Origin of the sequence: Paenibacillus flagellatus, from assembly GCF_003217775.1 — a bacterium.
GTDB lineage: Bacteria > Bacillota > Bacilli > Paenibacillales > NBRC-103111 > Paenibacillus_AB > Paenibacillus_AB flagellatus.
In genome coordinates, this window is sequence record NZ_QJVJ01000013.1 from 1 (window position 1) to 115,343 (window position 115,343).

A 115,343-nucleotide genomic window follows, 5' to 3' on the forward strand; every position below is an offset into this window, starting at 1 on the left:
GAAGCCCCCCTCAAGATGAGATTTCCCAATTCGTAAGACCCCTGGTAGACGACCAGGTTGATAGGTTCGGGGTGGAAGCGCCGTAAGGCGTGCAGCTGACGAATACTAATCGGTCGAGGGCTTATCCAATACACTCGATCCAGCTTCAAACTCGATTCTTTCGCATCCGGTTTTCAGGGAATAATTATGGAGAGGTACCCAAGAGGCCGAAGGGGGCGCTTTGCTAAAGCGTTAGGGTGTAACAGCCGCGAGGGTTCGAATCCCTCTCTCTCCGTTTCTCAACCCTGCGGGGTGGGAAGGCCATACCCTGAATATATGGCGGTGTAGCTCAGCTGGCTAGAGCGTACGGTTCATACCCGTGAGGTCGTGGGTTCGACTCCCTCCGCCGCTACCAACTTTATAAGGACGCTTAGCTCAGCTGGGAGAGCATCTGCCTTACAAGCAGAGGGTCGGCGGTTCGATCCCGTCAGCGTCCACCATTCCTTTCCTTGAGTGACGAAGGAAAAACAGGGGAAGCTTTTAGTAACAAGTTATGGAGCTGTGGTGTAGAGGCCTAACATGCCTGCCTGTCACGCAGGAGACCGCGGGTTCGAATCCCGTCAGCTCCGCCATTTATTTTCATTGAACGAAAGCTTCAATTACAACTACATATGGCTCGGTAGCTCAGTTGGTAGAGCAGAGGACTGAAAATCCTCGTGTCGGCGGTTCGATTCCGTCCCGAGCCACCATGTCTGTCCGGCAGTAACCGGCATATCATGGAGGCTTAGCGAAGTGGCCAAACGCAGCAGACTGTAAATCTGTTCTCTGACGAGTTCGGTGGTTCGAATCCATCAGCCTCCACCATACCTCCTTTGCAACCGCATCAGACGGTGGCTACGCGAGCCATTAGCTCAGTTGGTAGAGCACCTGACTTTTAATCAGGGTGTCGTAGGTTCGAGTCCTACATGGCTCATCATGAAATCCCTCCGGATATGGAGGGTTTTATAATTTTTGTACCACGGAAAACCTCTGCATCGTCGAAGGACGCGTGCAGAGGTTTTTTGGCTTACTCGGATTTTCCGCCGAGACGTTCGGCTACGGAACGCATTTTTTGTTCCATCGACGAAGGTCGGTCGCGCCGGTCGTCGATTTTGATCGTCGTGCACACGCGCCCGGCGCCGGCGGAGAAAGGGGATTCGTGCAGCCGTCGAACGACAGCCAGCAGGTCGGACAGCTCGCCCTCGATCAGCGTGCTCATGGGTGTAAGTTGATACCGAATCGAACCGCCCTCCCGCTCGAGAATGCGCTGCATGTCGGCGACGTATCCGCTTAAACCGGTGTCGTCCGTCCCGACCGGAATGACGGTAATTTCCACTATGGCCATTAGGCAAGCACCCTTTCGCGCTCTAAAGTTATATCGATCGATCCTCCTCTATTGTAAACGCATCGACCGAACATTGCCAAATGCGACCTAGTGCCAATGTTTCAGAGCTCCATCCGCTTCGCGCGATCGATAATGTACTCCGCCGTCCGGCTGGCCAGCGCCATCACCGTATTCGTCGGGTTGCCGCCGCCAGAGGTGACGAAAAGGCTTGCGTCGCACACGAACAAGTTCGGGACGTCGTGCGTCTGGCCGTACGAATTGGCGACCGACGTTTCCGGGTCGTTCCCCATGCGGCAGCCGCCCATCAGGTGAGCCGTGTCCGGGACGACGAATTCGATCGTCCCTCCCGCTGCGCGCAGGATCGAGCTCATCGTGCCGACGGCGTGCTCGATCAGCTTCCGGTCGTTATCCCCCAGACTGAACGTCACTTTGGCGCGCGGCATGCCGTTGGCATCCTTTTCGTCCGACAACGTGACGCGATTCCGTTCCGACGGCAGCACCTCGCCGACCATCGTAACGCGTCCGTACAAGTTGTAGTCGAGCACGATATCCCGAAGCCGTTGACCCCAAATCGGGCCTTGCTCGGAATGGGCGATGCCGCTCGCAAATTCGACGGGGCGCGTCCCGTGAGCATGAAGCGTATACCCGCGGGCAAAGCCGCGAGCCGGGTCCGTTTCGTAAAAATCTTGCGTCGTCGCGAGAACGGGCGTTCCTTTGTACAGCCGAATTTCTTGATCGAATTTGGCGTATACGTCATGGCTGCTGTGCGTCATGATCGCCTTGCCGACCCAGCCGCTGCTATTGGCCAGTCCGTCCGGAAACCGGGAGTCGGCTGAATGAAGCAGCAGCCGGGGCGTTTCGACGGCATAAGCGGAGACGATGACGATGCGCGCGTTTTGCACGTACGTTTGTCCATTATGCACGAACTCGACGCCGGTCGCCTTGCCCGAGGCGTCGGTCCGGATCCGCGTCACCATGCAATCCGCCAATACTTCCGCTCCGGCCCGAATCGCCTTCGGGATATGAACGATGAGCGTGCTGAATTTGGCGTTCGGCATGCACCCTTGGTTGCAGAAGCCGCGGTTGATGCACGGAGGCCGGCCGTCGAACGGGGCGGAAAGAATCGCGAGCGGCGGTACCGAATAGCGGTAACCGAGCTTCTCGCAGCCGTTCATGAACATATACGCGTTCGGACTGAGCGGTTCCCGTTCCGGATACGGATAAGGGCCGTGGTAGCTGCCCCAAGGAAAATGCTTCGGACCCGAGACGGCGATTTCTTTTTCGACCTTCGTGTAAAAGCGCTCGAGGTCGGCATACCCGATCGGCCAATCCTCGCCGACGCCGTCAACCGTTCGCGTCCGGAAGTCCGATTCGTGAAAACGCAAAAATACGCCGGTAAAATGGGCCGTTCCCCCTCCGACGCCTCGACCCGAGTTGTTATGTCCCATTTGAAGCGGATCGGCTCCGTCGACGATACGCGTATCTTCCCAGCCGAGCGACTTCATCGACAGCTCGTCGCTGGCGAAGTCGTGCTGGGGGTCGCGAAACGGCCCGGCTTCCAGGACGACGACGCGCATGCCCGCTTCGCTCAGCTCCTTGGCCAATACGCCGCCGGCCGCTCCGGCGCCGATGATGACCGCGTCCACGACGTCTCTGCCATATTTCCGTTGAAGCGTCATGTGTCCGTTCTCGCCTCCCAAGGATCCAATTGGCCGATGTTGGCGCGAACGTAGCCGCGCGGATAAGCCGGGCCGCCGTAGCCGATTTCCGACCATACCGTAGGATGCGAATAGTACGATTCGACCGTCCAGCTCAGCAGCTTGTTGAACAACGCCTTTTGCGGAAAGGCGTAATCGGGCGGAAGAGCCAGCTTTTCTTCGCCCATCTCCAGTACGATCGAATGCTGGTCCGTCGCGGTCAAATCGATGAAAGGCCGTTTGTGACGGGATACGCACCAATGGTCCAATCGCTTTAAGCCTAGATGCACGAGCTCCGCGGCTTCCGGCTCGGAAGCTTTGCGTTCGCTTTCCGCGGACGGGGAGCTTAGCGTACGATCGATATGGACGAGGACGAATTGGATGATGTTCGCCCGATCGTCTCCCGCCAATACGGCGCAAATGGCGCGCAGCATCTCCGCTTCGACAAGCGACAGCGAACGGTACGAATGGACGCCCTCCGTACGGGAGAGGACGATGGCGCGAGTATGGTCGTCCCATTCTTTCTGTTCGGTAAGGACGTCATAATTCGGGTATCGGGTTTTCTTCATGGGACGGTCACCTCCAATACAGCGCGATGATCCCGAGACCGCTGATCGCCGTAAACAAAAACGGCAGTACGACCGGCGGCCCGATCAAAAAGTTGCGAATCGCCCAGCCGCCTACGCGAACGCGAACGCCTCTGGCATGCAAATAGACGCCGATTAAGCCGTTGACGACGCCGACGACCATGAAAATCCCGAATAGCCCCCTGAGCCAGCCGGCGTTGTACGCCGACAGGACAAGCGCGGAGGCGGCAAAGACGGGAGCTGAAACGACCGGCGTCCACATCGATTTGTGATGGAAATTTTGCCGGTAATGAAACATCGTCACTTGGATGCCGATCAGAATAAAGGCGGCTCCGACGAACAAAATCAACAGGCGGTCGAGCGGCCAAGCGTTCCAGTACAAGCGACATTCCTCCTTAAGCATGACATCGCCGACCCGAGAGAACGGGCCGGATTCGGTTAATGGTTATCCCGGTTCGGGAAACGTTAAAGCGCCATGAGGCAAAACCGCGACCCGGCAGCAATCTTCCCGGAGCAGCGACCGGATCGTGCCGTTCAAATCGGGGGCGGGCCGGAAGCCGAGCAGCTCCGCCAGCGGATCGGGCATATCGGAGTGCAGGTAAACGGTATGCTTCGTCAACACCTCGTCGAGATGGGCAAGCTTGTGGGCTCCCAGAACAAAACGGTTCTTTAATTCCTGTAGGGCGCTTCGGCGATTATACACTTCCGCCCAATATTGAAAAATGCCGTTGCCGTACAGCTCCTCGCATCGGGCGACCAAGACGATCGCGCCCCCCGGCTTGACGAATGCCGACGCGTTTTGCAGCGTTTTGATCGCTTGGTACAGCTGCATATCTTTCGGGAACCCGCCGGTCGACGCGATCACGATATCGTGGTCCCGGCTAGCCGGCAGCAGGAAGCGTCGGCGCGCCGCCTGCAGGCCGAGCCGATGCGCGGCTGTCAGTTCTCCTGCGTACGCTTCGAGCAGCTCCCGCCGATGACTCGCGATCACATTGAACAGGAAATGGATCGGTACGTGCTGCAGCGCCTCTTCCATATCCCGGTGGATCGGGTTGTCCGGATCGCCCAGCTTCGCCTTGTAAGACCGGGACAGCGAATGGTTCGCTTCGATGCACCGCTGCGAGGCCGTGCCCGGCACGAGTGCCTTGACGCCGCCCGAGACGCCGACAAGCCGATGAGGCTCGATATTGCCGGTCGCGATCCGCAAGTCAGCCTCGACGACGATCCGGTTGATTTCGATCGGCGTTCCGAGACTCGTCGTGCCCAGGTGAACGCAGTCCTCGGAAGCCGCGGAATGATTGATGACGGTAACGCGGCGGTACACGCCCTCCCCCGTCAATTCGACGAGCTCCGCGTCCGTTTGCTTGCGGTGCATGCCGAGCGCGACCACGATGCGAATCCGGTCGTCGGGGATGCCGCCGGCGTTCAGCTCCTCGAGGAGAGCCGGCAGGAACAGATGGCTCGGGCACAGCCGGCTCCGATCGCTGATCAGGATGACGGCGCGGCTTTTCCCCGCGGCCAGCTGCCGAAGCGTCGGTCCCGATACCGGATGCCGGAGCGCTTCCGCGATAACGGTATCGGCGGGCGCTTCGGGCTCCGACCGATAATCCAGGACGACCGGTTCGGACGGAAAGCGGACGGTCAGCTCGATGTTATGTTTGCCGTATGGAAGTAAAATCGGATCGGCCCCCCTCATCGAAATCGCAAAAAGTCCGAATGGAAAAATTATGTCCATTCGGCTTCTTTTATAAACCGAATGAATGGCGCTTCGGGAGGGCACGATACCGGAAGTGTGCGGCGAAGCGGAAGCGGCTTTGCGCAGCGGGGGCGGCGGGGTACATAGACAAATCGGCGGTTCGTCCGGCCGATTGTTTTGTTGCGGATTTCGGAGGGCGTCCGGCGGCTTCCACATTTTGATACTGCAATAAAACGGGTTTCCATCCGGTTAGCACCGGTGACAACATTTTTGCCGGAGAGCCAACATTTGAGGAATGAAAGTGTTTCATTTCCCATGGTAATCTAATGCTGAAACAACCGATACCTGGTTGGAATGAACGATTTTGGAGGGACGATACTTGATGTGGAAAAAACGACAATCCGTTGCCGTCACCGCGGCGCTGGCGATCGGACTCACCGGCCTGTTCGCAAACGACGCCTATGCGGCTTACGACGACATGGATGCCGTTTCGTTGGCGCAATCGATGGTAGGCAAAGACTACAAGGCGGGCGCGCAGTCGCCTTCGGAAGGATTCGACTACGCGGGGCTCGTCTACTTCGTCTTCCAGCAGCTGGGCTATGAAATTCCCCGCGACCTGAAAGATCAATATGCGGTCAAAAAGCCGCTTTTGACGAAAGTGTCCGACCTGCTCCCGGGAGACGTGCTGTTCTTCGGGGAAAACGACAAAGTGGCGTTTACGGGCATCTATGTCGGGGATAACAAATTCGTTATGGCGAACCGCGGCCGGGACGAAGTCGTGACGCTGTCGATCGCCGATTCGTACTACAAAAACCGGTTCGAAGGCGCCCGCCGCATTTTGAGCGAGCCGGACCAAATGCGGGTGCAGCTGATTTTGACCGCGCGCAAATATTTGGGAACGCCGTACGTCTTCGGCGCCGACTTCGGGCAGACGAAAACGTTCGACTGCTCCTCCTTCGCCAAGACGGTATTCGCCGAAAACGACATGTACTTGCCGCGCGTTTCCCGCGACCAGGCGACGAAGGGCGTCCTCGTCAAGCGGAGCGACCTGAAGGTCGGCGATCTCGTCTTTTTCACTACGTCGGATTCGAAAGGCAAGATCGGCCACGTCGGCATCTACGTCGGCAACGGCCGGATGATCCACACGTACGGAGAAGGCGGAGTGAAGTACAGCCGCATGGACACCGGCTATTGGGACAAGCATTACGTTACCGCGAGACGGGTGCTGAAGGACGGCTAATGTTTTCATCCCCCTCCAAAACGTGTATCATGATGATATAGGTTTGGAGGGGTTTTCTACATGGTCCAGTGGGAGCGGATAACGCAACAACTCGAACATATATTGGGCGCCGAATTCCGGATCGGACGAATGACGCTTGCCGAGTGGAACCGGCTTGCCGACGAGAGGACGGGCCTTACGGCCAACAGCCGCATCGCCGACCATCGGCTCCACTTCGCCTTGGCGAAGGAAGGCGGCCATATGGTGACCGCGTCCGTGGACGAGCCTCTGTTGACGGCGTCGGAGGCGAGGCTGGTCGACCTGACGCTGGACGCGTACCGGTCCCAAGACAAGCGAGGGGGCTCGCACGCGCATTCGGAGGACGAACGCAAGTCGCACCTGATCCGTACTTGGATCGGCCAGCAGCTCGAGCAGGGGGTGACGGACGCGGAGCTTCCCGAACCGCTCGCTTCCAATTTCGCCCTGTATGCGCCGAAAATTCCGCTGCTCGTCTACGGCGATTATTCCGATCAGCGCAAAGCGTCGTACCAGGATTTGAAAAAGCTGCTCGAATCGTTTTTCGACGGGGAAATCGCGCTCGTCCCGCTGCTCGACAAGGAGTGGCTCGTGCTCGGCCCGGAATCGCTGCTTCAGGAGGCCGGCGAAGGAGACGAGGAGACCGTCGAGGACATGCTCGCCTCGATCGGCCACGCGCTTCACGAGATGCTCGCCACCGAATGGGTCGGCGAATGCCATATCGCCGTCGATTACCCGCTGCTGCCGTCGAAAGCGCTTCTCGCATCGGTCGTCCGGCTGCGGGAGACGATGACGCTCGGGCGCACCTACCATATGTCCGACAACATTCACATGACGTGGAAGCTGCAGCTGGAGAAGCTGCTTCACGGTCTCGGCGAGGAGCAGCGGCAGCTGTTTCTCGAGCGGGTGCTGAAGCGGGTCGATCTGCTCAAGGACAGCGAAACGCTGATGACGCTCGAGCAGTTCATCGCGCTCGACTGCAGCGTCAGCGAGACGGCGAAGAAGCTGTTCATCCACCGCAACACGCTGCTGTACCGGCTCGACAAGTTCAAGCAGGAAACCGGTCTCGACGTCCGGACGTTCCATCATGCGCTTCTTGTACACGTGGCATTGCTATTGTACAAAGTAACGAAAAGAACGTGATTTTTTTGTAAGCAATGTGCATAGTCACGAAATCGGGCGTAGGTTATGATATAGCTGTGGAAAATGAACTATAGGAGGAATGATCCATGGCAGGCGTACGTTTGAATCATATCGTAAAAAAATATCCCGGTGCCACCGAAGCGACCGTTAAAGACTTCAACCTGGAAATCAAAGACAAAGAGTTCCTCGTGCTTGTAGGCGCTTCCGGCTGCGGGAAATCGACGACGCTCCGGATGATCGCGGGTCTCGAAGAAATTACGTCCGGCGAGCTGTACATCGGCGACCGCCTCGTGAACGACGTAGCTCCGAAAGATCGCGACATCGCGATGGTATTCCAATCCTATGCCTTGTATCCGCACATGAACGTCTATCAGAACATGGCGTTCGGTCTGAAACTGCGTAAATTCAAAAAAGCCGAAATCGACGCACGCGTGCGCGAAGCGGCCAAAATTCTCGATATCGAAATGCTGCTCGACCGGAAGCCGAAAGCGTTGTCCGGCGGTCAGCGCCAGCGTGTCGCCCTGGGCCGCGCGATCGTCCGCGATCCGCAAGTGTTCCTGATGGACGAACCGCTTTCCAACTTGGACGCCAAGCTGCGCGTACAGATGCGCGCCGAGATCAGCAAGCTGGCGAAGCGTCTCGAGACGACCGTCGTCTACGTTACCCACGACCAGACGGAAGCGATGACGATGGGCGACCGTATCGTCGTCATGCACCAAGGGATCATCCAGCAAGCGGCTACGCCGGAAGAAATCTACAACCATCCGCTGAACATGTACGTAGCCGGCTTTATCGGATCGCCTTCGATGAACTTCATCCACGGCTCGCTCTCCGAGACCGGCGGCAAAGTGCACTTCAAGTCGCAAGGCGTCGACGTCGTCATGCCGGAAGGCAAGGCGCAAATTCTTCGCGACAAAGGGTACATCAATAAAGAAGTCGTGTTCGGCATTCGTCCGGAAGACCTGCACGACGAGCCGATCTTCTTGGAAGGCTCCCCGGAAAGCCATGTGAACGCGACGATCGAAGTGTCCGAGAACCTCGGTCACGAAGTTCAGCTTCACTTGAGCGGCCTCGGTACGCAGACGGTCGTCGCCCGCGTGGACGGACGTACCGGCTTCAAGGACGGCATGACGATCAAGCTTGCGCTCGATATGAACAAAGTTCACATCTTCGATAAAGAAACCGAAGTTAACGTATTGCTGTAATCGGATATCCGAACAGCGAAAGGCCGGCTGATGAAGCCGGCCTTTTTGCGTCCGCGCATGGCAGCGCGTCCAATCGTCAGCAAACGTTCATTCCTCTCGGGCCCCGGGTCCCGATTAGGCCCCGCAAACTCCGGAAAGATCGGTCCCCAGCAAATGATGGGCAATATCGGCAATTTGATCCCTTGTCCCGACAAAATAGTACAGCTGCGACGTATCGGATTGTACGGTGGCGTCGCGGCCGTCGATGGACGGAGCGTGATATTCCAGCTCCCCATACCCGCCCATCTTTCCTCCGTCGTAAAAGAACTGCATGCACGATCCGGTATAATCCGGACGATCTTCCGGGTGATCGGGGTAGAGGGCCGAGGGATGGACTCGAAACTGTCGCACGATCAAGCTGAAAGCATCCGGGCCCAATCTGCGGAAATAACCGAATCGGCCCGTGCTTTGCAGGGAATGAAACGAAAGCTTGAAGCCGTCGTCTCCCCGAAACGGAAAGCTTGTAACGGCGGGTTGGCTTTCGATCACCGGCAATCGTCGCTCCCGATGCATGACAAGCGGCTCGGCGTTCCCGTGGACCGGTACCAAAACCGTCCCCCCGGGGTGCACTTGCAGGATCGACCACAGGTTGATGGCGGGCAACGGCCTGTCCGACATCTGCTCCGGATCGTACAGAAGCTGCAAGCGCGTTTCGATTTGACAACCGATGAAAGGCAGCTGTGCAAGCTTTCGGTACTCGTCCGAACGGACCCTATCGAAAGGATTGGCGATCAGACGGTATTCCTTCGTCAGGCGAATCGGAATCGAGCGGCGGTCGGGCCAATGGGTCAGCTCGCACATTTGCTCGGTACGGACGACCTCCGCCGTTTCCGCAGGAAGGAAGCGGTAGGAGCCGGGATCGAGCTGCGCGGGGATATCGTAGCGCCCGGACGCATCGGCGAACAAAGCGAACTCGGGACTGATCCAGGTACGATCCCCCCCGACATTCCACGTCCCTTCCTCCAAGGCCCGAAAATCGACCCAAACCGCGGATTCCGCGCCTTTCCCGGGAACGAGTCCGATCAGCCGGGATCCCCTCTCCCAGATGACGGCATATCCGCCGTTCGCATTGCGCAATAAGCGAAAGCTCCGATGCGAGGCCGGGAATCGTTGGAGCCAGGAATCGATCATTCGCATAGACCCACCCCTTTTATTTGTTGACAAAATTGTTGACAAAAACATTATACAAGAACGATACGGGTTTTGAAAGGGGTTTTAATAATAACGAGGCCCCGGGATCGATGAGATTCATCTTGCAACAATATTGTTAACAAAATTGTTGACAACAACAAATATGCCCCTTTATACTGATTCTCAAGCGGGCTTTCCGGTAGTCGAACCTAAGCCGAAGCGGGGCTATGCCCGCTACGATCGTTCGCGGAGCGGCTTGAAAGCGATGCCAAGAAACAAGAAAGGAAGTGATCGAATTCGATTATGGCCAAGGCGGACGGTGACGGTACGACGGATGTGGCCGTGTTTGCGTCATGGGGTTGTGATAAACGGGGGAGGTTGAAGTCGATGAGGATGCGTTCGAAAAAGCTGGCGGTAGTGGCCGGTTTGATTGCCGCTTCGCTGCTGGCGGCTTGTTCCAACAGCGGGAAGGCGGATCGCACCGGCGAAGGGAACGGCGCGAAAACGTTGAGATTTATGGTGACCTCGGAAAATTATAGCGGCAGACTGAAAGATTTTATCGCGAATTATGAAACCCGCAGCGGCAACCGGGTCGACGTACAGATGCTGCCGGCAACGGAATTCGAGAATATGTTGAAGATCAAGATGATGTCCGGCGAAGGACCCGACTTGTTCGTAACCGACGATATCGCCATGTCCCAATTCCAGCTTCCGAAGGATTGGTTCGAAGATCTGAGCGGGGAGCCGTGGGCGAATCGGCTGTCGGAGAGCGGAAAAGCGATCATTCGGTGGAACGACGGCCGGATTACCGGGTTGCCCGTTACGAACCCGGGAGGAATGGGGATGGTGTATAACAAAGCCATCTTCCAGAAGCTCGGGCTCGACATTCCGAAAACTTGGGACGAATTTTTGAAAGTCTGCGAGCGGATCAAGCAGGCGGGTATCGTTCCGGTCAACATTCAGCTTGCCAACGGAAGCGAGTTCGGTACGACGCACATGATGCATCAATTGTTTGCGAACGCCGAGATCAATAGGGGGAATGACGCCGACCGTTTCTGGCAGGACATGAACGCGCACAAGATCAAAATAACGGAAGTCGAAGAATACGAGCGGGCGCTGAATCAAATGGTGGAGTTGAAAGAAAAAGGGTACATCAACGATGACTTTATTTCCACGACGTTCGAGATGTCGCAGGAGAATCTGGGCTCCGGCAAGGTGGCCATGCATCCGGCCGGCGATTTCATCCTCGAGCCGCTGCTGGCCAAATATCCGAATGTGGAGTTAGGGTTTTTCTCTATGCCATTCGGCGACACCCCCGGAGCCATTGCGCTTTATGCGGGAGTAGGGATCTCGGTCAACTCGAAAGCCGCCAACAAGGCGGAAGCGCTGGAGCTGATGCGGTTGTTCGCCTCCAAGGAGCAGCAGGAGCTGTACTTGCAGAAATCGCCGGGGATATCCGTCTTCGCCGATGTGGAAGCGAAGCGGAATATGATCAGCGGAGATCTGCAGCGGTATATGGACGGCGGAAAAGCGCGGATGGGCATGTTCGGCCGGTACGAAGCCTGGAACGACATGGATGCCCGCAAGATGATGCAGGAAATGATGCTGGGCAAGCCGCCGAAGCAAGTACTGAAGGAACTGAACGCCAAGATGGAAATCGTGGCCAAGGGGAAAAAGCTGCCGGGGTGGAATCCGTGAACATGTTGCGCGTGATTGGAGGGAGGCTGGCATGTCCGGTTTAGTTGAAGCGGGTACGGGACGTCTGCCGCGAAGGCAAAGGCATAGACCTCCCCTATATTACCCCATTCTGTTCGCCGTTCCGGCTTTGATCGTGTATCTCGTATTTTTCTTTTACCCGACCGTCCTGGGCTTCTACTATTCCTTCACCGACTGGAACGCGACCGGCGCGGAAGTCCGTTTCGTTGGAGTGGCCCAGTTCGCGGAAGTCGTTCGAAATCCGGATTTTGCCAACGCGTTGAAAAATACGTTTCTCTACGCCGCGATCACGACGATCGGCAAGAACGTCATCCCGCTTGGATTGGCCGTGCTGCTGACCATGGGGATGAGATCGCGCAACGCACTACGGGCCGTTTACTTTTCGCCGGCCATTCTGAATATCGTGGCCGTCGGACTCATCTTCCAGGGGCTGTTGAATCCGCACACCGGATTCGTCAACAATGTGCTGCGCTCCTTGAATCTCGACTTTCTGGCGCTCGGCTGGATCGGGGATCCGTCCTTGTCGATCTATTCCGCATGCCTGATGGAGATATGGCGCGCGTCCGGGATTACGATGGCCATCTATATCGCCGGGATCCAGAATATCCCCTCCGATTATTATGAAGCGGCGGCCATAGACGGCGCATCCGCGTGGTCGAAATTCATTCATGTGACGCTGCCGCTCTTGATGCCCGCCGTGACGATCAACGTGCTGTTGTCGGTCATCTACGGCGCGCGCATGTTCGAAGGCATCTACTTCCTGACCCAAGGCGGCCCCGGCAACTCGTCCGAGGTGCTGATGACGCTTGTCTACAAATATATGGGGCAGGGGCTATACGGGTACAGCACCGCCTTGAACCTGATTTTGGTGCTTCTTATTGTCGCGATCTCGATGCCGCTGCTTTCCTATATGCAGAAAAGGGAGGCGGAACGATGACGGAACGCCGGCGGCGACGAAGGACCGGACTGGCGGAGCTGGGGTTGTGGGCGCTGAGCGCCTTCATCCTCGTTCCTTATTTGATGGTTGTGCTCACTTCGCTCAAAAGCAGCAAGGAGGCGGGGCTGTTCCGGCTGGAGCTGCCGTCGGAAATTCACCTTTGGGACAACTACCGGGTCGTATTCGAGCGGGGGCTTGTGCTGCAGGGCTTTACGAACAGCATGCTCGTCACGGCGGGGTCGGTCGTGACGGTGCTCCTCTGCTCCGCGCTGCTCAGCTTTTATATCGCCCGGATGCGGGGCCGGATATCCGAAGCGCTTTACCGCTTCTTCCTGCTCGGGATGGTGGCGCCGATCAGCCTTGTCACGACGTTCGACGTCCTGAAAACGTTCAAACTGCTGAACACGCGGACAGGGATTGTAATGATCTTCGCGGGCATTCTCATTCCGTTCGCGACGTTTATTTACGTCGGCTTCGTCCGGACGATTCCGCGAGAGCTGGACGAGGCGGCGACGATCGACGGGTGCGGACCGTACCGGCTGTTTGCCGTCATCATCTTCCCGCTGATGAAGCCGATCACGTTTACGGCGGGAATCCTGGTATTTATGAACGTTTGGAACGATTCGCAAATTCCCCTCTTCTTTTTGAACGACAACCGATATTGGACGATGCCGCTGAACATCTATCGCTTTTACGGTTATTTCAGCAAGGACTGGAACTATATTTTCGGAAACATCCTTTTGACCACTCTGCCGGTGCTTCTCCTTTATTTGTTGGGACAGCGCTTCATGATCGAAGGCATGACAAGCGGAGCGGTCAAAGGATAACCGGGCTATGCCAAGGAGGAATGATGTATGCGTGTGCTCGCGATCGGCGCCCATCCCGACGATGTGGAGATTTTATGCGGAGGAACGCTTGCCAAATATGCGGCGAGAGGGGACCAGGTGACCATCATGATCGCCACGAACGGCAATGTCGGCTCGCCGGTATTGACCAAGGAACAGATCGCCGACGTGCGCCGGAAGGAAGCGGAGGCTTCGGCGGCCTGCATCGGAGCGGATCTGATCTGGATGGGATACGACGATGAATTTCTGTTCCACGACCGTCAAACCCGCATGGCGTTTATCAATGCGATTCGCAAAGCGTCGCCCGATGTCATGTTCGTGCACGGGAGCAACGACTATCATCCCGACCACCGAATATGCGGCGAGATTGCCATCGACTGCCGGATTCCGGTTACCGTACCGCTGATCGAGACGGAATATCCGGCGATGGCCCGCATCCCGCACGTGTTTGTGATGGACAATTTGGGCGGAGTCGGGTTCGAACCGGAGCATTATGTGGATATAACGGACGTGTACGAAACGAAATGCCGGATGATCCGCTCGCATGCGAGTCAGGATGAATGGCTGAACGTTCAATACGGTATGGATTATATCGAATTCGTGACCAAGATGAGCTCGGTCAGGGGGATGGTCATCGGCGCCCGGCATGCCGAAGCGTTCCGGAGCCTGCCTGCGTACCCGGTCATGGGAGATGCGTCCTTGCTGCCTTGATGCCGAGCCGGGATGAAACGGAAAGCGCCCTCTGCGTGTCAGGGGCGCTTTCGTTCAGTAGATATGCTTTTTCAAGACGGGCTCGATCATCGTCCAATCCTTGGTCTTGATGGCGTCGAGCAGCTCGCGGTGCTCCTGAATCAGTTGGGAGAAGTCGTTCAACTGATGCATGTGGGAGTTGTTCATGAAATGGAAGACGATTCGGGAGGAAACGCCCGACCACAGCGAGATCAAATACGGCTCTTCGGTCAAGGAAACCAAATATTCGTGGAATTGCAGGTCTTTTCGGACGATTGCGGCCAAGTCCGACTTCTGGCAAGCTTCGATCAGCTCGTTCAGGATGTTCTCCAAATATTCGAAATGACCGGCGACGAGACGAGGCAATATGGTCTGGATGCAATAAGATTCCAGCAAGACGCGCAGCGGGTTGAGCAAACGCTCGACCTCGTCTTTTTCGACGTTCGCGACGGTCGTTTCGCGGTGGGTTTGAGTAACCAGCAGCCCTTCGCGCTCGAGCAGCAAGATCGCTTCGCGGATCGGACCGCGGCTTACGCCCATATCCTTGGACAAGTCCTGCTCGCGCAATCGCTGCCCCGGCTTCAGCATGCCGCCGATCACGGCATCCTTGATATCCTGATAAATTTGGTTGCGCAGCGTGTCCGTCTTTTTTATCGAAAACCGAAATTCGGAACTCATTAATGATCCTCCGCTCTTAAAGTAGCATTCATTCCAACTATACCTTACAATAGCCGACAACACAACGATAGTCAACAATCAACAAAAAAATGATGAAGTAAATGTTATTGTTGACAATGACAAATGTATCGTCTACTCTAAAGGGGAGACATTCCTGCAGTTCACGATCTCAAAAGGAGCGCGATTATGAAAATTATCGATGTGTTGACAACTCCCGTATTGATTCCTTTCAAGAAACCCGCGAAATGGTCGGGCGGCACGCGGAGAAATGCGCCTGCCCTGATCATTCGGCTGCTGACGGACGAAGGCCTGATCGGCTTGGGCGAATGCGTCGGTCCGACGATTCCGACGATTCAAGCGATCGTCGAGAAAGAATTCAAACCGTTTCTGATCGGGAAGGACCCGATGCAAACCGAGCTGATCCTGCATCAGCTGGAAGAGTACGTGCTGAACTGGTCCCAAATCGGGTATTATGCCATGGCGGGAATCGATATCGCGCTGCTTGATCTTAAAGCCAAAGCGTTGAATACGCCGCTGTATAATCTGCTTGGCGGACTGTACCGGAAGGATGTCCGGTTTTCGGGGTATTTGTTCATCGACGATCCGCTTGTCAATGCGAAGGAAGCGGAGGAGCTGGTGGCGAAAGGATACGACGAGATCAAGATCAAGGTCGGCCGGGAAATCGATTATGATACGCAGCGGATCAAGGAAATTCGCCGGGCGGTCGGTCCGGACGTGAAGCTGAGAATCGATGCGAATCAAATATGGAGCGTCCCTACGGCCATTCGAGCCATCAACAAGATGGCGGAATACGATCTGCAGCTGGTCGAGCAGCCGGTGCCCTATTACGACATCGACGGTTTGGCCGCGGTCAGCCGGTCGGTGCCGGTTCCCATTACGGCCGACGAATCGTGCACGACCTTCGATTCGGCGGTCAAGCTGATCGAGAAAGGAGCCGTATCCGCCTTCACCGTGTATCCGTCGGAAGCGGGCGGGCTTCTCAAGGCGAAGCAGATCGTCGAGCTGGCCAACAGCTACGGAATCTGGTGCGTCACGGGATCGTGGGCGGAAACGGGAATCGCGACAGTGGCGAACGCGCACTTGATCGCTTCGTCCCGCAACTTCGTCTTTGCGAGCGATACGCACTATGAATGGTATGCCTCGGACGTTCTTCGGGATCCGCTCGTATTCGCCAACGGGAAATTGGCGATGACCGACAAGCCGGGTCTGGGCGTCGAGCTTGCCCCGGACTTCAACGGATTGGCCAAGGAAGAAATCCGGGAGATGGTGTTTTACGATGACGAGGCGGCCGTGCAATACCAGCCGCGCATCGGCATGATCCTTTGACGGCGGGCGTGCTGCGGGCTGCGAAGGAGGATCGGCTTCAACGATAGGAGGCGGCAATATGGCACAAACGATGCAAGCGCTCGTCTGGCACGGAACCGGGGATTTGCGAATCGAGGAAGTCCCGGTCCCCCGCATCGGAGCGAAGGACGTATTGGTGAAAGTGCGGTACGCGGGCATCTGCGCGACGGACCAGGAAATTTTCAACGGGCATTATCCGTATCCCGCCCCGTACATTCCGGGTCATGAAATAACGGGAACGATCGAGGAGATCGGGGAAGACGTCGAATCGCTGCGGGTCGGGGACCGGGTCGTCATCGATCCGGCCATCCCTTGCGAAACTTGCGGATTTTGCCGGAGCGGCCGTTCGGAATTTTGCCTGCACTATCGCGAGCTCGGGATCAACGCAAACGGGGGATGGGCGCAGTACGTCCAAGCGCCCGCCCGCTGCGTTTACCCCATCCCCGATTCGGTCGGGGACAAGGCGGCGGCGGTGATCGAACCCCTCGTCTGCCCGTTGGGCGCGGTTCATGCGGCAGGCGTCGAGGCGGGGGACCACGTGCTTGTGCTCGGCGACGGTCCGGCGGCGATGTACTTCGTGCAAATCGCCCGGATGATGGGGGCGGCTTCCGTGTCGGTTTCCTACAAGCTGGACTCCCGCACGGACAAACTGCGGACATACGGCGCAACCCGATTGGTCGAAAGCAAGCGCATTCACGAGCTGACCGATACGAAGACGTATCGGGCTCACGGGGGCTTCGATCTCGTCATAGACGCGGTAGGGTATTCGGAAACGGTAAAGCAAGCCGTCGAGCTGGTGCGCGTCGGCGGAAGGATCGTTCTGTACGGGCTGAAGGAAGCCGAAACGAAATCGTTTCCCCACAAGGAAATCGTCTTGAAAAATTTGACGCTGTACGGCAGAACCAACGCCCCGACGCTTTGGGGAAAAGCGATCGAAAGTATTGAAAACGGTTTTTTGCAAATCGATTCCATTCCCGACCTGGTGGTCGGCCCGCACGAAGTGGCGGACATTCTGGCCAAGCCGCATTGGCCGTGGGTAAAATGCATAGTCAAGTGGAGCGAGTAGGGGGGGATACGAATGAAAGGCAGAGTGCCGCTGGTGCGAGCGCTTGCATCGTTGTGGATGGTGATCGTTCTCGCCGCATGCGGGAGCGGGCCGACCTCCGGAACGACGGACAAACCGTTTGCCGGCAAAACCATCAACGTGCTGTCCTGGGAAGGATACCAGGAGCCCGATTGGGTGGATGCGTTCGAGAAGGAGCATGGCGTAAAAGTCCAGGTGACGTATGCGGGAAGCGTCGACGAAATGTTTTCGAAAGCGGCTTCCGGCTCGTTGAACTACGATTTGATCTTTATGGACGGAGGCTCCGTTACCCGCTACAACAAGCTGAAGCTGATTCGGCCCATCGACGTCGGCAAGCTGAAGCATTACGGGGAGCTGATCCCGAACCTGAAGAGCATCAACGACAAGCATGTCGTGTCGGACGGACAAACGTACGCGATCCCGTTCGCCTGGGGCTCGCTTCCGCTGGCCGTCAACAAGGATAAAGTGAAAGAGCCGGTCACCTCTTGGTCCGCCCTGTGGGACCCCAAGTATAAAGGCAAAATCGCGACGATCGACGACGCGAACAATCAGGTGGCGACGACCGCGCTGCTGCTCGGCTATCCCGATCCCTACAACCTGACGGACGAACAGCTGGCCGGGGTGAAGAAGAAGCTGATCGAGCAGAAGCCGTTCATCCGTTCCTACTACTCCGGGTTCGAGGACGGGAAAAACTTGATGGCCAGCGGAGAGGCCTGGATTTTGTTTACGCAAGGGCCGACGATGATTACCGACCTGGCCGAGCAAGGCATGAACGTGGAGGAAGTCATTCCGAAGGAAGGGGCGCTCGTCTGGATCGACAATGCCACCATCGGGGCAAAGACGGAAAACCCGGACCTCGTTCACCTGTATATCGACTACCTGATTTCTTCCGAAGTCCAGGCCCGGTTGATCCTGAAAACCGGCTACGGCGGAATCAACGGCCAGTCCGTCTCCCAATTGACGCAAGAGGAGGCGAAGAAAGCGCATATGGACGACCCGTCCTATTTCGACCGATTGGTGTACGTTGCGTATCCCGAGAGCTTCGAAAAGCGCGTCAAGCTGTGGAACGAAGTCAGGGCGCAATAACATCGCTAGGCAACAGGCGACGAACAGATTCTTGCAAGGGAAGGTTGGGTCATATGGACAGCTCCAATCCCGTCGTACTCGAGATGGAAAGCGTAACCAAAAAGTACGGCGCTTATACCGCCATCCGAAGTTTGGACTTGTCGATCCGAAGGGGCGAATTTTTCTCCATCGTCGGACCGAGCGGCTGCGGGAAAACGACCATCCTCAAAATGATCGCGGGCTTCGAATATCCGACAACCGGGTCCATCCGAATTGCGGGTAAGCCTTCGGACAGGCTGCCTCCGCACAAGCGAAGCGTCAATACCGTCTTTCAAAACTACGCCTTGTTTCCTCATATGAATATTTTCGATAATGTGGCCTACCCGCTTCGAATCCGGAAGGCGGACAAGGCGACCGTCCACCGCTCCGTTACGGAGCACTTGGAGATGGTCGGGATGACCCAGCACGCCTCCAAGTCGCCCCAGCAGCTGAGCGGAGGACAGAAGCAGCGGATCGCGCTGGCCCGCGCCATGATCGCGAGACCCGACATTCTGCTTCTGGACGAGCCGTTGTCGGCTCTCGATTTCCATCTCCGCCAGGAGATGCAGCGGGTGCTGAAGCAGCTCCAGCGCGACAGCGGCATTACGTTCGTTTATATTACCCACGACCAGGGCGAAGCGCTCAGCCTGTCGGACCGCATTGCCGTCATGAATCACGGCGTCCTGCAGCAGGTCGACACCCCGTCCGTCATCTATCGAAAGCCCGCGACGAAGTTCGTTGCCGGCTTTGTCGGGAAGTCCAACATTTGGAGGGGGGCGTTCGATGCGCGGCGGATGTTCGTCCCGTCCTCCGGAGGGGCGGGCTTGCGCATCAGGGACGAAGGAGAATTCCCGGCGGGCAGCGAATTTTATATTTCGCTGCGCCCCGACAAAATCCGGTTCGACCCCAAGGACGAGAGCTACGACAATTGCATCCGGGGAGCGGCCGTCGTCGATCTGGCGTATTACGGCTCGGAAAGGGAAGTTGCGCTGAGTGCGGAGGGATACGGCACGATGCTCGTCAAGCTTCACGAGCACGAATCGGCACACTTGAGACTCGGGGAGACCCGGGACGTCTACTTCCGTTCCGACGACGTCATCTCGATCCCGATAAGCGGAGACGCCTATGAGTAACAAAAATCTTATCGCGGGGCTGACCCTTCTCTGGGTAGCGGTGTTCATTCTCGTTCCGATCGGCATCATGATCGCTTACAGCTTCTGGCATGTGCAAGATTTCAAGGTCGTCAAGGAATTGACGCTTCGCAACTATACGGAGGTTTTGACGAACGGCACTTATTTGTCCATCCTGTGGAAAACGGTCCGGTTGGCCGCACTCGTCGGACTGTTGGCCGTTCTGATCAGCTACCCGTTGGCTCTGTTCGTTCATATCCACGGCGGGAAGCATAAGGAGTTTTTGTATCTGGCGGTGCTTGCGCCGCTCTTGGTCGGCTATTTGATCCGGGTTTACGCGTGGAGATCGATCTTGGGGGAAAAAGGGGTCATCAATTCCGTTCTGACGATGACGGGGATCTTGTCCGAGCCTACCGGCAAGCTGCTGTTCAACCCGGCTTCGGTCGTCTTGACGATGCTGTGCATGACCATCCCGTTCACGTTCATCCCCATCTACAATTCGCTGGAGAAAATTCCGGCGTTTCTGCTCAACGCGGCGGCCGATCTGGGCGCCAACGCGCGCCAAACGTTCGCCACCGTGCTGCTTCCGCTCAGTCTGCCCGGAATTGTAACCGGTTTTATGTTCGCCTTCGTCTCGGCTTTGGGCGATTACATGACCCCGTCGCTCGTCGGCGGCACTTCCGGCATCCTGATCGGGAACCTGATTCAATCTCAATTCGGCAACAGCTTCAACTGGCCGCTCGGCTCCGCTCTTGCCGTCGTAATACTGGCGATCGCCCTTACGGTCATCGTCGCCGCTCAAAAGCTGGGCGACGTGAAGGGCGTCCTCGAGGAAGGGTAGGGAGACGTGTGAACATCGGGAAGTTCTTGCTTGTCGCGTTGGCGGGTGCCGTCTTTTTCTTTATGTATTTCCCCATAGCGGTAATCGTCCTGTTTTCGTTCAGCTCGGGCAAAATACCCGCCTTTCCGATCGACGGGTTTACTTTGCACTGGTATGAGGAGCTTTTCCGGGAGCCGAAGCTGTGGGTTGCCGCCAGGAACAGCCTGCTCGTCAGTGTTCCGTCGGTCCTCGTCAGTACCGTATTCGGCACGATGGCGGCCTTTTTGTTCCAGCGTCATGCCTTTCCCGGACGGGGCCTTCTGCAGATGGCGATTCTTATGCCTTACGTGCTGCCCGGCATCTTGACCGGCATTTCCTTGACGCTGCTGTTCAAACTGCTGAACGTGTCCGCGTCGCTGCTGACGGTGATCGTCGGCCATGTCGTTCTGATTACGCCGCTCGTCATGGTCATGACGATCAACCGGCTGAAGCGGTTGGACCGGTCCATCGAGCTGGCGTCGATGGATCTGGGGGCAAGCCCCGCGGCCACCTTCTTTAGAGTCACGCTGCCGAACATCAAGGGAGCGATCATCGGCGGCATGCTGCTCGGCTTGACCGTCTCGTTCGACGAGGTGATCGTGACGTTCTTTTTGATCGGGACCGACAACACGCTGCCGATGCAGATTTGGTCCATGATCCGTTACGGGTTCTCGCCGCAGATTAACGCCATGTATTCCATGATCATCGTCGTCACGCTGTTCGTCGTGTTCATGATGAACCGGAGCAGCCCGGAGAATAAGGGAGGGAATCGAAAATGACGGGGAAGACCGTATATTTCGGAGAGAGGGCGGCCGCGGTCAAGTGTGTGGCTTTCGATAAAGACGGGACGCTGTTCGGGGCGTCCGGATTTTGGCGCCATATCGATCATTTGCGGAAGGAAGAGTTCGTCGCCCGCGTCGGACGCGAGCATCAAGCGTCATGGAGCCGGCTGATGGGTCTCGGGGAAGAGACGATCGACCATCAGGGCGTGCTGGCGGTCGCGTCCACCCAGGAGGAAATTACGCTTGTCGCCGGTCTGATTTACCAGCTGAAGGGCTGGCCCTGGGTCCAATGCAAACAGTTATCGGCGGATATATTTCGGCAAGCCGACGCGAAGCTGCAGATCGATCAGGCGTTCCGCCCGGTGGACGGAGCGGCGGACGTGTTCCGCACTTTGACGGAAGCGGGCCTCGTTACGGGTATCCTGACTTCCGACGCTTCGGCTCGCACGGAAGCTTGCATGCGACATCTGGGCGTCTCCGACTTGCTGCAGTTCGTCATAACCCCCGAGAAGGTCCGAAACGGGAAGCCTGCCCCCGATATGGTTCACAAGGCGTGCGAGCAGCTCGGCATCGAGCCGTCCGAGATGGCGGTCGTCGGCGATTCGCTGGTCGACCTGTCCATGGCCAAAGCGGCGGGCAGCCTGGCCGTCGGCATCGTCACCTATGAAGGGTCCGCCGAGGAGCTGGCTCCCGAAGCGGACGTGCTCATCCGCTCGCTCCGGGATATCCGGGTCGGCTGAGCCGGAAAGGAGATTATCGATATGAGCTTGATGCGCAACGTATACCGAGAAGGCGAATCGCTCGCCCGGCAAATCGAATCCACCCGCGTCCCCGACGGGATGCTGGCCGTCTGGCACCTGGGACAGGAATCGGTTGCCGTCAAAGGGGGCGGCGTGATCGGCTATTTCGATCCGTACTTGACGGACAGCGTCGCCGAAGCCGATCCGGACGGCCCTTGGAAGCGCGCGTTCCCGTCTCCCTTGCCTCCCGAAAGGATCACGCATGCGGATTACGTATGGATCAGCCACAACCACGGCGATCATCTCGACCCGGCGACGCTTGCCGGCATATATCGGGCGTCCCCTCGCGTCGTGTTCGTCTGCCCGGCTCCGCTTGCGGGCATCCTGAAGGAGATCGGCATCCCGGAAGACCGCATCGTCACGGTCAAAGGGGGGGAGACGATCCGGCTCGGCGAGCTGTCGGTGGACGTCATCCCTTGCAAGCACGAGGAGTTCGACCGGGATGCGGACGGGAACTATCCGTATGTGGGGTACGTCGTGCGGTGGAACGGCGTCGTTTTCTATCACGCGGGCGACACGATCCTCTATCCCGGGCTCGCGGAGACGCTGCGGACGCACCGGATCGATATCGCCTGCCTGCCGATCAACGGGGCAGACCTCAAGCGCCGCGAGGCGGGCATCGTCGGCAACATGGGCTTCCGCGAGGCGGCCGATCTGGCCGCGGCGATCGAGGCGGATCTGGCGATCCCGTTCCACTACGATCTGTTTCCGTTCAACGCCGACAATCCGTCCTACTTTGTCGATTATGTGGTGCGCGAGTATCCGTACCAGAAATTCAAACTGATGCGGGTCGGCGAACGCCTGCTCTATGCGAGCGAGAAGGCGTAAACGACCCGGACTCCGTTCCTCCTTAAGGGGGAGCGGCTTTTTTTTGTGGGATGCGGGACATGCCCGTTGTCGATGCGGGGCCGGCCGGCAAGATCCGTCCAGGGCGCATATGTGTTGCTTTCGCCACGCAATTCCATTACGATGGAAACAACGGATTACACAAAGGAGCGTCTAGCATGGGGAAAAAGACGAAAGTATCCGACCTCGTCCGCCAGTTCAAGCTGGAGGTCGTGGCCGGAGAAGAAGGGCTCGGGCGGCTCATCAAGGTGGCGGACATCTACCGGCCCGGCTTGGAGATGGCGGGATATTTCGCCTATCATCCCCGCGAGCGGGTACAAATATTGGGCAGGACGGAGCTGACGTTCTTCGAAACGCTGTCGGCGGAGGAGCGGCTGGACCGGATGGCGAAGCTGTGCAACGAGGAGACGCCCTGCATTATCGTGACGCGCGGCCTGACCGTGCCCGAGGAGCTGATTCGGGTCGCTCACGAGGAGAAGCTCCCGGTTTTGCGCAGCACGTTGGCGACGACGACGCTCGTCAGCCGGATTACCGGCTACCTGGAAGACAAGCTGGCGCCTACGACGACGATTCACGGCGTGCTCGTCGAGGTGTACGGAATCGGCCTGCTCATCACCGGCAGCAGCGGCATCGGCAAGAGCGAGACGGCGCTCGAGCTCGTCAAGCGCGGGCACCGGCTCATCGCCGACGACGCGGTTGAAATTCGCCAGACGCCGGACAACGTCCTGAGCGGCAACGCCCCCGAATTGATCAAGCATCTGCTCGAAATTCGCGGGGTCGGCATCATTAACGTGATGACGCTGTTCGGAGCGGGAGCGATTCGCAACAACAAGAAGATTTCGCTCGTCATCCGGCTGGAGACGTGGCAGCAGGACAAGGAGTACGACCGGCTCGGGCTCGACGAGGAGCTGACCCGCATTTTGGAGACGGACCTGCCGCTCGTCACGATCCCGGTTCGCCCCGGGCGCAACTTGGCCGTCATCATCGAGGTGGCCGCGATGAACTATCGACTGAAGCGGATGGGCTACAACGCCGCCCTGCAGTTTACGAACAAGCTGACCGAGTCGATATCGGGCGATCTGGACGATTCGGAATAACGATAGAAGGCAAGCAAAGGAGCTGGACTATGGCTTATTTGGTTAATCCGGTCGCATTCTCGCTCGGACCGATCGATGTGCATTGGTACGGCATCATTCTCGGCACGGCGGCCCTCGTGGGGCTGTGGCTTGCGGTCATGGAAGGCAAGCGGTTCGGCATATCGCCGGACTTTTTCATGGACCTGCTCCTGATCGGCGTGCCGTCGGCCATAATCGGGGCGCGCATCTATTACGTCGCGTTCAAATGGGATGCGTACAAAAACGACTTGCTTGAAATTTTTCAAATCTGGCACGGCGGCATCGCCATATACGGCGCCCTGATCGGCGCGATCATAGCCGGCTATATTTATACGAAGCGCAAGGGGTACGGCTTCTGGCGCATCGTCGACGTATGCGCGCCTTCGCTCATCGCCGGCCAGATGATCGGCCGCTGGGGCAACTTCGTCAATCAGGAAGCGCACGGAGGTCCGGTATCCGAATCGTTCCTGCGGAATACGCTGCATCTGCCGAGCTGGATTACGGATCAGATGTACATCGAAGGGCAGTTTTACCATCCGACGTTCCTGTACGAGTCGCTGTGGAACCTGCTCGGGCTGCTCCTGCTGTTCTGGCTCCGCCGTCGTCCGTTTCTGCGCGCGGGCGAGCTGTTCTTCTCCTACTTCATCTGGTATTCGATCGGCCGTTTCTTCATTGAAGGGCTGCGTACGGACAGCCTCGCCTTCACGGCGCCTTCCGGCCTCGCCGCCTTCATCGACGCGCTCTGGTCCCCGATGCGAATCGTGTTCGAGCCCGGCATGATGGACTACGGCAACGTGCGCATCTCGCAGCTGCTCGCGCTTCTCATCATCGTCGCCGCGATCGTCCTGATCGTCGTTCGGCGGAAGAAGGGCTGGGCGTCGGAGCGGTACGCCGACCCGATCGTGTCGACGAAGTCTCCGGCAGCGGCCGGAGCGGACGCGGGCGAAGGCATTTGACACCGACACCACATCCGGGAGGACGCAGGCCGATGGCTATCGCCGCCATGTTGTTCGATCTCGACGGGACGATCGTCGATACGAACGAGCTGATCATTCAATCGTTTCTGCATACGCTGGAGGGCGAAACCGAGGAGCCGTTCACCCGGGAGCGGATCGTCCCGCATATGGGATTCCCGCTCTTGGAGCAGCTCCGGTTTTTTACCGGCAAGGAAGACGTGGACGAGCTGGTCGTGAAATACCGCCAATTCAATTTATCCCGGCACGACGAGCTCGTCACCGAATTTCCGCACGTTCGCGAGGTGCTGGCCGAGCTGCGCGGCCGGGGCGTGAAGCTCGGCGTCGTGACCAATAAAATGCGTCAAACGACGCTTATGGGACTGAAGCTGTGCGGCTTGGAGCCGTATATGGAAGCGATCGTTACGGTGGACGACGTGACGCGGGGCAAGCCCGATCCCGAGCCGGTGACGAAAGGGCTCGAGCGGCTGGGCGTCTCCGCCGGCGAGACGCTGATGATTGGGGACAGCCAATACGACATCGTCGCCGGGCGCGAGGCCGGTACGAGAACGGCCGGCGTATCGTGGTCGCTCAAGGGCGAGACCTACCTGCGCTCGTTCAAGCCGGACTACATCATACGGGACATGCGGGAACTGCTCGATATTGTCGGATAAAGAGGGAGACCGGAAGTGAGACGAACGGAACGGTACCCGGTCGACGGACCGAACGCCCTATGGCAAATTTACAAGACGGTCAGCAAATGGAAGGCGGTTCGCAATTTCGTCTTCATCCAGCTTGCCCGGTACTGCCCGTCGCTGCCGGTCAAAAATTGGATCTACCGGCGCGTGCTCGGCATGGAGGTCGGGGAGAACGCCGCATTCGCGCTGATGGTGATGGTGGACGTCTTTTTCCCCGAAAAAATCCATGTCGGCCGCAACACGATCATCGGATACAACACGACGATATTGGCCCACGAATATTTGATCAAGGAATACCGTCTCGGCGACGTCCGCATCGGATCGGACGTCATGATCGGCGCGAATACGACCATTCTCCCCGGCGTCACGATCGGCGACGGGGCGGTCGTGGGGGCGGGCTCGGTCGTCCACCGCGACGTCGAGCCGGGAAGCTTCGTAGCCGGCAATCCGCTGCAAGTTATCCGGCGCCCGGGGGAATGACGCTCCCCGGGTTTTTCCTTTTTTCCCCGAACCGACGAAACCCGATTGACGACGCGGATCGCCCGTGGTAAACTTACAGCTATATTCTTTAATTTGGTAGTATGGTAGCATGGTATCGCTTTAAAGTGATGAAGTGATTAGGCCATGAATGCCGTACGGAATCGATGTCAAGAACGGGGTGCCTCATGTCGAAACCGAAAGTGTTTGAGAAGCCGACCGGCGTCAAAGATTATTTGCCGGATACGGTCGCCAAGCTGCGGCGCATCGAGACGAACGTACTGGAATGCATGCGCAAGTGGGGGTACCGGCAAATCATTACGCCCACGCTCGAATATTACGATACGGTCGGAATGGCCAGCTCGACGTCCGACCGGAAGCTGTTCAAGCTGCTGGACAAGAAAGGGACGACCGTCGTGCTCCGTTCGGACATGACGGCGCCGATCGCCCGCGTCGTGGCTTCGCTCCTGAAGGAGCAGCCGTTCCCGCTGCGGCTTTCGTACCATTCGAACGTCTTTCGCGCGTTCGAGGACGAAGCGGGCCGGGAGGCGGAATTTTTCCAAACCGGCGTGGAGCTGGTCGGCGATCCGACGGCCGATGCCGATGCGGAGGTGGTGGCGCTCGCGATCGCCTGCCTGAAGGCGGCGGGCATCGGCCAGTTCAAAATCGCGCTCGGCCACGTCGGCTTCCTGAACGGCCTGTTCCAGGAGGCGCTGCCGGACCGGCCGGACGCGCAGAGCGCGCTGAAAGACCGTCTGCTCCAGCGCGACCACGTCGGATACCGCGAGCTGCTGCGCCGGACGGAGCTGGACGCTACGGTCCGCGCCGAGCTCGAGGGGATTTTGCGGCTGCGCGGCGGCCAGGAAATATGCGAGCAAGCCCGGGCGCTGTCGAACGACCGGATGGCGCAGGAGGCGATCCGCCATCTGTGCGAAGTGTGGGACGTTTTGCAGGCGTACGGCGTCAGCGAGCACGTGCTGATCGATTTGACGATGATCGGCGACTTCACCTATTATACGGGAATGACGTTCGAAGGGTACGCCGCCGACCTCGGCTTCCCGGTATGCAACGGCGGCCGCTACGACAATTTGCTTCAACAATTCGACCGCCCGGCGGCCGCTACCGGCTTCGCGCTCAAGACGAACCGGATCATGGAAGTGACGGCCCAGGAAGAAGCCGACCGTCGCCCGTACCGGGTGCTTGTCCTGTACGCGCCGGTGAAGGTCAAGGAAGCGCTCGACTGCGCGCGGGAGCTGCGCCTGCGCGACGATGCGATGGTGGAGACGGCGCGGCTTGCCGGGCAGCGCGAGGCGGGGCTGGCCGCCGGCTACGACGAGGTTATCGAGTTCGTCTGATGGATCAGGAAAGGGTGGTCGCGATGGGAGACCTGTTGAAAGTGGCGATTCCGAAAGGACGGATCGTCAAACATATACACCGGTTGTTTCAGGAAGCGGGTCTGCCTCTCCCGGAAGAGCTGGACGACTCGCGGAAGTTCATTATTCCCGCTCACGAGATGGGAATGGAGTTTATCGTCGCGAAGCCGGCGGACGTGCCGACGTACGTCGAATACGGGGTGGCCGATATCGGCATCGCCGGCAAGGACGTGCTGCTCGAGGAAAACCGGAACGTCTACGAGCTGCTCGATCTCGGCATCGCCCGCTGCCGCTTCTCGGTCATCGGCTTGCCGGACTGGAAGCCGGTGCTCAATCCGCGGGTGGCGAGCAAGTTTCCGAACGTGGCGTCGCAATATTTCCGCGAGAAGGGGCAGCAGGTCGAAGTGATCAAGCTGAACGGCAACGTCGAGCTGGCTCCCTTGATCGGCTTGGCCGACCGGATCGTCGATCTGGTCGAGACGGGCAATACGATTCGCGAGAACGGGCTCGTCGAGCTGGAGAAAATAACGGACATCACGAGCCGTCTGATCGCGAACCGGGTCAGCTACCGGATGAAAAACGACGCGGTGCAGCGGCTGTGCGACCGGCTGCAGTCGGCCGTAACGGCCGCCGCCGCGCGATGAACGGAAGGCAGGCGAATACGATGCGGATCATGAAAGCGGGCGAATTCAAGCTGGAGCGGGAAGTCGAATACGGCACGCCCGAGCAGAACCGGACCGTTCAGGACATTCTCGAGCGCGTTCGGACGGAGGGCGACGCGGCGGTGCTCGAGCTGACCGAGCGGTTCGACAAGGTGAAGCTGCAAGCGAGCGAGCTGCGCGTCACCGATGAGGAAATACAAGCGGCTTACGGCCGGGTGGAGCCGGCGTTCGTCGAGGCGCTGCGCCGGGCGTCGGCGAATATTCGCGCGTTCCACGAGAAGCAGAAGCGGTCGTCGTGGATGGACGTCCAGCCGGACGGCACGATACTCGGGCAAGTGCTCCGGCCGCTTCGGCGGGTCGGGCTGTATGTGCCGGGCGGCAAGGCGGCGTACCCGTCGTCCGTGCTCATGAACGCGATCCCGGCCCAAGTGGCGGGCGTGCCGGAAATCGTCATGGTGACGCCGGCGTCCACTGGCGGCCAAGCGGGAATCGACCCGTACATCCTCGTGGCGGCGGCCGAAGCCGGCATCCGCGAGATGTACCGGGTCGGAGGAGCGCAGGCCGTCGGCGCGCTCGCTTACGGCACGGCGACGATTCCGCCGGTCGACAAGATCGTCGGCCCCGGCAACATCTACGTCGCGCTGGCGAAGCGGTACGTGTACGGCGTCGTCGACATCGACAGCATCGCGGGGCCGAGCGAAATTCTCGTCATCGCCGACGACAGCGCGGACCCGGGCTACATCGCGGCCGACCTGCTGTCGCAGGCGGAGCACGACGAGATGGCGTCGGCCATCCTCGTCACGACGTCGACGGCGCTCGCCGAGGCGGTGCGGGCCGAGGTGGCCCGGCAGCTGGAGCCGCTGCCGCGCAAGGCGATCGCCGAGCAGTCGATCCGCGAGCGCGGGGCGATTCTGATCGCGGCGAGCGACGACGAGGCGGTCGCGACGTCGAACCGGCTCGCGCCGGAGCATCTCGAGCTGCTCGTGCGGGAGCCGTTCGGCTGGCTCGGCCGGATCGAGAACGCCGGCGCCATCTTCCTCGGGCCGTACAGCACGGAGCCGGTGGGCGACTATTATGCCGGCCCGAACCATATTTTGCCGACGAACGGCACGGCGAGGTTCTCGTCCCCGCTGAACGTCGACGACTTCGTCAAGAAATCGAGCGTCATCCATTACAGCAAGGAAGCGCTGCTGCGGGGCGGCGAGGACATTATGACGCTGGCCAAGCACGAAGGACTGGAAGCCCATGCGAGGGCGGTCCAAATCCGACTGGAAAAGGAAGGGAAGCGCACATGAGCGAAACGGCGAATCGCCCGGCCCGTACGGCCGGAATCGAACGGAAGACGAACGAGACGAACATCAAGCTGTCGTTCAACGTGGACGGCAGCGGCGTATCGGAAATCGAGACGGACGTCCATTTTCTGAACCATATGCTCGACCTGTTCACGAAGCACGGACAGTTCGACCTGCGCGTCGAAGCGGACGGCGACGTCGAAATCGACGACCACCATACGACCGAGGATATCGGCATCTGCCTCGGCCAGGCGCTCCGCGAAGCGCTCGGCGACAAGCGCGGCATCAAGCGGTACGCGAACGTGTTCGTGCCGATGGACGAGGCGCTCGCGCAGGTTGCGATCGACATCAGCAACCGGCCGCATCTCGAATACCGCGCGGAATTCCCGTCGGCGCAGGTCGGCAGCTTCACGACGGAGCTCGTCCACGAGTTTCTGTGGAAGTTCGCGCTGGAGGCGCGCATTACGCTGCACGTCATCGTCCATTACGGACGGAACACGCACCATATGGTGGAGGCGGTATTCAAGGCGCTCGGCCGCGCGCTCGACGAAGCGACGTCGATCGATCCTCGCGTGCAGGGCGTTCCTTCGACGAAAGGAGTGCTCTGACGCGTGATCGCCATCATCGATTACGGCATGGGGAATTTGCACAGCGTGAGCAAAGCCGTCGAACGGCTCGGCTACGAGGCGGTCGTGACGTCCGACCCGGAGACGATCCTGGCGGCGGACGGCGCCATCCTGCCGGGCGTCGGCGCGTTCGGCGACGCGATGGCCGAGCTTACGGCAACCGGGCTGCGCGATACGGTCGTCCGCTACGCGGAGAGCGGCAAGCCGCTGCTCGGCATTTGCCTCGGCATGCAGCTGCTGTTCACGGAGAGCGAGGAGCACGGCCGCCACGAAGGGCTGAACCTGCTGCCGGGCAAGGTGATCCGCTTCCGCGGTCCCTATAAGGTGCCGCATATGGGGTGGAACCGGCTCGCGTTCCGGCAGGCATCGCCGCTGTTCGAGGGGCTGGAGGAGGGACACGTCTATTTCGTCCACTCGTTCCATGCCATACCGGAGGTGACGACGGATCTGCTCGCGACGACCGATTACTTTCAGGCGGTGACGGCGGTAGTCGGGCGCGGCAGCGTGTACGGCATGCAGTTTCACCCGGAGAAAAGCGGCGAGCTCGGCATGCGGCTGCTCGGCCGTTTCTTAAGCCTTTGCGGGACGGCGGAGCAGCCTTCCGTGGAAGCGGGGAACGCGCCATGAAGTTCCGGCCGTGCATCGATATCCACCAAGGCAAGGTGAAGCAGATCGTCGGCGAATCGCTGCAGCCGGACGCGAGCCGCGTCGTCGAAAACTTCGTATCCGTCCACACGCCCGGCTATTACGCGGCGATGTACCGCGAGGACGGCTTGACCGGCGGCCACGTCATCATGCTGGGGGCGGGCAACGAAGAGGCGGCGGAGGAAGCGCTGCGCGCCTACCCGGGCGGCCTGCAGATCGGCGGCGGCATAACGGCGGACAACGCGGAACGGTACCTTTCGCTCGGCGCGTCGCACGTCATCGTCACCTCGTATATTTTTCAGGACGGCAAGCTGAACATGGACCGGCTGGACGCGATCGTCGAGAAGGTCGGCAAGGAGCGGCTCGTCATCGATCTGAGCTGCAAGGAGAAGGACGGCAAGTATTACGTCGTGACGAACCAATGGCGGACGTTCAGCGATTTCGAAGTGAACGGCGCGGGGATCGCGCGGCTGGAGGCGTACTGCGACGAGCTGCTCATCCATGCCGTGGACGTCGAGGGGAAGCGCGAAGGGGTGCAGGAGAAGCTAGCGGCCGGACTGGCGGAATGGACGACGATTCCGACGACGTACGCCGGAGGCGCCCGCTCGCTCGACGACCTCGAACGGTTCCGCGATATCACGGGCGGCAAGCTCGACATCACGATCGGCAGCGCGCTCGACATCTTCGGCGGACAGCTGCCGTATCGCGATGTCGTCGAGTTTTGCCGCTCCTGACGGGGCGGATACGTTCCGATTTTGTAGGCAGAGAGGGGGAAGGGCCCAATGCTGGCGAAACGAATTATCCCGTGCTTGGACGTGAAGGACGGACGCGTCGTGAAGGGCGTCAATTTCGTCAATTTGCGCGACGCCGGCGATCCGGTGGAGCTGGCGGCCGCTTACGACCGGGAAGGCGCGGACGAGCTCGTCTTCCTCGACATTTCCGCTTCGTTCGAGGGACGGGCGACGATGGTCGAGGTCGTGAAGAAGACGGCCGGCGAAATTACGATTCCGTTCACGGTCGGCGGCGGCATCGCGAGCGTGGACGACATGAAGCGGCTGCTCCGGGCCGGAGCGGACAAGATCGGCATCAACACCGCGGCGGTCAAAAACCCGCGCCTCGTCGCGGACGGAGCGGCCAAGTTCGGCTCGCAATGCATCGTCGTGGCGATCGACGCGAAGTTCAACGCCGACTGGGACGAATGGGAAGTGTACACGCACGGCGGGCGCAACGCGACCGGCATGAAGGCGCTCGAATGGGCGCAGCACGTCGAGGAGCTTGGCGCGGGCGAAATTTTGCTCACGAGCATGGACGCCGACGGCACGAAGGACGGCTTCGACCTGAAGCTGACGCGGGCGGTGTCGGAGCGGCTCGGCATCCCGGTCATCGCTTCGGGCGGCGCGGGGCGCAAGGAGCATTTTTACGACGTGTTCACGCAAGGGAAGGCCGACGCGGGACTCGCGGCGACCGTGTTTCATTACAAAGAAATGACGATCCAGGACGTCAAGGACGATCTGGCGGGCAAAGGAGTGGAAATCCGGTGAGCGGACAACAATTCGAACAACTGGCGGGCGTTGTCAAGTGGGACGCCCAAGGGCTCGTGCCGGCGATCGTGCAGGATGCGGCCAGCAAGGAAGTGCTCATGCTCGCATACATGAACCGGGAATCGCTCAAGCTGACGCTCGAGTCGGGAGAGACGTGGTTTTGGAGCCGCTCCCGCTCGGAGCTGTGGCACAAGGGCGCGACGTCCGGCCATACCCAGAAGGTGCGGTCGCTCCGTTACGACTGCGACGGCGATACGCTGCTCGTGACGGTGGATCAGACGGGGCCGGCCTGCCATACGGGCAAGTACAGCTGCTTTTACAACGAGGCTGCGGCGACCGGAGACAGCTCCTCCGCTGAAGCGGGCTCGGCCGGCGAAGGCCGGTTCGGCATTCTCGCCAAGCTGGAGGCGACGATCGCGCAGCGCGACGCGGAGCGTCCGGAAGGGGCGTACACGACGTATTTGTTCGAGAAAGGCGTCGACAAAATTTTGAAGAAAGTCGGCGAGGAAGCGGCCGAAGTGATCATCGCCGCCAAAAACCGCAGCCGCGACGAGCTGCGCTACGAGGCGAGCGACCTGATCTTCCACCTGATGGTGCTGCTGCGCGAGCAGCGGCTGCCGCTCGACGACGTGCTCGCCGAGCTCGGCCGCCGTCATGCGGCGAAACCGACGCCCGAGTAACGTTTCCATTCGGCATCATGTCCCGGCAACCGCGGCATGATGTCGTTTTTTGTGACAAAATGATGAATTGCGCCACTTAATCCTTTTGAAAAAACGAATCGGCAAGGTATAATAAACGATGGACTCATACGAGCCCTGTCGAGTCAAGTTAAAATTTGTTGAAGCCAGCGATTACCCGCTGCCGAACCGAACAGGCTGAGACGCTTTCACCATTTTTAGGAGGTAACCATGTACAAGGACCAATGTAAAATCTTTTCCGGATCGTCCAATCCGAAGCTGGCGGAAGCCATCTGCGCCGAACTCGGCATTCCGCTCGGCCAAATCAAGCTGTCCCGTTTCAAAAGCGGCGAAGTGTACTGCTTGTACGAAGAGTCGATCCGCAATTGCGACGTTTTCCTGGTGCAGACGTTCTCAGCCCCGATCAACGATCATTTCGTCGAGCTTCTCGTCATGATCGACGCGGCCAAGCGGGCGTCCGCGAGAACGATCAACTTGGTCATCCCGTACTATGGTTATTCCCGTCAAGAGCGCAAAGCCGCTCCGCGCGAGCCGATCTCCGCGAAGCTCGTCGCCGACGTGCTGACGACCGCGGGCGCGCACAGCATCCTGACGGTCGACCTGCATGCGCCGGCCATCCAAGGCTTCTTCAATATACCGGTCAACCATATGACGTCGCTCGACCTGATCAGCGACTACATCCGCAGCAAAAACATCAAAAACCCGGTCGTCGTCTCCCCGGATGCGGGACGAGCCACGACGGCGGAAAACTTGGCGAACATCCTGAACGCGCCGTTCGCGATCATGATCAAGAAGCGCCACGCCCACAACGAGGCGACGATTACGCACGTCATCGGCGACGTCGAAGGCCGGACGCCGATCATTATCGAGGATATGATCGATACGGGCAACACGATCGTCAAGGTCGTCGAAGGACTGAAGGAGCGCGGAGCGGAGGACAGCTTCGTCTGCGCCACCCATCCGGTCTTCTCCGGACCGGCGCTGCAGCGCCTCGACCATCCGAACATCCAGGAGGTCGTCATTACCGACTCGATCGCGCTTCCCGACGACCGGCCGACGCGCTTCAAGGTGCTGTCGCTCGCCCATCTGTTCTCGGACGCCATCCGCATCATCCGCGAGGGCGGTTCGATCAGCACGCTGTTCAAGTACGGCGGCGTTTGACCCCAAGCGCCGATTCAGGCCGGCCTCCGGCGCTCGCACTTGCTGCGGCGGCGCCGCAAACCAGTAGGTAATCTCGAAGATGTGTGGTATACTTTGAGGAAAGTCCAGTTGCCGGAGGTGCCTGAAGCATGGCAAAGAAAAAGCATGTGGCTACAACCAAAAAGCGCAATGTCATCAATGTCCAAATGGATGCCACGTTCTTTTTCGAGAGAGCCGTCCATTCGTTGGACCGACACCGCTACGATCGGGCGCTGAAATATTTCCGCCGGGCCGTCGAGTTCGAGCCGGAAAATCCGGTCAACCATTGCAATTTGGCCGGCGTGTTGTCCGAAACGGGCGAATACGAAGAATCCAACCGCATCCTGCAGCATATCGTCGAGCAGATCGATCCGTCGATGACCGAGTGTTACTTCTATATGGCTAACAATTACGCCAATATGGAAAACTACGAAGCGGCGGAAGAAGCGCTCGTTTATTATTTGGAGCACGATTCGAACGGTCATTTCCTCGAGGAGTCCGAGGAGATGATGGAATTGCTCGGCTACGAGCTGGAACGTCCGACGAAGCTGACGTCGATCAAGAGCCGGGAAGGGATGTTCGAGCACGACAAGGCGAGAACGCTGCTCGAGGAGGGCAAGTTTTCCGAGGCGGTGCGCATTCTCGAGAAGCTCGTGAAGAAGACGCCCGATTTCATGGCGGCGCGCAACAATTTGGCGCTGGCCTACTATTATATGGGTTTGTTCGACAAGGCGATGTCGACGATCCGGCAAGTGCTGGAGCTGGAGCCGGGCAATTTGCACGCGCTGTGCAACTTGGCGATTTTCCATCAGCACAACGGGGAACGGGAGCCGCTCGACGAGCTGCTCGTCTGTTTGCGCAAGACGTATCCGATGCACTACGATCATGTGTTCAAGCTGGCGACGACGATGGGCATCTTGTCCGAGCACGAGACGGCGTACCGGCTGTTTCGGCGTTTGCTCAAGACGGGGGAGTCCGGTCTCGATCCGTGTCTTTATCACTACACCGCGGTGGCGGCATACAATATCGGCAAGTACGCCGAGGCCGAGAAGCTATGGCGCACCGTCGAGAAGCTCGATCCCGGCACCGACGTGCCCCGCTATTACATGGAGCAGCTGAAGGAAGCGGTCAACGGCAACAAGAAGCAGGTCGGCTACCATTACCATCTTCCGTTCGAGGAGCAGTTCCGCGCGATGGAAATATCGGCGGACGGCATTCCCGATCAGCTGAAGCGGGACCCGCTCGTGCGCTCGTCGTTTTTTTGGGCGCTGCGCCACGGCGACGTCGAGACGAAGCTGCAAGTGATCCAGGCGTTCGGCATGATCGCCGACAGCGAGGTCGAGGACGCGCTGCGCGAATTTCTGCTCGACCCGGCGGAGGACGAATATTTGAAGAAGGTGGCCATCTTCGTGCTGCGGAGCATGCGCGCGAAGGAGCCGATCTTCGTCAATTTGGACGGACGGGAGACGCCGCTGCAGTCGTCGCCGTGGTCTCCGAATTTGCCGGTTTGGAAAGACAAGTGGCAGTCCGTCATGGAGACGGCGCTTCGCAAAATGGATAAGCGGTACGACATGATCCAGCAGCACGATTTGGAGACGCTGTGGGTCGAATTTTTGACCCGCGTCTATCCGAACGCACCGAAAATCGGCAAAGTGGAAGGGTGGGCCGCCGCCCTCGAATATTTGACCGCGAAGATGCACCGCCGCGCCATTTCGTACCACGAAGTCGCGGTCCGGTACGGCATTTCCGTCGCCACCGTCAGCAAAAACGTGAAGGTGATCGACGTCGCGTGCGGATTGAAGGAGAAGATGGACGCGATATTCCCGAAGCTGTCCCATTCGGAGCCGTTTTAATCCGCATCGACCTTACGTTACCGAAGGAGGAATGAGACATGTATAAAACGATCGTAGTCGGCACCGGTCCCGCGGGACTGACCGCCGCCATCTATTTGGCCCGCGCCAACCTGAATCCGCTCGTCATCGAAGGTCCGGAGCCGGGCGGGCAGCTCACCACGACGACGGAAGTCGAGAACTTCCCGGGCTTCCCGGAAGGCATCATGGGCCCCGAGCTGATGGATAACATGCGCAAGCAGGCCGAGAAATTCGGCGCGCAATTCCGTACCGGCTGGGTGAACGAGGTCGACCTGTCGAAGCGTCCGTTCACGCTGAAGATCGAAGGCGGCGAGGAGCTCGTGACCGAGACGCTGATCATCTCGACCGGCGCCTCCGCCAAGCTGCTCGGCATCGAGAACGAGCGCGACAACATCGGCCGCGGCGTGAGCACGTGCGCGACCTGCGACGGCTTCTTCTTCCGCAACAAAAAGATCGTCGTCGTCGGCGGCGGGGATTCGGCCATGGAGGAAGCGAACTTCCTGACCCGCTTCGCCACCGAGGTGCGCATCGTCCATCGGCGCAGCGAGCTGCGCGCCTCCAAGATCATGCAGGACCGCGCGCGCGAGAACGCGAAAATTACGTGGAGCCTGAACAAAACGCCGGTTGCGGTCGTAGCCGGGGAGAAGGGCGTCACGGCGCTGAAGGTGAAGGACAGCGAGACGGGGGCGGAAGAGCTGATCGAAACCGACGGCATTTTCGTCGCGATCGGCCATACGCCGAACACCGGCTTCCTGAAAGGACAGCTGGAAACCGACGAGCTCGGGTATTTGAAGGTCAAGCCGGGCACCTCCGAGACGAACGTTCCGGGCGTGTTCGCCTGCGGCGACGTGCAGGACCACAAGTACCGCCAAGCGATTACCGCGGCGGGAAGCGGCTGTATGGCGGCGCTCGATTGCGAGAAGTTTTTGGAGGGCAACGCGGTTCACGATTGGAGCAAGACGCTGTAACCGATCAAGTGACGGGGGAACGGAAGTTCCCTCTTTTCTTTTGGCGAAAGGTGCCGAAAAAGCGCGCCGCCGCGCGGTTTGGAAAAGCCCGGCATCACTTGACCAGACCGGTGGGTTGGCTTATAGTGGGTACAGTAGAATACAATTTCGGTCGAGGTGACATTGGGAATGTCGGAGAAGATTTATGTCGGCGTGGACTTGGGCGGCACCAATATCAAAGTGGGCATTTGCGACGAGCAAGGGAACCTGCTGCATACGTATGAGGGGCCGACCGGCGTCGAGAACGGGCCGGAGGCGGTGTTGGACCGCATCGTTCAATACGTGAAGCAAATCGTGTCCGATTCGACTTACCAGTGGGAGCAAGTGGCCGGTGTCGGAGCCGGCATCGCCGGATTTATCGACTTGGCGACGGGGACCGTGCTGTGGGCCCCGAATTTGAAATGGAAAGACATTGCGGTGAAGCAGGAGCTCGAATCGCGCCTCGGACTTCCGGTCGCACTCGACAACGACGCTAACGTGGCCGCGCTCGGCGAAGCATGGAGCGGTGCCGGGGCCGGTCTCAACCATATCGTAGCTTTCACGCTCGGGACGGGCGTGGGTGGCGGCATTATTATTAACGGCAAAATTTACCAAGGGTTCCGCGGCATGGCAGGCGAGCTCGGCCATATCAAGGTCGTGCCGGATCTGGAAGCGATTCAGTGCGGCTGCGGACAGCTCGGCTGCGTGGAGACCGTATCGTCGGCGACCGGCATTATCCGTTCGGCGAAGGATGCGGTGGAGCGCGGCGAGACGACGACGCTTTCGCTGAACGAAACGATTACGGCGAAAGACGTGTTCGACGCCGCGAAGGACGGAGACGAAGTGGCGATCCGCATCGTCAAGCGGGCCGCTTATTATTTGGGCAAGGCGATGGCCGCCGTCGCGGTCGTGCTCAACCCGCAGCGGTTCGTCATCGGCGGCGGCGTCTCGCGCGCCGGCGACATTCTGTTCGACGAAATCCGCAAAGTCTACGCGCAGAACGTGCCTGAAGTGTTCACGCAGGGCGTCGACATCGTGCCGGCGAAGCTCGGCAACGATGCGGGCGTCGTAGGGGCGGCCGGATTAAATTTGAGGTAGCGCTCATAGGTTAGTTGTATAGAGGGCACGAAAGTGCCGACGACCATGTCCGGCCGCGACAGTCTCTTGAAACGTGGGGAGGGGATACGCATGGAGGACATCGCGAACGGCGCGAAGCTCGTCATCATTACGGGGATGTCGGGAGCGGGGAAGACGATCGCGGTTCAAAGCCTGGAGGACCTCGGGTTTTTCTGCGTCGATAATTTGCCGCCCGTGCTGATCCCGAAGTTTGCGGAGCTGATCGACCAATCGAAGGGCCGGATCGGGAAGGTGGCGCTCGTCATCGATTTGCGGGGGCGGGAGTTTTTCACCGCTTTGTCCGAATCGCTGCGCACGATCCAAGACAACTATACGATTACGTACGAAATCTTGTTCCTCGACGCGACCGATTCGACGCTCGTGCAGCGGTACAAGGAAAGCCGCCGCCGCCATCCGCTGGCGCCCGACGGCCTTCCGCTCGACGGCATTCATCTGGAGCGGAAGCTGCTGGAAGAGCTGAAGGGGATGGCGACGCAGGTGATCGATACGAGCAGCCTGAAGCCGGCGGAGCTGAAGGAGCGGATCATTTCCCGGTTTACGAGCATGGGCAAAGGAAGCATTTCCGTCAACGTCATCTCGTTCGGGTTCAAATACGGCATTCCGATCGACGCCGACTTGATCTTCGACGTCCGCTTCCTGCCGAATCCGCATTATGTGGAGCACCTGCGGCCGAATACGGGGCTCGATCCGGACGTGTACGAGTACGTCATGAAGTGGACCGAGACGCAGGAGTTTTTGACGAAGCTGATCGACATGCTCCAGTTTCTCATTCCGCAGTACGCCAAGGAAGGCAAGAGCCAGGTCGTCGTCGGCATCGGCTGCACGGGGGGCAAGCACCGTTCGGTATCGATCGCCGAATATTTGGGCAAAATGCTCGGCAACAGCGAAACCGAAATCGTCCGCGTCAGCCATCGCGACGCCGATCGGGACCGACGTCCCGAGGTGAATCGATGAGCGCGATCAAGCGGGAAGCGGGCCGTCCCCGCATCGTCGTCATCGGCGGCGGTACGGGTCTGTCCGTCATGCTGCGCGGGCTGAAGGAGAAGCCGCTCGACATTACCGCCATCGTGACCGTGGCCGACGACGGAGGCAGCTCCGGCGTGCTTCGTTCCGAGCTGCAAATTCCGCCTCCCGGCGATATTCGCAACGTGCTGACGGCACTCGCGGACGTGGAGCCGCTGCTGTCGCAAATGCTGCAGCACCGGTTTTCGAGCGGCGCCGGCCTGGCGGGACACAGTCTCGGCAACCTGATGCTCGCGGCGATGAAGGATATTACCGGAGACTTCGTAACCGGCGTCAGGGAGCTGAGCCGGGTACTGGCCGTCCGGGGGCGGGTGCTGCCCGCGAGCGCCCACCAGATCGTCCTGAAGGCGGAGATGACCGACGGGACGATTATAGTGGGCGAGTCGAATATTCCGCTTGCCGGAGGAAAAATTAAACGGGTGTTCATCGAGCCCGCCAACGTCGCGCCGCTGGACGAAGCGGTCGAAGCGATCCGCGAGGCGGACGCCATATTGGTCGGGCCGGGCAGCTTGTACACGAGCATCCTGCCGAACCTGCTCGTGCCGAAGCTGGCGGAAGCGATCGTGGGCTCGAATGCGATCAAGATGTTCATCTGCAACGTCATGACGCAGCCCGGCGAAACGGACGATTTCTCGGTCGGCGACCATTTGCAAGCGGTCTACGACCATGTCGGACACCAGCTGTTCGATTACGTCATCGTCAACAACGGGGAAATTCCGCCGCAGGTGCAAAGCAAATATGCGGAGCAGGGGGCGAAAGCGGTTCACCTCGACTTGGACGAGGTGGAAAAGCGGGGGTACAAGGTGATCGCCGACCGGCTCGTCTTGTTCCGGACGTATTTGCGGCATGACGCGGAGAAGCTGAGCCATCATATTTTTCAATTGGTGGAAAGCTGGATGGTACGAAAGAGGTGACGGGAGATGTCCTTTGCGGCGCAAACCAAAAAAGAGCTCACCATGGTCGAAGGCGAGGAGTGCTGCGAGAAAGCGGAGTTGGCGGCGCTCATCCGAATGAACGGGACGGTGCAGCTGACGAACCAGCGCATCGTGCTCGACATTTCCACCGAGAACGCCGCGATCGCCCGTCGCATTTACATGCTGATCAAGAAAAACTTCAATCTGCATACGGAGCTGCTCGTCCGCAAAAAGATGCGGTTGAAGAAAAACAACGTCTACATCGTCCGCGTGCCGAATCAAGTGCAGGAGGTGCTCGGCAGCCTTCATATCGTATCCGAAGGGTTCCAGTTCACCCCCGGCATCGACAAGCGGATCGTGCGCGGCAACTGCTGCAAGCGGGCTTATCTGCGGGGAGCGTTCATGGCCGGCGGCTCGGTCAATAATCCCGAAGGCTCGTCCTATCATTTGGAGATCGCCTCCATGTACGAGGAGCACTGCCACGCCTTGTGCCAGCTGGCCAACAAGTTTCAGCTGAACGCGCGGTGCATCGAGCGCAAGAAGGGGTACGTCTTCTACATGAAGGAAGGCGAGAAGATCATCCAGTTCCTCAACTTGATCGGCGCCCACCAAGCGCTGCTCCGGTTCGAGGACGTCCGGATCATGAAGGACATGCGCAACTCGGTCAACCGGATCGTCAACTGCGAGACGGCGAACTTGAACAAGACGATCGGCGCGGCCGTTCGGCAGATCGAGAATATCCGCTTCCTGCAAAAGGAGCTCGGGCTGGACAATTTGCCGGAGAAGCTGCGGGAAGTGGCGGAAATCCGGCTGCTCCATCCGGACATGAATTTGAAGGAAGTCGGCGAGCTGCTCAAGGGCAACGTCAGCAAGTCCGGCGTCAATCACCGTCTTCGGAAGCTCGACGAGCTGGCCGAAAAAATGAGGAATTCCTGAATGTTCGGAATTCGCCGGATCGTCTTCTTTAACTGTCGGGTAAAAAATGATATAATATGTAAATAAATCGATTTGAATGAACGTTGACCATAAGGTGTAGGGGGTATCGGTTAGATGACCAGACGTCCAGCAGTCGTAAGACTGAGAACGGGATTGCACGCAAGACCGGCCGCATTGTTCGTGCAGGAAGCGAACAAGTTTTCGTCCGAAATTTTCGTGGAAAAAGACGATAAAAAGGTGAATGCGAAGAGCATTATGGGCATTATGAGCCTTGCCATCAGCTCGGGCACGGAAGTACACATTAGCGCGGAAGGTTCGGACGCCGAGCAGGCTGTAACCGCTTTAGTCGCCTTGGTCGGCAAAGAGGAGCTCGAGAACCAGTAACATCGTCGCCAAGCTTGACGCATAGCCGTTTTTCGGCATCCCGAAAAGAAAGCTTCCTTCGCGCAAGGAGGCTTTTTTGCGTTGTCCGAAGACGGGAATTCGGGTGCAACCTTTTGGGTTAAGGTGCGTCTAATCTAACGACCATCAATATCCAACTATCTATAGAGAAAGAGTGGAGAGAGAAGCGTGAAACGACAAGCATTGCGGAAGTGGGCCTGGGCGGCGATCATCGTCGCGCTCATGGCGGCTGCGGTCGTCCCGGCGTCGGGCGCCGCCGTCTCGACGACGACGATGAGCATTTGGCTGTATACGGACGAGCCCGTCGCGTACGTGGACAGCGAGAAGGTCGATCTGGACACCCCCGGGGCGCTGAAGGACGGCGATACCCGGTTCGTGCCGCTGAAATTTCTCGGCGACCGGATGGGGTTCGAGGTCAAGTGGAACGACAAGACGAACCGGGTGGAGGTCAAGACGTCTAAGGCCGTTCTTGAGCTCGATTCGGCGAACAAGGCGGCTTACATAAACGGCGCTTACGTGCCGTTCGACTCCGTCGCTCGGCTGTTCAACGAGCGGATGATGGTCAAGGAAAGCTGGCTGGGCGATTTTATGGGAGCGAAATATACGTTTAACGCCGAGCAGAAGCGGCTCGAAATTACGTACGTGAAGCGTCCTCCGTCGCGTGTCGACGAGAAGGGCAATTCCCGACCGGTCGCTCGCTTTACGTTCGGCAAGCCGGTGTACAAGATGGGCGAGCCGGTGCAATATATCGACTTGAGCTACGACCCGGACGCGGAAGGGCTCGTCTACGAATGGACCGGCAAGGAGGAAGTGTTCTTCTCGCCGGGCAAGCATCTCGTCACCTTGAAGGTGAAGGACGGCCAAGGGCTCGTCAGCGATACGTATTCGCGGTACGTCGAGATCGGCAACGATATGATGTACAAATCGGTGATGGACTACAAAATTCACGAATACCCGCTCCAGTCGCTGATCAAGACGAGCTGGACGGACGTGTACGCGTACTTCAACGATTTGCCGACGTTCGAGAAGAAAGTGTCCGAAGACCGTTACCGCAAGCTGCTCGTCAGCGACAGCCCGGAGACGTTCGAGGAGAAGGGCATTCTGTACGCCGATCAGGTGAACGGCAAAGCGCGGCTGTATGCGGATCATTTGAACGGCACGAAGGAAACGGTGCAGTTCGTCATTATGGCGACCAATCCGGGGACGAAGCCGGTGAAGATCAAGACGACGAACAAGGGCGAAGTATTTCCGAGCATCTATGCGAATTTGATCGGACATGAGGCGTCCGTCGAGTTTTTGCTGAACGACCCGCAGTACAAAGAGCTCGTCGTGCCTCCGGGCGAGTCCCGCGTCTACGTACAGATGCCCGACTTCTTGCCGGGGCAGGGCGTAAACGTCATTTACGACGTGGAGACGGACGGATTGGTGGAGTTCGCCTTCATGGCGATGGACGCCAGCATCGAGACGCCGACGTCGACGTACCCGCTGCTGTACAAGCAGCTTCCGTTCATGGGCCATATCCGGGGAACGTTCCCGGTGACGGAGAAGCGCTGGGATATCGACGCCAGCTCGTTCACGAGGACGACCAGGCTGATCTTCGGCGACAACGAGTACGACAAGTGGCAGGAAGGGTACGACCATACCCGGAAGATGACGGTCAATGACGACGGCAACTACGGCGTGTTGTACCGGATTTATTCCGAGAAGCCGCGCAAGATGGCCATCCTGCTTCAAGCTCGCGGAGGTCCGTTCAAGGGGCCGTTCAAGATCAACGGCGAGATGGTGCTGGCTCCGCCTTCGGGCGTCATCACGGCCTTCGAAAGCGTGCAGCTGTTGGCGCGGACGACCGGCAACGAGCCGTCGCTCGAAATCGAATTCACGCCGCCGGCCGGCTCGGCGTTCCCGATGAACTTGATTTTTTATCCGCTGGATTGAGGAAAAAGAACGGATGCCGGCAATAAAGCCAAAGCAAAAAAACGACCAAGGGCGAGCCTCGGTCGGTTTTTTCTTATTCAAATCTTCGCGACGACTTTGTCGATGATGCCGTAAGCGGCCGCTTCGTCGGCGCTCATGAAGTAGTCGCGGTCGGTGTCCTTGTCGATGCGCTCAAGCGGCTGCCCCGTCCGTTCGGCGAGGATGCCGTTCAGCTTCTCGCGCAGCTTGATGATCCGCTTCGCGCGAATTTCGATGTCGCTGGCTTGGCCTTCGGCACCGCCGAGCGGCTGGTGGATCATCACTTCGCTGTTCGGCAGCGCGTAGCGCTTGCCCTTCGCGCCCGCCGCCAGCAGGAACGCGCCCATCGAGGCGGCCATGCCCACGCAGATGGTGGAGACGTCGGGTTTGATGAACTGCATCGTATCGAAAATCGCCATGCCGGCCGTAATCGAGCCGCCGGGGCTGTTGATGTACAAGCTGATGTCCTTGTCCGGGTCCTGCGCCGCCAGGAACAGCATTTGCGCGATGATCGCGTTCGCGATCGCGTCGTTCACGGGCGTGCCGAGGAAGATGATCCGATCCTTGAGCAAACGGGAATAAATATCGTACCCGCGTTCGCCGCGCGCATCCTGTTCGACTACCATTGGGATGAAACTCATGGGCTTAAGCCTCCTTTGGGTTGAAGCATCTATAGTCCACGCTTGGTGGAAACTACATCTATCATAGCGGAATTCGTTACAAAGGTCAAGAAAGGTCAAATCAACGGCAAATAAAAAACGCCCGTTCGGACGTTGTCGTGTGTGTAGTAATGGCGCGCTCGCAAGGAATCGAACCTTGATCTCAGGCTCCGGAGGCCTACGTCATATCCATTGGACCACGAGCGCATATGGGTGTGCGTCTAAGCTGTTTTTTCGGACGCAAAGGTTATTATAGGTCATCGCCGCTAAAAAAGCAAGTGTTTTGCCGCACCTAATTTTTTCAAAAAGTTTGTCGACGGGAACAGACTGTCGCCTTGCATTTTCAGAAAAAGATGCATATAATAAAGGGGAAACGCGGGACCGAAAATGCATATGCGGGACATTTTGAGTCCCGGTGATAAGCGAGCATTCGGCTTGGCAATCCCGCGCACATATCGACAAGCGCAAGATCGGGAGCGTGTCCGCAATCCATGAGGCGAATTTTGGACATTCAAAAGCGTCTGTTGCCGGATTTGACGGACGTCTTAAAGAAACGATACACCATTCTTCATCATATCGCCGCCACGGGCGTCGTCGGCCGGCGCGCGCTCGCCACTCATCTGGAGCTGACGGAGCGGGTGCTGCGGGCCGAGGTCGATTTTCTGAAGGAGCAGGGCTTGCTCGAGACGGAGTCGTCCGGCATGAAGCTGAGCGAAGCCGGCCGCAAGCTGCTTGAGGATATCGAGCCGATCGTCAAGGAGCTGCTCGGGCTGACCGATCTCGAAGAGACGCTGCGCGCGCGGTTCTCGCTTCGCCAAGTCGTCATCGTGCCGGGCGATTGCGACCAGTCCGAGCTGACGAAGAAGGAGCTCGGGCGCGCCGGTGCGGCCGCTCTCCGCAAGTACGCGTCCAAGGGTGACGTCGTCGCCGTGGCCGGAGGGTCGACGCTGGCCGAGGTCGCCCATCATCTGACGCCGTCCGCGCAGATGAAGGGCAGCCTGTTCGTGCCCGCGCGCGGCGGGTTGGGCGAGAGCGTCGAGCTGCAGGCCAATTCGATCGCCTCGACGATGGCGAAGAAGACCGGCGGCGAATACCGGCTGCTCCACGTGCCCGATCATCTGGGCGAGGAAGCGTACGTATCGCTCATGCAGGATCCGAACATACTGGAAATCGTCGAAGTGATCCGCAGCGCCCGCATCGTCGTTCACGGCATCGGGGACGCTATGGTGATGGCCAGACGGCGGAAGGTGGATCAGCGGACGATCGCCGAATTGACGGCGGAAGGGGCGCTGGCCGAGGCGTTCGGCTATTACTTCGACCGGAGCGGCAAAGTCGTGCACAAGATGCCGACCGTCGGCCTGCGTCTCGAGGATATCCAAGCGACGGAGACGGTCATTGCCGTAGCGGGGGGCAAGAGCAAGGGCGAAGCGATCGCGGCCGTCATGAAGTTCGGCCACGAGGACGTGCTCGTCATCGACGAGGCGGCGGCCGTCGAGCTGCTGCACCATTTGTAACGAAGACGTTATCATGACGAGCCTCGTGCTCGTCTTGACATAAAAAAGATTCCATATCCCCGAGGAGGTTTTTTTCAATGGTAAAAGTGGGTATTAACGGATTTGGACGGATCGGACGGAACGTATTCCGCGCCGCACTCAACAACAGCAACGTCGAAATCGTCGCCATCAACGACCTGACCGACGTCAGCACGCTGGCGCACCTGCTCAAGTACGACACGACGCACGGCCGTCTGAACGCAACCGTCGAAGCGGGCGAAGGCGCGCTGTTCGTCAACGGCAAAGAAATCAAAGTATTCGCCGAGCGCGATCCGGGCAACCTGCCTTGGGCTTCCGTAGGCGTCGAAATCGTCGTTGAATCGACGGGTATTTTCACGGCGAAAGAAAAAGCCGAAGCTCACCTGAAAGGCGGCGCGAAGAAAGTCATCATCTCCGCACCGGCTACGAACGAAGACATCACGATCGTAATGGGCGTCAACGAAGACCAATACGACCCGGCGAAGCATACGATCATCTCCAACGCTTCGTGTACGACGAACTGCTTGGCTCCTTTCGCGAAAGTATTGAACGACAAGTTCGGCATCGTCAAAGGCATGATGACGACCGTTCACTCGTATACGAACGACCAGCAAGTGCTCGACCTGCCGCATAAAGACCTTCGTCGCGCGCGCGCAGCCGCCGAAAACATCATTCCGTCGACGACGGGCGCCGCGAAAGCCGTCTCCCTCGTATTGCCGGAATTGAAAGGCAAGCTGAACGGCATGTCGTTCCGCGTACCGACGCCGAACGTATCCGTTACGGACCTTGTCGCCGAGCTGAAAGTGAACGTTACCGTCGACGAAGTGAACGCGGCTTTGAAAGAAGCGGCTGACGGCGCTTTGAAAGGCATCCTCAACTATACGGAAGAGCCGCTCGTCTCGAGCGACTTCAACGGCGATCCGGCTTCGTCCACGATCGACGCGCTGTCCACGATGGTCGTCGGCGACAACCTCGTGAAAGTCGTTTCGTGGTACGATAACGAATGGGGCTACTCGAACCGCGTCGTCGACCTGGCCGGCTTCATCGCCAGCAAAGGACTGTAATCGAATAGCGACCGGCGGGAGGGGGAGAAGCGATTCTCCTCTTTCCCTGTGTGTACCGGCATGCTTGGGACCGTGATCGTACTTTCCAATTAGGAGGAACCCCTATGAACAAGAAAAGCGTACGCGACGTCGACGTATCCGGCAAAAAAGTATTCGTCCGCGTGGACTTCAACGTGCCGCTCGAAAACGGCGCCATTACCGACGACACTCGCATTCGCGAGACGCTGCCGACGATCCGCTTCCTGATCGAACGAGGCGCCAAAATTATTTTGGCGAGCCATCTGGGCCGGCCGAAGGGTCAAGTCGTCGAAGAAATGCGGCTCACCCCCGTTGCGGCAAGACTGGGCGAGCTGCTCGGCAAGCCGGTGGCGAAGGCGAACGAGGCGATCGGCGACGCGGTAAAAGCGCAAATCGCCGGGCTGAACGACGGCGACGTGCTGCTGCTCGAAAACGTTCGTTTCTACGAAGGCGAAGAGAAGAACGATCCGGCGCTGGCGAAATCGTTCGCGGAGCTGGCGGACCTGTACGTCAACGACGCGTTCGGCGCCGCTCACCGGGCCCATGCTTCGACGGAAGGGATCGCGCATCATGTGCCGGCCGTCTCCGGCTTGCTGATGGAGAAGGAGCTGGAGGTGCTCGGCAAAGCGCTGACGAACCCGGACCGTCCGTTTACGGCCATCGTAGGCGGCTCCAAGGTGAAGGACAAAATCGCGGTCATCGACAACCTGCTGAACATCGCGGACAACCTGCTCATCGGCGGCGGCTTGTCGTACACGTTCCTGAAGGCGCAAGGCTACGAAATCGGCAAATCGCTCGTGGACAACGAGAAGCTGGATCTGGCGCTCGGTTTCATGAAGAAGGCGAAGGAAAAGGGCTGCAACCTGATGCTGCCGGTCGACATCGTCATCGGCGACGCGTTCAGCAACGACGCGAACACCCGGGTCGTGCCGATCAACGAAATTCCGGCCGACTGGGAAGGCTTTGACATCGGGCCGAAAACGCGCGAGCTGTACGCCGACATCATCGCGAAATCGCGCTTGATCGTCTGGAACGGACCGATGGGCGTATTCGAGCTGAATCCGTACCTGAACGGCACGAAGGCGATCGCCGAAGCTTGCGCGAAGACGGGAGGCTACACCGTCATCGGCGGCGGCGACTCCGCGGCGGCGGTCGAGAAGTTCCGCCTGGCCGACAAGATGGATCATATCTCCACGGGCGGCGGCGCTTCGCTCGAATTTATGGAAGGCAAGGCGCTTCCGGGCGTCGTAGCGCTGAACGACAAGTAACATAACGATTCGATCCGATTCGAAAGGAGCGATACGAACACCGATGAGAACCCCGATTATCGCAGGCAACTGGAAAATGTTCAAAACCGTCCAAGAGGCGGTCGCATTCGTGCAGGAGGCGAAAGGCAAAGCGGAGGTCGACGGCGTGGAGAGCGTCATTTGCGCGCCTTACACCGCCCTTCCCGCGCTCGTCGAGGCGACGAAAGGAACGTCGCTCAAAGTCGGCGCGCAAAACCTCCATTGGGAAGACAACGGCGCTTACACGGGCGAAATCAGCGGCGTCATGCTGAAGGACCTCGGCGTCCAGTACGTCATCATCGGCCACTCCGAGCGTCGGGCGTATTTCGCCGAGACGGACGAGACGGTGAATAAAAAAGTGCATGCGGCGTTCAAGCACGGCCTTATCCCGATCGTCTGCGTAGGCGAAAGCTTGGAAGAGCGCGAAGCCGGCAAGACGAAGGACGTCTGCCGCGTCCAGACGGAAGCGGCGCTGCAAGGCTTGAGCTCCGAGCAGGCGGGCCAAGTCGTCGTCGCGTACGAGCCGATCTGGGCGATCGGTACGGGCAAGACGTCGACGGCGGAGGACGCGAACGAAGTGATCGGCTATATCCGCGAGCGGATCGGAGCCCAATTCGGCGCCGACGTGGCGGGTAAAGTGCGGATCCAATACGGCGGAAGCGTGAAGCCGAACAACATCCGCGAATTCATGCAGCAGGCGGATATCGACGGCGCGCTCGTAGGCGGCGCCAGCCTGGAGCCGGCCTCCTACATCCAGCTCGTCGAGGGGGCGCGCTAACATGTCCAGACCGAAACCGGTTGCGCTGATCATCATGGACGGCTTCGGCTTGCGCGAGGAGACGCACGGCAATGCGGTAGCGCAGGCGAAGAAGCCGAATTTCGACCGCTATTGGGCGACCTATCCGCATACGACGCTGACCGCTTGCGGCGAAGCGGTCGGGCTTCCCGAAGGGCAGATGGGCAACTCCGAGGTCGGCCATCTGAACATCGGGGCGGGCCGGATCGTTTACCAAGATTTGACCCGCATCTCGAAGTCGATTCGCGAAGGCGAATTTTTCGAGAACGAAACGATTCTCGGCGCGGTACGGCACGTGAAGGAGAAAGGCAAGAAGCTGCACCTGTACGGCCTTCTGTCCGACGGCGGCGTTCACAGCCATATCGATCATCTGCTGGCGCTGCTCGACCTAGCGAAGAAGGAAGGCTTGACCGACGTGTACGTCCATGCGTTTTTGGACGGCCGCGACGTTGCGCCGGACAGCGCGAAAGGCTATATCGAACGGCTGCAGGCGCATATCGCCAAGGTCGGCGTAGGCCGGATCGCGACCGTTCAAGGACGGTACTACGCGATGGACCGCGACAAGCGGTGGGAGCGCACGGAGAAGTCGTACCGGGCGATGGTGTACGGCGAAGGGCCTCAATACGCCGATTCTTTGCAGGCGGTGCTCGAATCGTACGAGAAGTCGGTCTATGACGAGTTCGTCATGCCTACCGTGATCGTCGACGAACAGGGCAAGCCGGTCGGCTTGGTCGAATCCGAGGACGCGGTCGTCTTCTTCAACTTCCGTCCGGACCGGGCGATCCAGCTGTCGCAGGTGTTCACGAACAGCGACTTCCGCGGCTTCGACCGCGGCCCGAAATATCCGCAAAACCTGTATTTCGTCTGCTTGACGCTGTTCAGCGAAACGGTCGGGGGCTTCGTCGCGTATAAACCGAAGGACCTCGACAATACGCTCGGCGAGGTGCTCGTCCAGAACGGGATGAAGCAGCTCCGCATCGCCGAGACGGAGAAATACCCGCACGTCACGTTCTTCTTCAGCGGCGGCCGCGACGTCGAGCTGCCGGGCGAGACGCGTATCCTGATCAATTCGCCGAAGGTGGCGACGTACGACCTGCAGCCGGAAATGAGCGCATATCAGGTGGCGGAAGCGGCCGTGAAGGAAATCGAAGCGGAGCGGCACGACGTCATCATCCTGAACTTCGCCAACCCGGACATGGTCGGCCACTCCGGCATGCTGGAGCCGACGATCAAGGCGGTCGAAGCGACGGACGAATGCGTCGGCCAAGTCGTCGAGGCGGTGCTGGCGAAAGGCGGCGTCGCGATCATTACGGCCGATCACGGCAACGCCGATATGGTCATCGACGATAACGGACGCCCGTTTACGGCGCATACGACGAACCCGGTCCCTTTCATTGTGACGGACAAATCTGTTACACTTAGAAACGACGGCATTTTGGCGGATATTGCGCCGACGATTCTCGATCTGCTGCAAGTCGCCAAACCGGCCGAAATGACCGGCAGCACGATGATCTCCAAGTAAGCTAGGGTACGACGGTCTGCCTCATCCGCAGACTACATACTATTCGTTGAAGGAGTGTTTACGAATCATGACTATCATCTCCGACGTTTACGCACGCGAAGTGCTAGACTCCCGCGGCAACCCGACGGTCGAAGTCGAAGTATTCCTGGAATCCGGCGCGAAAGGCCACGCCATCGTTCCGTCCGGCGCCTCCACCGGCGCTTACGAAGCGGTCGAGCTTCGCGACGGCGACAAATCCCGTTACCTCGGCAAAGGCGTTCTGAAAGCCGTCGAGAACGTCAACACGATCATCGCTCCGGAAATTATCGGCCTCGACGCCCTCGATCAAGTGGCGATCGACAATAAAATGCTCGCGCTCGACGGGACGCCGAACAAAGCGAAGCTCGGCGCCAACGCGATTCTCGCCGTCTCGATGGCGGTTGCCCGCGCGGCGGCCGACGCGCTGAACGTGCCGATCTATACGTACTTGGGCGGCTTCAACGCGAAGCAGCTTCCGGTACCGATGATGAACATCATCAACGGCGGCGCGCATGCGGACAACAACGTCGACGTGCAAGAGTTCATGGTTCTTCCGGTAGGAGCTCCTTCGTTCAAAGAAGCGCTCCGTTGGGGCGCGGAAATTTTCCATAACCTGAAAGCGGTCCTGAAGGACAAAGGCTTGAACACCGCCGTAGGCGACGAAGGCGGCTTCGCGCCGAACTTGAGCTCCAACGAAGAGGCGATCCAGACGATCATCTCCGCGATCGAGCGCGCGGGCTACAAGCCGGGCGTGGACGTGTTCCTCGGCATGGACGTCGCTTCGACCGAGTTTTTCAAAGACGGCAAATACCATCTCGAAGGCGAAGGCAAATCGTACACGTCGGCGGAATGGGTCGACTTCCTCGCCGCTTGGGTTGATAAATATCCGATCATCACGATCGAGGACGGCTGCTCCGAAGACGACTGGGACGGCTGGAAGCTGCTGACCGACAAGCTCGGCTCCAAAGTACAGCTCGTCGGCGACGATTTGTTCGTGACGAACACGAGCCGCCTGTCCCAAGGCATCGAGAAAGGCATCGGCAACTCGATCCTCGTCAAAGTGAACCAAATCGGCACGCTGACGGAAACGTTCGACGCGATCGAGATGGCGAAGCGCGCGGGCTATACGGCGGTCATTTCTCACCGTTCCGGCGAAAGCGAAGACAGCACGATCTCCGACATCGCCGTCGCGACGAACGCGGGTCAAATCAAAACCGGCGCACCGTCCCGTACGGACCGCGTGGCGAAGTACAACCAGCTGCTCCGCATCGAGGACCAACTGGGCAGCACGGCGCAATATTTGGGACGCAAGTCGTTCTACAACCTGAAAAACTTCAAATAAAATAAATTAAACTAAACATCGTTCCGTGGAAGAGGGGATTCGGATGAGTCGATGGATGACGACGATACTGTTTTTGGTGGGGTCGGCCATATTGACGCACTGGGTCCCCTTTTCCGATTTTTTCCGCAACGTCGATACGATGGTGCACGAGCTGGGGCATGCGGTCGCGACGATGGTGCTGTCGGGCGAAGTGCTCTATATCCAGCTGTACGCCAACCATAGCGGCGTGACGTATTCGTATATCGAGAGCGGCTGGAGAACGATTCCCCTCGGGCTGGCCGGCTACGTGACGGCTTCGGCGTTCGCCGCCTTCCTGTTCCGCCAATACGGCAAAGGGAAGCTGGGCGTCGGATTTGTGGCGATGTCGCTGCTCGCGGTCGTGTCGCTCGCCTTTTTCGTCAACAATTCGTTCGGCGTCCTATGGCTGATCGGGTTTATCGTCGTGAACGGAGTGGCGATGCTCGTGCCGTTTCCGTTTTTGCGCAAGTTTTATTATTTACTCGTCGCGTTTATTTGTCTCGAGGAATCGGTTATGGGGCCGATCAACTTGATCTATATGTCCGTCCTGGATCCGACCCGAGCCGGGGACGCTTCCGGTCTTAGCCGGTCGACGGGCATTCCCGCCCTCGCCTGGGCGATTTTGTTTCTGATCGTCTCGCTATGGTGCGCGCGATCGGCGATTTATTCGTTTATGGGAAAGGGCCGTTCGCGTCAAGCGGGCCGTCCGCGCTGGGAAAGCCAGGCGTAACCCTTCGGCAGCAAGATGGCAGGCGGATCAGGGGCGAGCCTCCTTGTCTTTTGGAACGTTTCATGGTACAATTACATTTGCTTTGTATGATTACTGCGAACTTTCTTGACCTCGGTCAATGGATGTCGATACATAGCAACCCGAACAGGAGGTGGATCATGTGGAAATCTTCTTGAAAATTTTGCTCGTCATCGCATCGATCGGACTGATCGCCATCGTGCTTCTGCAAAAAGGGAAGAGTGCGGGCTTGTCCGGCGCCATCTCCGGGGGAGCGGAACACCTTTTCGGCAAGCAAAAGGCTCGCGGGCTCGAATTGCTCCTGTCCCGGATCACGATCGGCTTCGCCGTCTCGTTCTTCGTCTTGTCCCTAATCGTCGCCTATGTGGTGAGAGGTTAACATTTTCGAAACGAACGCAGCAGGGGGTTTTTAAGCTCCTGCTGCTTTTTTAGTTTCCGGGACCCCCTTGTTGGGTAATACTACGTACAGAGCACTTATTTTAAAAGCGAAACAGGTGATGTTGTGATAACAAATGAAGAATTGTTGGACTTCATGAGGGAAAAGGCTTATAAGCCGATGACGTATCAAGAGCTGGAAAAGCATTTCGGTATCGGCGACGCGGCCGATTTCAAGCAATTTCTGAAAATGCTGAACGAGCTCGAGGAAGCGGGCGAAATCATTCGCACGCGAACGGAGCGTTACGGGGTGCCCGAGCGGATGAACTTGATCCGGGGCAAGCTGCAGGGCCATGCGAAAGGGTTCGGCTTCCTGCTGCCGGACGACAAGGAGCATCCGGACATTTATATTCACGCCAACGATATGAACGGGGCGATGAACGGCGATATCGTGCTCGGGCGCATTACGTCCAAGAGCGCGGCCGGCGGCAAGCTGGAAGGCGAAGTCGTCCGCGTCGTCTCCCGCGCGGTAACGCAAGTCGTCGGGACGTTCCAAAGCTTCGAAAGCTACGCGTTCGTCCTGCCGGACGACAAGCGGATTACGAAGGACATCTTCATCCCGCAGGACGCCTTCATGGGCGCCGTGACGGGGCAGAAGGTCGTCGCGACGATCGTCCAATATCCGCAAGGACGGGCGGCGGCCGAGGGACGCGTCATCGAGATTTTGGGTCACAAGGACGATCCGGGCGTCGATATTTTGTCGATCATCCGCAAGTATCAGCTGCCGGAGGCGTTCCCCGAGGAAGTGATGCTGGAAGCCGAGAAGGTGCCGGATCGGATCGGCGAGGAGGAGCTGCGCGGCCGGCGCGATTTGCGCGACAAGCGGATCGTGACGATCGACGGCGAGGACGCCAAAGATTTGGACGACGCGGTCAACGTGGAGCGGCTGCCGAACGGCAACTATTTGCTCGGCGTCCATATCGCCGACGTCAGCTACTACGTGCGCGAGAATTCGGCGCTCGACCGGGAAGCGTACAACCGCGGGTGCAGCGTTTATTTGGTCGACCGGGTCATCCCGATGCTTCCGCATCGTCTGTCGAACGGCATCTGCAGCTTGAATCCGAAGGTGGACCGGCTGACGATGTCGTGCGAGATGGAGTTCGACGGCAACGCGAACGTCGTGCGTCACGACATTTTCACGAGCGTGATCCGGACGACGGAGCGAATGACGTACGCGAACGTACGTAAAATTTTGAACGACGAGGATCCGGAAGTGACCGAGCGGTACGCCGACCTGGTCGATTTCTTCAAGCTGATGGAAGAGTTGGCGATGAAGCTGCGCGACAAGCGGATGCGCCGCGGCGCGATCGACTTCGACTTCCAGGAATCGAAAATTATCGTCGACGAGAACGGCAAGCCGACGGACATCGTGAAGCGCGAGCGGTCGATCGCGGAGCAAATTATCGAGGAGTTCATGCTGGCGGCGAACGAAACGGTCGCGGAGCATTTTCATTGGCTGAAGGTGCCGTTCCTGTACCGGATTCACGAAAATCCGGACGGCGACAAGCTGCAGCATTTCATGGAGTTCATTACAAACTTCGGCTACGTGGTGCGGGGCAAAGGCAACACGGTGCATCCGCGGGCGCTGCAGACGCTGCTGGAGGAAATCCGCGGCACGAAGGAGGAGACCGTCATCAGCACGGTCATGCTCCGTTCGATGAAGCAGGCGAAGTACGACGCGAACAGCTTGGGGCACTTCGGCTTGGCGGCCGAGTTTTACTCGCACTTCACGTCCCCGATTCGGCGGTACCCGGATTTGATCATCCACCGCGTCATTCGCGAGGTGCTGGAGAACGGCGGGCTGTCGGAGCAGCGTCACGAATATTTGACCGGCCGGATGGACGATATCGCGCGGCAGTCGTCCGAGCGCGAACGGCTCGCCGTGGATGCGGAGCGCGATACGGAAGCGCTGAAGAAAGCCGAGTATATGCTCGATAAAGTCGGCGAGGAGTTCGAAGGCATCATCAGCAGCGTGACCAACTTCGGCATGTTCGTCGAGCTGGACAATACGGTCGAGGGGCTCATTCGCCTTAGCGACCTGTCCGACGACTATTACCATTACCATGAGATGCAGCATGCGCTCATCGGGGAGCGGACGTCGAAAATTTACCGGATCGGCGACGAAGTGAAGGTGCGCGTCGCCCGCGTCAACCTCGACGAGCACAACATCGATTTCGAGATGGTCGATGTGCATCCGCGCGAACAGAAGGTCAATTTCGTCGATACGAACCGCGGCGGGCGCGGCAAGCGCGGCGGTGACGGCGGCGGTCAGCGGGACCGCGGCGGACGCGGCGGCGTCGACATGTGGGGCTTCAGCCGCAGCGGCGGCGGCAAGGCCGGCGGCCGGAACGGCACCGGGGCCGGCGGCGGACGCGGGGGCTCGGCCGGCCGCGGACGTACCGGAGCCGGCGGCAGCGCGCGCGGAAGCGGCGGCCGTGGCCAGAGCGGCGGCGGAGCCGGAGGCTTGGGCGCGTCGCGCAAGCCGAAGGGTGGAGGCGTCAAAGCCGGCGCCATCGTCGGGCTGAAGAAGCGCGGGAAAAAATAGCTATAACGCTGAGGGCGCATTGATTTTGCGCAGGGAAGTTGATACAATTAACTCCTAGCTCAGTACGAACGGCAGCGGACGGACCGGCATAGGTTCGTCCGTTCCTTTACGCGGAAGGAGGGGAACCGGATTGAAGAAGGAGACGACCGAAGGCAAGCTGCTGGCGCAGAATAAAAAAGCGAACCACGATTACTTCATCGAAGACACGTACGAAGCGGGTCTCGTCCTGACCGGCACCGAGATCAAGTCGCTGCGGGGCGGACGGGCGAACATTTCCGACGCGTTCTGTACGATTCGCAACGGTGAAGCGTTCGTCAACAATATGCACATCAGCCCGTTCGAGCAAGGCAACCGGCACAATCCGTCCGACCCGACTCGAGCGAGGAAGCTGCTGCTGAAGAAAGCGCAAATTCATAAGCTGCTCGGACAAGCGAAGCAGCAAGGCTACACGATCGTACCGCTGAAAGTGTACGTGCGCAACGGCTACGCCAAGCTGCTGATCGGCCTCGGCCGAGGCAAGAAGCAGTTCGACAAGCGCGAGACCGAAGCGAAACGGGACGCACAGCGCGACATCCAGCGCGCGCTTCGCGAGAAGCAGAAGGTGGCGCGGTAACGCTTTAGTTCAGGCATGCGTCAGTATGATGCGCCGGTCGTTGGTCGGCGTTCCAGCGTTAGGCTCGGCTTCCACGAAGAAGCTGTGCCGCGAGGCGCGGAATGTGGTATACTGGTTGTACGGCGCTGAAGATGCGCCGGCGGTTTTCGGCTCCGACAAAGCCGAGATTGAGAAGACCTCGTAACGAAGACGAGACTTCCATTTCGGGGGCGTTTTTGGATTCGACGGGGATAGTTCGAGCACCTGTAGCGGGTAGTGGGGCTGCGTCCACTTCATCAACGCGAACGCCAATTAACTGGCAAACAACAACCTAAACTCGCTTTCGCAGCTTAATAACCTGTGACGCGGCTTCTACCCTGCATCGCCCATGTGCCGGGATAGGGGCTCAACCTTAGTGGGATACGCCGTCTAGTCTCCGCCTGGGGCTAGCGGAAGAAGACAATCAGGCTGACCCGAAGGGAATCCGGTGACAGGGAGTCTCTAGGGTGACATCAAATCTGTCACTACACCCGTAGAAGCCGGTGTGGCGTTATCTTCGGACACGGGTTCGACTCCCGTCGCCTCCATACTAGGCAAAGGCACCCGTGAAGGGTGCTTTTTATTTGGTGCCGAACCTGCATGAGGTCTAATTTTTGCTTCATACTTGCGAGTTGAGTACGAAACGGGCGAGGGTGAACAAGGATGATTCGTATAAAGCGCATATACGATTCGATTGATGAATCCGATGGGAAGCGAATTTTGGTGGATCGACTGTGGCCAAGAGGCGTTTCGAAGGAGAAGGCGGGCATTCACGAGTGGATGAAGGAGATTGCGCCAAGCCACGAATTGAGAAAGTGGTTCCATGAGCATGCGAATTTCAACGAGTTTGAGGAACGCTATCGAGAAGAGCTCGTGAGGGATGAACGAAAAATTCCGCTTTTAAAACAATTGCGGAAATGGGCTGACGAAGGCACGGTTACGCATTTGTATTCGGCGAAAGATGAAGAGAGGAACCAAGCCGTATTTCTAGCTGAAATTGTTCGAGGAATGGACCGTGCCGATGATGCGCTTCCGAAATAAAACATAAGCTTGAACGTGCATAAGTCCGTATCATCCCCTACTATACATAACCACGAATCCACAGTCTGTGGTTATGCATGAAAGATTTTTGGGGGGATTACACCATGATAACCGTCCGCAACGTAAATGGACAAGAACTGACTCCGTGTTTACCTCATCGAGCTTGGCGGGAAGTGAACCGTACCCGCGCCGTCTGGATTGACGAGCAAACCATCCAATTGCTTTATGATCCCTTTTCATTTCGGGAATATCGAAAAACGGCCCTAAAAAGGGATCGCTATACTTGCCTATGGTGCGGGCTGCCTGCAACGACGGTAGATCATATCGTCCCGTCGAGTAAAGGGGGATCGGATCTTCCCCGGAATTTGCTCGCTTCATGCAGCGAGTGCAACTCGAAACGCGGAAACCGTTCGGCATTCCTTTATCTTAGAGAAAAAGCGAAATCTGTGCCGAATCTTATTAAGCTTTACTACCGCATCGTTAAAGCCCATGTTCCCTCTCCTAAAACTTTGGAGGTAAGGAGCGCCACTCGGGTGACATCAAGACGGTAACTACACCCGTTGAAGCATGGGTGGCGTTGCAGCAAGTTTAAGGGCCTCCACTAAGAATTGACGAAAGCACCGACGTTGGGGTCGGTGCTTTTGTTAGATGCGGGTGAAGGACGAAGCAATCCTTGCTATTGGAGTTCGGATGGGGTATAATGAAGATATTGAAATACTGACCTTGCAATCATTCACATATCGCAGAGGGTTATTATTTTAGGGGAATAACCTTGTGCAATATGTGAATTTTTATTTGTAACAAATAAGAACACATATAAATTTAGTAGGAGGTGTTCCGATGCAAACAGGAACAGTCAAATGGTTTAACGCGGAGAAAGGCTTCGGTTTTATCGAGGTGGAAGGCGGTAACGACGTATTCGTTCATTTCAGTGCGATCGTGGGTGACGGCTTCAAATCGTTGGACGAAGGTCAACGTGTTGAATTTAATGTAGTACAAGGCAACCGCGGACCGCAAGCGGAGAACGTCGTAAAGCTGTAAGAAGAAGGAAAGCAATGCCCCGAACACTATGTTTTGGGGCATTTCTTCTTTTTAGGGTGTTCTCCGGGTGCTGATCGGGAATGGTATTAAAGAGGAGGATGCAGGTATGTACTATTCGCGGAAAAGACTTGAGGATATCCCCCAAGAGGTAACTGCAATATGGTCCTGTATACGGGAAGGCTGTAATGGATGGATCAGGGACAATTTTGCTTTTGCGGAGGTCCCGACCTGCCATCTCTGTCAATCTCCAATGAAGAAAAGTATGAGTGAGCTGCCTGTGCTCGTTAATACGAGAGAGGATCAGAAATTTCTCAAAAAGGGTATACCAATCGAGAAAGAATAGCGGCAGCTGTCGACATTTCAATCGCCTCCATACCGAGCAAAGAGCACCCGTGAGGGTGTTTTTTTGTTCGGTACAGTCCGTACGGCGAACGAATCTTAGGCGCGAAAGCAAGCGAAAAGACCCAATCTGGCTTTACTGGGTCTTTACCACGTCCATTTCAGTTTTTCTTCCTCAGCCTTTCAAAAGGCTTCATGCTCGGTTTCAGGTTGGGCTCGATGATCCATATCCGAGCGTCGGAGTCCAAGCCAATATCGAACCCGATCACATGGGTCGGGTAATACCTGCCTAGATGCTTGGATGCGGTTAAGCATACTTTTTGCATTTTCTTTATTAATTTTTTGGTGGAGGTCGACTTCATACGTGCACATTCGATCGCCTCCTCGACCGGAATGATTCGATTGGATACGTTGGTGACCACGTACCCTTCCTCGGCCACTTTGGCAAACATCCCTTTTATTTTCCAAGAAGCGTTTCGGCCGGTTCTCCGCACGACGATTCTTATATCGAAGGGTCGTTTATCGAGCCGGGCTAGAGGGATCCACTGCTGCACGATATAGTCGCGGTCGCGGGTCATGTTTCGGATTCGATACCAGGTCGGCCGCTTTCCGTCCCGGATCATGGTTTTGTTTTCCGTCTGTATGGCGTAACGGCTTCGTTCCAACCGAGCGACTCGAATGATGCCGTATCCGGAGTTTCCCGTGCATGGCTTCATTATGGCCATTCCATCCTTTTCAAGGTACCGCCATACCCTCCGGCGGGAAAGCTTGTGTGTTGCGGGCAAAAAGGGAGCAAGCTTCTTTGACGCTTTCAAAATCTCGTATTTGGTCCATTTGTCGGAACCATAAGCTTTACGGATCGCGGCTTTCAATGTCGACCCTCTCGAATAAATCGTGCCGCATTCAAGCCAATCATCTGGGAAGGAATCGAGGTATTGCCGTCCGGCAGCACCGGAGCGATCGAAAGATCGGCGACTTTCAGTCGCTTGGTACCGAATACATTCAAGTATCCGTCCACGACGCCGTCCCGCTTCGACTTTGCCATTCGGCAAGTTCCGCCAAAATGAAACGTATTGCCGTAAGAGGCGATGACATAGCTTGCAAGCCTTTCCCGCTTGGCTTCTTCATCCGTCATCTGGAAGATCGGCTCGGGCGGGTAAACGACTTTATATACGCCGTCCGGATCCATCTGTCGAGCACGCGTAATGATGTTGTAAGTCTCGATGTACTGATCCACCAAATAATTTAGATCATCTGGATCCGCGAGCGCATGAATCTGGACGGTCGGATTGGATTGCGGATCGCTGTGCGTAGCGAGTATGGTCCCTCTGCTTTTCGGGTTCAGGTCAAAAATCCCGATGCTGAATACGTTGGTCGACTTCTCGGGGTCAAATTGCCAATTGTTGATGGAGACTTCTTGAACCGGAACGAAGAAGGGGGCCGGCAAACCGATTAATTGCAATCGTCTTCCCGGGCCATGCTGCTTGGCAAAGGCCCCCAATACGACCGGTTGATCGGGATCCGCCAACGAAGCTTCGACAAGACGACTTGTTTCGATCTCGATTCCCATCCCGACGGAATTGTGAACTTGCAAATGATGACCGACATTCGGATTGTCGATGATCGTTTCGATCCCCGCTCTGGCTAAATCGGCCGTCCCGCCGATCCCCGAACGCTGCAAAATAACGGAGGAGAAAATACCCGCAGAAAGAATAATGCCTTTCCGCGCAAACGCCCTTTGCGATTGGCCGTTCCGAATATAGTCTACGCCGACCGCAATGTGAACGCCCCCCTTGCGTCGGAATACGATTTTATCCACCGTCGTTTTGGCGAGAATCGTCAATTTCCTGCGCCCGACCCCGAATTCATCCGGCTCGAATTCGTTGCCTTGCGTGACGATGCTTTTATTCAAGTAGCCCGTGGCCGTCGAGGAACGAACGAAATGTCCGTTCACTTCCTTTTGAATATATTGCGATTGGACAAAGGCGCAGTCCCGGATACCCGTGTTGTAGTCTTCGACAATGGGAATGTTTAACACGTCCGAAGCCGCCTGGGCTAATGTAAAGGTAAGCCCGTCACGGGGGATAAGCTGCTGTCTGATATGAATGGGGCCTTTTCGCCCGCGTTCGCCCGGCGCTTGCGTCATTCCCGTATAGCTCTCGTTTCGTTTGAATAACGAACGGATCGAGTCATAGCTTCATTGCGTACCCGCTAGCTCGGACCATACGTCATACAGGTGCCTGCTTCCGCGTACGGCGTACATGTAATTATGCGCCGATCCTCCGCCGATCACCCGGCCTGCCGAAACGGGAAGCGTACGAGAAATGTTGGGCTCGAGCGAAGTGGAGGAAACAAAACTGAATCGGCTATCGGAGGCGTGAAGGGCAGCTTCAAGCAGCGAAGCGCTTCTTAGCTGTTTGGTCCCATTGATTCCTGCTTCCAGGACCAGCACGGAGCCCTTTTTGTCATCCGTTAAGGCTTTGGCGATAACGCCTCCTGCTGTTCCAGCGCCGATTACGATGTAATCGAACGTATCCGCTCCGGATGGAGGGCGAACTCCCATTCCATACACATCCTTTATTGGGGATTAAGATACAGCATAGTATGCAGGAGGGGCTCGCCCGCCTATGGGTAAACGCGGAATAGGGTAGCGGCGGGAGGATAACGTCTGTCGGCCGATGGCGGATTCATCTAGCCGTGCACGAAACGGCCATGCATAATCCCGGTCCGTGAGGTCGGGATGTATGGCTATGCGTTTTGCCGTTTCCGTCGTTTCATGTAAAATGACGTAATAGGACCGTACCGGAACCATCGACCTGAAGAGGGGGGCGTTTATGCAGACGATTATGATCGTGGAGGATGACCCGAAAATTGCGGAGCATTTGCAAGTCTATATGGATAAATACGGCTTCCGGACGGTCAAGGTGACCGATTTCCAGGCCGTCATGGACGCCTTCCATGAACATTCGCCCCATCTGGTGCTGCTGGATATCAATCTGCCGAGATATGACGGCTACTATTGGTGCAGGCAAATTCGCAAGGAGTCGATTTGTCCGGTTATTTTTATTTCGGCTCGAGTCGGAGAAATGGATCAGGTTATGGCATTGGAAAACGGCGGCGACGACTTTATTACGAAGCCGTTTTCCCCGGAGGTCGTGATGGCGAAAATCCGCAGCCAGCTTCGCCGCGCCTATGGAGAATATGCGTCCAAAGCGGAGGAGCGCGTGCTCGAGCGGGACGGGCTGAAGCTTTTTCCGGAAAGGCTGGAAATGGGCTTCGATACCCAAACGGTATCGTTATCGAGGAAGGAAGCCGATATTATCGAAAGCCTGATGGAGCGCTACCCGCGGGTGGCGGGCCGGGAGGATCTTCTGGAGAAGCTGTGGGACGACCAAGCGTACGTGGATGAGAATACGTTGAATGTCAATATAACAAGGGTCCGAAAAAAGTTTCAGCAGCTCGGCATTCCGGATGCGGTGGAAACCGTCCGCGGCGCCGGATACCGGTTGAATGTCACATGGGCCATCGAGGGAGAGAAATGAAACTATTTGCAAGAGAGCACGCCTTGTTGATAGCCGTTCAGACGGTGCAGTTGTTCGTCGTGTTATCCATCTACTGGCTGGATGGCTATCGTTCCATTCTTCCGGCGCTTTACGCGGCTTTCCTCGGCTTTTTCTTTCTCGCTTGCTACCTGTCCTACCACTATGTCAGCCGCCGCAGATTCTACAAGCGCCTCGGCGAACCGCTCGGGTCGCTGGACGACTCCTTGCAAAGGTCGGAGGAACAAGCTCCCGTGTCGGCGGCGCTCGATCGGCTGCTGAGGGATCAATACCGGCTATATAAAAATCAGATCAAAACGTTGGAGCAGCAGCAGGAGCAGCATTTGAAGTTTATGGATCAATGGGTGCATCAGATGAAGACGCCGCTGTCCGTCATCGAGCTTACGGCGAAAAATCTGGATGAACCCGACTCGTCCAATATTCGGGAAGAGACGGAACGCATGCAGACGGGATTGAACACGATTCTTTATATGGCAAGGCTTCGAGCGATCGAACAGGATTTTTATATCAAGCCCGTGCTCTTGTCGAGAATCGTTCACGAGGTTAACAACGAGAACAAACGTTTTTACATCCGCAGCCAAGTATACCCGAAGCTGGTGGAAGAGAAGCAAGGGATTACGGTGGAAACGGATGAGAAATGGCTGTTTTTCATGCTGTCCCAACTGATTCATAATGCAGTCAAGTATTCGTCCGGAACAAGCGACAGCATCGTCGTGTCCATCTGCGAGAAGGCCGGAGAAGCGGTGCTGGAGGTAAAAGACTTCGGAGTCGGCATACCGGAAACGGACAAGAAGCGGGTGTTCGATCCTTTCTATACGGGCGAAAACGGTCGTATTTTCCGCGAATCTACCGGCATGGGGCTATATGTAACGAAAGAGGCGGCCCTCTACCTCGGGCACCGCATCGAGCTGGAATCGGAGGTAGGCCGGGGGACAGCCATCCGCCTTATTTTTTCCCGCTCACAAAACATTACACCCTTGTAAGGGAATTGAAAGCCTAATCGATAGTGAAGGTCGACAAGCCGCGTTATGCTAGTCACAGATCAAGGAGCGTAAGCGGAAAGGAGATCGGTCATGCTGAACGTAAAACAAGTGAGCAAGCTATATGATGGAAAAATCACCTACCGTGCTTTGACGGATATCGATTTAACGATCGATCGAGGCGAATTTGTCGGGGTGATGGGTCCGTCCGGCAGCGGGAAGACGACCCTGCTCAATATTATCGCAACGATAGACGAACCGACCACGGGAGAAGTTTTGATCGACGGAAGCAATCCCCACCGCCTCAAAAAAGACGAGCTGGCCAAATTTCGCCGTCGGGAATTGGGCTTCGTCTTTCAGGATTTTAACCTGCTCCACACCTTGACGGTGGAGGAGAATATCGTGCTGCCGTTAACCTTGGACGGCAGTAAAGTGGCCGAAATGAAACAAAAAGCGAACGCGATAGCCGAAAAGCTCGGAATATCGGAAATCATGAAAAAACGCACGTATGAAATTTCCGGGGGCCAAGCACAAAGAACGGCTGTCGCCAGGGCGATGATTCATTCGCCCAAGCTGCTGCTTGCCGATGAGCCGACGGGAAATTTGGATTCCAAGTCCTCCAAAGATGTCATGGAAATGCTGGAATCCATCAATCGCGACGAGCGGACGACGATGATGCTTGTCACTCACGATCCTCTAGCGGCAAGCTATTGCAACCGGGTCGTGTTTATTCGCGACGGAAGGCTGTATTCGGAAATTCACAGAGGCGACAATCGCCGGGCCTTCTTCCAGAAGATTATCGACACGCTTTCTTTGTTGGGAGGAGAAGCCAATGACCTTTCGACAATTCGCGTTTAATAACGTCGCCCGCAACAAGAGGCTGTATGCGGCCTATTTTCTTAGCAGCATGTTTACGGTCATGGCCTTTTTTACGTTTGCCGTCTTTGCCTTTCATCCCGCGCTGAACGGGGAAGGGATGAACCGCAACGTGACGCAAGGGATGAACATCGCTGCGGGAATCATCTACACCTTCTCTTTTTTCTTCATCCTTTATTCGATGAGCTCCTTTTTGCAATCGCGCAAAAAAGAACTCGGCGTATTGATGCTCCATGGGATGACGAAGAGGCAAGTCCGTTCCATGGTGTTTTTGGAGAACATGATCATCGGTTTTTGCGCCACTTTGGGCGGCATTGTGCTTGGAGTCGTATTTGCCAAAGCGATGCTGCTGCTGGCTGAAAACGTGCTCGTCCTCGAAAACGGCTTGAATTTCTATATACCGGTGCACGCGGCCGTTTTAACCTTCGTCTCCTTTATCGTCCTCTTTTTCTTGATCTCCTTGTTCGTTTCCTACGTCTTGCGAAGCGGGAAGCTGATTGACTTAATCAAGGGGGAAAAAGCATCGAAAGGCGAACCGAAGGCGAATATAGCATTAACCGTTATTGCCGCCGTCTTGCTTGGCGGAGGTTATGCCACGGCATTGGTTGCGAAAGGACTCGTTGTAGTAGCGGTTATGCTTCCGGTGGTCGTCATGGTGATTGTCGGCACCTATTTATTGTTTACCCAGTTAAGCGTCTTTGCGGTACGCAGGTTAAAGAAAAGCGAATCCTTGTTCTGGCGCAGAACCAATATGATTCTGTTCTCCGATCTCTCCTACCGGATGAAAGATAATGCCCGAACGTTTTTCCTCGTTGCCATCATTTCGACGGTGGCGTTCAGTGCGATCGGAACCTTGTACGGATTCCAAACCTTACTGACGGAGGGAGTCCGGGCCGCCAATCCGTACACATTTACCTCGTATGCGGATGAACGGGAGAATATAGCGTTAATCGAGAAAACATTGCAGGAGGAAAAGATTGAGGCGAAGGCCGCGAACGCCGTTCTTCGCTATTATAAGGGAGATACGACAAACAAAATCGCGATCCTGACCCAATCCGATTTTAATCGCTTGGCGGACTTGATCGGGGAAGACGCGATCGAAGCGAAGGATGGACAAGCGGTCGTCGTCAAGCTGAAAGGAAGTCCTTTTCCGCGGGGAACGGAACCGAATGCAACGATCCCGTTACAGTCGGGCGCCGTCTTGCATGCGAACGAAGTCCGGTATTCAAGAGCGCTGCCGGCCATGGATTCGTATTATATCGTTTCGGACAAAAATTTCGACGAGCTTCCTGCGCCGATTGACGAAGAAAGCTTTCATGCTTGGCTGGCGACGGGAGGCACGCAAAACATTTTCGCGGCTTCGAAAAAAATGTATGAGGCGCTGCCTCATCAAGTGACTGCCGTCGAGTATGAAATCTACCGAATCCATAAAGATTACGGAGCGATTTTGTTTGTCGGGCTGTTTATCGGAGTCGTCTTTTTCGTCTCGGCCGGAAGCTTCCTTTATTTCCGGCTGTACATGGATGTGGACGGGGATAAACGGAAATTCAAAACGATCGCCCGAATGGGCTTGAGTGAGAAGGAACTGAAGCAGGTGCTGAACAGACAAACGGCGATCCTCGTTTTCGCGCCGATTGTAGTAGCCCTTGTACACGGGGCGGTAGCCTTGACGTCGTTGTCCCGCCTTTTCAGCTATGATCTGACCAAGCAATCCGCGATGGTGCTCGGTGTTTTTCTGGCTATACAGATTCTATATTTCTTCGTTCTACGATTTTTCTATACGAAGCAGATTAAAGCCGCAATCCCAACGTAGATTCGTCTGAAAAGGTTCCGGAGCAGCAAGATGGACTCCGGAACCTTTTTCTCAAGTCATTTTCAGCAGATCGTCCATAATCCGCATTCGGCCGGTCGTCGACCAGCCCATGCCGAACCAGTTCCCGATGTAACGGACGTTGCCGCTTCTTACCGCCTTCATCGAATGCCATTCGTCGGTGGCTTGAATGCGGCGAAAGACGGCTTCATCCTCGGGATCGTAGAAATGATCTTGGATCCACAGATGGTCGGTACCCAGATTCGGGTACTTGTCGGGCGAGAATTCCACATTCATCCCATTGGCCGGCACGCAGAAGCCGGGCTTGAAGCCGAGCTCGGCATAGATCAATTCGTTCAACGGATGGTAACCGGCTCCTTGAATGCGGATCAGCTTGTGCACGACCCGCATCATCGTGACCGTCTGGTCGCCGAACCGGCGGTTCAACATCGGTTTCGCCTCGCCAAGCTTGCGCTCCAGCTGCCGCATATTGTGCGCGGCCTCCCTCTCTCTCCCGAGCAGCGCCGCAATGTGACGGGTAACCGTCCGCCAATCCATGCCATAATCGAGAATGTGAGTGGGGGCGATCCGGCTGAACCGGTCTTTATAAGGGAGATGATAGTGGTCGGCGATGATGAGTTCCGGTTCCGTTTCGCGCATGCGGTCAAGGTGCTCCCCGAGCTGTTGCTCGTGTTCTTCCTTGCTCATCGTCTTGGTCTGATGGCAGTTGGCCGCGTAAACCGGATGAACCCCGAGCGATTGCAAAATATCGTGAAACCGGAGGCACGAAACGGCGGCCACGCGGATGTTTTTCCGGTTCATATACATGGTGGGGGATATCCCCACATGCCGCTTGAACATCCGGCTGAAATAAAATTCGTTGCCGAAGCCGCTGGCGGCGGATACCTCCTTTACGGTGTGATTTTTCTCCAGAAGCATGCTCTTGGCATGGGCGATCCGCAGGCTGTTCAAGTAGTCGATCGGGGACGTCCCCTTCAATCTTTTGAACTCGCGCGAGTAAGAGGTAGGCGTGAACCCGGCGATTTCGGACAACGTCTCCAACGTCAATTTCCGGCTGTAGTGGGCGTGCATGTAATCGATGCTGGGAGAGATCCCTTTCGCTGTCGGCTGCCGGTCCGCCTCCGGCCGAGGGACGCTATGTCTCACCAGGAAGTGAACGAGCTCCTGGAACATCGCATTTCGCACGAAAGCGGACGTAGCCCCGGACCGATACGCATCGTAGAGCGCTTCGACCCGTTCCAGAGGGGCCGCATCGGGATAAAGCGGGATAGCGCCCGGAGCCAGCGGCCGTAACGCCCGGGACAAACCGGAGCCGGGCAGGACGCCGGCTTTCGAGACATCGAGACGGCGAAGGAACAAGATATAGCAGACAAGGAGATCGGCATGAGGCTCGACCCTGACCGGTAGGCCGGGTTCAAGGAGCCAGAGCCGGTTCGGCTCGATCGGATCCGACGAATCGCCCCGACGGAGCAAGCCCGCCCCTTGCGTGATATAGAGAAAAGCCGGGGCGGGGAGAGGGGCGAACGATCGGGGCTCGCGCCCGGCATACTGTCGCCGAAAGACGGAGGAGAGCAGCAGTAAAGGAGTCGTATTCAAGGCGATCTCATCCTTCGAACCAACTATTGATAATGATTCTCAATTATAGCCAAATGAACGCCGTCGTTCAACATGAAGTTGAACAAGATCCGATATGGATTTTGGATAGAATCCGTCATGTACATCCCGGATGCCGAACCCTATAATTAATAATGATTCTCAATATCAACAAAACATGGGGGATCGACATTTTAGGAGGGTATTCCATGACAAGCGGTTTGACCAAATGGTGCAAACGCCTCTCGGTGCCGGGCCTTCTGCTCGCCCTGATGCTAATCGTCTCCGCATGCGGAAGCAAGGAAGTGCCGGCTGGACAAGGGGCATCGCCGACTTCTGCGGGGGCGGGCGCGACCGGTGCCGGCGTGCAGCCGTCCCCGGGTACGAGCGGTTCGGACTCGATGGCTGCAGCGGCCAAGACGATCAAAGATGCGATGGGGGAAATAGCGATCCCCGTGAAACCGAGCCGGGTTGTGGTTCTGGATAATGCGGCGCTGGATAACTTGCTCGCGCTGGGCGTGAAGCCGATCGGAGCCGCATCCGTCGCTTCGTTGAACGAGCCGTTCCCGGCGTACCTCAAAGGAACGGACGGGATCGCCAACATCGGAACGATCGCTCAGCCGAATCTGGAGACGATCGCGAAGCTGGCCCCGGATCTCATTCTTGGAACGAAGGTGGAGCAGGAAGCGGTCTACGACAAGCTGAAGAAAATTGCGCCGACGGTGTTCATCGAGAACGTGGGCGTGCAGTGGAAAGACAACCTGAAGCTGCATGCGGAGGCCGTCGGGAAAACGGAAGAGGCGGACAAGCTGCTGAAGCAATACGAACAGCGGGTGGAGAAGTTCAAGAAGGACCGGGGGACGAAGCCGTCCCGGGTTGCGCTTCTGCGCCCGCGCCAAGATCATGTGCGGGTTTATTTGCCGGAGACGTTCAGCGGGGCGATTGCGAGCGAAGCCGGGCTGACGCGTCCGGCCGCGCAGAACGTCAAAGGAAAGCAGCATTTGAGCGTGACCGAGGAACAGATCGCCGATTTGGACGCCGACGTCATCCTATGGTTCGGCCGCGAGAGCGAGTTGGCCTACTTTAACGACAAGATCCGCAAAAACCCGATATGGGGCACGCTCCAAGCCGTCAAAGCCAACCAGGTTCATCAGGTCAGCCCCGAAACGTGGTTAAGCGGTCACGGCATCCAGTCGGTCAACCTGATGCTGGACGATCTGACGCGGATACTGGCTCCGTAATGCGGGGGGCGACGGATTGAACATTCGGGCGGCAGGGCTTGTCATTGGATTGCTTTTAACGGGGGCAGGTTTGCTGGGCAGCATCGCTCTCGGCAAAACGGCCGTTCCGCTGTCGGTCGCCTTGGACGCTCTTACCGCGTTCGATCACGAGTCTCGCGAGCATCTGCTGATCCGTACGGTTCGTCTGCCCCGAGCGCTCATCGCGATGACGGTCGGCGCGTGCCTGGCTATGGCCGGGGCCGTCATGCAGGCGATTACGCGCAACCCGCTTGCGGGACCGGAGCTGTTCGGCGTGAGCCAGGGCGCGGCGCTGCTGGTCGTGCTGCATATTTTCGTATGGGGCGGCGTCTCCCCCGGCGGGCATATCGGGTTTGCCTTCTTGGGAGCGGGACTGGCCGGCTTGGCCGTGTATGTTCTGGGCTCGATCGGCGGCGGGGGGCTAACGCCGCTCAAGCTGATTTTGGCGGGATCGGTCATCAACCTGCTCTTCGCGTCGCTTACGCAAGGAATTCTCGTATTCGACGAGCAGTCGCTGGATACGATGCGCTTTTGGCTGGCCGGTTCGTTGACGGGGCGGAATATCGAGCTCTTTTATCAAGTTCTTCCTTTCATGCTGACGGGGCTGATCGGGACGCTCGCGCTCAGCAAGCAAGTGAATGTGATCAGTCTTGGCGAGGATGCGGCTCGGAGTCTCGGCTTGCGGACGGAGTGGGTCAAGGCGGGCTCCCTATTGGCGGTTGTCGTCCTCGCAGGCTCGTCCGTGGCCATCGCCGGTCCGATCGGCTTCGTCGGACTCGCGGTGCCGCATATCGTCCGGTCGATCGCCGGCCCGGATTATCGCTGGGTGATCCCGTACTCGGCCGTTGCGGGCGCCGTTTTGCTGCTGCTGGCGGATATTGCGGCCCGTTTCGCGGTACCGGCGCAGGAGGTCCCGGCCGGCATCGTAACGGCTTTGCTGGGCGCGCCGTTCCTTATTTATCTTGCCCAAAGGAGAAGCTAGCCGATGACGTCCTACGGGTATGCGTCCCCCTATCGTTCTACACCTGTCGTTCTGAGCGCTCTGATCGCGGGCAATCTGATCGTGCTCCTCCTCCATCTCATGCTGGGCGATTACCCGATCCCGGTAAGGGAGGCGCTGCTTGCGGCGGTGGGCGGGGGCGATTCGAAATACGGCTTTGTCGTACAGACGCTTCGGCTGCCGCGCGCGCTTGTCGCTTTTTTGGCGGGAGCGGGCTTGGCGCTGTCCGGCGTGCTGCTGCAAGGCATTACCCGCAATCCGCTCGCGGCCCCCGGCGTCGTGGGCCTGAACGCGGGAGCTTCCTTGACGGCCGTCGCCGCCATCATCGTATTCCCCTCCATACCGGTAGCCCTGATGCCGGTCGCCGCTTTCGTCGGCGCCTTGTCGGCGGGCGCTTTGTCCTACGTGCTGGCCTGGCGCCGCGGGCTGTCTCCGGTTCGGCTGCTGCTCGTCGGCGTCGGCCTTTCGGCCTCGGCCGGCGCGATCGTCACGTTTTTGCTTACAATCGGGAAAATCAACGACGCCAAAATGGCCGTCATCTGGATGACCGGCAGCGTGTACGGCCGCAGCTGGGAGCATTTCTGGCCGCTGCTGCCATGGCTGCTGGTGCTGCTGCCGGTTTCGCTGCTGCTTGCGAAGCGGCTGGATGTGCTTCAGCTGGGAGACGACGCGGCGAGGGGGCTAGGGAGCCGGTTGGAGCTGAGCCGCGGTCTTCTCCTCCTGATCAGCATCGGCTTGGCCGGTTCGGCTGTGGCGATGGCGGGCACGATCGGCTTCGTCGGCTTGATGGCCCCGCATATGTCCCGGTATGCGGTCGGCGCGGCTTCCCGCCGGGTAATTCCCGCAGCCGCATTGCTGGGCGGGCTCATCGTCATGCTGGCCGACTTATTCGGCAGAATCATGCTGAAGCCGATCGAGATTCCTTGCGGGATTCTGGTCGCGATCGTGGGCGCCCCGTATATGCTGTACTTGCTGTACAAGAAACGCCGCATGTGATTCGATAGAAGGATGCTGCGGCGTCCCGTTCGTCCGTGCAGATGCCGAGCCCAACCCCGACCGTTTCGGATCGGGGTTTTCGTTTGCCTGCTTCGGTTTTAGCAGAAGCGTTCCGGAGGACCGCCGCCCATTTAGGAGATACGTTTAGGCGGAGACGTCTTCCTTGATTTCTAGTCCAAAGACCCATGCGAGTTAAGTATTATTTGTATTATTATATATAATACAAAAGACGAATCGAGGTGAATCCTCCCCATGATCATCTCCTTGCAGTTGGACAGCGAAACGCCTCTCTACGAGCAGCTGCGCAACCAGATCGTGATCGGCATCGCCACCGGCGAATTGGCCGCCCAAGAGAAGCTTCCGACCGTCCGGCAGCTTGCCGAAGACCTGGGCATCAACACGATGACGGTCAATAAAGCGTACATGCTGCTGAAGCAAGAAGGCTATATCGTCATCGACCGGCGGCACGGAGCCAAGGTGAGTCCTCGCCCGCCCGATAATCCCGAGCCTTCGCCGCAGCTGGAGGAGCAGCTCCGATTGCTGATCGCGCAGGCTACGATTCAAGGGGTGAACCAGTCGCGCTTCCAAACGTTATGCTCGCAAATTTTCGCCAACATGACTTACCGGCATCCTTAGCTTTGCTTGAAAGGAGTCGATTCCGATCTTGTTAACGATCATTTTGTCCGTAGCGGCCGCCGTTCATTTCGTCGTATTGGCGGCCACCTACCGGTCGCAGGCCCGGTATAAGAACGGCATGCTGTTCGCCGTTACCTTGCCCGATTCCGCACCGGACGACGGGAGAATCCGGAGCATCCAATCGACATTCAAGAAACGGCATACGCAAGCTTGTGTGGGAATGGCCGTGTTTCTCGTTCCGTTCCTTTTGCTGTACAATAGTGCCGCCTATCAGGTCATTTACTTTTTCGCGTGGTTCTCCGTCTCCTTTGTCGTGATGCCGGCTCCGTTCCGGCGGGCGTTTCGGGAGACGCTGGCCGTAAAACGCGAGAAGGAGTGGTTTGTCGGGGCGAAGCGCGTTATCCAGAGCGATTTGCGTGCGGCCTATTTAAAAAACCGGCGTTCGGCTCCCGTCTGGCTGTTCGCGATCCCGCTGGCGATGGCGCTCGGTCTCCTGCTATGGGGAGCGGGCGAATCGTCGCCGTTTCTAACCGTCGCTTCCGGCTCGCTCGTCGTTACGATCGTACTCCTCCTGGTTTCGCTGCAGGCGCGCAAGGCCAAGGCCAAGGTGTACAGCCTGAACAGCGACGTGAACGTCAGCCTCAATCAGGCCAAGCGCAGCCGGTTGTCTTACATGTGGCTCGGGTTGGCCGTGCTGGAGAACGTCCACTGCGCGCTGATCGGTCTGCTTCTCTCCAATGAGAACGAGCGGATGTTCGGGGTGTGGCTCACGATTACGCTGTTGTTCAGCGCGATTCCGCTGGCCATCGTCTGGTACGTATACCGGGGCATCGCCCGCTTGGAGCGGGAAACGCTGGCGTTGGACGGCCAAGTCGTTTACACCGACGATGACGAATACTGGATCAACGGCTTTACGTACCATAATCCTTACGACCGAAGCGTCTTCGTCCCCAAACGGATCGGGATGGGGGAGACCGTCAATACGGCTACTCTTGCCGGAAAACTGCTCGTATGGATCCCGATCGGGATAGCTGTCGTCGTCGTCATCGGCGTTTCGTTTTTGTTGGTTCGTTCGGAGATAGTCGAGCCCGTTCTGACCGTTACGCCCGAGCATACGATCGAAATCGACTACCCGATGTATTCGTACGAGTTTAACGTGACCGATATCGAAGAACTCGCGCTTGTGGAGAGCCTTCCTTCGGGCAGGAAGACGAATGGGGAAGGGACGAATCAGGTTGCCCGGGGACATTTCAAGCTGAACGAGCTGGGCCAATCGCGGCTGTACGTGTTCAAAGCTCCGCCGTACATCCGGATCAAGCTGCCCGACGGGTATGTGTTCTACAACGAGCGAGACCCGCAGCAGACGGAACGGCTGTTCGAGCAGTTGCGGAAGCGGGTAGCGGAATGAAATATCGGATCCATTCGGCCGAACTATTATATGTGTTATTATGGAATCAATTAGAGTTGCAGGGGTGATGAGATGCGTTGGGAAGAAGTGAAGGAACGATTTCCGAATGAGTGGGTTGTTCTAGAGGCTACGAAGGCTCATTCTGTGTCTGGCAACCGCTACATTGAGGAGGTCGTCGTCGTTGATCGTTTTGTGGATTCAAGATCCGCGCTGCGCCGATACAACGAGTTGCACAAGCAGGCTCCTCATCGCGAATATTGTTTTTTTCATACGTCCCGACCGGTCTTAGTAGCTCGGGAACGGCATATCGGAGTACGGGGGCAAAAATGAATCTTCAAGTGGAATTCGGCCTTCCTTTAATACTACCCGATGATCCCCAGATTGCCCATAATTCCCGTCATTCTTTCACATTCAAAAAGCACCCGTAAGGGTGCTTTTGCTTTTGCGTGCGGGACGCAAAGTTTTGCGCCGGCTGCACAAGGATTTGCGCGTTGAGAAAGCTGGCCGCGTGATAAGATGCTTTCGCAAGGCCGATTTGCGATATGGTGCAGAAGGGAACGAGAGACGACATGAACATTCAATTGCTGTACTGGGGGTTATTTTCCTTGATGCTGGGGCTCGCTTTGTCCCTGCCGCTTGCGGCGGTTCATTACCAAAACTCGCCGAGGTGGACGAGTCTGTTTACGAACCCCCGGAAGCTGAAGTCCGCTCATCTCGATTTTTTTACGCAAGCTTTCGCCGCGGCATTCGTCTATGTGATCGAATTCGCTGTGCAGAAGGCGTTTCCGGCGCATGTCGTCATTCCGTTATTGTTCGGGACGGTATGCAATCCGCTGCTGCTGCTTCTGGAGGCGACGCCGCTCCACCGGGAAGGGCTCGGGAAGCCGTTCTACCGGCTGCTGAAAGCCGTCAGCCCGGTCTCGCTGCTCTTGGCTTGGTTGTCGATCGCATGGATCGTCCTGCCGGCCTCGATGGCGGTCGGATGGGCCGCTTTCGTGCTGCTTGGCCTATGGCTGATGGGGAGCTATAGGAAACGATGACAGGAGCGGCGCCATTGAAAAACGTCCATGTTCTCATCACGGGACCATGTTCGTATGTCGGGATCGTCGCTGCGAATGAAGACCCTAGAGAAAAATGAAGGAGAAATGACTTTCATGAAAAGAACCGTTTTGAGGGTTTTCGTGTTTGCGTTCGTCGTCTTATTCGTCGTCGTAGCCATAGCCGCCCCCGGGTACATCGGTGCGCAGAAAGCGTTCTGGGGCTCGATTCGGCAGGAGCCGGTCCCTTCCCTGGACGGGCTGAAGAAGCCGGCGCACGACGCGAGCAAGCCGACCGTCGCGGTCATTTTGGGCAATGAAACGACCGAGGGCATGGATTTTACGATTCCTTACCAGCTTTTCTCCATGACGGGGGCTTATAACGTCTATGCCGTCGCATCGGACAACGGCGTCCGATCGTTGACGGGCGGCGTCGACGTCGTGCCCCATTATGCGTTCGCCGAGCTGGACGCTATGCTCGGAAGGAGCCCGGACATCGTCGCGATCCCGTATATGACGATGACCGACGCGGAGAAGCTGAAGCCGGTTCAGGATTGGATTTTGAAGCATAAAGGGACTACGCTGCTGAGCATTTGCGCCGGGGCCGACGTCCTCGCCTCTACCGGGCTGCTGAACGGGAAAACGGGCGCGACGCATTGGCAGACGATGCCCGTCTTGACGAAGAAATATCCGGACGTTCATTGGGTGCAGGATCGACGCTACGTAACGAACGACGGAGGGCGGATGATTTCCTCCGCCGGCATCTCGTCCGGCATCGACGCCAGTCTGTACGTCATCTCGCAGCAGCTCGGCGAGCCGGCCGCGGCCGCGATCGCGGAACAGCTGCACTATCCGTCCTATCCCTTTGTCGCCAACCCGGAAGTGGAGCCTTACCGAATCGATATGCGGTATTCCACTTACGTCTTGAACAACGCCTTCCGGTGGAACGAGAAAAAGCTCGGCGTCCTGCTCTACGAAGGCGTAGAGGAAATGGCGGTCGCCTCCGTCCTGGACATCTACTCGGACAGCGGCACGACGCGGACGCTCTCGATCGCGAAGACGGATCGGCCCGTCGCTTCGAAGCACGGTTTATATTTGCTGGCGCGGCATACGCTGGACAATCCTCCAAAGACCGATAAACGGGTCGTGCCGGGCACCCGGGCGAACGAGCTGGCGTCGGAGGAAGCCGAGCTTTGGAAAAGCAAAGGCGGCGGGGCGGAGCCGTGGTTCGTCCATAGCGGCGCCAAGGACCGCTTCCTCTTCGAGGTGCAGCTGGAGGACTTGGCGAAGCAGGAAGACGTCCTGACCGCGAAACATGCAGCCAAGCGCCTCGAGTTTCGGGCGGACAGCTTCGAGCTCCGGGGCAGCCCGCTGCCGTTCGAGACGTATGGAGCGATGCTGCTGACGATCGCCGCGGCCGTCGCCCTCGCCGCATGGATCGACCGGAAATGGTTGGCCGGACGGCGCGCCGAAGCGAAGTAACGACAAAAGCCTTTCGCGGCGAACAATGTCAGCACGCGAAAGGCTTTGTTGGCCGCCTCACCGATTCCCCCGCCATCCCGACGCGATAATAAGACTGTACGCCCACAACAGCCAGGCGGCCAACAGCGGTATGCTGTCGTCGGCCAGAACCGGGAAGACGGTGCGATGGAAGGGAAGGGAGAGCGCGTCCAGCAGCATCCCGGGCAAGGCGATGCAGACCGCGGAACGGAGCCGCTCGGAGGGCGGAATACCGCGCAAGGCGTACATCGGAAGCGTGCATCCCAGAATGACCGGTACGGCGACAAGGAAGCTGATCGCATTTTTCGGCCCGTTCCCCGCCTCGATCAGCCAATCCCCGAACAAGTGAAACGCCGCCGTCGCCGCCAGCCACAGGACGAAGCCCCATAGCAGAAAAAAAGCGTCGCGCCGCTTGGGCGCCGTCTTGGTAATCATGGACTCCCCTCATTCGTCATAAAGGCGAAGAAGCGCCGCACGGAATCGAACACCGCTTCCTTCGGAAAATCCTCGTCCAATAATGCCTGAACGGCCAGCCCGTCGATCATCGCGTTCATGAGAATGCCCCAATGCTCCGTCGGAATGCCCGCAACGGGCGACGATCCCCAGCGAGAAGCGAGCATGACGGTCAGATGCTCGTTTTCCTGCCGAACCATCGCCCCGAGCCGATCGCGATTCGGTTGGAACGAAAGGCTCGCGGCCAGCGTCGCGAAAAACAACCGGTGGTAAGCGGAGTCGTATCCGCATCGGTCCTTGGCCGCTTGCAGCGCCTCCTCCAAGCTTCCGTGCCTTTGCTGCAGCGATTGCCAGGAAGCGTCGCACAAGCTTTGGACGAGCTCGATCATGAGCTGTTCCTTCGTCCGGAAATGATAAAAGACCGTCCCTTGACTGACGTTCGCCTGCTCGGCTACCGCCTTTAACGTCGTTTTCTCGACTCCTTTCTCGGCGACGCAATGACGGGCGGCCTGCAAAAGCTCGTCTTTGGTGACGACATTCGGCTTGGCCATGATATGCACTCCTCTCCATAGTGAGTTAGTCAACCAACTAACAACTATTATACGTTTCCGCCTGACAATTGGCAAATTCGAGAAAACGTGACCGCCGGCCTCCGCCTACGCTCGTTGACACTTGGAATGAAGCTAAAGTATGATAAATACAGTTTTTCCCGTCAACCATAAGGAGCCGTCGTGCCATGAAACTGAACAATACGAGCCAGGAACCGCTCTATTTGCAATTGAAAAATATAATCAAAGAAGATATTCACCGCGGTAACTATAAAGCCGGCGAACAATTGCCGCCCGAGGAAGAGCTGTGCGAGACGTACGGGGTCAGCCGGGGGACGGTGCGCAAGGCGATCATGGATTTGGTCGGCGAAGGGATTCTGAAGCGCCATCAAGGCAAAGGAACGTTCGTCCGCGAGGAATCGATGATCAAGCGGGAGCTGTTCTCGATGGGCGGCTATTCCGAGACGGCCACCACCACGGGGGAGCCGCTGCGGCCGCACATTTTGTCATGCTCGGTGATCGGGGCGGACGACTATCTCGCCTCTTTTTTTCGCGTCGAGCCGGGCGACCGCATATTGGAGCTGAAGCGGGCGCATTACATCCGCGACGAAGTGCTCATTTTCGAAACCGCGCATTACTCGCTGGACCGATTCCCGGGGCTCGAGCGATTCATCCTGGAATCGCCGTCCACCTACAGCACGCTGAAGCGACGGTACAACATCGAGATGACGTATTCGGAGAAAACGCTGGAGCTGGCGTATGCGACCGAAGAGGAGGCGTCCATCCTGAACTGCGATCCGGGTACGACGCTGTACGTCATCGAGCGCAAGTCGTACGACGACGACAACGCGCCGATTCATATCTCGTCCTCCTTGTACAAGACGAACCGGGTCAAATTTACGATTACCGTCAACCAACGGAAAGAGAAAAACGCGCCGCCCGAACAAGGGCCGGAACGATAAATTCGAGCGCCCCGCACTTATTCGCGCATCGCCTCATATCGGAAGACGCAAGCCCGCCAATCGATGGCGGGTTTTTTCGCCTTTCAACGGCCGCACGAAAAGGCGATGGAACGCTTTCAAAAAAACGATTGACGATATTTGTACACTATTGTACAATAACAAATGTAAACAACAGTATACGACTTGGAGGTAACGTCATGGTGGTCAATGAGCATGTGCAGCGCGTTTTGGACGCAGTGAAAGAGAGAGAGATCGAGCGGGTATTTTTCGTAGCTTGCGGAGGTTCGTCTTCCTTGATGTATTCCAGCAAATATATCTTGGACCGCGAGGCGCAAACGATCACGTCGGATTTGTACAGCTCCAACGAGTTCATTCACCGCAATCCGAGAACGTTGAACGAGAAGTCGCTCGTCATCTTGTGCTCGCTTCGCGGCAATACGCCGGAAACGGTCGAAGCGGCCAAATTCGCCCGCAGCAAAGGGGCCATCACCGCATCGATGACCAACCTGACGGATTCTCCGCTGGCCCAATCTTCGGAGTACGTCATCCCGTACCCGTGGGGCGGGGAAGTGAAGGCGGAGGAATCGAACTACGCCGTCCTGTACCAGCTGGTGTTCGGCGTACTGGCCGTCAAGGAAGGCAACAAGAAGCTGGACAGCATACTGCGCACGCTGCCGCATCTCGACTCCGTCTATGCGAAAGCGAAGCAGCAGTTCGCTCCGACCGCTCAAAAGTTCGCCGTCGACTTCAAGGACGAGAGCGTCATCTACACGATGGCGAGCGGCGCGAATTACGGCATCGCCTACATGTTCGCCATCTGCTTCCTGATGGAGATGCAGTGGAAAAATTCCCACGCGATCCATGCCGGCGAGTTTTTCCACGGGCCGTTCGAAATTTTGGACAAGGAGTCGCCGTTCATCCTGTTCCTCGGTCTGGACGAAACGCGTCCGCTCGAAGAGCGCGCCCTCAAGTTCCTCCGCCAATACGGCGAGAAGCTGCTGATCATCGATGCGAAGGACTACGACTTCACGGGAGTCGAGGAAGACGTCAAGGGCTACGTGGCTCCGCTCGTCCTGAACCAAGTCATTCGCCAGTTTGCGGCCGAATTGGCCAAAGAAACGAAGCACCCGCTCGAAACGAGAAGGTACATGTGGAAGGTCGCCTACTGATCGTACGTACTCGCTTGACGCGACTGGGAGCAATAGAGGAACGTTCTCTATTGCCTTCCTTCATCCAACGTTTGTAAGCGCTTTTTCGATTCTGAAAACAAATAGGGGGAATCGTACGATGAAAAAAGCGATTGCGACGCTTATGAGCGTCATCATCATTCTCATGCTGGCGGCCGCTTGCTCGAGCGGCAAGGACGGCGGATCGGCCGCAGGCGAGGCCGGAGGAGATTCGGGGAAGGTTACGCTGCAATTTTTCCACCGGTGGCCGAACGAGCCGTTCAACGGCTACTTCAACAGCGTCATCAAGGAGTTCCAGGACAAGAACCCGTCGATCAAAATCGAGGTCATTTCGGCGCTCAACGACCAGTACAAGCAGAAGATCAACGTCGTGCTGGCCAACGAAAACCCGCCGGACATTTTCTTCTCCTGGGCCGGGGAATACGGCGAGAAGTTCGTCCGGGAAGGAAAAGCGCTGGACCTGACGAGCTACTACGCGGAAGACAAAGCATGGTCGGATCAAATCATTCCGTCCGCCGTCGCCCCGTTCTCGAAGGACGGCAAAACGTTCGGCGTGCCGCTGATGGCGTCGACGAAGCTGTTCTACTACAACAAGACGATCTTTAACAAGCTGGGGCTGCAGCCTCCGACGACGTGGTCCCAATTTCTGCAGGTGCTCGCCAAGCTGAAGGCGGAAAGCGGCGTTACGCCTCTCGCGGTCGGCAACAAGGCGCCTTGGGTGGCCGGCGCGTACATGACCTCGCTGAACGCCCGTCTCGTACCGGCCGATGTGCTGGCGAAAGATTACGCGGCGGCGACCGGAGAGTACACGCACCCGGGCTACGTCCAGGCGATCCAAAAGTTCCAAGAGCTGATGCCTTTCATGAACGACCAGCCGAATGCGATTTCGTTCGAGGAAGAGCGGAACATGTTCATCAATCAGCAGGCGGCGATCTCGTATGAAGAGACGAGCGGGTTCCGGTTTTTCAAAGACCTTCCGTTCGAATGGGGCTTCTTCCAAATGCCGGCCATCGAAGGCGGAGCGGGAGACCCGAACATTTTGACGGGCGCGCCGGAAGGCTTCATGATCTCGGCGAAGACGAAGCATCCGAAAGAAGCGATGGCGTTCCTGAAGTTTTTGACGAACAAGGAGAACGGCGCCAAATACGTGAAAGACACCAACTACGTCAGCGTCGTCAAAGGCGCGATCAATACGGATACGTCCCCGCATCCGCTCATGATCGAAGCGGCCAACAAAATCATCGAGGCGAAAGGCATGGCGCAATGGGTCGATACGCTGATGGATTCGCGGGTGTCGCAGGCGTACTTGGCCGCCATGCAGGAAGTGCTCAACAAGAAGAAAACGCCGGAGCAAGTCGTGAAGGAATTGCAGGATATCGCGAAGCAGGTTCGCGGGAAATAAGCAAGTCCGCAAGCAAGCCGGGGCGGAGCCAAAACTGAGGCTCCGTCCTCTCCATACGAATGAAGGTGAGATCTTATGACCAACCGGAAGCTGACTCCGTATTTGTACATTTTGCCCAGCGTGCTGATTCTCGCCGTGTTCATCTACTACCCCGTCGTTCAAAACCTGCAGTCCGGGTTTTACAGCTGGAGTCCCTTTTCGAGCAAAAGGGATTTTGTCGGATTCGACAATTACGTCCGGCTGTTTCAGGATTCGGTTTTTTACGTCGCGCTGAAAAACACGCTGCTCCATGCCGGCATCTCGCTCGTCTGTCAGGTGCTCGGGGGCTTGGTGCTCGCCGCGATTTTGGAAGACGTCCTGTTCCGCAAGCTGTCGCCGATCCTTCGCACCGTTTACTTTTTGCCGGTCATGATCTCCGTTTCGGTCATCGGCTTGCTGTTCGGCTTCATCTATAACCCGCAAATCGGCCTGCTGAACAAGCTGCTCGAGCTGATCGGCCTGGGCCAATATGCGACGGGGTGGCTCGGCAACAGCTCCACGGCGATTTATGCGGTTATCGCGATGAGCCAATGGCAGGGGATCGGGTATATTACGATGCTGTTTATCGTGGCGATTCAGAAAATTCCGCAGGAATTGTACGAGGCGTCCAAAATCGACGGCTGCAGCAAGGTGCAGGCGTTCCGGTTCATCACCGTTCCGCAGGTCAAGGAAATGATGTTCGTGACGACGGTGTTCGTCATCAGCCAATCGTTCCTGACGTTTGCGGACGTCTACGTCTTGACGAACGGCGGGCCGGGCAACTCGTCGCAGGTGCTGAGCACGTTCTTGTATCAGAGAGCGTTCGTCGATAACGAGATGGGCTATGCGTCGAGCATCGCCAACGTCATTCTCGCCATCACCTTCCTGTTCTATATGCTGCAAACGAAACTGTTCAAAACCGGGAAGGAGGGGTAAGCATGAACGCCGCCGCCTCTCATGGCAGGAAGCGCTCCGTAGGTGCGATCGTCGGCATTGCGGCCGTTTCGCTCGTGCTGATCGGCTATTTCCTGATCGTCGCCTATCCGCTATTTTGGATGATCATGAGCTCCTTCAAGGAGACGAAAGAAATATACGGCAGCAGCTGGTCCCTGCCGACAAAGTGGTTCCCCTCGAACTATGCCAAAGCGTGGACGATGGGGGTCTCCAAATATTTCATGAACAGCGTCGTCGTCACGTCCTGTTCCGTCGTTCTGACGGTTCTGCTGAGCGCCTTCAGCGCCTACGGGCTGTCCCGCTTTTCGTTCAAAGGGAAGTACGTCGTTCTGGCGCTCTTGTCCGCGGGGATGATGTTCTCGCCGCAGGTCAGCCTCATCCCGCTGTATAAGCTCGTGCAGACGATCGGCATCCATGACACGCATTGGGCGCTCATCCTTCCCTATGTAGCGTTCCGGACGTCGATGACGGTGCTTCTGATTCGCTCGTTCTTCCTGCAAATTCCGAAGGAGCTGGAGGAATCGGCCTACCTGGAAGGCTGCTCGAGTCTCGGTATTTTCTTTCGCATTTTCATCCCGATGAGCAAGCCGATCATATGGACGACGGTTCTGCTTACGGCGTATTGGACGTGGAACGAATTTCTGTTCGCGATTATTTTCATCGACAGCGACTCCGTCAAGACGATCACCTCGGGCTTGCTGGCGTTCCGCGACGCCTTGTACACGGATTGGGGCGTGCTGATGGCGGGACTCGTCATCTCCGCGCTGCCGCTCGTCCTTCTGTTCGTCTTCATGCAGAAGCATTTCGTGCGGGGGCTGGCGGAAGGCGGAGTCAAAGGATAAGAGGGGAGAGGACGCACGTGAAATTGATCGGCATCGGAGACAGCGTCGTCGACTTTTACAAGGACCAAGGGCTTATGTACCCGGGCGGCAATGCGCTCAACGCCGCCGTCTTCGCCAAGCGGAGCGGCTGCGAGAAGGCATCTTACCTGGGCATTATCGGGCGCGACGAGCCGGGCGGGCATATTATCGAATCCTTGAAGCGGGAAGGACTCGACATCGCCCGCATCCGGACGGTGGACGCCCCCAGCGGCGTCGCTACCGTCTCGCTCAACGCGGAAGGGGACCGGGTGTTCGTCGCCTCGAACAAGGCGAAGCGGGCGCAGTCGATGCTCGCGCTGAAAATCAACGCGGACGACTTGGACTATATCGCGGAGTACGACGTCATTCATACGAGCATCAACAGCGATTTGGAGCACGAGCTGGCGAAGCTGAGGGAAAAGGCCGTTTCGTTCGACTTTTCCACGCGCAATCGGTGGGACAACGACTATTTGCACCAAGTGTGCCCGTATTTGACGTATGCCTTCTTTTCCGGCAGCGACATGTCGCGCTCGGAGATCGACGATCTGTTCGACTTCGTCCACAAGCTGGGCGTCCGCGTCGTCGGGGTAACCCGGGGAGCGAACCCCGCCGTATTCTCCGAGGGAGGCAAGGTGACCGAGCAGGTCCCGATTCCGACCGACGTCGTCGATACGATGGGGGCGGGCGACTCGCTGATCGGCGCGTTTTTGCGGCATTATCACGAAAGCCGCGACATGGCCTACGCCCTCAGGGAAGCGACGGCGTTCGCCTCGGCCGTATGCGGCTATCACGGGGCGTTCGGCTACGGGAAGCAAGCGGTATTGTAGACGGGAGGATGCTCGAATGGCCACGATCGCCAATATGAACTTTCATTATCATCGCTATACGTTCGACTACTTCCTCGATTCGACGGAACGGCTCGGCCTTCAAGCGATCGAGCTGTGGGCCGGGGCTCCGCATTTGTACGTTCCGGATGCGACGCACGGGGAAGTGGAGGCGCTGCGCAAGGAAATCGACCGGCGGGGGCTCGAGCTCGTCTGCTTCACGCCGGAGCAGTGCATTTATCCGATCAATTTGGCGTCCAAGGACGATACGCTTCGCCGGCGGAGCATCGGCTATTTCAAGAAATGTCTCGGCACGGCGAATTCGCTGGAATGCGACAAGCTGCTCGTGACGGCCGGGTACGGATTTTTCAACGAGCCGAAGGAGGAGGCGTGGGAGCGGGCCCGCGAATCGATCGGGGAGCTCGCCTTGGCGGCGAGAGCGGCGGGCGTCCAGTTGGTTCTCGAGCCGCTGTCGCATATCGGCTCCAATGTCATCACGAATGCGGCCGGCTTGAAGCGGATGGTCGACGAAGTCGGCGCGACGAACGTGAAGGCGATGCTCGATACGGTGCCGATGGTGCTGGCCGGAGACTCGATCGACGACTATGCCTCTTTATTCGGCGACGATCTCGTTCACATTCATTTCCTGGACGGCGACGGCAAGACGTCGGCCCATATGGCGTGGGGCGAAGGCTGCTTCCCTCTCGACGCGTTCAAGCGCAGTTTGGACGCCCATCGCTACAGCGGGTATTTAACCTTGGAAATCATCGGCCCCAAGTACAATTGGGACCCCGAAGCGGCGACGCGGCTCAGCCTCGAGCATTTGCGGAAGGCCGGGTTTTAGCGTTCTTTTGCCGCGAAGCTTTTCACTATAAGAAGAAAGCAGGAGAACCGATGCCGCAAACGAGTGTCATATTGCGAGTGGAGCTGGACCACCGGCTCGTCTCGTTCGGAGACGTCGCCGCCACGATCAGCAGGGCGGGAGGCGACATTACGTCCATCGACGTCATCCGTCCGGGCAAGGAATCGTCGGTCCGGGACATTACGGTCGACGTCGCGGATACCGGGGAAGCGGCAATCGTCGAATCGCTGGCGCAGACGGAAGGCATTCGGCTCGTCAACGTATCGGACCGGACGTTCCTCGTCCACCTCGGGGGCAAGATCGAAGTGCAGCCGAAGCAGAAAATCAAAAACCGCGACGACTTGTCGCTCGTCTACACGCCGGGGGTAGCCAAAATATGCTCGGCCATACACGAAAACGCGAAGAAGGCTTATTCGTTGACGATCAAGCGGAATACGGTAGCCGTCATATCGGACGGGACGGCCGTGCTCGGGCTGGGCGACATCGGGCCGTATGCGGCCGCTCCGGTCATGGAGGGGAAGGCGATGCTGTTCAAGCAGCTGGCCGACGTCGATGCCTTTCCTCTGTGTCTCGATACGAAGGATACGGAAGAGATTATCCGGACGATTAAGGCGATCAGTCCGATTTTCGGCGGGATCAACCTGGAGGACATCAGCTCGCCCCGCTGCTTCGAAATCGAGACGCGATTGGCCGAGGAGTTGGACATCCCCGTCTTCCACGACGATCAGCACGGGACGGCCATCGTCGTGACGGCCGGACTGCTGAATGCGCTGAAGGTGGCCGGCAAGCGGATCGATCACGTCCGCGTCGTCGTCAACGGAATCGGCGCCGCCGGCGTGTCGATTTGCAAAATGCTGCTCGCGGCCGGCGTCACCCGGCTCGTCCCGGTCGACCGGGAGGGCGCGATCGTGCGGGGCGGGCAGTATGCGCACCCGATGTGGCAGTGGCTCGCGGATCGGCCGGAGGTGGAGGAGCGGGAAGGCACGCTTAGGGACGTGCTCGCCGGGGCGGACGTCTTCATCGGCGTATCCAAAGGCAATCTGCTGGACGAGGCGGACGTCGAGCGCATGAATGCGAATGCGATCGTCTTCGCGATGGCGAATCCGGTGCCGGAAATCGCCCCCGAGGCGGCGCTGCCGCACGTGAAGGTGTACGCGACCGGTAGAAGCGATTACCCGAACCAGATCAACAACGTGCTCGCCTTCCCGGGCATTTTCCGCGGCGTGCTCGACTGCCGGGCGGCGCGGATCAACGAGCCGATGAAGCTGGCGGCCGCCCGCGCCATCGCGTCGGTTGTATCGGAGGCGGAGCTGAACGAGCAGTACATCATCCCGAGTATATTCAACGAGCAGGTCGTCCAAAAGGTGCGGCACGCCGTCGTCGAGACGGCGATATTGACCGGCACCGCGCGGCGAATTCCTCCGGATTTCCGATGAAGGACGCCGGGGGCGTCCAACCGGACCGGGGATCGGACCGGTTTTGCCGAACGGCTCAAGCGTAGTTCCGACGGAGCGTGATGCGAAGATGGCGGGAACGGTAGGGATCATCGGCGGAATGGGGCCGCTCGCCACGGTCGATTTGATGCGGAAGGTGATCGAGTATACGCCGGCCCGGCGCGATCAGGAGCATGTCCACCTCATCGTCGACCAGTATCCCCAAATTCCGGACCGGACCGAGGCGATTTTGGGCGTGGGCCCGGACCCCGGTCCGTACTTGGAAGAGTCGGCGCGCCGGCTGCAGCGGGCGGGGGCGGATATGATCGCCATCGCCTGCAACACGGCGCACTATTTTATCGATCGGATCGAAGGCGCCGTCACCGTCCCGGTCGTTCATATGCCGGGGGAGACGTCCCGCCATGTCGCGGAGGCGGGAATCGCCCGGGTCGGGATATTGGCTACGGACGGCACGCTGCATACGAAGCTGTATCAGCGGCTGCTGCAGCGGGAGGGCGTACACGTGCTAATCCCGGACGAACGGTCGCAGGAGCGGGTTATGGAAGGCATCCTCGCGGTCAAGCGGGGCGACCTGGAGACGGGGGGACGGCTATTCCGCGAAGAGGCGGAAGCGCTCGTATCCGGCGGCGCGCAAGCCGTCATCGCCGGCTGCACGGAGGTCCCGATCGTCCTGCAATCGACGGATGGGCTGCAAGTGGTCAATCCGACCGAGATTTTGGCCCGGACGATTGTGGAACGCGTCTGTGTGAGATAGTCCGGGATACGGTGGACTTGAAAGGAAAGGCACCCGCAAGGGTGTTTTTTTCTGTTAAAATGCCGACCTGCGGCTGTTATACCTGCATGGACGCGGAAGTTTGGCGAAGGTTCGGGACGGGAAAACAGATACTACGGGGGTGTTCCACATGGTGGATGTTTGGACCGAAATAAAGATTCGCCGCCCATGCGAGGAGGTGTCCGCCTATGCGGCCAACCCGGACAACGCGCCCGAATGGTATGTCAATATCCGGTCGGCGGAATGGCTGACGCCGAAGCCGTTGGCCGTCGGGTCGAGAATCGCGTTCCAAGCGCGATTTCTGGGGAAGACGCTCGCCTACGTTTATCGTATCGCGGCGTACGAACCGGGACGATTGCTGGTCATGGAAACGGCGGACGGGCCTTTCCCGATGGAGACGACGTACACGTGGGAGGCGATGGACGGGCATACGACCCGGATGACGTTGAGGAATCGGGGGAAGCCGTCCGGGTTTTCGGCGTTTTTGACGCCGATGATGGCCTTCATGATGCGCCGGGCGAACGAGAAGGACTTGAAGAGGATCAAGGCGCTGCTGGAAGCGCGGCCGGTCGAATGAATGAGCGGTTCGACCTCTAAGACCGCAAAAACTGCAGCGCCCGTTCGTTGACGAGTTCCGAACGTTCGATCGGGAGCGCGTGGCCGGCCCCGGGGATCGTCATCGTCTCGAGCAGAGGCAGCTTCGCCCGCGCACGGGCGAACACGCTTCCCGCATCGTAGATCACTTCCCGATCGCCGATCAGCATAAGCCCCGAAACGCGGATCCGCTCCAATTCTTCGTCGCTGAATACGGACGGGATCAAGATTTTGTACTTCCAGGCGAATCCTTTCAGGCCGTGATAAAATTGCTCGAATAAATAGTCGTTTACCGTATTTCCTTTCCCGACGAACCATTTTGCACAATAGCCGATAATAACGGGACGGGTTTTGATCAAGTTGGCCGCGAGCAGCCGAAGCCCGAACTGCTTGCGGAACGGGGCGAAGGAGGCGGCCGGCGCGAGCAGTACCATTTTGGTCACCCGATGAGGGACTTGCATCGCGTAGTTCAGAATATGCCAGCCGCCGTTCGAATGACCGAGGAACGCGGCTTTTTCGATGTGCAGACGGTCCAGCAGCTGGGACAGCCAATCGGCGTAATCCGACTTTTCCCGAAAGTGCGCGGCGACTTCGCTTCGATTGAACTCCCCGATCACATCGACGGCATATACCCGGAACTCCGCGGACAGCGCTTCGACGTTCGCATACCACATCGTCGCGCCGAAGCCGAAGCCGTGTAATAAGACGAGCGGTTCGCCGTCCACGGGCCCGGCGACCAAGACGTGCGTCGTTCCGTAGTCCGTCGGGACATACACGGATGCATGCGCGACGTTCCAGAGCGAGAGCGTCCGGTCGTACGCTTCCAGGAAGCGGTCGGCATGCGGTTTCGATTTAAACGTGGACAAGTAGGTCATGGGTGCGATTCTTCTCCTAATCCGAGACGGGATACGTCGTTATTCTATGTTCGGGACGGACGGGGGAAACCATGGTAGGAACGGGTCGGCCGCGGGGGAGTCATGTTTTGAACCTATGGAAGGATGCCTGAAGAGCGAGCTAAAAAACTGCCGAGAGCTTCCCCCGACAGTTTCCTTGCATTTCCTATGCCGTTAACCAGCCCGCAACCGTCCGGCATACGCTTCCAGCTCCCGGAACGGAACCGTATAAAACGCCCGGTCGTTCACGACCGATCGGGTCGCGCCGGGCAGGGCGGCGAGCTTGGCGAACAGCCGCTCCAGCCCCGCATGGGCCGGGGACGTCCAAAACTGAACTTGCCGAACGTCCGGGTTGCCCGCCTTCATCTCGGCAACAAGCGCCCGCAAGCCTTCTACAAATAAGGTCGGACGCCGGTATTCCCGGCGGACGATGACGACCTCCACCTGGCATACGTCCCGGTCCTCGTAGTCGCGCGGGCCGGTACCATAGACGAAGCCGGCCGCTCCGGCAAGGTCGTAAGACTCCTCGTGGAAAACGAGCATCGCCTTGCCCAGAAATAACGGGCTGCTGAGAAAGCCGAGCTTCATGGCGAACGAGTACGGCAAATTCAGCTCGGCGTCGTGCCGAAGCAGAAACGTGACGTACGCTTCATGGTCCATTTCCAGTTCGCAGGAACGATAGACGTAGCTCATTGCTGAGGCTGTACTCTCAAGGAATCGTTCGTTTTGACGATTCGGCCGAAGCCGCTGCCTTTTTTGATTTCTTTAATGTCGCCACGTGGTGGATACATATTGAAGCACCTCCTTCGTATAGGAACTAAGTCGGATTTCTAGTACCCATTATACCTTAGCGTACCGGGATAACATAGAGCGCAATCGGTTAATTTTGACACAAAACACGACTTCTTCGCCGACCGTTCCTTCCCTCGTGTAGCTCTCCGTCGAAAATTTGGCGTACAGGTTGCGGATATAAGCGTTGTCCGCCCGCGCGGCGAATCGCAGTTCGTCGACGTCCGGATGCCGTTCGGCGATATGGTCGGCCAAGTCCCGGAGCCCGTTGACGAAGACCCGCGTTCCCCGGCTCGACCGGTCGGCGAGGGCCAAATCGATGAACGCGACGTCCTTGTCCTCGAACTGCCGCTCCGGCGACCCGTGATAGTACGCCGACACGGCGACGATTCGGTTGTCGGCCGTATCGACCACCTGTACCAGATGGCCCTGCGTCAAATAGTCGTACAAAAAAGCGACCGCATCGAGCGTCGTAAACGAAGGATGCAGGTCTCGCTTCCGCTCGATGACGAATAAGCTTGCCCGGGCGAAATCTTCGTCGGTCGTGCAGCGGCTGAAGTGCGTTGGCATGGCGTCGCCTCTCTTTCCTCGGGTAACGGAATTGTCGTCATATGCGCTGCCGGAGCGTGCGCTCCAGCGCGGCGAGCATTTGCGGGTGCTCCTCCGTCAACCGATGGAACGCTTCCCGCCGTACCGACAGCACCACCGACGGAACCAACGCCCTTACCGTCGCGGTGCGCGGAATATTTTGAAGCAGCGCGATCTCGCCGAAGTGATCGCCGTCCTGCAGCACGGCAACCCGGTTCTCTCCCTTTCCGGGGACAAGCTTCGCGACCTCGAACTTGCCGCGGACGATCATGTAGAACTTGTTCCCTTCCTCGCCCTCGCGCACGATCGCTTCGCCTTCCTTGCACGTCTCGGTCGAGAACAGGGAGGCGACGTCCCGCAGAAGCGAGGGCTCGATTCCTTCGAACACGGCGAGCTTCGCAAGCCGGTCGACGTCGACCGTCGCATGCAGTCCGTCCTGCGACAGATGAAACCCTCGCTGCTTCTCCCACAGGCTGCGATACAGGCCGTTCCGCTGCAGAAGCTCGTCGTGCGTGCCGGATTCCGCGATCGCGCCGTCCCGGAACACGTAGATCGTATCGGCGTTCACGACGGAAGCAAGCCGGTGGGTGACGGCGATAATCGTGTGCGCCCCGCGAAGGCGAAGGAGGAGGGCGTTGATGTCCGCCTCCGTGGCGGGGTCGAGCGCCGACGTCACTTCGTCGAGCAGCAGCAGCTTCGGCTTGCGCAGCAGCGCTCTTGCGATCGCGAGTCGCTGCCGTTCGCCGCCGGACAACGATCCGCCTTCATGGCGGACGGGCGTGTCGTACCCTTCCGGCCAACCGGCGATGACGTCATGGATATTCGCCCGTTTCGCCGCTTCGACCATATCCGCTTCCGTACGATCCGCTCCGCCAAGCAGCAGGTTGTCCCGAATCGTCGTGTTGAACAAAAACGTATCCTGCGCCACCGGCGCAGCGAGTTTCCTTAGCGAAGCTTCGCTCACCGTGCGCAGATCGTGCCCGTCGATCGATACGGCGCCCTGCCTCGGATCGTAGAAGCGGGACAGCAGCTGGAGCGCGGTGCTTTTGCCGGAGCCGCTCGGTCCGACGAACGCCACATAGCTGCCGGCCGCCACCTTCAGGCTGACGTCGCGCAGCTGGTCGGCTTCCGCGCTATAGCCGAAGGTGACCCGGTCCATCCGGATCGAGCCGAAGGAGGCGGGAAGCTCGACGGGCTTGGCCGCTTCCGGCACGTCGGGCCGGGCTTCGAGAATGTCCCCGATTCGCCGGAAGCTGACGCCCGATTCGATCAGGCTCGGGAACAGGAACGACAAGTTGGAGCCGGATTGGCCCACGCTCAGGAACAGCGTGAAGAAGGCCATGAAGCCGCCGATCGTGATCTCGTCTTGAAAAATCAAATAGCCGCCGAACCCGATCATGACTCCGTTCAAGATGAGAAGCGCCGTCAAGGGAAGCCGCTCCATCAAGGAGTTGAGCATGTGCTGCTTCAGGCCGAAGGCGAACAGCTCGCGCAGCTGGCTTCCGGCGCGCTCCCGAAACCGTCGCTGCAGATGCAGCCCTTTGATCGTCCGGTGTCCCTTGACCATCTCGTCGATCGTATTGGAAAAGCGCTCCTGCGCTTCTTTATAGCTTGCATGGACCGCCTCCGCCCGTCCCTGCAGCAGCCGGGGACCGACGACCATCAGCGCGGAGCCCGCCAGCACGGCGAGCGTCAGCTTCCACTCGATGGAGAACAGCATGGCGAGCCCGAGCAGGACACTTAACAGCTCTTTCAGCAGTAAAGGGAACGAGGCGCGGACGACCCGTTCGATCGACGCCATATCGGAGGAGAAGCGGGTGACCAGATCGCCGACCCGGTATCGCTCATAGAACGGCAGCGACTGCTTCTGCACATGGTCGAACAGCTCGCTTCGCAATTGCCGGATGCCTTCGCCGCTCAGCTTGCCGAGCGAATAATCCCCGAGCAGGCTTGCGGCGATATGGAGCACCCCGCCGCCGATCAGCACGGCGAAGATGATCAGAAACACCCGGACGTTCTTCGGCGCGAACGCGTCGTCCACCAAATATTGCAGGCTGAGCGGAGACGCCACCGCATAGGCGACCTCCACCACGATCGTGCACAGAAACAAGCCGAGCAGCCAACGATGCCGGGTGAAGTAACGCAGCATCGCGGTAAAACCCTTCAAACGCATCACCGCCTTCCGGTACCCCTAGCTTACTTCAGTTTATTCGGGCTGTAAACGACATTCGACACGTTTCGATCGGGTCAAAAAAGAGACCGGCCAGCGTCCCGTAGGAACGCAAGCCGGTCTCCCGGGCTCGTCCGAAAGCGCAGATCAAGGAACGAACTGTACGTCGTAGCCTTGCTGCTTCAGCAGATCGATAACCATGCCTTTCGTCGCGTAATGGGCGGCGCCGACGACGACGAAGTAAGTCGCTTCGCCTTCCTTCTCCAGCAGATCGGAAAGCTTCTTCGCCATGTTCTTGTCGCGCTCCCCGAGCAGCCGCTGCATCGAGCCGTTCGGCACCGACTGGAGCGATTCGGAGTACGATTTCGTAAAGCCGTCCAAATCCCCGTCCGCCCACAGCAATTGCCATTGCTTGAACTGCTTGGCGGGGTTGGGGGCGTCTGCGGCCGGGGTCACGATCGTATCCAGCAACTGGTTCAATTCTTTCTCCTGCTCTTTCGGGGGCACGTTGCTCAACAGATCGCCCTGAAACTTGACGCCCTCCAGCTCCTGAATCGGTTTGCCGGTCAGGATCGCCTTGTGCAGGAAGTACATGTCCACGCCGAGCGTAGCGGCCTGTGTAATGTCTTCGGGAGAATCCATGAGCGTAAACAGGGACAGGTTATTGGTCACGGCCCAAGGCTTGTAGGCGTCGAAAGCCTGCACGGGCAAGTTCAGCTTGCCGGCCGCTTGCTGCAGCTTCTCGTACGTTTGTGCGGAGACGTGATCCTTCAACGTCGTTCCGTCGTCGTACATCGTCTGCTGTTGGAAATAGGCCATGTCCGCCGGATCGCCGGAGGCGAGATTCGCTTCGACGAACAGGGCGTCGGCGCTCTCGAAGGCGTCCTTGACGCTTTCGCGCATCGGGTACATGTCGGGGATGCCCAAGTGAATCGAACCGAGCATGTAGAGCGTATTGTTTCCTTTGGTCACCTTCCACAGAAGCCCTTTGGCGCCCGCGTCGGCGGTTTCGTACGCGTATTCGACGAGACGGCTCGCCAGGACGGCGGCTTGCTCGACCGTGCTGGGCGTCTCCAGCTCCAGGCCGCGGTCGGTGCCCTCGACGATGCCTTTCTTTTGCAAGTAATCGATCGGGGAATCCTTGCCGATGCCGAACGTCTCCGGCAAATCGTACCGCGTCAGCGTATCGTAAAGCGAGCGGAGAACCGTTTCTCTCGTTATCGACTCGGTTTTTTCGGCCGAGGGCGCGCTCGCCTTCTTGGGCAGCTCCAGCGCGTCCAGCTTGGCGGCCGTCGCTTGAATAAGCGATCGGAATTTGTCCGGACCGATCGGCTGTTGGAACGTGCCGTCGTAATACCAGCTCAGCGGGAAAATGCCGTACTTTTCCCCTTCGAGCAGCGTTTGGACGGACCAGGGGCTGATCGCGGGAGCGGCGGCGGGCGCTTGCGATTGCGCTTCGTCGGCCCTTACGGGCAAAATGCCGGACAGGATCGTCGCGATGCCGAGCACGCCGCCGGCCATACCGCGGCTCCACTTGCGCCATAGGGTAGATGTCATGCATGAACCTCCGAATCTATGAAAATATAAATACCTTTTTCATTATAGCTTTCACGGACGTCCCGGCACAAATCCGGCGAAAAAATGGGGGCGGCTCATTGCCTCCGCTCCCGAATGCTGTCGTTCACTTCCTTGATCAATTCCGCGCCGCCGCGGTCCATCCATTCCTTCGTCATCGCGTCCCAATCCGACAACGGCCGCTGGCCGACGATCATTTTCGTCTGCTCGCCGAGCGCATACTTCGTCAGCTCCGTCTCCTTCTGCGACCTCGCGGGGGTTACGATGCCGCTGGCCGGGTTGATATACGTCCGGTCCTTGTAGCGGACGAACATGTCTTCGAGCCTCGCGGTCAGCTCTTTGAGCCGGGGAATTATATAATAGGCCGAGTATTGGTTCGCTTCGTCGCCCGGCGCCCACATGAACGAGTCGAACAAATAGCTGGCCGGTATTTTGCCTTCCGATATTTTCGTATACGTCACCGCCCCGTTGGCGTCCGTGAAGTAGCCTTGACCGAGCCCGCCCATGCGCCAGTCGTAATCGGGATTGTTCGGCTTGCGTTCCGCCGGGGGGATAAACGTCCGCCCGAAGTCGATGACGTCCATGATCGCCTTCACCTTGCCCGGATCGTCCGCCAGCTCCGACGACAATGCCGTGATGCCGAGGAAGCCGGACTGCGAATTGTAGCCGCGGAAGCCGTCCGGCGCTTGGAACGGCTCGACGAAGGCGAACGTCGCTTCGGGATTCAGCTTCAGCAGCGTCTCCATATACGTTTCCGACATGCCTCTCGGGGTGCCGATGAAGATGCCGGCTTTGCCCGTATAAAATTCGTTGTTCCCCTGCGCCCAGTTCAGGACGGCGAAATCTTTGGTCACCGCGCCCGCCTTGTACAGATCGGCCAGCATCCCGATCACCTCGCGGCGACCGGGGCCGACGATACCCGGAATGTACCGGCCGTGCTCGTCCTTATGATACCAGGCGTCCGGCGACCAATAGGCGCCGGCGTTGTAGTCGGGGCCGATGCTTTGCGAAAGCGCCATGCCGTACGTGTCGTCCCGGCCGTTGCCGTCCGGGTCGTTCCTCGTGAAAGCGATTGCGACTTTCTTCAGCTCTTCGTAGCTGGTCGGGACGGCCAGCTGCAGCCGGTCCAGCCAATCTTTGCGCAAAATCATGACGAACGTATATTGACCCGGGTAATAGCGAGGAATGCCGTAGAGGCGGCCGTCCACCCGGAATTGCTCCCGAACGTATTCGGGCACCTGCTTCAACGTCGGGTACCGCTCGTAAAACTCGTCCAAGGGGAGAAACGCGCCCTGCTTCGCCCAGTTGAAGTAGTTGGAGTCGAGATCCTTCAACGAGACGACGTCCGGAATGGAGCCCGACGCCATCAGGACGGACAGCTTGCTCGTATAATCGGTCTGCGAGACGAACTGCGGCTTGATCTGGAGCCGGAACCGGTCGCGGATCATCTTCAGCGATGCGCCCTCCAGGGGCGGGACGTCGTCGTAGACGTAATTGATGAAGCTGACGGTCCGAATGCCTTGCCCCGCCGCTTCGTCCGCCGTTTCGGTCTTTTGTCCGCCGGACGATTTCGAGAACATACCGCAGCCGGCGGCCGATGCGGCGGACAAGACCGCCAAGGCGAAGGAAGCCGCAGCTTTCCAAGGATGAACGTTCGTCACCGGATTCGGACACCTCCTCTTTCCCTCATTAAACCACGAATCGCCCGGGGCTGTCTTTCCCTTTTTCGCGGCCGCCGGAAGGCGGAAAACCCGCCCGGACGCGATACACGCGGGCAGGTTTTCCTGCGGACGGCCGACAGGCGGGGACGGCTTAGTTCCAGCCTTCCTTGGCGTCCTTGATTTTGATTTCGGCGTTCATTTCCTTGATCAGCTGCTCGCCGCCCTTCGCCTTCCATTCGTCGATCATTTTGTCCCAATCGGAGAGCGGACGCTGTCCCGCGATCATTTTCGTCTGCTCGTCGTACAAAAATTTGTTCAGCTCGGCGCCCTTCGCGATCATCGTTTCGGAGACGATGCCGTTGCTCGGGTTGGCGTAATATTTCATCGTCGAGTACGATTTCATGATGTCGGCGGCAAGCTGCTTGAGCGGCTCCTGATAGGCGCTCAAGTAGTTGACGTCGGAATCTTTCTCCGGCCAGGCGATCGTGTCGGGCAGGTAGGCCAGCGGATAGAGCCCTTGGGCGGCCGCCTCCTTCTTCGCGACCGGCTTCCCGTCGACCATGTCGTAGCCGGTTCCGACGTTGCCGTACAGCCAGTCGTAGTCGGGGTTTTTGTCGTTCTTCTTGTCGTCGGGGTAGAACGCGCGTCCCGCTTCCATCATGTCCAAAATACGCTTCACCTTCGCCTTGTCCTTGCCCGCTTCGGCGGAGATGACCTGGAATCCGATGAAGCCGCCGCCCGCCGTCATGCCTTGGGAGCCGTCCGGCGCCCGGAACTGCTCCAGGTGGACGAACTTCGCCTGCGGGTTGATCTTCATAAGGCCGTCCATGTACGCCTGCGACATGCCGCGCGGCGTTCCGATGAAAATGCCGGCGATGCCCGAGTAAAACTCCTTGTTCGTGTTCGCCCAGTCGATCGTCGCGAAGTCGCGCGTAATGGCGCCTTCCTTGTACAGATCGGCCAGCATGGCGATCATGTCCTTCCGGCCGGGCCCGATCAGTCCGGGGATGAAGCGGCCTTGCGCATCCTTATGGTACCAGGCGCCCGGATCCCAGTAAGCGCCCTGGGTGAACGGAGGGTTGACGTCCTTGCCCATGGCGAGCCCGTACGTATCGTTTTTGCCGTTTTTGTCCGGGTCGTTCTTCGTGAAGGCGATGGCGACCTGCTTCAATTCCTCGTAGCTCGTCGGCACCTTCAGCCCGAGATTGTCGAGCCAGTCTTTGCGGACGATCGTCGTGAAGCCGAACTTCGGATAATATTGCGGAATCGCATACAGCTTGCCGTTGACGCGAAATTGGTCGAGGACGAATTTCGGGATGCGCTTCAGCGACGGGTACTGGTCGATATACTCGTCCAGCGGGGTGAACGCGCCCTGCTTGGCGAATTTGTTGAATTTGCTCGTCAGATCGCCCGACTGGAACAGCGTAATGTCGGGAATCGAGCCGGAGGCGAGCGTCGCCGTCAGCTTCTCGTCGTACGTGCCCTGCGGGACGAGGTTCGGCTTGTAGTCGACGTTGAACTTCTCGTTGATCATCTTCAGGCCGCGTCCGTCCAGTCCCGGCACGTCGCCGTACACGTAGCGCATGCCGGTAATCGTCAGCTTCTTGTTCGCGTCGGCCGCCGGCGTCGAGGCGGGAGGCGTCGTCCCCGAGGCGCCGTCCGTCTTCGTGCCGCCGGAGGAGCAGCCGATCACGCTCGTCGTCAGCAGCGCCGCTACAGCCGGGTACATCCATGCGTTTGTCCGTTTCATTTCGAGAGAACCACCCTTCGAGATAATAGGTTTGTTGTCTGTCGGAACAATCCAGCCCTTTTGAATACGAGGAGGAGGTCAGCCCTTCACCGAGCCCAGCATCACCCCCTTGGCGAAATGCTTTTGCAGAAACGGGTAGACGAGCAGGATCGGCAGCGTCGCGACGAGAATCGCCGCCATCTGAATCGTCTCCGGAGGAGGCGGGTTTTCCAGCATCATCTGCTCGGCGGCGCCGAGCGCATTCTTCGCGTCGCTCTGGATGACGATTTGCCGCAGGATGACTTGAATCGGCCACTGGCTCGGATCGTTCAGGTACAGGATGCCGGCGAAGTACGTGTTCCAATGCCCGACCGCATAGAACAGGCCGAAGGCGGCGAGCACCGGCTTGGACAGCGGCAGGATGACCCGGCCGAATATCGTGAATTCGTTCGCGCCGTCGACGACGGCCGCTTCGTAAAGCTCGTTCGGGATGTTCAGGAAAAACTGCCGGACGACGATCAGGCTGAACGGACCGATGGCGGACGGCAGGATGAGCGCCCAGATCGAGTTCAGGAGACCGGTCTCCTTGACGACCAAGTACGTCGGGATCATGCCGGCGGAGAACAGCAGCGTGAACAGCACCATGAACATCATCAGCTTTTGCCCGTATATTTTCCGGGACAGCGCATACGCCATCGAGGCGGTGAACAGCAGGTTGACGATCGTGCCGACAACGGTCAAGTAGACGGTCATGCCCATCGCCCGCACGAACGGCTTCGATTGAAAAATGTACTCGTAGGCGTCGGTTACCCATACGTTGGGCCACAGCAAAATTTCGCTCTTCAAAAATTCCTCGAACGTCGTGAACGAGACGGAGAAAATGTACAGGAACGGGAACAGCATCGTCATCGCCAGCAAAGCGAGACAGACGTAGTTCGCGCCGTCGAACAGCCGGTCGGAGAAGCTTCCGTATTTCATGTCCTATCCTCGCTTTCTGTCAATAAATGCCGTCCTCGCCGAACTTCTTGGCCAAGTAATTGGCGCCGCCCACGAGGATCAGCCCGACGACGCCCTTGAACATCCCCACCGCGGTGGCGAAGCTGAAGTCGGATTGCTGGATGCCTTTGTAGTAGACGTACGTGTCCAGCACGTTTCCGATCTCCATATTGAAGGCGTTCAGCATGAGGAAAATTTGCTCGAAGCCGCTGTCCAGCACGTTGCCGAGCCGCAGGATGAGCAGGATGACGATCGTGCTGCGGATGCCGGGCAGCGTAATGTGCCATATTTGTCTCCAGCGGCTCGCGCCGTCGACGATCGCGGCCTCGTACAGGTCGGGGTTGACGCCGGCGAGAGCGGCGAGGAAGATGATCGTTCCCCAGCCGATTTCTTTCCAGATGACCTGCAGGATGATGAGCGGCCGGAAAAAGGCGGGCTCCGTCAAAAAGTCGACGGGCACCTCGAAGCCGAAATACACCTGCAGCACCCGGTTCACGATGCCGCCGGACCGGAGGAAGATGAAGAACAGGCCGACGACGATGACCCACGACAGGAAGTGAGGCAAGTAGACGATCGTCTGGATGAGCCGCTTGTACAGCTGGTTGCGCACTTCGTTGAGCAGAATGGCCAGCACGATCGGGGCCGGGAAGGCGAACAAAATTTGCAGGATGGACAAGTACAGCGTGTTCCAGAGCACCCGGGCGACCTCCGGGTCGGCGAATATTTTGGAGAAATGGCCGAAGCCGACCCACTCGCTGCCGGTGAAGCCGAGAAACGGGCTGTAGTCTTGAAACGCGATGACCATGCCGAGCATCGGGACGTACCGGTAGATGATGAAATAAAGCAGGCCGGGCAAGACGAGGAAGTACAGAAAGCGGTCGCGCCACAGCTTCAAAGCCACTTTTTTCCCCGGGGAAATCGTCGCTCTGGAGGCGCGTGCGGCGGATGGTGCGGTTTGCGGCATGTTGAACCTCCCGGATCGAATGTAGTGTTAACGCTTGCAAGGACGGCAGCGGAAGAGGAGACGTCTCGTCTCGCCCGCCGCCAGCGGTACGGTCAGCACGGCGACCGCCTCGACCAGCTTGGCCGCGCCGTCTTCGGCGTACGGGTTGAACGGATACGACGGCCAGTCCAGCCGGTATGCGCCTTCGAGCTCGAGCTGCCACCCGGCGTGACCGATGCGATGGACGCCTTCCGTTCGCTCCAGGCGGACGGATCGCTCGGCGACGGGCAGGGCGGGCTCGGACTCGGCTCCTTCCACCGAGAGGAGCTCCCCGAGCTTAAGCCGCAGCGGGACGTGCACGACGCCTTCGTCACCGGCCGCGATATCGGCCGAGAAATCGAGCGCGGCGCAGTCGGCGTCCAAGGCGCTCAAGCGCACCGTCAGCGTGCGCGGGCCGCAAGCGAGCCGGATTTGCCGGTTCGCGGCATCGACCGTGCCCCCGTCGGGGACGTAATAGTGTCCGCCGTCGGCCGTCCGAAGCTCGAACGTGCTCCATTCCGGCTGGTTTTTGGAGTTGCCCCCGCCGACGATCAGGCCGGAGCCGGCGTGCCAGACGCCGACGAAGCTTTGCCGGTCTTGTCCCCAGCGGGATTCGACGCGTGGGGCGGCGAAGGCGCTAAGGCAGACGTACCAATCGTCGCGCTTGACGACGAGGGAGCTCGCCCATCGTTCTTCGAGGACGGGCCGATCGAACAGGGTGGAAGACGCTTCGTCGCGCGGCTCCGATTCTCCGGAGCCCATATTCCAATATTGCAGCAGGTCCGCCATATGCGGCGCTCTCCATCGGGCGTCCCGGCTCATGGCCAAGGCGATCACGCTTCGTGCGTACGCCTCGCCGCGCGGCAGCAGCGTGAAGCCGACAAGCCCCATCGGGCTCGGCTGGCTGTCGTACTTCGTGCGGCCGTCCACCGTCTCGACCCGCGAGCCGTCCGGATACGTGAACCGTTCATGGAAGCGGAGCGCCTTCTCCAGCACGGGCATGACGTCGACCGCGCCGCCGTGGCGGCGGTACAGTCCGAGCGCATGGATGTAGACGAGATTGTACAAGGTGGTCGGTCCGTGATGCTCCGGCCAAAATCCTTCCTCGTCCTGCGCGTCCACGGCCAGCCGGATCATCGCGTCCGCCGTTTCCCGCCATTGCGTCCGTCCGAATACGCCGGATGCGCGGTGCAGCCCCATCGCGTTCCAGGTCGGGATGTTGTGCACGATCGACTCCCGGGGCTTGCCGCCGTCCAGCAGCTCGCGCATTTCGCGATGGATGCCGTCGAAGGCGAGGAGCAGTCCTTCCCGCCAGCGCGACAACCGCTCCTCGCCGAGCTCCGGGCCGAGCAGCTTGAACGTTTCCAGCCAATGGTACATCGACCACGGCATATAGATCGGTCCCCATTTCGAGCCGTCCGTCTTGACGAACTCGACTTTGCCGTCCGGATATTGGAAGCTTCGGAGGGCGTCTCCGGCCCGGCCGATCCGCTCCAGCAGCGCCGCATCCCGGTACAGCGGGTTTCCCGGCGCTTGATTCAAGTACAGGACCGCCATGCTCAGCATGATGTCCTGGTTCGTAACGGCCCAGCCTTCGCCTTCCATGAACCGCCCCGTCCGCGCGTCGAGCTTGTCGAATTCCGCTTCGACGTTGCGGGCGAACCAGGCCGTCACTTCCGCCGGGGCGGGCTTGCCTTGCGGATTGCTGATACTCATCGGATGGAATACCCCCGTTCGCTCGGTTACCGCGGCCCTCGCTGTTTCCGTCATCGGGCGCCGCATCGGTATTAAGGTGCAACCCCATCAAACCACGGGCGCTTTTTTACGTGCAATTATCTCTTCCCGCGGGCGTCCGGGGATACGGATAAAAGAACGGGGATACGGATAAAAGGGCGAGGACGACGGGGAAAACGGCTTTGCGGTGCGGTGTTGCGGGAGGAGGGGACGAAGAGCGGAGGGAAGACGGCGGACAAAACAAAAACGCCCTCGAAGAGGGCGTAAGCGGGGCGGAGCAGCCGGCTACGTCATTCCTCCGGCTTCTCGTCGCGATTGTTTTTGCGATACGTGGCGGGCGGCACGCCGACCGTTTTCGCGAAAATGCGAGTAAAGTTGTGCACCGTCGTATAGCGGAGCCGCTCGGCCATTTCCTTGATCGGCATGTCGGTATGAATGAGCCATTCCTTCGCCTTGTTGATCCGGTATTGGATGACGTACTGGCTGAAGTTCGTGTCGAGCTCGTCCTTGAACGCCCGGCCGATCTGCCCCGTGGAGGCGCCGAAATGGTCGGCCGCCCCCTGCAGGGACAAATCTTGATCGTACCGGTCGTGGATGTAGGCGAGCACCTGGCGGAGAAGCCGTTTCTGGCGGCCGACCTGAAGCGTCCCCAGCTTGTCCCGGATCGAGCGGAACACCGTCTCCTTGAGCCAGCGCTCGACGTCCTCCAGCGAGCCGAGCTCGTACAGCGACCGGTACGGGTCGGCCTCGAAGAAGCCTTCCAGCTCGCAGCCGAGCTCGTGGATGAAGCCGTCCAGCTCGCCGATCAAATAAGCGAACGAGGCGAGGGCGGTTTCCGTATTCGGCACCGACTTCGGCACGATCCGCATGAGCTCCTCGAGCCGCCGCTCGGCCTGCTCGAAATCGCCCTGCGCCACGCTGTGCATAATCGCCTTCTGCGACTCGATCAGCGGCTTGCTCGACGACCGTACGGAGGTCGGGACGTCGGCGCGCGCGATCGTCACGTTCGTGCCGAGCAGAAGCCGGTACCCCATCAGCGACTGCGCTTCCTGGTAGCCGTCGATCAGTCCGCCGTATTCCTTCTTCACGCCGCTCATCGAGACGGAGACGGTAAACGGGAAGTAGCGGGACACCTTGTCGCGAATCTCGTCGCACAAGTCGCGAACGGCCGAGTCGCCTTCGCCGTTCCCCTGCTCGGTTCCGAGCAGCAGCGCGAACTGTCCGGAGCGGGGAGCGACCGTGATGCTCGAATAGCGGTCCGCGCTGATCTCCTCGATCATTTTGCTGAGCGCATAGGCGATCAACGACCGGTCCTTCTTCGGGTACATCCGTTGAAATTCGCCGAACCGGTCCACCTCGACGAGGCAGACGTAAAACCAAGCCCCTTGAAGCGGAAAGCCGTACCGCTCCATCTGCTGCCGAAATTCGTGATCGGACATATCCCCGCGCAGCAGCCGCAAAAACACCCCTTCCCGGAAATAAGGAAGCTGTTCGCCGAGCCGTACTTGCAGCTGCTTGTTCGTCTCGATCATCTGGCGCATGTTCCGGTCCAGCGTCTGGATCGCGTCCGACCGTTCCGAGGCGGGGGAGCTGAACAAGGCGAGCAGCCGCTGAATCGGGACGTAGAGCCGGTTGGACCCGGCGACCGCCAGCACGACCCAAATGCCGGACAGCAGGGCGACCATGCCGAACGTGGCGTGCCGGATATTGTCCAGCTTCCGGTTCAGCTCCGCGGTCGGCGTCATCGTCACGTACGTCCAGTTCGTGAAGGCGGAGCGAAGCGCCGACAAGTCGTACTCGTTGTCGTTGAACCGGATTTGGCGCGGACCTTCCTTGGGCCGGGACCAATATTCGTACAGCCGGACGGAGGCCGCGAGGTCCGATTCCGTCGCCGACGCGTTGCTGCCCGCGACCACTTTGCCGCGTTCGTCGAAGATGAACAATATTTTTTGCCCGATGTTAAGCTCCTTCAGAAAGGCGGTCAACTTGTCCGGATTCACGTGAAGGAACAGCATGCCGATCCCCGGAAGGCTGGTGGCGGGAATCGGCCGGACGATCAAAATTTCGTTCTGGTTCGCATACGTGTTCGGGGAGACGACGACGAAGCCGTTGTATTTCAGCGGGCTGTTCCGCACGATTTCCCGGTACGGGAACTGATTCAGATCGATATAGCCGTACCGGTTCGAGTACACTTTGTCGAACTGATTGTAGACGACGGAGACGTCGAAGCCGATGTCGGACAAGCTCCGGTACTTTTGCAAAGCGTCCAACATTTCCGTCGATTCCGTCAAATGCCGCTCGATGGAGATGCCGTGGCGGACGGACGATTCGACCGACGGGTTGGAAGCGATTTCAAGAGACGATTTGCCGAGCGACTGCAAGAAGGCGTCGACGTGGCTCTCGATTTGCGCCAAGATCATCTGATGGTTCAGGTCGACCTCCTCTTCCACGCTTCGCGAGATCGTGTAGGAGGAAAACAAGCCGAACAACGGAATGGGAGCGATGCTCAGCACGACGATGACGGCGAGCAGCTTCCGTTTGAACGTAAGCAGGGCGGAAAGACCGCGAAATAGCTTCATGATGTACCTCCAAGGCGACGTACCCGGCGAGGGCCGCCAAGACGACTCCGGTCGATCCGGATCGCCCGGCCTCGAAGGGCGCGTGCGGCGGCTCGAACAGCCTATATACCTGTCTACAACTATTCTCACATCGCGGACGGGAACTGTCAACCTCACTTGAAGCGCGCGGCCGGGACCGCAGTGCTCCGGGATCGGCTTCGCGGCATCGGGAAAACATGAAAATTCGCCCTTGCCAAATGAAAGGGGAAAATCTATAATAAGAAAACGAAATGACCGAAATTCACATTTGGTCAGTCGGTTCTGAGAGTCGGAAATCGGGAGGTGATCGGAATGTCGATCGACCGCAGGAAGCAAATCGTCGAGGCGGCGACGAAATCGTTCGCGCTGTTCGGCTACAAGGCGACGACGATGGAGCAGGTCGCGAAAATCGCCGGCGTCGGCAAGGGGACGATTTATACGTTTTTCGCCCAGAAGGAAGATTTGTTCGACGAAATCATGTCGAACTTCATCCAGGAGATGAGGCTCGTCGCCGAGAAGGCGATCGATCCCGGCAAGCCGCTGTTCGACAACTTGCATCCGCTGCTGTTCGAGCTGCTCGATTTTCGCCGCAAGCACGAGCTGACCATCAAGCTGTCGCACGAAGTGAAGGACATGGGGACGCCGAAGGCGCAGGAAGCGATGCGGCAAATCGAACAGGCGATTCTCGCGTTCGTGACGAACAAGGTGGAGAGCGCGGTGAGCAAAGGGGAGATTCGCCCTTGCGACCCGGCCATAACCGCCTTCGTCATGCTGAAGCTGTACGTGGCGTTCATCCACGATTGGGAAAAAACGAACCCGCCGCTCAGCAACGAGAAAATCGCGGAGCTGTTCCAGACATACCTGGTGGAAGGATTGGCTGTGAAATAGGCAGCCGTTTTTCTATCGGCAAAATGACCGAATGGGGAAAATGGTCAACAAGTTCTAAACAATGAGGAGAGAAGAAAATGAAGCATCTGAAATATATCGGGGTCGAGCTGCTCGGAATCGCCAAAAATAAAAAAGTGCTGATCTCGGTATTGGCCGTCGCTCTCGTCCCGCTGCTGTACAGCTCCATGTTCCTATGGGCGTTCTGGGACCCGTATGCCAAGCTCGATTCGCTTCCCGTCGCCGTCGTGAACGAGGATCGGGGCGCTTCGTTTCAAGGGAAGGAGATGAAGGTCGGCGAGCAGTTCGTCGACAAGATCAAGGAGACGAAAAGCTTCGATTGGCACTTCGTCACGAAGGAAGAAGCGATGCAAGGGTTGAAGGACAACAAGTATTACTTGGGTATCGAAATTCCACCCGATTTTTCGCAGAAGGCGACGAACGTGCTCGACGAGCACCCGTCTTCCGCCGTATTCGAATTTTACCCGAACGAAAGCTACAACTTCCTGTCTTCGCAAATCGGCAAGACGGCCATCGACCGGATGAAGGCGGAGCTGTCGAGCCAGCTGACGAAGGCGTATACGGCAACCGTGTTCGAGAACATCCGCACGCTCTCCGGCGGCTTGGCGGATGCAGCCGACGGGGCCGGCAAGCTGTCGGAAGGGATGCGCGCCATCGAAAGCGGCATCGCCGCGATCGACGAGAACATGGCGAAGCTGGCGCAGGGCACGCTTCCGCTGAAGGAAGGAGCAAGTGAGCTTCTGATGGGCTCGAAGCAGCTGGCCGGCGGTCTGGATCAGCTGCACCAAGGAGCCGGGCAGCTGTCGGCGGGACTCGGGCAGTTGGCGGACGGCCACAGCCGGCTGTCGGCCGGGGTCGAGCAGGCGGCGGCGGGAACGGCGCAGCTGAAGGCGGGACTGGACAACGCCGCGACGAGCTCCGTCAAGCTGAACGAAGGGGCGAGCGGCTTGGCGGCCGGCCTGGAGCAATACGCGGCGGCGCACCCGGAGCTGGCGAAGGACCCCGCGATGGCCCAGCTCGTCGGTACGGCGAAGGCGGTTGCGGCAGGGACGAAAGAGCTGTCGGCCGGACAAAGTCAGCTGGCCGAAGGGGCGGCGAAGCTGCTGGAGGGCGAGAACGAATTGCGCGGCGGCATGGACCAGTTCGCCCAAAAGCTCGGGGAAGCGAAAGCCGGAGGCGTCACGGTCGCAAGCGGCGCCGGTTCGTTGGCGCAAGGCGGGCAGAAGCTGACGAGCGGGCTCGCTGCCCTGACCGCCGGCGTGGAGCAGCTGTCCGACGGTACGAAGCAGCTGGAGGCCGGCACCGGTAAGCTTACCGAAGGGACGTCGACCGTCGCCAGCGGCACGAACGAGCTCTCCTCGAAGCTGAAGGAAGCGGCCGACAAGACGTCGGGCATCAAAGGCTCGGACGATATGTACCGGATGGTTGCAAGCCCGGTCGAGGTGCAGGAGGAGAAAGTGAATCCCGTACCGAACTACGGCACCGGCTTCGCCCCGTACTTCATTTCGCTCGGCTTGTTCGTCGGAGCGCTGCTCCTGACGATCGTCTTCCCGGTGCGGGAAGCGGCGGGAATTCCGAAATCCGGCTTCGCGTTGTTCCTCGGCAAGTTCGGCACGATGCTGCTTGTCGGCGCCGTGCAGGCGGTGATCGTCGATATCGTGCTTTTGCTCGGTCTCGGCATCGAAGTGAAGAGCGTTCCGTTATTCTTCGTCTTCAGCCTCGTGACGAGCTGGACGTACATGGCGCTGATCCAGCTGTTCGTGACAACGCTGGGCGACCCGGGCCGATTCGCGGCGATCGTCGTGCTCATCCTGCAGCTGACGACTTCCGCGGGGACGTTCCCGGTTGAGCTGATCCCGACGCCGCTCCAGCATTTGAACGCATGGCTGCCGATGACGTATACGGTATCCGGCTACAAAGCGGTCATTTCCAGCGGCGATTTTGCCTTCATGCGGCAAAACGTGTACGTGCTTCTCGGCTATATCGTCGTCTGCTCGGCGATTACGCTGGCCTACTTCATCGTTCGGCATAAACGGAATGCGGCACCGGAGCGCCACGCGCCCATCGCCGTTTAACTTGAATCGGACGCCCTGTCGGGCGTCTTTTTCATTCCGGCGATAAAGTCGAGCGTTCGGGGAATCGTCCAAAGCCGCCCGGTTGTCGTCGACCCTCCATTTCCAATGAAAGGGAGTAACGATTTTCCGAAAAGGGGAGTGGAGGAACAGCGGATTGGGAATCCTACTTATCACGATATGGGAAAAAACAGCGACCGGGCATGGGCGAGCGCTGGAAGAAGCGCGGCCATGAGAGAAAATCCTGGACAAAGGGTAGATGATGCGTGAGGGGTATCGACAGATTGTTATGGAGCATAGCGCTTCCGGGATTCGGCCAATATTTGAATAATCAATATATTAAAGGTACGGTACTCCTGCTTTTGGAATTCGTCATCAACGTCAAGTCTCACCTGAACCTGATCATCATTTCGAGCTTCACGGGACGGATCGATACCGCGATCGCCCAGACGGACTACGAATGGCTGATGTTTTATCCGTGTCTTTATATGTACGCCATATGGGACGCTTACCATCACGCGGTCAAGTCTCCTCTCGCGACGGCCGTTCCGTTTGCGTTGGCGGCTTATTTGGCTACGGTCGGGATCATTTTCTCTTCCTCCCTCCGGATCGGAGGCGTCTTATTGGGCCCGGTGTGGCTGCCGATGTTGTGCTGCTTCCTCGGCCTGGGGGTGGGATATGCGGGGATCGGCCGGTTTAACCGGGCGAGGCAAACGGGCGATTGAGCGGAGGAATCCAACCATTCGAACCAAGCGTGCGATCCGATGAAAAAGGCGCTCCCCGTCAGAGGTGCGCCTTGGCGTCGGTTCCGTATACGCTTCGTGTAATCATATCGGTCAGCTCCGCCTTGTGGGCGAGGTACCGGTCCCAGGACAGACTGCCGCTGGCGAGTCGCCGGTCCAACTGCTCCGACAGCTCGGAAACTTGCAGATCGATGACGTGCCGGGCGTCCTTGCCGTTGGCTGCGGCGATATCCGCAAGCGACCGGCCTTCGTACAGCGCGTCGTAAATTTGTTCGTCGGTCGAAACCCCGAGCGCTTCATGCAAGGCCGCGCTCGCATCCGTCTCGCAAGGGCGGATCGATTCCGCTTGGTCCGGCGTTCGGAGCAAGCTTCCGGCGTGCGCTTCTTCGCTTTGGAAGACGGAGCCGATGGAGATGACGACGGCGATGGCGCCGATCATCACGATTTGTTTAGGGTTCATGCCGATTCCTCTTTTCCGCAGGAAAGGTTGATCGCAGGTAAGATGACGGTTGCGTTCGGATTTCGTGCGCTACTCTTAGTAATACGAACGAACCCGGATATGGTTGCAAAAAAAATCGGGCCCGTCGGGGGGCCCGACATTTTCTTTTTATCGCCCCCGGTACGCTTTTTCGTGAAAGCGGGTAATGATACGGAACAACGATTCCCCGTCCGACGGAAGCGCTGCGTCCGGACGCAGCGGCAGCGAGAGCGCCCGATACGGCTCCGGCACCCAAATATAGCGATGAACGTAATCGGCGGGCGTGAAGCCGTAACGTTCCCAGAAACGGGACCGCCGCCGGTTCGTCTCCGTCGGGTCGGCTTCGATCTCGATGACGATGCCGTCCAGCTTTTTGGCCGTTCTCGCCCACTCGCACATGTAATCGAGCAGTTCCCTCCCGACGCCTCGCCCCCGCTTCGCCGCCGCTACGGCCAAATAATCGATAAGCAGCACCCGGTCCCGGGGCATCGTTCCCGTCAACGCCATCGCCGCCGCAGTCTCCCCGTCGAACGCCACGTGCAGCTCGCACATCCGCTTGTCGAACATGCGGCGGATGATCGATTCGGGCTTGCGGCCTTCCTTCGGGAACGATTCGTCGTAGATGCGATAAGCTTGCCGCCACAACGCTTCGTCCCACTGCTCGGTCGTCACGATTTTCATGGGCGCCTCCTCCTCTTCGTCCTCCTTCTTCAGTTTCCCGATTTTCGCGAAAAAGTAAAGAATGATCGTCTTTTCGCGTGCGGAGGACATGGCGAATGTCATGGATCGGGCTCGCATTTTTGTTACTTTTTACCTATATGCAAGGAGGTGATGACAACACTCGTGACTGACAGTCCGGTCCGAAAAAGGGACAATGGTTGCAGTCCGGCAAAAGGTGGAAAACCGGGCCGCGGGCCCGTATGAAACGATTGCCGGAACCATAAAAACCGGAGTACGGGAGGACCAAACGGCAATGAAGAGAAAGACGCTGCGCCAATTGTTGTGTACCGGCATGAGCATCGGCCTGGTGCTGGCCTGCGGCATGTCCGCATGGGCCGCGCCGGCGAATGACGTCGGCGGTCATTGGGCGGAGAAGCAATTGAAGGAATGGTTGTCCAAAGGCTACATCCAAGGCTATGAGGACGGAAGCGTGCAGCCCGACAAGGCCGTGACGCGCGCGGAATTTTTGGCTCTGATCAACCGGTCGTTCGGATTGACCGGGGAAGCGGCGGTCGATTACCCGGACGTGACGGCGGGAAGCTGGCAGCACGCGGAGGTGGCGAAGGCGCTGAAAGCCGGCTACGTCAGCGGCTACGAGGACCATACGTTCCGTCCGTCGAAGCCGATATCCCGTCAGGAGGCGGCGGCCATTATCGCGAAGCTGGTCGAGCTGCCGGCGCCGGCATCGGCCGAAGGGGCGTTGAACGCGTTCAAGGACGCCGGCGATATCGCCGACTGGAGCAAACCGGCCGTCGCGGCGGTCGTCGAGAAAGGGCTGATGGACGGGTATGAAGACCGGTCCTACCGGCCGAATCGCAGCATTACGCGCGCCGAAGCGGTAGCGACGCTGAACGCGGCGCTGGAGACGAGAGCGGTCGATCCATCGACCGTCGTCTACGGCAAAGCGGGCGTATACGGTCCGGAAACCGGATCGGAGACGATCGCGGGCGATGTCGTCATCGAGGCGGCAGGCATCACGCTCCGCAACGTCGTCGTCGAAGGCGACTTGACGGTGGCCGCAGGGGTGGGCGGCGGCGATGCGACGCTGGACAACGTGACGGTGAAAGGAACGACCCGCGTGCATGGGGGCGGCGAGCATTCCGTTCATTTCAACAATACGGTGTTGGCGACGGTCGTCGTCGACAAGAAGGACGGCACGATCCGCATCGTGGCCGAAGGGTCCACGCGGGTGGAGACGGTCACCGTGCTGTCCCCGGCTCTGGTGGAGGAAGCGGGACTGACGTCGGACGGCTTCGTCGCGGTGAAGCTGGCGGACGAGCTTCCGGCGGACGCGAAGGTGACGCTGATCGGCAAGTTCGACTCGGTGGACATTCAGGCCGCTTCGATCGCGGTCGAGGTTCCGCAAGGGTCCGTCGGGAAGCTGAACGTTGCGAAGGAAGCGGGCCGCTCTTCGGTCAAGCTGGGCGAAGGGACGACGGTCGCGGAGCTCGTGCTGAACGCGGTGCTGAAGGTGCTCGGCCAAGGCACGATCCAGAAGGCGACGGCGAACGAAGGCTCTCAGGGCAGCTCCTTCGAGAAAAAGCCGGCGGCGGTGGAAGGCGCGCAAAAGGATGCGGTGGCGTCCGGCGGAAACGCGCCGGCCGCGGGCGGAACGACGTCAGGCGGAGGCAGCGATAGCGGCGGCTCGACGACGGACGATCAGCCTCCGGCGGCGCCGGCCGTGACGGGCGTGACCGAAGGCGCGACGTACGCAAGCGCGGCGCCGACGTGGAGCGAGGTCGCGGGCGTGACGATCGCGGCGACGCTGGCGAAGGACGGCGGAGCGGCGGAGCCGTATGCGAAAGGGACGCCGATCGAGGCGACCGGCAGCTATACGCTGGTCGTGACGGCGACGAAGGCGTCGAACGGCATGACGGCGAAGGCGACCGTGCATTTTGCGGTCGATGCGGACGCACCCGCGGCGCCGGTCGTGGCGGGCGTGACGGAAGGCGAGACGTATGCAAGTGCGGCGCCGACATGGAGCGAGGTCGCAGGCGTGACGAGCGCGGCGACGCTGGCGAAGGACGGCGGAGCGGCCGAGCCGTATGCGAGCGGAACGCCGATCGAGGCGACCGGCAGCTATGAGCTGGTCGTAACGGCGACGAAGGCGTCGAACGGGAAGACAGCTGCGGCGACGGTCGCGTTTAAGGTCGATGCGGATCTGCCCGCGGCGCCGGTCGTGACGGGCGTAACGGAAGGCGCGACGTATGTAAGCGCGACTCCGGCATGGACGGATGCGGCAGGCGTGACGAGCGCGGCGACGCTGTCCAAAAACGGCGGAGCGGCCGAGTCGTATGCGAGCGGAACGCCGATCACGGCAACCGGCAGCTACGAGCTGGTCGTGACGGCGACGAAAGCGTCGAACGGGAAGACGGCGAGTACGACGGTATCGTTTAAGGTGGACGCGGAAGCGCCGGCGGCGCCGGTCGTGAAGGGCGTGACGGAAGGCGCGACGTATGCGAGCGCGACTCCGGCGTGGAGCGAGATCGCGGGCGTGACGAGCGCGGCGACGCTGTCCAAAGACGGCAGAGCGGCCGAGTCGTATGCGAGCGGAACGCCGATCACGGCAACCGGCAGCTACGAGCTGATCGTGACGGCGACGAAGACGTCGAACGGCTTGACGGCGTCGACGACGGTTACGTTTTCGATTGACGCGGACGTGCCGGCGGCACCGGTCGTGACGGGCGTGACGGAAGGCGCGACGTATGTGAGCGCAACGCCGGCATGGACGGATGCGACGGGTACGACGAGCACGGCGACGCTGGCGAAGAACGGCGGAACGGCGGAGCCGTACGCGAGCGGAACGCCGATTGCGGCGAGCGGCAGCTATGTGCTCGAAGTAACGGCGACGAAAACGTCGAACGGGAAGACGGCGACGACGACGGTATCGTTTAAGGTAGACGCGGAAGCGCCGGCGGCGCCGGTCGTGACGGGCGTGACGGAAGGCGCGACGTATGCAAGCGCGACTCCGGCGTGGACGGATGCGGCCGGTACGACGAGCACGGCGACGTTGACGAAGAACGGCGGAGCGGCGGAGCCGTATACGAGCGGAACGCCGATCGCGGCGACCGGCACCTATGCGCTCGAAGTAACGGCGACGAAGACGTCGAACGGCTTGACGGCTTCGACGACGGTTACGTTCACAGTGGACGCGGAAGCGCCGGCGGCGCCGGTCGTGACGGGCGTGACGGAAGGCGCGACATATGCGAGCGCGACTCCGACATGGACGGATGCGGCAGGCACGACGAGCACGGCGACGCTGACGAAGAACGGCGGAGCGGCGAACCCGTATGCGAAAGGGACGCCGATCACGGAGACCGGCACCTATGCGCTCGAAGTAACGGCATCGAAGACGTCGAACGGCTTGACGGCGACGACGACGGTTACGTTTGCGGTGGACGCGGAAGCGCCGGCGACGCCATCCGTCACGGGCGTTACGTACGGCTTGACGTATGCAAGCGCGACGCCGACGTGGACGGATGAGCCGGGAACGACGAGTACGGCGACGCTGTCCAAGGACGGCGGGGCGCCGGCGGCCTATACGAGCGGGACGACGATCGACGCGGACGGTTCGTACGTGCTTGTGGTGACGGCGACGAAGACGTTGAACGGCCTGACGGCGACGACGACGATTCCGTTTACGATCGATACGGTGCCGCCGGCCAGACCGACGGTGACGGGCGTGACATACTCGGTGTACGCTCCGACGTGGACCGATGTGCCGGGCGTGACGATTACGGCCGTCCTGGAGAAGGACAACGTCGTCATTCCGTTTGCGAAGGGCGATACGCTTACCGATCCGGGCCATTACAAGCTGACCGTTACCGCGCGTAAAGAATCGAACGGTCTGGAGGACGTCGCGACGTACGAATTTACGATTTAACGTTAGCGGCACCGACGAACTAATATCCTATATTGTTGACATGAAAGTCCCCCGACGCCATCGCGTTCGGGGGATTTTGCCTTTCCGACATTCATTGGAACGCCCCCTAACGACAAGCCTTCAGGAAACGTTCAGCCGACGCTCATGGAAGATTCAGGACGCTCCCGTATACTGCAGTCTGTAAGTCGAATCCGATACCGGGAGGGCGGCGCCGATGTCGGAACGTTCGGCGAACGCTCAGCTTCTTTTCAGCGTACGCTCAGGTTCCGTTCATCGGCAAGACATAAACGGGGCCTATACTACGGACGGAGGAGATCCGGGAGATCGAGAGAGAAGGTTGGAAAACGAACGAACGCAAGCGGCGGGCGAACCGCTCCGAACCATCATCGGGACGGGTGCTCGCACCGCGGAACAGGCGTCGGCGGATGGGGAGGAAGAGGGACATGTCGTGGAAACGCAAGACCAAGTGGACGTTGGCGATCGCCGCCGTTATCGTCTCCGGAGGCGGCGGCACGTATTGGTACATAACCGGTGCGAATCGTCCGGCGGCGACCGCGCAGGCGGCGGAATCGACCGCGACCGTGCAGAAAGGGAACATCCGGCTGTCCGTGTCGGGCACGTCCCAGTTCCAAACGCAGCGTATGCAGAACATAACGGCGCCGGCCGACGGCGTCATCCGGACGATGAATTTGACCCGCAGCCAGCCGGTCAAGCAGGGCGACGTGCTGCTGCAGCTATCCGACTCCGCGACGGAGGCGAGCTTGAAGGACGCGCAGACGACACTCGCCAAGCTGCAGCAAGATCTTGACGAGCTGCTGAACGAGCAGCAGAGCTTACGCATCGTCGCGCCCGGCGACGGCAAGCTGACGCTGGGCGCCAATATCGATGTCGGCTCGTCGATCAGCCAATCGGCGAAGGTCGGCACCGTATCGGCGAACGCGACGCTGACCGTGAAGCTGCTATTTCCGGTCGAGGAGGCGGCTCCGTTCGCCGCAGGCACGCCGGTCGATTTGGCCGTGGCCGGGTACGCGCTCTCGAGAACGGGGACCGTCAAGACGGTCGGCACCGAATGGAAGCCCGATGCGTCCGGCAATCGGCTCGTCGAGGTCGAGGTCGAAGTCGCCAACGACGGCACGCTCGACGCCGGTTTGGACGCGTCCGGCAGCGTCGCCGTGGGCGGGCGGGAGCTGAAAAGTACGGCGACCGCGAAGCTCGAGTACGCGAAGACGGTCGCCCTGTTGTCGGAAACGTCCGGTACGGTCGTCGAGCTGAAGAAGAAAACCGGGGACGTCGTCCGGGCCGGCGAAACCATTGCGCTGATCGCGAACGATACGCTGCCGGCCTCGATCGCCTCGAAGCAAAATGAAATCGCCCGCCAGATGCGAACGGTGGACGATTTGCAAAAGCGGGTCGACGAGCTGACGGTGATAGCGCCGTTCGACGGCGTCTTCTCCACCGACTTCGCCAACCAGAAGACGAACGTGCTCGCCAATTTCCCCGTCGGCGCAAGCGTCGAAGCGGGAGCTTTGTTCGGGGCGGTCGCAAGTCTCGACGTCATGACGCTTCCGGTGCAGGTGGACGAGCTCGATTTGACGAGCATCAAGCCCGGACTCCAGGCCGAAGTGACCGTCGACGCCATATCCGGCAAAAGGTTCGAAGGCGAGGTGATCCAAGTGTCGACCGTCGGCACGACGACGAACGGAGTGACGTACTATGACGCCATCGTCGCGGTGGACAACAAGGACCAGCAGCTGAAATACGGCATGACCGGCACGGCGGAGGTGCTCATTCAAGACAAGCGAAACGTGCTCGTCCTGCCGGTCGAAGCGCTGCGCATCCAGCGGGGAGCCGCGACGGTAACGGTGCTGCGCGAGGACGGCACGAGGGAGGAGAACGTACCGGTCCAAATCGGCATCCGCAGCAAAACGCAGGTCGAAGTGACGGGCGGGCTGAAGGAGGGTGACCGGGTCGTCATCCCGACGAGGCAGACGACGCCGAACGGCACCCAGCAGCAGATCGACGCGCTCCGCCAACAGTTCCAGCAGGGCGGAGGAATGCCGCAGGGCGGCGGCCTCCCGCAAGGAGGAGCGCCGGGCGGCGGTGGGGGCGCGGCCGGGGGAGGAAGGTGACCGATGAACATCATCGAACTGAGCGGCATTGGCAAAACGTACGGACGGGGTGCGGAGCAGGTGCAGATTTTGCGCAACGTGTCGCTGTCCGTCGCCGCCGGCGACTTCGTGGCGATCGTCGGTCCGAGCGGCTCGGGGAAATCGACGCTCATGAACACGATCGGGCTGCTCGATACGCCGACGGAAGGAACGTACGTCTTGGACGGCGTCGCGACGGAGCGCCTGAGCGACAGCCAGATGGCGGCGGTACGCAACAAGAAGATCGGGTTCATTTTTCAGCAGTTCAACCTGCTGCCCCGGCTGACCGCGCTCGAAAACGTCGAGCTGCCGCTAATCTACGCCGGCGTCGGCACAAGCGAGCGGAGGGAGCGGGCGAGAAGGATGCTCGAGTCGCTCGGCATGGGAGCCCGCGTCGGCCATAGGCCGAGTCAGCTGTCGGGCGGCCAGCAGCAGCGCGTGGCGATCGCGCGGGCGCTGGCGGGCTCCCCGTCGCTGCTGCTGGCCGACGAGCCGACCGGCGCGCTCGATTCGAAGACGGGCCAGGAGGTGCTCGATCTGATGATCGAGCTGAACGCGCAAGGCAACACGATCGTGCTCATCACGCACGATCCGCACATCGCGGAGCATGCCGCGAGAGTCGTCTCCATCCGCGACGGGGCCATCGTGGAGGATCGGATCAACGAGACGACGGCGAGGCGGGTGAAGCGCGCATGAACGTGCTGGAGCTGCTGTCGATGGCGATGCGCACCGTCATGAGCAAGCCGATGCGTACGCTGCTTACGATGCTCGGCGTCATTATCGGCGTCGCCTCCGTCGTGACGCTCGTCGCGATCGGACAAGGGACGACCGCGAAAATCGAGGAGCAGTACGAAAGCATGGGTACGAACCTGCTCATCGTCAATTTGCTCGGCAACGGCCGGGCGACCCAGCTCGAATACGACAAGCTGATGGAGCTGGAGCTGCTTCCGGAAATCGAATCGGTCGCCCCCACGGTCGGCAAAAACGGCGCGAACGTCAAGTACGACCGGACGACGGAGACGTTCAACGTGACCGGGACGAACGATCGTTTCTTCTCCCTGATGAAGCTGGAGCTGGACGCCGGCCGGTTCCTCGTGCCGGCGGACAACGAATTCCGCAACCCGGTCGCCGTCATCGGCAGCGAGGCGGCGGAGACGCTGTTCGGCAGCGCCGATCCGGTCGGACAGGACGTCCATATCGACGGCGTCGTCTTCACGATCGTCGGCAAGCTGAAGGCGAAAGGGTCGAATATCGGCGGCACGTCCGTCGACAATACGATCGTGACGCCGCTCGAGACGGTTCGCCGGACGTTCAAGCTCGGCCAAATCCGCACGACCTATGTGGAAGCGCCCGACGTCGAGCGGCTGACCGAGGCGCAGACGGCGATGACGCAATTTTTGACGGCGCAGTTCAAGAGCGGCAGCGGCTTCCGGGTCACGAACCAGGACGAGCTGCTGAACGCGAGTAAGGAGGCGTCGAGCTCGCTGACCAATCAGCTGATCAGCGTCGCCTTGATCTCGCTGCTCGTGGGCGGCATCGGCATCATGAATATCATGCTCGTCACGGTCAGCGAGCGGACGCGGGAAATCGGCATCCGCAAGTCGATCGGGGGACAGCGACGCCACATTTTGATGCAATTTTTGACCGAGGCGACGGTTATAAGCGGCTTGGGCGGATTGATCGGGCTTCTGCTCGGCATCGCCGCCGCGCTCGGATGGCCGCTCTTGAACCCGGATCAGCCGACGAAGCTGTCGCTGACGTTCGGTTTGTACGCATTTTTGTTCTCCGTCCTGGTCGGCATTCTGTTCGGCTTTTATCCGGCCAACAAAGCTTCGCGATTGAAGCCGATCGATGCGCTTCGCTTCGACTGAACACGAAAGGGAGGGAACCGGATGAGAAATTCATACGCGGGGAGCCGGCTTCGGCGGGCGGCGATGACGGCGGTCGCGGCATTGCTGGCCGCATGTGCCGCGCTGCTGCCGCTGATCGCGCACGCCGCCAAGGAAGGCGTATATGGGAACGGCGACGTTTTCTTTACCTTGGAGAACGTCCGGTACTCGGAAGGCGCTGACGACGCGATCGTGCGGTTTGCGGTCGCACTGCATAACGGCGGGGCGACGGCGGTCGACTACAACGGCTACGGCGTGCGGGTCGTCGACGCCGCGGGAATCGGCCATTCCGCTCGCCTAACCGGGAAATCGGTCGCCAGGGTAGCGGCCGGCCGGGAGCAATCGTTCCCGTACGAGGCTCGCGTGGGGAAAGGGACGGGCACGGACTCGCTGCGCGTCGTCGTCTTCGCATGGGATCGGGCGGCCGCAACCGGAATGAACGATATCGGCACGTTCTCCGTTTCGGCCGCGATGGAAGCGGCCGCCGCCGAAGGGACCGTGCCGGAGGCGTCGGTGTCGCTCGGGCAAATCGACGCCACGATCAACAGCGACGCCCGGGTCGCATTTCGGGTCGGAACCGAATATCTCGTGAGGGAAAATGGGGAGTGGACCGTATACGTCGACCTGACCGCGACGAACGCCGGCGATGCCGCGGTGACGCTGCCGGCGGGGCTCGCCATCCGGCTGCAGGACGCCGAAGGACGGACGGTCGCGGCCG

At 58.9% G+C, this 115,343-nt stretch carries 105 protein-coding genes, 8 tRNA genes, 1 rRNA gene, 1 other RNA gene and 1 pseudogene (1 of these 116 running past the window's edge); 88 read left to right on the forward strand and 28 right to left on the reverse strand.

What is annotated here, in order from left to right; translation table 11 throughout:
- From DLM86_RS24880 to DLM86_RS24915, 8 genes are all read left to right on the forward strand, one after another.
- Nucleotides 1–129: ribosomal RNA gene (locus tag DLM86_RS24880) — 23S ribosomal RNA — on the forward strand; the annotation flags it as partial.
- A 59-nt stretch (nucleotides 130–188) separates the two neighbouring features.
- Nucleotides 189–274: transfer RNA gene (locus DLM86_RS24885), tRNA-Ser, on the forward strand.
- 43 nt (nucleotides 275–317) lie between these two features.
- Nucleotides 318–394: transfer RNA gene (locus DLM86_RS24890), tRNA-Met, on the forward strand.
- A gap of 9 nt (nucleotides 395–403) precedes the next feature.
- Nucleotides 404–479: transfer RNA gene (locus DLM86_RS24895), tRNA-Val, on the forward strand.
- Nucleotides 480–534: 55 nt separating this feature from the next.
- Nucleotides 535–611 (forward strand) — tRNA-Asp (locus DLM86_RS24900).
- A gap of 41 nt (nucleotides 612–652) precedes the next feature.
- A tRNA-Phe gene (locus DLM86_RS24905) sits at nucleotides 653–728 on the forward strand.
- A 29-nt stretch (nucleotides 729–757) separates the two neighbouring features.
- Nucleotides 758–843, forward strand: a tRNA-Tyr gene (locus DLM86_RS24910).
- 36 nt (nucleotides 844–879) lie between these two features.
- Nucleotides 880–952 (forward strand) — tRNA-Lys (locus tag DLM86_RS24915).
- Nucleotides 953–1,045: 93 nt separating this feature from the next.
- Here the strand turns inward: DLM86_RS24915 and DLM86_RS24920 are convergent.
- From DLM86_RS24920 to DLM86_RS24940, 5 genes are all read right to left on the reverse strand, one after another.
- Nucleotides 1,046–1,363 carry an MTH1187 family thiamine-binding protein gene (locus DLM86_RS24920; protein WP_110842790.1) on the reverse strand — a complete coding sequence of 106 codons (318 nt, stop codon included), beginning with the start codon at nucleotides 1,361–1,363 and terminating at the stop codon, nucleotides 1,046–1,048.
- Nucleotides 1,364–1,464: 101 nt separating this feature from the next.
- A complete protein-coding gene (locus DLM86_RS24925) occupies nucleotides 1,465–3,042 on the reverse strand; it encodes a GMC family oxidoreductase (protein ID WP_110842791.1) in 1,578 nt (525 codons plus the stop codon).
- Nucleotides 3,039–3,629, reverse strand: a complete 591-nt coding sequence (locus DLM86_RS24930) for a gluconate 2-dehydrogenase subunit 3 family protein (protein WP_110842792.1) — start codon at nucleotides 3,627–3,629, stop codon at nucleotides 3,039–3,041. Before DLM86_RS24930 ends, DLM86_RS24925 begins: the two co-directional genes overlap by 4 nt.
- 7 nt (nucleotides 3,630–3,636) lie before the next feature.
- On the reverse strand, nucleotides 3,637–4,029 hold the full coding sequence (locus DLM86_RS24935) for a hypothetical protein (RefSeq protein WP_245954901.1): 393 nt from the start codon (nucleotides 4,027–4,029) through the stop codon (nucleotides 3,637–3,639).
- A 63-nt stretch (nucleotides 4,030–4,092) separates the two neighbouring features.
- The gene (locus DLM86_RS24940; RefSeq protein WP_245954902.1) at nucleotides 4,093–5,382 is read right to left on the reverse strand and encodes a nickel-dependent lactate racemase family protein; all 1,290 of its coding nucleotides are present in this window, start codon (nucleotides 5,380–5,382) and stop codon (nucleotides 4,093–4,095) included.
- Between the two features lie 343 nt (nucleotides 5,383–5,725).
- On the opposite strand from DLM86_RS24940, the gene DLM86_RS24945 reads away from it, so the two are divergent.
- The 3 genes from DLM86_RS24945 (at nucleotide 5,726) to DLM86_RS24955 (ending at nucleotide 8,946) form a co-directional block, all read left to right on the forward strand.
- Nucleotides 5,726–6,583: a C40 family peptidase gene (locus DLM86_RS24945; RefSeq protein ID WP_110842794.1), complete on the forward strand. Its 858-nt coding sequence runs from the start codon at nucleotides 5,726–5,728 to the stop codon at nucleotides 6,581–6,583.
- A 60-nt stretch (nucleotides 6,584–6,643) separates the two neighbouring features.
- Nucleotides 6,644–7,741 carry a PucR family transcriptional regulator gene (locus tag DLM86_RS24950; RefSeq protein WP_110842795.1) on the forward strand — a complete coding sequence of 366 codons (1,098 nt, stop codon included), beginning with the start codon at nucleotides 6,644–6,646 and terminating at the stop codon, nucleotides 7,739–7,741.
- Between the two features lie 86 nt (nucleotides 7,742–7,827).
- The gene (locus DLM86_RS24955; RefSeq protein WP_110842796.1) at nucleotides 7,828–8,946 is read left to right on the forward strand and encodes an ABC transporter ATP-binding protein; all 1,119 of its coding nucleotides are present in this window, start codon (nucleotides 7,828–7,830) and stop codon (nucleotides 8,944–8,946) included.
- A 114-nt stretch (nucleotides 8,947–9,060) separates the two neighbouring features.
- Here DLM86_RS24955 and DLM86_RS24960 read toward each other — a convergent pair whose 3' ends face one another.
- Entirely contained in the window at nucleotides 9,061–10,062 is a 1,002-nt protein-coding gene (locus DLM86_RS24960) for a hypothetical protein (protein WP_146250287.1), read from the reverse strand.
- Between the two features lie 441 nt (nucleotides 10,063–10,503).
- Here DLM86_RS24960 and DLM86_RS24965 point away from each other — a divergent pair, with 441 nt between their 5' ends.
- Genes DLM86_RS24965 through DLM86_RS24980 form a run of 4 tightly spaced genes read left to right on the forward strand, consistent with a single transcriptional unit; the run spans nucleotide 10,504 to nucleotide 14,325 of the window.
- Complete coding sequence (locus DLM86_RS24965) at nucleotides 10,504–11,814, forward strand: ABC transporter substrate-binding protein (protein ID WP_110842798.1); 1,311 nt, start codon at nucleotides 10,504–10,506, stop codon at nucleotides 11,812–11,814.
- Between the two features lie 31 nt (nucleotides 11,815–11,845).
- Entirely contained in the window at nucleotides 11,846–12,769 is a 924-nt protein-coding gene (locus DLM86_RS24970) for a carbohydrate ABC transporter permease (RefSeq protein ID WP_110842799.1), read from the forward strand.
- Nucleotides 12,766–13,596, forward strand: coding sequence for a carbohydrate ABC transporter permease (locus DLM86_RS24975; RefSeq protein WP_110842800.1), 831 nt, complete (start codon nucleotides 12,766–12,768; stop codon nucleotides 13,594–13,596). Before DLM86_RS24970 ends, DLM86_RS24975 begins: the two co-directional genes overlap by 4 nt.
- A 27-nt stretch (nucleotides 13,597–13,623) precedes the next feature.
- The gene (locus DLM86_RS24980; RefSeq protein ID WP_110842801.1) at nucleotides 13,624–14,325 is read left to right on the forward strand and encodes a PIG-L deacetylase family protein; all 702 of its coding nucleotides are present in this window, start codon (nucleotides 13,624–13,626) and stop codon (nucleotides 14,323–14,325) included.
- A gap of 54 nt (nucleotides 14,326–14,379) precedes the next feature.
- Here DLM86_RS24980 and DLM86_RS24985 read toward each other — a convergent pair whose 3' ends face one another.
- Nucleotides 14,380–15,021 carry a GntR family transcriptional regulator gene (locus DLM86_RS24985; protein ID WP_110842802.1) on the reverse strand — a complete coding sequence of 214 codons (642 nt, stop codon included), beginning with the start codon at nucleotides 15,019–15,021 and terminating at the stop codon, nucleotides 14,380–14,382.
- A 186-nt stretch (nucleotides 15,022–15,207) separates the two neighbouring features.
- On the opposite strand from DLM86_RS24985, the gene DLM86_RS24990 reads away from it, so the two are divergent.
- The 29 genes from DLM86_RS24990 to DLM86_RS25130 all read left to right on the forward strand — a co-directional run bounded on the left by DLM86_RS24990 (nucleotide 15,208) and on the right by DLM86_RS25130 (nucleotide 43,454).
- Entirely contained in the window at nucleotides 15,208–16,368 is a 1,161-nt protein-coding gene (locus tag DLM86_RS24990) for a mandelate racemase/muconate lactonizing enzyme family protein (RefSeq protein ID WP_110842803.1), read from the forward strand.
- A gap of 58 nt (nucleotides 16,369–16,426) precedes the next feature.
- Nucleotides 16,427–17,452 (forward strand): zinc-dependent alcohol dehydrogenase, encoded by a 1,026-nt coding sequence (locus DLM86_RS24995; protein ID WP_110842804.1) that lies wholly within the window; start codon nucleotides 16,427–16,429, stop codon nucleotides 17,450–17,452.
- Between the two features lie 12 nt (nucleotides 17,453–17,464).
- Nucleotides 17,465–18,556 carry an ABC transporter substrate-binding protein gene (locus DLM86_RS25000; RefSeq protein ID WP_110842805.1) on the forward strand — a complete coding sequence of 364 codons (1,092 nt, stop codon included), beginning with the start codon at nucleotides 17,465–17,467 and terminating at the stop codon, nucleotides 18,554–18,556.
- A gap of 53 nt (nucleotides 18,557–18,609) precedes the next feature.
- On the forward strand, nucleotides 18,610–19,707 hold the full coding sequence (locus DLM86_RS25005; RefSeq protein ID WP_158289656.1) for an ABC transporter ATP-binding protein: 1,098 nt from the start codon (nucleotides 18,610–18,612) through the stop codon (nucleotides 19,705–19,707).
- The gene (locus DLM86_RS25010; protein WP_110842806.1) at nucleotides 19,700–20,545 is read left to right on the forward strand and encodes an ABC transporter permease; all 846 of its coding nucleotides are present in this window, start codon (nucleotides 19,700–19,702) and stop codon (nucleotides 20,543–20,545) included. The genes DLM86_RS25005 and DLM86_RS25010 overlap by 8 nt, the downstream gene beginning before the upstream one ends.
- A gap of 8 nt (nucleotides 20,546–20,553) precedes the next feature.
- Entirely contained in the window at nucleotides 20,554–21,342 is a 789-nt protein-coding gene (locus DLM86_RS25015; RefSeq protein WP_110842807.1) for an ABC transporter permease, read from the forward strand.
- Nucleotides 21,339–22,085, forward strand: a complete 747-nt coding sequence (locus DLM86_RS25020; RefSeq protein ID WP_110842808.1) for an HAD family hydrolase — start codon at nucleotides 21,339–21,341, stop codon at nucleotides 22,083–22,085. Before DLM86_RS25015 ends, DLM86_RS25020 begins: the two co-directional genes overlap by 4 nt.
- 21 nt (nucleotides 22,086–22,106) lie before the next feature.
- Nucleotides 22,107–22,973 carry an MBL fold metallo-hydrolase gene (locus DLM86_RS25025; protein ID WP_110842809.1) on the forward strand — a complete coding sequence of 289 codons (867 nt, stop codon included), beginning with the start codon at nucleotides 22,107–22,109 and terminating at the stop codon, nucleotides 22,971–22,973.
- Between the two features lie 176 nt (nucleotides 22,974–23,149).
- Nucleotides 23,150–24,088, forward strand: coding sequence for an HPr(Ser) kinase/phosphatase (gene hprK, locus DLM86_RS25030; protein WP_110842810.1), 939 nt, complete (start codon nucleotides 23,150–23,152; stop codon nucleotides 24,086–24,088).
- 29 nt (nucleotides 24,089–24,117) lie between these two features.
- Nucleotides 24,118–25,062 (forward strand): prolipoprotein diacylglyceryl transferase, encoded by a 945-nt coding sequence (gene lgt / locus DLM86_RS25035; RefSeq protein WP_110842811.1) that lies wholly within the window; start codon nucleotides 24,118–24,120, stop codon nucleotides 25,060–25,062.
- Between the two features lie 32 nt (nucleotides 25,063–25,094).
- Nucleotides 25,095–25,733 (forward strand): pyrophosphatase PpaX, encoded by a 639-nt coding sequence (gene ppaX, locus DLM86_RS25040; RefSeq protein ID WP_110842812.1) that lies wholly within the window; start codon nucleotides 25,095–25,097, stop codon nucleotides 25,731–25,733.
- A gap of 15 nt (nucleotides 25,734–25,748) precedes the next feature.
- Nucleotides 25,749–26,237, forward strand: coding sequence for an acyltransferase (locus DLM86_RS25045; RefSeq protein ID WP_110842813.1), 489 nt, complete (start codon nucleotides 25,749–25,751; stop codon nucleotides 26,235–26,237).
- A 185-nt stretch (nucleotides 26,238–26,422) separates the two neighbouring features.
- A complete protein-coding gene (locus DLM86_RS25050) occupies nucleotides 26,423–27,589 on the forward strand; it encodes an ATP phosphoribosyltransferase regulatory subunit (RefSeq protein ID WP_110842814.1) in 1,167 nt (388 codons plus the stop codon).
- Nucleotides 27,590–27,612: 23 nt separating this feature from the next.
- Nucleotides 27,613–28,251 (forward strand): ATP phosphoribosyltransferase, encoded by a 639-nt coding sequence (gene hisG, locus DLM86_RS25055; RefSeq protein ID WP_110842932.1) that lies wholly within the window; start codon nucleotides 27,613–27,615, stop codon nucleotides 28,249–28,251.
- 20 nt (nucleotides 28,252–28,271) lie between these two features.
- Nucleotides 28,272–29,564 (forward strand): histidinol dehydrogenase, encoded by a 1,293-nt coding sequence (gene hisD, locus DLM86_RS25060; RefSeq protein ID WP_110842815.1) that lies wholly within the window; start codon nucleotides 28,272–28,274, stop codon nucleotides 29,562–29,564.
- Entirely contained in the window at nucleotides 29,561–30,169 is a 609-nt protein-coding gene (gene hisB / locus DLM86_RS25065; protein ID WP_110842816.1) for an imidazoleglycerol-phosphate dehydratase HisB, read from the forward strand. Before hisD ends, hisB begins: the two co-directional genes overlap by 4 nt.
- 3 nt (nucleotides 30,170–30,172) lie before the next feature.
- Complete coding sequence (gene hisH / locus DLM86_RS25070; protein WP_110842817.1) at nucleotides 30,173–30,814, forward strand: imidazole glycerol phosphate synthase subunit HisH; 642 nt, start codon at nucleotides 30,173–30,175, stop codon at nucleotides 30,812–30,814.
- Nucleotides 30,811–31,566 carry a phosphoribosylformimino-5-aminoimidazole carboxamide ribotide isomerase gene (gene hisA, locus DLM86_RS25075; protein WP_110842818.1) on the forward strand — a complete coding sequence of 252 codons (756 nt, stop codon included), beginning with the start codon at nucleotides 30,811–30,813 and terminating at the stop codon, nucleotides 31,564–31,566. The genes hisH and hisA overlap by 4 nt, the downstream gene beginning before the upstream one ends.
- 48 nt (nucleotides 31,567–31,614) lie before the next feature.
- Nucleotides 31,615–32,373: an imidazole glycerol phosphate synthase subunit HisF gene (hisF, locus tag DLM86_RS25080; RefSeq protein WP_110842819.1), complete on the forward strand. Its 759-nt coding sequence runs from the start codon at nucleotides 31,615–31,617 to the stop codon at nucleotides 32,371–32,373.
- Nucleotides 32,370–33,053 carry a bifunctional phosphoribosyl-AMP cyclohydrolase/phosphoribosyl-ATP diphosphatase HisIE gene (hisIE, locus tag DLM86_RS25085; protein ID WP_110842820.1) on the forward strand — a complete coding sequence of 228 codons (684 nt, stop codon included), beginning with the start codon at nucleotides 32,370–32,372 and terminating at the stop codon, nucleotides 33,051–33,053. The genes hisF and hisIE overlap by 4 nt, the downstream gene beginning before the upstream one ends.
- Before the next feature lie 228 nt (nucleotides 33,054–33,281).
- Nucleotides 33,282–34,232 carry a ribose-phosphate diphosphokinase gene (locus tag DLM86_RS25090; protein ID WP_110842821.1) on the forward strand — a complete coding sequence of 317 codons (951 nt, stop codon included), beginning with the start codon at nucleotides 33,282–33,284 and terminating at the stop codon, nucleotides 34,230–34,232.
- Between the two features lie 128 nt (nucleotides 34,233–34,360).
- Complete coding sequence (locus DLM86_RS25095) at nucleotides 34,361–36,103, forward strand: tetratricopeptide repeat protein (protein ID WP_110842822.1); 1,743 nt, start codon at nucleotides 34,361–34,363, stop codon at nucleotides 36,101–36,103.
- Nucleotides 36,104–36,141: 38 nt separating this feature from the next.
- Nucleotides 36,142–37,089, forward strand: a complete 948-nt coding sequence (trxB, locus tag DLM86_RS25100; RefSeq protein WP_110842823.1) for a thioredoxin-disulfide reductase — start codon at nucleotides 36,142–36,144, stop codon at nucleotides 37,087–37,089.
- A gap of 168 nt (nucleotides 37,090–37,257) precedes the next feature.
- Nucleotides 37,258–38,205 carry an ROK family glucokinase gene (locus DLM86_RS25105; RefSeq protein ID WP_110842824.1) on the forward strand — a complete coding sequence of 316 codons (948 nt, stop codon included), beginning with the start codon at nucleotides 37,258–37,260 and terminating at the stop codon, nucleotides 38,203–38,205.
- 90 nt (nucleotides 38,206–38,295) lie between these two features.
- Nucleotides 38,296–39,198, forward strand: coding sequence for an RNase adapter RapZ (gene rapZ / locus DLM86_RS25110; protein WP_110842825.1), 903 nt, complete (start codon nucleotides 38,296–38,298; stop codon nucleotides 39,196–39,198).
- On the forward strand, nucleotides 39,195–40,181 hold the full coding sequence (locus DLM86_RS25115) for a gluconeogenesis factor YvcK family protein (RefSeq protein WP_110842826.1): 987 nt from the start codon (nucleotides 39,195–39,197) through the stop codon (nucleotides 40,179–40,181). The genes rapZ and DLM86_RS25115 overlap by 4 nt, the downstream gene beginning before the upstream one ends.
- A gap of 6 nt (nucleotides 40,182–40,187) precedes the next feature.
- Complete coding sequence (gene whiA, locus DLM86_RS25120; RefSeq protein WP_110842827.1) at nucleotides 40,188–41,117, forward strand: DNA-binding protein WhiA; 930 nt, start codon at nucleotides 40,188–40,190, stop codon at nucleotides 41,115–41,117.
- 114 nt (nucleotides 41,118–41,231) lie between these two features.
- Nucleotides 41,232–41,501 (forward strand): HPr family phosphocarrier protein, encoded by a 270-nt coding sequence (locus DLM86_RS25125; RefSeq protein WP_110842828.1) that lies wholly within the window; start codon nucleotides 41,232–41,234, stop codon nucleotides 41,499–41,501.
- A 186-nt stretch (nucleotides 41,502–41,687) separates the two neighbouring features.
- Nucleotides 41,688–43,454, forward strand: a complete 1,767-nt coding sequence (locus DLM86_RS25130) for a stalk domain-containing protein (protein ID WP_245954904.1) — start codon at nucleotides 41,688–41,690, stop codon at nucleotides 43,452–43,454.
- A 77-nt stretch (nucleotides 43,455–43,531) separates the two neighbouring features.
- On the opposite strand, the gene clpP is transcribed toward DLM86_RS25130, so the two are convergent.
- Together clpP and DLM86_RS25140 are read right to left on the reverse strand one after the other, a co-directional pair.
- A complete protein-coding gene (gene clpP, locus DLM86_RS25135; RefSeq protein WP_110842829.1) occupies nucleotides 43,532–44,113 on the reverse strand; it encodes an ATP-dependent Clp endopeptidase proteolytic subunit ClpP in 582 nt (193 codons plus the stop codon).
- A 150-nt stretch (nucleotides 44,114–44,263) separates the two neighbouring features.
- A tRNA-Arg gene (locus DLM86_RS25140) sits at nucleotides 44,264–44,338 on the reverse strand.
- 284 nt (nucleotides 44,339–44,622) lie between these two features.
- Here DLM86_RS25140 and DLM86_RS25145 point away from each other — a divergent pair.
- The 15 genes from DLM86_RS25145 (at nucleotide 44,623) to DLM86_RS25215 (ending at nucleotide 58,511) form a co-directional block, all read left to right on the forward strand.
- Nucleotides 44,623–45,645, forward strand: coding sequence for a sugar-binding transcriptional regulator (locus tag DLM86_RS25145; protein WP_110842830.1), 1,023 nt, complete (start codon nucleotides 44,623–44,625; stop codon nucleotides 45,643–45,645).
- 77 nt (nucleotides 45,646–45,722) lie between these two features.
- Complete coding sequence (gene gap, locus DLM86_RS25150; protein ID WP_110842831.1) at nucleotides 45,723–46,727, forward strand: type I glyceraldehyde-3-phosphate dehydrogenase; 1,005 nt, start codon at nucleotides 45,723–45,725, stop codon at nucleotides 46,725–46,727.
- A 104-nt stretch (nucleotides 46,728–46,831) separates the two neighbouring features.
- Nucleotides 46,832–48,013, forward strand: a complete 1,182-nt coding sequence (locus DLM86_RS25155) for a phosphoglycerate kinase (protein WP_110842832.1) — start codon at nucleotides 46,832–46,834, stop codon at nucleotides 48,011–48,013.
- A 43-nt stretch (nucleotides 48,014–48,056) separates the two neighbouring features.
- Nucleotides 48,057–48,809, forward strand: coding sequence for a triose-phosphate isomerase (gene tpiA, locus DLM86_RS25160; RefSeq protein ID WP_110842833.1), 753 nt, complete (start codon nucleotides 48,057–48,059; stop codon nucleotides 48,807–48,809).
- Nucleotide 48,810: 1 nt separating this feature from the next.
- The gene (gpmI, locus tag DLM86_RS25165) at nucleotides 48,811–50,349 is read left to right on the forward strand and encodes a 2,3-bisphosphoglycerate-independent phosphoglycerate mutase (protein WP_110842834.1); all 1,539 of its coding nucleotides are present in this window, start codon (nucleotides 48,811–48,813) and stop codon (nucleotides 50,347–50,349) included.
- A gap of 67 nt (nucleotides 50,350–50,416) precedes the next feature.
- Nucleotides 50,417–51,709, forward strand: a complete 1,293-nt coding sequence (gene eno / locus DLM86_RS25170; protein WP_110842835.1) for a phosphopyruvate hydratase — start codon at nucleotides 50,417–50,419, stop codon at nucleotides 51,707–51,709.
- Nucleotides 51,710–51,752: 43 nt separating this feature from the next.
- Entirely contained in the window at nucleotides 51,753–52,457 is a 705-nt protein-coding gene (locus DLM86_RS25175) for a M50 family metallopeptidase (RefSeq protein ID WP_110842836.1), read from the forward strand.
- Between the two features lie 160 nt (nucleotides 52,458–52,617).
- Nucleotides 52,618–52,854 (forward strand): preprotein translocase subunit SecG, encoded by a 237-nt coding sequence (gene secG, locus DLM86_RS25180; protein ID WP_110842837.1) that lies wholly within the window; start codon nucleotides 52,618–52,620, stop codon nucleotides 52,852–52,854.
- 123 nt (nucleotides 52,855–52,977) lie between these two features.
- Entirely contained in the window at nucleotides 52,978–55,455 is a 2,478-nt protein-coding gene (gene rnr / locus DLM86_RS25185; RefSeq protein ID WP_110842838.1) for a ribonuclease R, read from the forward strand.
- A 130-nt stretch (nucleotides 55,456–55,585) separates the two neighbouring features.
- Entirely contained in the window at nucleotides 55,586–56,068 is a 483-nt protein-coding gene (smpB, locus tag DLM86_RS25190; RefSeq protein ID WP_110842839.1) for an SsrA-binding protein SmpB, read from the forward strand.
- A gap of 205 nt (nucleotides 56,069–56,273) precedes the next feature.
- Nucleotides 56,274–56,637: a transfer-messenger RNA gene (gene ssrA / locus DLM86_RS25195) on the forward strand.
- 112 nt (nucleotides 56,638–56,749) lie between these two features.
- Nucleotides 56,750–57,127, forward strand: coding sequence for a DUF488 domain-containing protein (locus DLM86_RS25200; RefSeq protein ID WP_110842840.1), 378 nt, complete (start codon nucleotides 56,750–56,752; stop codon nucleotides 57,125–57,127).
- 104 nt (nucleotides 57,128–57,231) lie between these two features.
- Nucleotides 57,232–57,678 carry an HNH endonuclease gene (locus tag DLM86_RS25205; RefSeq protein ID WP_245954905.1) on the forward strand — a complete coding sequence of 149 codons (447 nt, stop codon included), beginning with the start codon at nucleotides 57,232–57,234 and terminating at the stop codon, nucleotides 57,676–57,678.
- A 289-nt stretch (nucleotides 57,679–57,967) separates the two neighbouring features.
- Nucleotides 57,968–58,168, forward strand: coding sequence for a cold-shock protein (locus tag DLM86_RS25210; protein WP_040951936.1), 201 nt, complete (start codon nucleotides 57,968–57,970; stop codon nucleotides 58,166–58,168).
- A gap of 106 nt (nucleotides 58,169–58,274) precedes the next feature.
- Entirely contained in the window at nucleotides 58,275–58,511 is a 237-nt protein-coding gene (locus DLM86_RS25215; protein WP_110842842.1) for a cold-shock protein, read from the forward strand.
- 157 nt (nucleotides 58,512–58,668) lie between these two features.
- Here DLM86_RS25215 and DLM86_RS25220 read toward each other — a convergent pair whose 3' ends face one another.
- From DLM86_RS25220 to DLM86_RS33115, 3 genes and pseudogenes are all read right to left on the reverse strand, one after another.
- Nucleotides 58,669–59,379 carry a YheC/YheD family protein gene (locus DLM86_RS25220; protein WP_158289657.1) on the reverse strand — a complete coding sequence of 237 codons (711 nt, stop codon included), beginning with the start codon at nucleotides 59,377–59,379 and terminating at the stop codon, nucleotides 58,669–58,671.
- A complete protein-coding gene (locus DLM86_RS33110) occupies nucleotides 59,376–60,077 on the reverse strand; it encodes a GMC family oxidoreductase (RefSeq protein ID WP_342773118.1) in 702 nt (233 codons plus the stop codon). Before DLM86_RS33110 ends, DLM86_RS25220 begins: the two co-directional genes overlap by 4 nt.
- Before the next feature lie 24 nt (nucleotides 60,078–60,101).
- Nucleotides 60,102–61,070, reverse strand: a pseudogene (locus DLM86_RS33115) (GMC family oxidoreductase N-terminal domain-containing protein); the annotation flags it as partial.
- Between the two features lie 271 nt (nucleotides 61,071–61,341).
- Here DLM86_RS33115 and DLM86_RS25230 point away from each other — a divergent pair.
- The 4 genes from DLM86_RS25230 (at nucleotide 61,342) to DLM86_RS25245 (ending at nucleotide 65,736) form a co-directional block, all read left to right on the forward strand.
- A complete protein-coding gene (locus DLM86_RS25230) occupies nucleotides 61,342–62,049 on the forward strand; it encodes a response regulator transcription factor (protein ID WP_110842844.1) in 708 nt (235 codons plus the stop codon).
- The gene (locus DLM86_RS25235; protein WP_110842845.1) at nucleotides 62,046–63,050 is read left to right on the forward strand and encodes a sensor histidine kinase; all 1,005 of its coding nucleotides are present in this window, start codon (nucleotides 62,046–62,048) and stop codon (nucleotides 63,048–63,050) included. The genes DLM86_RS25230 and DLM86_RS25235 overlap by 4 nt, the downstream gene beginning before the upstream one ends.
- Before the next feature lie 90 nt (nucleotides 63,051–63,140).
- A complete protein-coding gene (locus DLM86_RS25240) occupies nucleotides 63,141–63,905 on the forward strand; it encodes an ABC transporter ATP-binding protein (protein WP_110842846.1) in 765 nt (254 codons plus the stop codon).
- Nucleotides 63,880–65,736 (forward strand): ABC transporter permease, encoded by a 1,857-nt coding sequence (locus DLM86_RS25245; RefSeq protein WP_110842847.1) that lies wholly within the window; start codon nucleotides 63,880–63,882, stop codon nucleotides 65,734–65,736. The genes DLM86_RS25240 and DLM86_RS25245 overlap by 26 nt, the downstream gene beginning before the upstream one ends.
- Nucleotides 65,737–65,787: 51 nt before the next feature.
- Here the strand turns inward: DLM86_RS25245 and DLM86_RS25250 are convergent, their stop codons facing one another.
- Entirely contained in the window at nucleotides 65,788–67,350 is a 1,563-nt protein-coding gene (locus DLM86_RS25250) for an AraC family transcriptional regulator (RefSeq protein WP_146250288.1), read from the reverse strand.
- Nucleotides 67,351–67,556: 206 nt separating this feature from the next.
- Between DLM86_RS25250 and DLM86_RS25255 the strand changes: the two genes are divergently transcribed.
- From DLM86_RS25255 to DLM86_RS25295, 7 genes are all read left to right on the forward strand, one after another.
- Nucleotides 67,557–68,588, forward strand: a complete 1,032-nt coding sequence (locus tag DLM86_RS25255) for an ABC transporter substrate-binding protein (RefSeq protein WP_158289658.1) — start codon at nucleotides 67,557–67,559, stop codon at nucleotides 68,586–68,588.
- A 70-nt stretch (nucleotides 68,589–68,658) separates the two neighbouring features.
- Nucleotides 68,659–69,588 carry a FecCD family ABC transporter permease gene (locus DLM86_RS25260; protein ID WP_245954906.1) on the forward strand — a complete coding sequence of 310 codons (930 nt, stop codon included), beginning with the start codon at nucleotides 68,659–68,661 and terminating at the stop codon, nucleotides 69,586–69,588.
- Nucleotides 69,589–69,591: 3 nt separating this feature from the next.
- Entirely contained in the window at nucleotides 69,592–70,602 is a 1,011-nt protein-coding gene (locus tag DLM86_RS25265) for a FecCD family ABC transporter permease (RefSeq protein ID WP_110842851.1), read from the forward strand.
- 252 nt (nucleotides 70,603–70,854) lie between these two features.
- The gene (locus DLM86_RS25270; protein ID WP_110842852.1) at nucleotides 70,855–71,238 is read left to right on the forward strand and encodes a GntR family transcriptional regulator; all 384 of its coding nucleotides are present in this window, start codon (nucleotides 70,855–70,857) and stop codon (nucleotides 71,236–71,238) included.
- A gap of 28 nt (nucleotides 71,239–71,266) precedes the next feature.
- Nucleotides 71,267–72,646: a DUF5808 domain-containing protein gene (locus tag DLM86_RS25275; RefSeq protein ID WP_110842853.1), complete on the forward strand. Its 1,380-nt coding sequence runs from the start codon at nucleotides 71,267–71,269 to the stop codon at nucleotides 72,644–72,646.
- Between the two features lie 569 nt (nucleotides 72,647–73,215).
- Nucleotides 73,216–73,686 (forward strand): hypothetical protein, encoded by a 471-nt coding sequence (locus tag DLM86_RS25290; protein WP_110842856.1) that lies wholly within the window; start codon nucleotides 73,216–73,218, stop codon nucleotides 73,684–73,686.
- A gap of 114 nt (nucleotides 73,687–73,800) precedes the next feature.
- Nucleotides 73,801–75,165 carry a DJ-1/PfpI family protein gene (locus tag DLM86_RS25295; RefSeq protein WP_110842857.1) on the forward strand — a complete coding sequence of 455 codons (1,365 nt, stop codon included), beginning with the start codon at nucleotides 73,801–73,803 and terminating at the stop codon, nucleotides 75,163–75,165.
- A gap of 57 nt (nucleotides 75,166–75,222) precedes the next feature.
- Here DLM86_RS25295 and DLM86_RS25300 read toward each other — a convergent pair whose 3' ends face one another.
- Together DLM86_RS25300 and DLM86_RS25305 are read right to left on the reverse strand one after the other, a co-directional pair.
- Nucleotides 75,223–75,618 carry a DUF5367 family protein gene (locus DLM86_RS25300; RefSeq protein WP_110842858.1) on the reverse strand — a complete coding sequence of 132 codons (396 nt, stop codon included), beginning with the start codon at nucleotides 75,616–75,618 and terminating at the stop codon, nucleotides 75,223–75,225.
- Nucleotides 75,615–76,187 (reverse strand): TetR/AcrR family transcriptional regulator, encoded by a 573-nt coding sequence (locus DLM86_RS25305; RefSeq protein WP_110842859.1) that lies wholly within the window; start codon nucleotides 76,185–76,187, stop codon nucleotides 75,615–75,617. The genes DLM86_RS25300 and DLM86_RS25305 overlap by 4 nt, the downstream gene beginning before the upstream one ends.
- A 185-nt stretch (nucleotides 76,188–76,372) precedes the next feature.
- Here DLM86_RS25305 and DLM86_RS25310 point away from each other — a divergent pair, with 185 nt between their 5' ends.
- The 10 genes from DLM86_RS25310 (at nucleotide 76,373) to DLM86_RS25355 (ending at nucleotide 86,056) form a co-directional block, all read left to right on the forward strand.
- Complete coding sequence (locus tag DLM86_RS25310; protein WP_110842860.1) at nucleotides 76,373–77,146, forward strand: UTRA domain-containing protein; 774 nt, start codon at nucleotides 76,373–76,375, stop codon at nucleotides 77,144–77,146.
- 197 nt (nucleotides 77,147–77,343) lie between these two features.
- Nucleotides 77,344–78,315, forward strand: coding sequence for an SIS domain-containing protein (locus DLM86_RS25315; protein ID WP_110842861.1), 972 nt, complete (start codon nucleotides 77,344–77,346; stop codon nucleotides 78,313–78,315).
- A 118-nt stretch (nucleotides 78,316–78,433) separates the two neighbouring features.
- Nucleotides 78,434–79,735, forward strand: a complete 1,302-nt coding sequence (locus DLM86_RS25320; protein WP_110842862.1) for an ABC transporter substrate-binding protein — start codon at nucleotides 78,434–78,436, stop codon at nucleotides 79,733–79,735.
- A gap of 75 nt (nucleotides 79,736–79,810) precedes the next feature.
- A complete protein-coding gene (locus DLM86_RS25325) occupies nucleotides 79,811–80,689 on the forward strand; it encodes a carbohydrate ABC transporter permease (protein ID WP_110842863.1) in 879 nt (292 codons plus the stop codon).
- Between the two features lie 2 nt (nucleotides 80,690–80,691).
- Nucleotides 80,692–81,549 carry a carbohydrate ABC transporter permease gene (locus tag DLM86_RS25330; protein WP_110842864.1) on the forward strand — a complete coding sequence of 286 codons (858 nt, stop codon included), beginning with the start codon at nucleotides 80,692–80,694 and terminating at the stop codon, nucleotides 81,547–81,549.
- Nucleotides 81,550–81,566: 17 nt separating this feature from the next.
- Nucleotides 81,567–82,394 carry a PfkB family carbohydrate kinase gene (locus DLM86_RS25335; protein WP_110842865.1) on the forward strand — a complete coding sequence of 276 codons (828 nt, stop codon included), beginning with the start codon at nucleotides 81,567–81,569 and terminating at the stop codon, nucleotides 82,392–82,394.
- Between the two features lie 16 nt (nucleotides 82,395–82,410).
- Nucleotides 82,411–83,235, forward strand: a complete 825-nt coding sequence (locus DLM86_RS25340) for a TIM barrel protein (protein ID WP_110842866.1) — start codon at nucleotides 82,411–82,413, stop codon at nucleotides 83,233–83,235.
- Nucleotides 83,236–83,285: 50 nt separating this feature from the next.
- The gene (locus tag DLM86_RS25345) at nucleotides 83,286–84,689 is read left to right on the forward strand and encodes an NAD-dependent malic enzyme (RefSeq protein ID WP_110842867.1); all 1,404 of its coding nucleotides are present in this window, start codon (nucleotides 83,286–83,288) and stop codon (nucleotides 84,687–84,689) included.
- 88 nt (nucleotides 84,690–84,777) lie between these two features.
- Nucleotides 84,778–85,461, forward strand: a complete 684-nt coding sequence (cuyB, locus tag DLM86_RS25350; protein WP_110842868.1) for a cysteate racemase — start codon at nucleotides 84,778–84,780, stop codon at nucleotides 85,459–85,461.
- Between the two features lie 148 nt (nucleotides 85,462–85,609).
- On the forward strand, nucleotides 85,610–86,056 hold the full coding sequence (locus tag DLM86_RS25355; RefSeq protein ID WP_110842869.1) for an SRPBCC family protein: 447 nt from the start codon (nucleotides 85,610–85,612) through the stop codon (nucleotides 86,054–86,056).
- Between the two features lie 16 nt (nucleotides 86,057–86,072).
- On the opposite strand, the gene DLM86_RS25360 is transcribed toward DLM86_RS25355, so the two are convergent.
- The 11 genes from DLM86_RS25360 to DLM86_RS25410 form a co-directional block, all read right to left on the reverse strand.
- The gene (locus DLM86_RS25360) at nucleotides 86,073–86,948 is read right to left on the reverse strand and encodes an alpha/beta fold hydrolase (protein WP_110842870.1); all 876 of its coding nucleotides are present in this window, start codon (nucleotides 86,946–86,948) and stop codon (nucleotides 86,073–86,075) included.
- A 192-nt stretch (nucleotides 86,949–87,140) separates the two neighbouring features.
- Nucleotides 87,141–87,659, reverse strand: a complete 519-nt coding sequence (locus DLM86_RS25365) for a hypothetical protein (protein ID WP_110842871.1) — start codon at nucleotides 87,657–87,659, stop codon at nucleotides 87,141–87,143.
- A gap of 147 nt (nucleotides 87,660–87,806) precedes the next feature.
- Nucleotides 87,807–88,325 carry a hypothetical protein gene (locus DLM86_RS25370; protein WP_110842872.1) on the reverse strand — a complete coding sequence of 173 codons (519 nt, stop codon included), beginning with the start codon at nucleotides 88,323–88,325 and terminating at the stop codon, nucleotides 87,807–87,809.
- A gap of 37 nt (nucleotides 88,326–88,362) precedes the next feature.
- Nucleotides 88,363–90,510: an ABC transporter transmembrane domain-containing protein gene (locus DLM86_RS25375; protein WP_158289659.1), complete on the reverse strand. Its 2,148-nt coding sequence runs from the start codon at nucleotides 90,508–90,510 to the stop codon at nucleotides 88,363–88,365.
- A 150-nt stretch (nucleotides 90,511–90,660) separates the two neighbouring features.
- A complete protein-coding gene (locus tag DLM86_RS25380) occupies nucleotides 90,661–92,070 on the reverse strand; it encodes a TraB/GumN family protein (protein WP_110842874.1) in 1,410 nt (469 codons plus the stop codon).
- Between the two features lie 95 nt (nucleotides 92,071–92,165).
- On the reverse strand, nucleotides 92,166–93,749 hold the full coding sequence (locus tag DLM86_RS25385; RefSeq protein WP_110842875.1) for an extracellular solute-binding protein: 1,584 nt from the start codon (nucleotides 93,747–93,749) through the stop codon (nucleotides 92,166–92,168).
- Between the two features lie 151 nt (nucleotides 93,750–93,900).
- Nucleotides 93,901–95,499 carry an extracellular solute-binding protein gene (locus DLM86_RS25390; protein WP_245954907.1) on the reverse strand — a complete coding sequence of 533 codons (1,599 nt, stop codon included), beginning with the start codon at nucleotides 95,497–95,499 and terminating at the stop codon, nucleotides 93,901–93,903.
- 78 nt (nucleotides 95,500–95,577) lie between these two features.
- A complete protein-coding gene (locus DLM86_RS25395; protein ID WP_110842876.1) occupies nucleotides 95,578–96,456 on the reverse strand; it encodes a carbohydrate ABC transporter permease in 879 nt (292 codons plus the stop codon).
- Nucleotides 96,457–96,475: 19 nt separating this feature from the next.
- Nucleotides 96,476–97,438 carry an ABC transporter permease gene (locus DLM86_RS25400; protein ID WP_110842877.1) on the reverse strand — a complete coding sequence of 321 codons (963 nt, stop codon included), beginning with the start codon at nucleotides 97,436–97,438 and terminating at the stop codon, nucleotides 96,476–96,478.
- A 27-nt stretch (nucleotides 97,439–97,465) separates the two neighbouring features.
- Nucleotides 97,466–99,172 carry a hypothetical protein gene (locus DLM86_RS25405; protein WP_110842878.1) on the reverse strand — a complete coding sequence of 569 codons (1,707 nt, stop codon included), beginning with the start codon at nucleotides 99,170–99,172 and terminating at the stop codon, nucleotides 97,466–97,468.
- Nucleotides 99,173–99,480: 308 nt separating this feature from the next.
- Nucleotides 99,481–101,769 (reverse strand): helix-turn-helix domain-containing protein, encoded by a 2,289-nt coding sequence (locus tag DLM86_RS25410; protein ID WP_110842879.1) that lies wholly within the window; start codon nucleotides 101,767–101,769, stop codon nucleotides 99,481–99,483.
- 330 nt (nucleotides 101,770–102,099) lie between these two features.
- Here DLM86_RS25410 and DLM86_RS25415 point away from each other — a divergent pair, with 330 nt between their 5' ends.
- From DLM86_RS25415 to DLM86_RS25425, 3 genes are all read left to right on the forward strand, one after another.
- Nucleotides 102,100–102,675 carry a TetR/AcrR family transcriptional regulator gene (locus DLM86_RS25415; protein ID WP_110842880.1) on the forward strand — a complete coding sequence of 192 codons (576 nt, stop codon included), beginning with the start codon at nucleotides 102,100–102,102 and terminating at the stop codon, nucleotides 102,673–102,675.
- A gap of 77 nt (nucleotides 102,676–102,752) precedes the next feature.
- A complete protein-coding gene (locus DLM86_RS25420) occupies nucleotides 102,753–104,768 on the forward strand; it encodes a YhgE/Pip domain-containing protein (protein WP_110842881.1) in 2,016 nt (671 codons plus the stop codon).
- Nucleotides 104,769–105,049: 281 nt separating this feature from the next.
- Entirely contained in the window at nucleotides 105,050–105,490 is a 441-nt protein-coding gene (locus DLM86_RS25425) for a hypothetical protein (protein WP_245954908.1), read from the forward strand.
- 58 nt (nucleotides 105,491–105,548) lie between these two features.
- Here DLM86_RS25425 and DLM86_RS25430 read toward each other — a convergent pair whose 3' ends face one another.
- Complete coding sequence (locus DLM86_RS25430; RefSeq protein ID WP_110842883.1) at nucleotides 105,549–105,968, reverse strand: hypothetical protein; 420 nt, start codon at nucleotides 105,966–105,968, stop codon at nucleotides 105,549–105,551.
- A 147-nt stretch (nucleotides 105,969–106,115) separates the two neighbouring features.
- Nucleotides 106,116–106,667, reverse strand: coding sequence for a GNAT family N-acetyltransferase (locus DLM86_RS25435; RefSeq protein WP_158289660.1), 552 nt, complete (start codon nucleotides 106,665–106,667; stop codon nucleotides 106,116–106,118).
- Between the two features lie 292 nt (nucleotides 106,668–106,959).
- On the opposite strand from DLM86_RS25435, the gene DLM86_RS25440 reads away from it, so the two are divergent.
- From DLM86_RS25440 to DLM86_RS25460, 5 genes are all read left to right on the forward strand, one after another.
- Nucleotides 106,960–110,589: an S-layer homology domain-containing protein gene (locus DLM86_RS25440; protein WP_158289661.1), complete on the forward strand. Its 3,630-nt coding sequence runs from the start codon at nucleotides 106,960–106,962 to the stop codon at nucleotides 110,587–110,589.
- Between the two features lie 443 nt (nucleotides 110,590–111,032).
- Nucleotides 111,033–112,718 (forward strand): permuted SH3 domain-containing protein, encoded by a 1,686-nt coding sequence (locus tag DLM86_RS25445; RefSeq protein WP_110842886.1) that lies wholly within the window; start codon nucleotides 111,033–111,035, stop codon nucleotides 112,716–112,718.
- Between the two features lie 3 nt (nucleotides 112,719–112,721).
- A complete protein-coding gene (locus tag DLM86_RS25450) occupies nucleotides 112,722–113,432 on the forward strand; it encodes an ABC transporter ATP-binding protein (RefSeq protein ID WP_110842887.1) in 711 nt (236 codons plus the stop codon).
- Nucleotides 113,429–114,607: an ABC transporter permease gene (locus tag DLM86_RS25455; RefSeq protein ID WP_110842888.1), complete on the forward strand. Its 1,179-nt coding sequence runs from the start codon at nucleotides 113,429–113,431 to the stop codon at nucleotides 114,605–114,607. Before DLM86_RS25450 ends, DLM86_RS25455 begins: the two co-directional genes overlap by 4 nt.
- A 21-nt stretch (nucleotides 114,608–114,628) precedes the next feature.
- Nucleotides 114,629–115,343 carry the beginning of a hypothetical protein gene (locus DLM86_RS25460; protein ID WP_110842889.1) on the forward strand. Its footprint extends 1,388 nt past the window's final position, so 715 of the gene's 2,103 nt are visible here — the first part of the coding sequence; the start codon lies at nucleotides 114,629–114,631; its stop codon lies off the right edge, out of view.

Coding starts and splice junctions, on each gene's coding strand:
- DLM86_RS24920 (WP_110842790.1), bottom strand. CDS start 1,363: ATGGCCATAGTGGAAATTACCGTCATTCCGGTCGGGACGGACGACACC.
- DLM86_RS24925 (WP_110842791.1), bottom strand. CDS start 3,042: ATGACGCTTCAACGGAAATATGGCAGAGACGTCGTGGACGCGGTCATC.
- DLM86_RS24930 (WP_110842792.1), bottom strand. CDS start 3,629: ATGAAGAAAACCCGATACCCGAATTATGACGTCCTTACCGAACAGAAA.
- DLM86_RS24940 (WP_245954902.1), bottom strand. CDS start 5,382: ATGGACATAATTTTTCCATTCGGACTTTTTGCGATTTCGATGAGGGGG.
- DLM86_RS24945 (WP_110842794.1), top strand. CDS start 5,726: ATGTGGAAAAAACGACAATCCGTTGCCGTCACCGCGGCGCTGGCGATC.
- DLM86_RS24950 (WP_110842795.1), top strand. CDS start 6,644: ATGGTCCAGTGGGAGCGGATAACGCAACAACTCGAACATATATTGGGC.
- DLM86_RS24955 (WP_110842796.1), top strand. CDS start 7,828: ATGGCAGGCGTACGTTTGAATCATATCGTAAAAAAATATCCCGGTGCC.
- DLM86_RS24965 (WP_110842798.1), top strand. CDS start 10,504: ATGAGGATGCGTTCGAAAAAGCTGGCGGTAGTGGCCGGTTTGATTGCC.
- DLM86_RS24970 (WP_110842799.1), top strand. CDS start 11,846: ATGTCCGGTTTAGTTGAAGCGGGTACGGGACGTCTGCCGCGAAGGCAA.
- DLM86_RS24975 (WP_110842800.1), top strand. CDS start 12,766: ATGACGGAACGCCGGCGGCGACGAAGGACCGGACTGGCGGAGCTGGGG.
- DLM86_RS24980 (WP_110842801.1), top strand. CDS start 13,624: ATGCGTGTGCTCGCGATCGGCGCCCATCCCGACGATGTGGAGATTTTA.
- DLM86_RS24985 (WP_110842802.1), bottom strand. CDS start 15,021: ATGAGTTCCGAATTTCGGTTTTCGATAAAAAAGACGGACACGCTGCGC.
- DLM86_RS24990 (WP_110842803.1), top strand. CDS start 15,208: ATGAAAATTATCGATGTGTTGACAACTCCCGTATTGATTCCTTTCAAG.
- DLM86_RS24995 (WP_110842804.1), top strand. CDS start 16,427: ATGGCACAAACGATGCAAGCGCTCGTCTGGCACGGAACCGGGGATTTG.
- DLM86_RS25000 (WP_110842805.1), top strand. CDS start 17,465: ATGAAAGGCAGAGTGCCGCTGGTGCGAGCGCTTGCATCGTTGTGGATG.
- DLM86_RS25005 (WP_158289656.1), top strand. CDS start 18,610: ATGGACAGCTCCAATCCCGTCGTACTCGAGATGGAAAGCGTAACCAAA.
- DLM86_RS25010 (WP_110842806.1), top strand. CDS start 19,700: ATGAGTAACAAAAATCTTATCGCGGGGCTGACCCTTCTCTGGGTAGCG.
- DLM86_RS25020 (WP_110842808.1), top strand. CDS start 21,339: ATGACGGGGAAGACCGTATATTTCGGAGAGAGGGCGGCCGCGGTCAAG.
- DLM86_RS25025 (WP_110842809.1), top strand. CDS start 22,107: ATGAGCTTGATGCGCAACGTATACCGAGAAGGCGAATCGCTCGCCCGG.
- hprK (WP_110842810.1), top strand. CDS start 23,150: ATGGGGAAAAAGACGAAAGTATCCGACCTCGTCCGCCAGTTCAAGCTG.
- lgt (WP_110842811.1), top strand. CDS start 24,118: ATGGCTTATTTGGTTAATCCGGTCGCATTCTCGCTCGGACCGATCGAT.
- ppaX (WP_110842812.1), top strand. CDS start 25,095: ATGGCTATCGCCGCCATGTTGTTCGATCTCGACGGGACGATCGTCGAT.
- DLM86_RS25050 (WP_110842814.1), top strand. CDS start 26,423: ATGTCGAAACCGAAAGTGTTTGAGAAGCCGACCGGCGTCAAAGATTAT.
- hisG (WP_110842932.1), top strand. CDS start 27,613: ATGGGAGACCTGTTGAAAGTGGCGATTCCGAAAGGACGGATCGTCAAA.
- hisD (WP_110842815.1), top strand. CDS start 28,272: ATGCGGATCATGAAAGCGGGCGAATTCAAGCTGGAGCGGGAAGTCGAA.
- hisB (WP_110842816.1), top strand. CDS start 29,561: ATGAGCGAAACGGCGAATCGCCCGGCCCGTACGGCCGGAATCGAACGG.
- hisA (WP_110842818.1), top strand. CDS start 30,811: ATGAAGTTCCGGCCGTGCATCGATATCCACCAAGGCAAGGTGAAGCAG.
- hisF (WP_110842819.1), top strand. CDS start 31,615: ATGCTGGCGAAACGAATTATCCCGTGCTTGGACGTGAAGGACGGACGC.
- DLM86_RS25090 (WP_110842821.1), top strand. CDS start 33,282: ATGTACAAGGACCAATGTAAAATCTTTTCCGGATCGTCCAATCCGAAG.
- DLM86_RS25095 (WP_110842822.1), top strand. CDS start 34,361: ATGGCAAAGAAAAAGCATGTGGCTACAACCAAAAAGCGCAATGTCATC.
- trxB (WP_110842823.1), top strand. CDS start 36,142: ATGTATAAAACGATCGTAGTCGGCACCGGTCCCGCGGGACTGACCGCC.
- DLM86_RS25105 (WP_110842824.1), top strand. CDS start 37,258: ATGTCGGAGAAGATTTATGTCGGCGTGGACTTGGGCGGCACCAATATC.
- rapZ (WP_110842825.1), top strand. CDS start 38,296: ATGGAGGACATCGCGAACGGCGCGAAGCTCGTCATCATTACGGGGATG.
- DLM86_RS25115 (WP_110842826.1), top strand. CDS start 39,195: ATGAGCGCGATCAAGCGGGAAGCGGGCCGTCCCCGCATCGTCGTCATC.
- whiA (WP_110842827.1), top strand. CDS start 40,188: ATGTCCTTTGCGGCGCAAACCAAAAAAGAGCTCACCATGGTCGAAGGC.
- DLM86_RS25125 (WP_110842828.1), top strand. CDS start 41,232: ATGACCAGACGTCCAGCAGTCGTAAGACTGAGAACGGGATTGCACGCA.
- clpP (WP_110842829.1), bottom strand. CDS start 44,113: ATGAGTTTCATCCCAATGGTAGTCGAACAGGATGCGCGCGGCGAACGC.
- DLM86_RS25145 (WP_110842830.1), top strand. CDS start 44,623: ATGAGGCGAATTTTGGACATTCAAAAGCGTCTGTTGCCGGATTTGACG.
- gap (WP_110842831.1), top strand. CDS start 45,723: ATGGTAAAAGTGGGTATTAACGGATTTGGACGGATCGGACGGAACGTA.
- DLM86_RS25155 (WP_110842832.1), top strand. CDS start 46,832: ATGAACAAGAAAAGCGTACGCGACGTCGACGTATCCGGCAAAAAAGTA.
- tpiA (WP_110842833.1), top strand. CDS start 48,057: ATGAGAACCCCGATTATCGCAGGCAACTGGAAAATGTTCAAAACCGTC.
- gpmI (WP_110842834.1), top strand. CDS start 48,811: ATGTCCAGACCGAAACCGGTTGCGCTGATCATCATGGACGGCTTCGGC.
- eno (WP_110842835.1), top strand. CDS start 50,417: ATGACTATCATCTCCGACGTTTACGCACGCGAAGTGCTAGACTCCCGC.
- DLM86_RS25175 (WP_110842836.1), top strand. CDS start 51,753: ATGAGTCGATGGATGACGACGATACTGTTTTTGGTGGGGTCGGCCATA.
- DLM86_RS25200 (WP_110842840.1), top strand. CDS start 56,750: ATGATTCGTATAAAGCGCATATACGATTCGATTGATGAATCCGATGGG.
- DLM86_RS25205 (WP_245954905.1), top strand. CDS start 57,232: ATGATAACCGTCCGCAACGTAAATGGACAAGAACTGACTCCGTGTTTA.
- DLM86_RS25210 (WP_040951936.1), top strand. CDS start 57,968: ATGCAAACAGGAACAGTCAAATGGTTTAACGCGGAGAAAGGCTTCGGT.
- DLM86_RS25215 (WP_110842842.1), top strand. CDS start 58,275: ATGTACTATTCGCGGAAAAGACTTGAGGATATCCCCCAAGAGGTAACT.
- DLM86_RS33110 (WP_342773118.1), bottom strand. CDS start 60,077: ATGGGAATCGAGATCGAAACAAGTCGTCTTGTCGAAGCTTCGTTGGCG.
- DLM86_RS25230 (WP_110842844.1), top strand. CDS start 61,342: ATGCAGACGATTATGATCGTGGAGGATGACCCGAAAATTGCGGAGCAT.
- DLM86_RS25235 (WP_110842845.1), top strand. CDS start 62,046: ATGAAACTATTTGCAAGAGAGCACGCCTTGTTGATAGCCGTTCAGACG.
- DLM86_RS25240 (WP_110842846.1), top strand. CDS start 63,141: ATGCTGAACGTAAAACAAGTGAGCAAGCTATATGATGGAAAAATCACC.
- DLM86_RS25245 (WP_110842847.1), top strand. CDS start 63,880: ATGACCTTTCGACAATTCGCGTTTAATAACGTCGCCCGCAACAAGAGG.
- DLM86_RS25255 (WP_158289658.1), top strand. CDS start 67,557: ATGACAAGCGGTTTGACCAAATGGTGCAAACGCCTCTCGGTGCCGGGC.
- DLM86_RS25265 (WP_110842851.1), top strand. CDS start 69,592: ATGACGTCCTACGGGTATGCGTCCCCCTATCGTTCTACACCTGTCGTT.
- DLM86_RS25270 (WP_110842852.1), top strand. CDS start 70,855: ATGATCATCTCCTTGCAGTTGGACAGCGAAACGCCTCTCTACGAGCAG.
- DLM86_RS25290 (WP_110842856.1), top strand. CDS start 73,216: ATGAACATTCAATTGCTGTACTGGGGGTTATTTTCCTTGATGCTGGGG.
- DLM86_RS25295 (WP_110842857.1), top strand. CDS start 73,801: ATGAAAAGAACCGTTTTGAGGGTTTTCGTGTTTGCGTTCGTCGTCTTA.
- DLM86_RS25300 (WP_110842858.1), bottom strand. CDS start 75,618: ATGATTACCAAGACGGCGCCCAAGCGGCGCGACGCTTTTTTTCTGCTA.
- DLM86_RS25305 (WP_110842859.1), bottom strand. CDS start 76,187: ATGGCCAAGCCGAATGTCGTCACCAAAGACGAGCTTTTGCAGGCCGCC.
- DLM86_RS25310 (WP_110842860.1), top strand. CDS start 76,373: ATGAAACTGAACAATACGAGCCAGGAACCGCTCTATTTGCAATTGAAA.
- DLM86_RS25315 (WP_110842861.1), top strand. CDS start 77,344: ATGGTGGTCAATGAGCATGTGCAGCGCGTTTTGGACGCAGTGAAAGAG.
- DLM86_RS25320 (WP_110842862.1), top strand. CDS start 78,434: ATGAAAAAAGCGATTGCGACGCTTATGAGCGTCATCATCATTCTCATG.
- DLM86_RS25325 (WP_110842863.1), top strand. CDS start 79,811: ATGACCAACCGGAAGCTGACTCCGTATTTGTACATTTTGCCCAGCGTG.
- DLM86_RS25330 (WP_110842864.1), top strand. CDS start 80,692: ATGAACGCCGCCGCCTCTCATGGCAGGAAGCGCTCCGTAGGTGCGATC.
- DLM86_RS25340 (WP_110842866.1), top strand. CDS start 82,411: ATGGCCACGATCGCCAATATGAACTTTCATTATCATCGCTATACGTTC.
- DLM86_RS25345 (WP_110842867.1), top strand. CDS start 83,286: ATGCCGCAAACGAGTGTCATATTGCGAGTGGAGCTGGACCACCGGCTC.
- cuyB (WP_110842868.1), top strand. CDS start 84,778: ATGGCGGGAACGGTAGGGATCATCGGCGGAATGGGGCCGCTCGCCACG.
- DLM86_RS25355 (WP_110842869.1), top strand. CDS start 85,610: ATGGTGGATGTTTGGACCGAAATAAAGATTCGCCGCCCATGCGAGGAG.
- DLM86_RS25360 (WP_110842870.1), bottom strand. CDS start 86,948: ATGACCTACTTGTCCACGTTTAAATCGAAACCGCATGCCGACCGCTTC.
- DLM86_RS25365 (WP_110842871.1), bottom strand. CDS start 87,659: ATGAGCTACGTCTATCGTTCCTGCGAACTGGAAATGGACCATGAAGCG.
- DLM86_RS25370 (WP_110842872.1), bottom strand. CDS start 88,325: ATGCCAACGCACTTCAGCCGCTGCACGACCGACGAAGATTTCGCCCGG.
- DLM86_RS25380 (WP_110842874.1), bottom strand. CDS start 92,070: ATGACATCTACCCTATGGCGCAAGTGGAGCCGCGGTATGGCCGGCGGC.
- DLM86_RS25390 (WP_245954907.1), bottom strand. CDS start 95,499: ATGAAACGGACAAACGCATGGATGTACCCGGCTGTAGCGGCGCTGCTG.
- DLM86_RS25395 (WP_110842876.1), bottom strand. CDS start 96,456: ATGAAATACGGAAGCTTCTCCGACCGGCTGTTCGACGGCGCGAACTAC.
- DLM86_RS25400 (WP_110842877.1), bottom strand. CDS start 97,438: ATGCCGCAAACCGCACCATCCGCCGCACGCGCCTCCAGAGCGACGATT.
- DLM86_RS25405 (WP_110842878.1), bottom strand. CDS start 99,172: ATGAGTATCAGCAATCCGCAAGGCAAGCCCGCCCCGGCGGAAGTGACG.
- DLM86_RS25410 (WP_110842879.1), bottom strand. CDS start 101,769: ATGAAGCTATTTCGCGGTCTTTCCGCCCTGCTTACGTTCAAACGGAAG.
- DLM86_RS25415 (WP_110842880.1), top strand. CDS start 102,100: ATGTCGATCGACCGCAGGAAGCAAATCGTCGAGGCGGCGACGAAATCG.
- DLM86_RS25420 (WP_110842881.1), top strand. CDS start 102,753: ATGAAGCATCTGAAATATATCGGGGTCGAGCTGCTCGGAATCGCCAAA.
- DLM86_RS25430 (WP_110842883.1), bottom strand. CDS start 105,968: ATGAACCCTAAACAAATCGTGATGATCGGCGCCATCGCCGTCGTCATC.
- DLM86_RS25435 (WP_158289660.1), bottom strand. CDS start 106,667: ATGAAAATCGTGACGACCGAGCAGTGGGACGAAGCGTTGTGGCGGCAA.
- DLM86_RS25440 (WP_158289661.1), top strand. CDS start 106,960: ATGAAGAGAAAGACGCTGCGCCAATTGTTGTGTACCGGCATGAGCATC.
- DLM86_RS25445 (WP_110842886.1), top strand. CDS start 111,033: ATGTCGTGGAAACGCAAGACCAAGTGGACGTTGGCGATCGCCGCCGTT.
- DLM86_RS25450 (WP_110842887.1), top strand. CDS start 112,722: ATGAACATCATCGAACTGAGCGGCATTGGCAAAACGTACGGACGGGGT.
- DLM86_RS25455 (WP_110842888.1), top strand. CDS start 113,429: ATGAACGTGCTGGAGCTGCTGTCGATGGCGATGCGCACCGTCATGAGC.